Below are 114,543 nucleotides of genomic sequence, written 5' to 3'. Positions count from 1 at the left end.
GGTTCGTCGCCCGCGAGGTCTACCGGCATCTACCCCACCCTCACATCACCGCTGACCAGTTCAAGCAAGCCGCTTGACGATCTATAGGAGCTTCTCCCGCTCAGTCAATAGGAACGGTCTCCCTGCGCGGGGAAACGGAGTGCGGTGGCGTCGGCCGTCCACTCGACGCCGCCGCGCTCCGGACGGAGGAAGGCCACCCGGTGGGCGGTCACCTGGTGGTCGAAGAGCAATTCGTCGGCGGCATGCACCGCCTGCACCACGCCTGTCCGGCCGCTGGCCGGGTCGTACGCCATCTGTCCGGTGACGGGACGTCGGATGCTGTTCATGCGGGTCGCTCTCCGTAGTTATCGGGGTTCCTGGGGATGTGGACGGTGTGGGCGGGGTGGCGGCGACGCAGCACCTCGTAGTCGGTGGCCCTGCTGTAATCCCCGGCCTGTTCGGCCTCTTCGCGCAGCGCCTCGTAGTGGCGGCACCGGGGGCAGGCACTGGATTCGTTTATGCGTTCGGGGGGAAACACCATGGGGGGTTCTTCCTGACCTGGATGTCTCTTGCGGGTTTTAATCACCCTGTGTACTCCCAGCGTTGCCCTGCGGGGCCATGCGCAACAGAGATCGGGGCACACCAGGAGGCTTGGGGTGAGGGGAGATCCACCGGTGAGCGAGTCGACGGAAGAACGGGAACCGGAGAGCGGCGCGGCGTTTTTCGGCGCCGAGGTACGGGTCTGGCGGTTGCATGCGGGGCTCAGTCAGCGGGAGTTGGGCTTGAAGGCCAACTACGGGCAGCAATATGTGGCCAAGGTGGAGGCGGGTGAGCGGCTGGCCAGCCCGGAGTTCGCCGACGCGTGTGACCGGATCTTCGGCACGCCGGGTACGTTCGCGCGGCTACGGAAGCGGGCGAGCCAGCACGGCTATCCGGACTGGTTCATCCCGTACTTGCAGTCGGAGCGCCAGGCGACGGGCATCTCGGACTACTCGTGCTTGCTCATCATGGGCATGCTCCAGACGCCCGAGTACGCCCGGGCGGTCTTCCGGGCCGTCCATCCTCGGGCGAGCGCGAACGAGATCGATGCGAAGGTCGAGCGACGGCTGCGGAGGCGGGAGGTGATGGGGAAGGACGCGCCTCCCCTGCTCTGGTGCATCCTCAACGAGGCTTGCCTGCGCACTGTGGTGGGCGGCCCCGAGGTCATGGCCGCACAGCTCGCCCATCTCCTGAAGGTGGCGGAGTCTCCGCACATCACCCTTCAGGTACTACCGTTCGCGGTGGGGGTGCCCCCGGCGGCAGAGAGCTTCACCCTTCTGACGTTCGACGAAGGGCCGAACGTCGCTTACGCGGACACGGTGATGGCAGGCCACCTCATCGACTCGACGGAAGCGGTGGCGAACGCGACTGCCACCTATGACCGGCTGCGGGCCGCCGCTCTGTCTCCCGGTCAGTCGTTGTCCATGATTCGTAGCGTGATGGAGGAATACACCCGATGAAGACCGCCCTCGACCTGTCGTGTGCTGAATGGGTCAAGTCCAGCTACAGCAACGGCAATGAAGGTCAGTGCGTGGAATTCGCGCCCGGCATAGCCGCCACCGCCGGTGCCGTCCCGGTCCGGGACAGCAAGCGCCCGGCGGGTCCCGCCCTGGTGTTCACCATCGGCGCGTGGGGCTCGTTCACGGACGCCCTGCGGAGCGGAGAGTTCCCCACCGCCTGAGGCACAGCGCCGCAGCGGTCCCGCCGCCCTCTCGCCACGGGAGAACGACGGGGCCGCGTCAGGCCCTGGTCACGCGGACGCCGGGCCCGCAGAGCATCACAAGGGCCTGCGGACCAGTGTCCCGCTCACACGGCGTCTGCCGCGTCCACCGTGTCCGCTCGCAGGAGCGCTCGCTTCGCGTCGACCGCGACGCGATCGACCGGCCCATGCTCGGCTTCAGCCTTCTCGAACAACTCACGCAGCCGGTCCCGCTCCAGTTGGTCGCACTTGCCGCTGCGCTCGTTGTGTGCTGCGATCGTGCCCTCTTGGAGGGAAGCAGACTCCGGCCTGGCGGGGCCTTCGCCGGAGGCGGGGGAGCGACCATGGGTCCCATCCTGACAAGTCACCGCTTGAAGTCAACCTGTGAATTTCATTTCCCGGTCGGGTCCGGTTCTTTAGGCCTTCCCCGGGAAGCCGTGAGAAAATAGATCCACCACACGGGGTTGATGAAGTTGAGCCAGTTTCTCCTGCTCTTCAGGTGCTTCTCCCAGAAGGCGTCTTGTTGTTCGGCTGAACCAGTGAGCTCGGCGGGGCAGTAGCCGAAAGTCGGGACGAGGTCTCGTACTGTGGGTGGTCGCCACAGATGAAGAACGTAGACCATCCAAGCGCCATGCGATGCCGAAAGGCCGGAAGGTCTCACATCGATTCGTGCACCATGGCAGCAGACTTGCACCCCTTTTGATGCGAGGCCGGGTCGCATGGAGCGCAACGCCTCGAACATGTTGTCGCCCACGGCTGTGGCTTCAATGCCGTGGGGCGATTCCAGGCGCAGGTGCCATGGGCCTTCTCCCTCGACTGTCATCTTCCACTGCAACTCCTGCCCGTCACGTTGTACGTAGAGAGGGAATTCTTCATCCATGCCTGAATCCTGGGTTTTCAATGATCTCTCTTGTGGGCATGCCGTAGCGCCACCGCTCTGCGCGGGCAATATTGCTGGGGTTGATGCTCCTGAAAATCACTTCTCGTTCGGAGGGGAACCCCGTTCCCCGGATGAATGAGCGAATCGCCCCGCCCAACGCTCGATTCACGTCCACACCGTACCCGTTGCCACGGACCTCGTACACCCAGGTGCCGCGTCCCCCGGCCGATTGTGGAAAGTTGCCGGCCTGGCTCGCACTCTTGCTTGTTCCGACCCAGTTGGATGGGGTGTCGTGGAGCGCGTACTGGCCTATATCTTCGTTGGTTCCTTTCGGTGAGAAGCCGTTTTTAAATATGTCGTCGGGGTGTCGTACGTCCCCCCGGTAAACCTGTCGTGGCTTGACCACGGCCCTTCGTCTGACATGGAAATCGTCTGCGACCGCTTGACGGCATGGTCCAAGTCCATCAGGGTCGGCCCAAGTATGGGGGTTATGGACGTAGGTGGCTGGATTGGGGGCTGGAGTGAGGCCCAGGGGGTCGGGGGTGAGGTAGCGGGCGGTTTCGGGGTCGTAGTGGCGGTGGAGGTTGTAGTGGTGGCCCGTTTCCAGGTCGTGGTACTGGCCGGGAAAGCGGAGGGGGATGTACGCGGTGGCGTCGGCGTTCCAGGTGGTGAGGCCCCAGAGGGCGGTGCGGGACTGCCACGCGGTGTGGCCGGTGTCGTCGACGAGGTGGGTGGGGGTGCCGATCAGGTCGGTGATGATCGCGTAGAAGCGGGTGTCGACTTCCTCTTGGGGCGCGTCGGCGGACGGGGCGTAGCGAGTGGTCTGGGCGAGAGGAATCAGGCCGGTCTCGTCGTGGTCCCAGGTGAGGTTCTGCCGGCCGGTCCAGTCCGCTGAGGTCGTGGTCTGTTCGATGAGGATGGCGTCGTGCCAGGTGAAGCGGGTTTCCTCGGCGACCGTGCCATCGGGGGCCAGCCGTTGTTTGGCCGTGCGCCGGCCGAGCGGGTCGTAGCGGTAGCACCAGGTGGTGCCGTCGGGTGTGACCACCTGGGTGAGGCGGTCTTCGGCGTCCCAGGTGTAGCGCCACGTGTCGGGCTTCCTCGACAGGCGGGTCTTCTGGCGCAGTGTGGTGCGGCCCGCGGTGTCGTAGGCGTAGCGGGTGGTGCCCGCGGTCCGTATTCGGGTGCCGGTGTAGGCGCGTTCGCCCGTCGCGTCCGCGCCGGGGTGCTGCTGCGGCCAGGTGGCGTGGATCTGGTTGCCCGCCGGGTCGTAGGCGTAGGACTCCTGCCAGGTGGCGGCCTGTACCTGGGTGACGCGGCCGGCCGGGTCCAGGGTGTAGCGGCTGGGCCCGGCCGTGGTGTCCTCGATACCGGTGAGGTAGCCGTCGTGGCGCCAGGTGTAGGTGCGTCGCAGCAGGCTGCGCGGGCCTGCGGTGCAGGACTGGCCGATGAGGCGGTCTGCCGGGTCCCACGCCTGGGTCAGAGACAGCCCACCGGCCCAGCTCCGCTGGGTTTCGCGGCCTGACGCGTCATGGGTGACGGTCAGCTCCCTGCCGCCGGTGGTCAGCGTGGTGCGGTTGCCTGCCGTGTCGTACGCGTAGGTGGTTTCCGCCCCTGCCGGGGTACGTCGGCAGGCAAGCTGCCCAGCCGTGTCGTAGGCCAGGTGCAGGGTGCGGCCGTCCACCGTCTCGGACAGCAGGCGGCCGACGGGGTCGTACGTCCGGGTCAGCTCGCCGTCCGGGCCTGCGGCCTCGAGTAATTCTCCGGCCGGGCCCCAGCGGAAGGTCGAGACCTGCCCGGCGGCATCCTGGACCGTCACGCGGCCCAACGTGTCGTAGGTGTAGCTGGTCGCCCGGCCCAGCGGGTCGGTGCGCGAGACGAGTTGGCCCGCCGCGTCGTGCTCGTAGGCCACCTTCCGGCCGTCGAAGTCCTTCTCCGCTATGAGGTGGTCTGCCGCGTCGTAGGTGTAATTCCAGGTCAGGCCCTCGGGGTTGGTGACCTCGGTCAGCCGTGTCGCCGCGTCATAGGTGAAGGTACAGCGGGCGCCGTCCGGGCCGGTGCGGGCGGCCAGCAGGTCGAAGTGGGTGTATTCGAAGGCCGAGGTGCCGCCGACGGCGTCGGTGTGGGAGAGACAGTTGCCCTCGCCGTCGTACGTCCAGGACTCCGCCGATCCGTCCGGGTCGGTGCGCCGCAGGAGTCTGCCCTCCGGGCTCCATGCGTAGCCGGTCACCGCGCCCAACGGGTCGGTCTCGGCCACGACGCGGCCGAACGCGTCCCGCTGGTAGCGGGTGGTGGCTCCCAGCGGGTCGGTAGTCTCGACCGGGAGCCCGGCCCCGTCGCAGCGCACGCGGGTCGTCGCGCCCAGCGGATCGGTGACGGCGAGCAGGCCCCCGCGTGCGTCGTAGAGGTAGCGGGTGGTGGCGCCGAGCGGGTCGGTGAGTGAGGTGCGGTTGCCCGCCGCGTCGAAGGTCTGCCGCCACACCGCGCCGCCCGGGTCCGTGAGGCACACCGGGTTGCCCTGTGCGTCGAGCACCGCGCCGATCTCACTGCCGTCCGGCCGGATCACGGCCGCCAGGTGCCCGTGCTCGTCGTAGCGCAAGCCGGTTGTGCGGCCCAGCGGGTCGGTCTCGGCGACCGTACGTCCGGCCTCGTCGTACGCGGTGCGGCTGACCGCGCCGCCCGCGTCGATCTCCCCGGTGACCTGGTGCGCCTCGTCGATCAGATAGCGGGTGACCGCACCGTCCGGCGAGGTCACGGTGGTGACCTTCAGGCCGGGAAAGTCCGAGTCCGTTCCGTCGTAGTCGATGCGGAAGGTGAAGTGGCCGCCTTCGCCGCGCTCGGCGGTGACCCGGTCGCGCTCGTCGTAGGCGTAGGCGTACCAGCGGTCGTTGGTGTCGGTCCAGGACGTGATCCGCCCGGCCCGGTCGTAGACGAAACGCAGCGGCAGCCCCGAGGAGCCCGTCGTCTCGGTGAGGTGGCCGCTGGTGTAGCCGTAGCCCATCACCCGCACGTCCCCCACGTACAGGCCGGTGATCCGCCCGTTCTCCGACGTCAGCCGCAGTCGGTAACCACCGCTGTGGACGATCTCGGCCGGCGCGCCGGAAGCGTCGTCGTAGGCGAAGGTGATGCGGTTCCCGTTGCGGTCGGTGATCTCCCGCAGGAGCGCCGACGCCTCGTCGTGGTACGGGGTGAAGGTGCGTACGAGTCCGGTCTCCGGGTCGGTGACGGTGTACGTACCGCCTTCCGCCGTCCGTGCCAGTGGCCACCGCGGGCCCTCCGTGGGCAGGACCGCCGTGCCGCCCGGCACCGGGTGCGGATAGGCCAGCAGCAGACCGTCCTCGGTGAAGAACACCACGCCCTGCTCGTCGAACTCCAGCCGCTGGTCGGCCGTCGAGGCCCAGGCCGGGCCGAACCACCGCCCGGCGCGGTATCCGGAATCCACCCGGCGGGAGAACACCAGCGGCAGCACCCCTGCCAGCTCCACATCCGTCTGGGGCAGGAACATCCGCCCGGTCGCCAGGTCCACCGGATCCGTACGGCCATGCCGGATCCGGTTCCACGTACGGGAGAACGCGCCCCGGCCACCGCCCCGGAGCGCGCCGCGCGCCCACTGCGTCGCCTCACGCGCCGCCAGCCTGGCCCCGACGCGGGAGGCGATCGGGGCCAGGACGCGCGGGGCAAGGCCCATCAGCAGGGTCTCCGCCAGACCGCCGCCCATGGCGAGTTCGAGCGGCAGCGCGTACGGCATGGCGAACATGGCCAGGGTGAGGAGAAGAGGAAGACCGACCTCGAGGAGCTTCGACAGGAGAAAACCGTCGGTGCCGAGGATGCGGTACCCCGCCAGTGGAGCCTCGCCGTCGGCGATCGCCGACCAGCGGGACAGCAGCAGGACGCCGACGGTGAGGGTGCCCGCGCAGACGGCGATGCGGAACTGGACAAGGGCGAGCGTCTCGCCCAGGGGAGACGCGCTCGCGGCCCGGTAGCCGCGTACGGTCAAGATCAGCCGCCACGCCGTCAGGGCCAGTCCAGCCAGGCCGACGCCGATCAGGATGCGCAGCCCGGTGCCCTCGGCGAAGTACTCCTGCAGCCACTTTGCGGACGGGAAGGAGCCCACCGCCAGGTACAAAAGGGAGGGGACGGCCAGCAGCAGGCCGAGCACCAGGAGGACCTTCTCGTGCCCCGGCAGGCGGGGGCGCTGCGTCCGGGCCCGACGCCACAGCTGCCGTAAGGTCACGCCACGCCATGCCTCCTGGCTGTGGGTCGCGTCCATCTGGCGGGTCTGCCGGACGACCGACTCGCGCAGCGGCTCCAGCTTCTCCGCGTGGGTACGGGGGTGCGCTGCGGCATACAGCAGGGCTCTGCGCTGCCGGGCATAGCCCAGGGCGATGATCCAGGTGGCGGGGAGGTGCAGCAGGGCGTACCCGAAGAGGGCTCCGGGGGCGGTCCGGCCCTGGCTTTCGGCGGCCCGCACCACATCCGGCTCACGCCGCCGCCCCAGGCGGGACCGGTGCAGATCCCAGATCCACGCGGTGGCAAGGCACCCCAGGATGATCCACAGACCCCAGTCCGCGGTCAATCTCTCCCGCCACTCCGTCGCGGTGCGGTTGCCCGGGAAGGCCACGGCGTAATTGGTCACCCAGTGGATCGCCACGGCCCCGGCCATCGGCACCAGTGCCGCGGCCCGGGTCAGTGCGCGGGCACCGCACCACAGCAGGCCCACCGCCAGTCCGCCGAGCGCGCTGGCGAAGATATGTACGTCGTAGGGGAGTACCGGTCCACCGAATTCGACGGTGCCGGTCGGTGAGGGAAACCAGGTGCCGAGGATCTGCCCGGGGCCGGCAACGTACGGGGGGGCGATCAGTCCCTTCGCGATCACCCAGCCTCCCCCATCCGAGGGAACGGCCTTGCCCGCCGACTCGGCGTACATCAGAAGGTTTTCCAGCAGGCTGAAACCTGCCCCGGCGGCGCCGCCCAGCACCACGAAGTCCGCCATACCCCACTGCATCCGCCCGCGCAGCGCCCACCCCGCCACCAGAAGCGGTGCGACCTTGATCAGCTCCTCCACCACCGGAGCCGTCGTCCACGACGCCCCATCCATGACGGCCGCCAGCGACTGCTCTCTCGCGGTCGCCAACTGACGGGCTACCACGAGCTCCAGCAGCATCGAGAACATACCGCAGCCGTACGCACCCACCCCGAAGGCGAGCAGCACAGTCGGCCACCGCACTGTCCGAACGGGCCAGGACAGCAATAACAGCTGCAGCACAGCCCACACCGACGCAGCAGCCATCCAGAACCCCACGCCCCGTGCCCCCTCCGACGCTGCTACTGAGCCGTCACGCTAAGCCGAACGCGTGTCAGGTACAAGGCACCGCAGTGCCGGGCTCCGCAGGCGCAGGTGGGCGCGGGGCGGCCGCTCCTCACCACGCGGATCTGGGGCGAGGATCGGTGAGCCCGGAACGGGGAAGCCCGCGCCGGTAGGCTGACCCTGGTGTCACCAGCCCCGTCGCACAGGTTCAGGGAGGTGAGTCATGACCGCCGAGATGGTCGCTCCCGCGTGGATGCACGAGCAGATCACGGCCGAGCAGTACGACTCCTGGTCCGAGGAGCAGTGCGCGGGCGTGGAGATCGTGGACGGCATGGTCGTCGCGAGCCCCAGCGCGTCCAAGCGGCACAACCGCTTGGCCCGGATCCTCGCGAACGCCCTGGAGGCCGCGGCGGTGCCCGACTGGAACGCCGATACGGACTTCGATGTCCGGTTGCAGGACGTTCCGTTGACCAACCGCCGTCCCGACGTGGTCGTGTACCGCGCGGAGACGATCGACATCACGCCCACACGGCCCGAGCATGTGCTGCTGGTCGCCGAGGTCGTGTCGCCGGGCTCGGAGACCACCGACCGGATCGTGAAGGTCGATCAGTACGCCAAGGTCGGGATCGCCTTCTACTGGCGGATCGAGCAGGCCGCCACCGGCGTACCGCTGGTGTATACCTACGTCCTCGACCCCGCGAGCAGGGCCTACCGGGAGGGAGACGTGTTCACCGGTGTGGTGAAGGTCGCGGCTCCGTTCCCGGTGGAAGTCGACCTCGGCCAGGTCTGAGCCCGCGCGCCGCCGCACTTGGGGTGACACCCGGCCGGTCAGTCCGGCCCGGCAGGTGCTCCTGTCGACGGGCACGCTCGTGAGGCCGACCCTGGGGCGGGAGACGCCGCTGCCGAGCAGCCCGGAGGGGTGGGAGCTGCTGGCGCGTCAGATGCATCTGCGGCTGAGCGAGGACCGTGCAGGGCATGGGGCCGGTCCTCTTCGGTGCCGTGGCCGAGAGCGCCACCGCAGCCGTGGCCATAGCCCTCGCGGGGGGGGCGTCCTGCTCTGCGTGGCCGTCTTCGTACGTCACCGGGTCGGGCCCGGCGCCCTCAGCACTCGATGACGTTGACCGCGAGCCCGCCGCGCGCCGTCTCCTTGTACTTGACCTTCATATCGGCGCCGGTGTCCTTCATGGTCTTGATGACCTTGTCGAGGGAGACATGGTGGCGGCCGTCGCCGCGCAGGGCCATCCGCGCGGCGGTGACGGCCTTGACCGCCGCCATGCCGTTGCGCTCGATGCAGGGGATCTGGACGAGCCCGCCGATGGGGTCGCAGGTCAGCCCGAGGTTGTGTTCCATGCCGATCTCGGCGGCGTTCTCGACCTGCTCCGGGCTGCCGCCCAGGACCTCGGCGAGGCCGCCGGCGGCCATGGAACAGGCGGAGCCGACCTCGCCCTGGCAGCCGACCTCGGCGCCGGAGATGGAGGCGTTCTCCTTGAAGAGCATGCCGATGGCGCCCGCGGCGAGGAGGAAGCGGATGATGCCTTCCTCGTCGGCGCCCGGCACGAAGCGGGTGTAGTAGTGCAGGACGGCCGGGATGATCCCGGCGGCGCCGTTCGTCGGGGCGGTGACGACCCGGCCGCCGGCCGCGTTCTCCTCGTTGACCGCCATCGCGTACAGGGTGGTCCACTCCATCGCGCGGGCGGGCGCGTCGCCCTCGGAGCGCAGGGCGCGGGCGGCGTTGGCGGCGCGGCGGCGGACCTTGAGGCCGCCGGGCAGGATGCCCTCCTGGGTGAGGCCGCGGGAGACGCACGCCTCCATGACGTGCCAGATCTCCAGCAGGCCCGCGCGGATCTCCTCCTCGGTGCGCCAGGCCTTCTCGTTCTCCAGCATCAGGGCGGAGATGGACAGGCCCGTCTCGCGGGAGAGGCGCAGGAGTTCGTCGCCCGTACGGAAGGAATGCTTCAGGACGGTGTCGTCGAGCTTGATGCGGTCCTCGCCGACCGCGTCCTCGTCCACCACGAAGCCGCCGCCGACGGAGTAGTAGGTCTTCTCCAGCAGCGGATGGCCGGTGTCGTCGTAGGCGAAGAGCGTCATGCCGTTGGCGTGGTACGGCAGGGAGCGGCGGCGGTGCAGTATCAGCTCTTCGGACTCGTCGAAGTCGATCTCGTGGCCGCCGTCGATCTCGGCGGCGAGCAGCCGCAGCCGCTTGGTGGTGCGGATGCGCTCCACCTCGCCGTCGGCGGACTCGACGTCGACGTCGCGCGGGGAGCGGCCCTCCAGGCCGAGCAGGACGGCCTTGGGGGTGCCGTGGCCGTGGCCGGTGGCGCCGAGGGAGCCGAAGAGTTCGGCGCGTACGGAGGCGGTGTGGGCCAGCGCCCCTTCGTTCTTCAGTCGGCGGACGAACATCCGTGCCGCCCGCATGGGGCCGACGGTGTGCGAGCTGGACGGGCCGATGCCGATCGAGAAGAGATCGAATACGGAGATGGCCACCGGAGACTCCTTCGTCTGCACGTGGGGCGCGTGCGGGTGGTGCGGTGCGGGGGGCGCGCCGGTGGGCGCGCCCCCCGGGGTCCGGGCCCAGGAGGCCGGGACCCGGGTTACTTCGACAGGTGCGGGTACAGCGGGTGCTTGTCGGCGAGGGCGGTGACGCGGGCCTTCAGCGCCTCGGCGTCGTACGAGGGCTTGAGCGCCTCGGCGATGATGTCCGAGACCTCACGGAAGTCCTCGGCAGTGAAGCCGCGGGTGGCCAGCGCCGGGGTGCCGATCCGCAGACCCGAGGTGACCATCGGGGGCCGCGGGTCGTTCGGGATGGCGTTGCGGTTGACCGTGATGCCGACCTCGTGGAGGCGGTCCTCGGCCTGCTTGCCGTCCAGCTCGGAGTTGCGCAGGTCGACCAGGACGAGGTGCACGTCGGTGCCGCCGGAGAGGACGGAGACGCCCACCTCGGTGACGTCGGCCTGGGTGAGCCGCTCGGCGAGGATCTTGGCGCCCTCGACCGTGCGCTCCTGGCGCTCCTTGAAGGCGGAACCGGCCGCGACCTTGAAGGACACCGCCTTGGCCGCGATGACGTGCTCCAGCGGGCCGCCCTGCTGGCCGGGGAAGACCGCGGAGTTGATCTTCTTGGCGAGGTCGGCGGTGGAGAGGATGACGCCGCCGCGCGGACCGCCGAGGGTCTTGTGGGTGGTGGTGGTCACGACATGGGCGTGCGGTACGGGGGAGGGGTGGAGCCCGGCGGCGACCAGGCCCGCGAAGTGGGCCATGTCGACCATCAGGTACGCGCCGACCTCGTCCGCGATCCGGCGGAAGGCGGCGAAGTCCAGCTGGCGCGGGTACGCCGACCAGCCCGCGATGACCAGCTTGGGGCGGTGCTCCTTGGCCAGGCGCTCGACCTCGTCCATGTCGACGAGACCGGTCTCGGCGTCCACGTGGTAGGGCACCACGTTGTAGAGCTTGCCGGAGAAGTTGATCTTCATGCCGTGGGTGAGGTGCCCACCGTGCGCCAGGTTCAGCCCCAGGATGGTGTCGCCGGGCTGGAGCAGCGCGAACATCGCGGCGGCGTTCGCCTGGGCGCCGGAGTGCGGCTGGACGTTGGCGGCCTCGGCGCCGAAGAGCTCCTTGACGCGGTCGATGGCGATCTGCTCGACCACGTCGACGTGCTCACAGCCGCCGTAGTAGCGGCGGCCGGGGTAGCCCTCGGCGTACTTGTTGGTCAGGACCGAGCCCTGGGCCTCCATGACCGCGGCCGGGGCGAAGTTCTCCGAGGCGATCATTTCGAGGGTGGACTGCTGGCGGTGGAGTTCGGCGTCGACAGCAGCGGCGACGTCAGGGTCGAGCTCGTGAAGGGAGCTGTTGAGAAGCGACATCAGGGTCCCGATCGAAATAGGAGGGTCAGTTGCCGGAGAAGGAGGCGTATTCCTCGGCGGAGAGCAGGTCGCCCGGCTCGTCCGTCACCTTCACCTTGAACAGCCAGCCGCCCTCGAAGGGGGCGGAATTCACCAGCGCCGGGTCGTTCACCACGTCCTCGTTGATTTCGGTGACCTCGCCGGAGACCGGCGCGTACAGGTCGCTGACCGACTTCGTGGACTCCAGCTCACCGCAGGTTTCACCAGCGGCGACGGTGGAGCCGACATCCGGGAGCTGGACGTACACGACGTCGCCGAGCGAGTTGGCCGCGAATTCGGTGATACCGATCGTCGACACGCCGTCCTGGTCGGCGGCCGACAGCCACTCGTGCTCCTTGCTGTAGCGCAGCTGCTGGGGGTTGCTCATGGTCCGATTCTCCTGGATAGAGGGGAGTGCTTGGGAAACGGGTCTTCACTGGTGAGACGGAAGTGACGAGAAAGACGGGGCGCGGGAGGTTTCAGCGCTCGCGGCGGTAGAAGGGGAGCGCGACGACCTCGTACGGCTCCCGGGTACCGCGGATGTCCACCGACACTCCGGGGCTGCCGGGCGCGGCGTGCTCCGCGTCGACGTACGCCATCGCGATCGGCTTCCCCAGCGTCGGGGACGGGGCGCCAGAGGTGACCCGGCCGATCTCCGAGCCGTCCGGGCCGACCACGGCGTATCCGGCGCGCGGCACCCGGCGGCCCTCGGCGACCAGACCGGTCAGCGTGCGCGGCGGCCGGGCCTCGGCCTCGCGCGCCGCGGCCTCCAGCGCCTGGCGGCCGACGAAGTCGCCGGGCTTGGCGAACTTCACCACCCGGCCGAGCCCCGCGTCGAACGGGGTCGTGTCGGTGCTCAGCTCGTTTCCGTACAGCGGCATTCCCGCCTCCAGGCGCAGCGTGTCCCGGCAGGACAGCCCGCACGGCACCAGGCCCACCGGGGTGCCCGCCTCGGTCAGTGCCTGCCAGACCCGCTCGGCGTCGTCCGGCGCGACGAACAGCTCGAAGCCGTCCTCGCCGGTGTAGCCGGTGCGGGCGATCAGGGCGGACACGCCCGCGACGGTGCCCGGCAACCCCGCGTAGTACTTCAGCCCGTCCAGATCGGCGTCGGTCAGGCCCTTCAGGATCCCGGCGGACCGCGGCCCCTGGACGGCGATCAGCGCGTACGCGTCGCGGTCGTCCCGTACGGCGGCGTCGAAGCCGGTGGCGCGCTCGGTCAGCGCGTCCAGCACCACCTGGGCGTTCGAGGCGTTGGCCACGACCAGGAACTCCTGCTCGGCGAGCCGGTAGACGATCAGGTCGTCGAGGATGCCGCCCTCGCTGTCGCAGATCATGGTGTAGCGTGCGCGGCCCACGGCGAGTGCCGAGAGGTGGCCGACCAGGGCGTGATCGAGGGCCTCCCCGGCCTGCGGCCCGGTGAGAACGATCTCACCCATGTGGGAGAGGTCGAAGAGCCCCGCGCGGGTGCGCACCGCAGTGTGCTCGTCGCGCTCGCTGCCGTAGCGCAGCGGCATGTCCCAGCCGGCGAAGTCGGTCATGGTGGCGCCGAGCGCACGGTGGACCGCGTCCAGCGCGGTATGGCGGGGCGTGGGCGGGGCGTCGGTCATGGTTCAGCTCCCAAGGTCATGATCACGGCGATGACGGGACGGGTGTGCCGGATGGGACGACAAGGACGGCACAGCGTCCTCCCCATCTGTCATCGGAACCTGAGAGGTTCGCCGTGACCAATCCCGCTGGACGGGGCTGGTCGGCTTGCACCTTGGGTGGAGCCACGGAGTGGCCCGCTTTTCAGATCTGCCTCATCCGTGCGGTATCGGGGCCTGAGAGATTCAAGGGAGGACTTGCTCCTTCGGCGCCTCGGAATCCCGGCGACTGCCGGTGACCGAGGACTCTCCCGCGCGGATTCAAGCGGCCGGTATGCAGTTGGCGCGGACATCATCGCACGTCCGCTCCTGAAGGGAACCCCTGATCTTGCGCTGTATCTGTGAGCGGGGTCGCGCCCGGGCCGCCTTGATGGACATTACCTTTTCTTGACACTCTCGGGGTACGGAGCCGCTTGACCGACCTTGGAGGACGATCACGGTGCACGGGCAGGGAACATACGCGACAACCCGAGGAACCCTGCCCGCGCGGCAGGAGCGGACGCCATCGCCGCGACCGGACGGCACGGTCAGACCGGATCGCGACGCCGCCGTGCACGACCTGCGCGGCGGGGTGGGGGCGGAGCTGCGCTACCCGGCGCGGGACCTGATCATCGCCTCGGGGCTACCCGGCAGCGGCAAGTCGACCCTGATCAACCGGGTGGTCCCCGGCACCGACCCGAGCGGCGCGGCCGTGGTGCGGGTGGATTCGCAGCACACCCGGGACGCCTGGGAGAGACGCATGCCGCGCTGGCTGCCGTACGGGGTCTACCGGCCGCTGGTCCGCTGCGCCCACTACGTGGGGCTGCGCCGGGCGGTCACCTCCGGCGCGAGCGTCGTCGTCCACGACTGCGGCTCGCAGCCCTGGGTGCGCCGCTGGCTGGCCCGGGACGCCCGGCGCACCGGCCGCCGGCTGCATCTGGTGCTGCTCGACGTGGACCCGGCGGTCGCCCTGGAGGGCCAGGCCGCCCGCGGCCGGGGGGTCACCGGCTTCGCCTTCGGGCGGCACCGGCGGGCGATGGGCCGGCTGGTGGCGCGGGTGGAGGGCGGGCGTCCGCCCGAGGGCTGCGCGTCCGCCGTTCTGCTCGACCGGGCAACCGCGAGCGTGCTGCGGGGCATCTCCTTCGAGTGACATACCAAGGGCACCGTGGTGAGGAAGTGCTGTGGAGATGCCCGGGCGGCCCCTGGTCTTCCGGCGTGCAGCCGTTAAGGTGCTGGTGCAGGTCGGACGAGATGGCGGTTGGACGAAGATGAGTATCCCGGAGCACCAGGGCATAACCCCCGCTCACGGAGGGTTTCCCGACGGGCCTTATCCCGCCGCGTTTCCCGGCAACGAGCTGGAAGAGGTGCTCGCCGCCTCGATCGGGGTTCCGGGTGCCGGAGCGCGGATCGTCGAGACGCTCGCCCGCAGTTATGTCTGGATCCCGCTGCCGAACGGCGGAGGCCCCGACAGCCGCAGCCTCGACCTGCCCACCCTGGAGATCGAGGGCCAGGCGTACGTGCCCGTCTTCAGCTCCGAGCAGCAGTTCCTCCAGATCGTCGGCGGCCACATGTCGTTCACCATCGCCCCGGCCGTCGAGTTCGCCCGCGGGCTGCCGCCGCAGCTCGGCATCGCGGTGAACCCGGACGGGCCGGTCGGTGTCCCGCTGCCGCCGGCCGCGGTCGAGGAGCTGTGCAAGGCCGGGCGCAGCGAGCTGGACGGCCCCGCGCGAGGGGGCCGGGTGCGGCTGTTCGAGCCCGACTGGCAGGAGGAGCCGGTCGACTTCCTGGCCGCCGCCGGGATCGAGTTCTCGAACGAGCCAGGGGTACGCACCGCGCGGCGCGCGCTGGCCAGCGTCGAGGGTGATCGGCCTGCGCTCTTCATCGGCGTCCAGCTGGACGCGCCGGGCCCGGACGGGCAGGCCCTCGCGGTGGAGGCGCTGGGCCGGGCGCTGGGAACGGTGCCGGTCCCGTGGACCGTTCAGCTCGTCGCGCTGGACGTCGCGCAGGGGGATCCGGTGGCCACGTGGATGCTGGAGCGCGTACGGCCGTTCTACGACCGTGACCTGTGACGCACTCCGGGGACGGCCACGGGGGCCCGTAAGCTGGTTGGATGACCAGACGGGGCGGCGCGCGTCCCGGTGAGGTGCGGGCAAGGCCGAGAGAGGGGCGGACCCAGGTGAGCGCGGGCGCGGATTGGGGGGCGGCTGCCGGTCAGGTCGAGCGGATGCTGCAGCAGGTCGCTCCCGGCCGGTACGACGCGTACGAGGCGCTGCTGCACGCCCTCGCCCAGGGCCAGGTCTGGATGCTGCTGTGGCACGGCGCGCCCGGCGACCCCGACGCCCAGTACGGGAACATGGACGTAAACGGCCACGGTTACGCCCCGTGCGTGACCTCCGCCCAGGAACTCGCCGCCAGCGGCTGGAACCGCGCGCACGAGGTGGTGGAAGCGCGCCGGATCGCCGACTCCCTCTACCGCGACCACTACGGTCTGTGGCTCAACCCGCACGCCCGCGGCGGCGGGGTCGGCATCCCCTGGCTCGACCTGCGGCGGATCGCGGGCGGGCTGGACCGACTGCCCGCCGGTCCGCTGCGGGTGACCGAACCGGCCATCGAAATCCCGCAGTTCTATGCCCTGTTGGGGCAGAACGCGCACCGCACCGCCGCGGTGCGCTCGCTGCGCCGGGCCTGGGTGCAGCCCGCGCTGGGCGCGCCGTATCTGGCCATCGGGCTCGATCTGTACGACAACAGCCAGCACGCCGTGGAGTCGGTGCGGCTGATGATGCAGCAGTCGGTCGGCGTGGTGCCGGAGGGGCTGCCGGTCTCGACGGTCGAGCTGTCGGACGAGCACGACCCGGTGGCGATGTGGATGCGGGCCAACGCCCGGCCGTTCTTCGACCGGGACGCCCACAACGCCGCGCCCCCGCCGCCGCCCCCGTCGTACGGGTACGGCTATCCGCCGTCCCGCCACGCGTACTGAGCCGCGTTCCTGAACCGCCCCACCGTGAAAGCCCGCGGTGGGGCGGTTGTTACTGATGCGTTCACCGGTCACAACTGTGCGTATACCGGAACCGCTTACTGCACATCACGGTTAGGCATCCATTGCCCGTGGGTACTGGCGGGTGATCACAAACGCGATGAAGACTCCCGCTCCAAGGGGCGTGGTTCCTGCATTCCCGGATAACGACCCCTTTCGTTCATCTTGTGAACTTAAGCCGCCACAGCGGCGAGTCGTGGGCCGGTCACCGCCGGTCGAGAGGGGTCCCCACCACGATGACGGCACCATTGCACGGCACGAGCGCCGACGCAGAGCCGGTCGCGACTGCCGATGTAGCGGCGGATGTGGTCAAGGCGTCGGTCGAGGGAAGATCGCTGCGACAGATCGCCTGGAGACGCCTCAAACGCGACAAGTTGGCGCTTGCGGGCGGGGGTGTGGTCGTCTTTCTCGTCCTGGTGGCGATCTTCGCGCCGCTGATCGTGAGTCTGCTGGGCCACCCGCCCAACGAGTTCCACCAGGAGGAGATCGACCCGCTCTTCGGCACCCCCAAGGGTGGCATGGGCGGCATCAGTTCGGACTTCCTCTTCGGTGTCGAACCCTCCAACGGCCGCGATGTGTTCAGCCGCGTCGTCTACGGCGCCCGCATCTCGCTGCTGGTGGCCTTCCTCGCGGCCCTGGTCGCCGTCGTCCTCGGCACCGTTTTCGGCATCATCGCCGGATATTTCGGAGGCTGGGTGGACTCGGTGATCAGCCGGGTGATGGACATGCTGCTGGCCTTCCCGCAGCTGCTGTTCATCATCTCCCTGGTCTCGGTGCTCCCGAACGACCTGCTGGGCCTGACCGGAAGCGGGGTGCGCATCGCGGTCCTGGTCTCCGTCATCGGCTTCTTCGGCTGGCCGTACGTCGGCCGCATCGTGCGCGGCCAGACGCTGTCGCTGCGCGAGAAGGAGTACGTGGAGGCCGCGCGCAGCCTCGGCGCCGGCCGCCGCTACATCCTCTTCCGGGAGCTGCTGCCCAACCTGGTGGCGCCGATCACCGTCTACGCGACGCTGATGATCCCCACCAACATCCTCACCGAGGCGGCGCTCAGCTTCCTGGGGGCGGGCGTGAAGCCGCCGACCGCGTCCTGGGGCCAGATGCTCTCCAAGGCGGTGGGCACCTACGAGGACGACCCCATGTTCATGATCATCCCGGGTGCGGCGATCTTCGTGACCGTGCTGGCCTTCAACCTGTTCGGCGACGGCGTTCGCGACGCCCTCGACCCCAAGGGCACCCGATGAGGCGCCCCGGCCGCGGCTGTCCGGCGGCTCCCCGAAGCTTTCCCCGCGCCATGCCACGTACCGCTATCCCGGAGGTTGCAGGAACCATGAAACACCTACGTTCGTCGAGAAGCAGGCGGATCGTCGGCGCGACGGCTGTCGTCTGCGCCCTGCTGGCCACCGCGGCGTGCGGCGGCGGCAGCGACGACAAATCCTCCGGTGCCGGATTCAACGCGGGGGCGAAGGGCGTCGCCAACAAGTCCACCAAGAAGGGCGGCACGCTCAAGTTCATCAACAAGCAGAACTTCGACTCGCTCGACCCGCAGCGCCAGTACTACGGCTTCGCCTGGGACTTCGCCCGTTTCTACTCGCGTCAACTCATCACCTACTCGCCGAAGCCGGGCGAGGCATCCAACGAGCTGGTTCCCGACCTGGCCACCTCCACCGGCAAGATCACCGACGGTGGCAAGACGTACACCTACACCCTGCGCGACGGGATCACCTGGGAGGACGGCTCGCCGATCACCTCCAAGGACGTCAAGTACGGCATCGAGCGCATCTGGGCCAAGGACGTGATCTCCGGCGGCCCCGACTATCTGCGCCAGGCCCTCGACCCCAAGGGCGAGTACCCGGGCCCGTACAAGGACAAGTCCAAGGACAAGCTCGGGCTGAAGGCGATCGAGACGCCGGACGACAAGACCATCAGCTTCCATCTCGACCAGCCCAACGGTGACTTCGAGCAGATGCTCGCCATGCCGACCGGCTCTCCGGTGAAGCGCGAGAAGGACACCGGCGCCCAGTACACCAACCGGCCGTTCTCCTCCGGGCCGTACAAGCTCACGTCGTACACCCCGGGCAAGAGCCTGGCTCTGGTGCGCAACGACAAGTGGAAGAAGTCGTCCGACCCGATCCGCGCCGCCCTGCCGGACCAGGTCACGGTCACCTTCAACTCCAACCTCGAAGCCATCGACAAGCTGCTGGTCAAGGGAGACTACGACGTCTTCCTCAGCGCCACCGGCATGGGCCAGTCCGGCCGGGCCGCCGCGCTCAAGGAGCACAGGGGCAACGTCGACAACATGGTGACGAACTTCGTCCGGTACGTCGACCTCGTCACCAAGGTGAAGCCGTTCGACAACATCCACTGCCGCAAGGCGGTCTTCTACGCGACCGACTACACCCAGCTCCAGACCACCCGCGGCGGCCCGCAGGCCGGTGGTGACATCGCCCCCAACATGCTCCCCAAGAGCGTCAAGGGCTCGGACGACTACGACCCGTACGGCGTCATGAAGCGCAAGGGCAAGCCGGACACGGCCAAGGCCAAGGACGAGCTGAAGCAGTGCGGCAAGCCGAACGGCTTCTCCGCCAAGATCGTCTCCCGTAACGACCAGCCGAACGAGACGGCGGCCGCCGAGGCGCTCCAGGAGTCGCTGGGCAAGGTCGGCATCAAGCTCGACATCAACGAGATCGAGGGCGGCTCGTCCGCGAGCATCACCGGCTCCCCGTCCGTGATGCACAAGCGCGGCTACGGGATGAGCATGACCGGCTGGGGCCCCGACTTCCCGACCGGCCAGGGCTTCTCCCGCCCGCTGTACGACGGCCGCTTCATCCAGCAGACCGGTAACTACAACGTCACCGAGATCAACGATAAGGCGATCAACAAGGACTTCGACGACGCGCTCAAGGAGACCGACCCCGCCAAGGCCGGCCAGATCTACGCGGACATGAACCACAAGGTCGCCGACCTGGCCGTGTCGATGCCGTTCCTGTACGAGAAGAACATCACCTGGCGCAGCTCGCGGCTGACCAACGCCTACTCGTCCTCGGCCTACAACGGCCGGTACGACTACGCGTCCCTCGGGGTCAAGTGACGGCCGGCCACCAGCCACCCCACCCCCACCGTCGCTTCATCCGATAGGCCCGAAGGGCAGGTGATGGCCACGCGTGGCGGTGCCGGAACCCCGCATCCCGGGGTTCCGGCACCGCCACCGGGCCGCGCACAGTGCTTGCTTACGTCATCCGGCGCTTGTTCGCCGTCGTCATGATGCTGCTGGTCGTCACCCTGACGACCTTCGCCATCTTCTTCGTGATCCCGAAGTGGGCCGGTTCCGACCCGGCGCTGCTCTTCGTCGGCAAACAGGCCGACCCCGCGGCCATCGAGGGCATCAGGACGAAGCTGGGGCTCAGCGATCCACTCCTGGTGCAGTTCTGGCACTTCGTCGAGGGCCTGTTCGCCGGCCGCGACTACGCCAACGGCTCCGATGTGACCCACTGCGCGAGGCCCTGCTTCGGCTACTCCTTCCGCACCGAGCAGGCGGTGTGGCCGCAGCTGACCGACGCCATGCCGGTCACCCTGTCGCTCGCCGCGGGCGCGTGCGTGCTGTGGCTGGTCGGCGGCATCGTCACCGGCGTCGTCTCCGCGCTGCGCCGGGGCACCCTGTGGGACCGCACGGCGATGACCGCCGCGCTCGCCGGTGTCTCGCTGCCGATCTACTTCACCGGTCTGCTCTCGCTGGCGATCTTCAGTTACCAGCTGAAGTGGGTCGACGTGGACTACAAGGGGCTCGGCGACGACCCCGCCAAGTGGTTCGAGAGCCTGATCCTGCCGTGGATCACCCTCGCCTTCCTCTACGCCGCCATGTACGCCCGGCTCACCCGCGCCACCATGCTGGAGATCATGGGCGAGGACTACATCCGCACCGCCCGCGCCAAGGGGCTGCGGGAGCGGGTGGTCATCGGGCGGCACGCGATGCGCTCCACCTGGACCCCGATCCTCACCCTCCTCGGTCTGGACCTGGGCGCGCTGCTCGGCGGCGCGGTGCTCACCGAGAGCACCTACAACCTGCCAGGGCTCGGCCGGCTCGCGGTGAACGCGATCGCCGACAAGGACCTGCCGCTCATCCTGGGCGTCACCCTGATCGCCGCGTTGTGCATCGTGGTCGCCAACCTCGTCGTGGACCTCCTGTACGCCGTCATCGACCCACGAGTGAGGCTCGGATGACCGACCTGAACAAGCCCGTCACCACGGCCGTGGGGGAGGTGGCCGCGGCCGGTTCGCCCGCCCCGACGGCCTTCCTCGAAGTGCGCGACCTGCGGGTCCACTTCCCGACCGACGACGGCCTGGTGAAGTCCGTGGACGGGCTCAGCTTCCGGCTGGAGAAGGGCAAGACGCTCGGCATCGTCGGCGAGTCCGGCTCCGGCAAGTCCGTGACCTCGCTCGGCATCATGGGGCTGCACACCGCAGGGCAGTACGGCCGCCGCAAGGCCCGGCTCTCCGGGGAGATCTGGCTGAACGGGCAGGAACTGCTGGGCGCCGACCCCGACGAGGTGCGCAAGCTGCGCGGCCGCGAGATGTCGATGATCTTCCAGGACCCGCTGTCGGCGCTGCATCCGTACTACACGATCGGCCGCCAGATCACCGAGGCGTACCAGGTTCACCACGACGTCGCCAAGGAGGTCGCCCGCAAGCGCGCGGTCGAGATGCTCGACCGGGTGGGCATCCCGCAGCCGGACAAGCGGGCGGACAGCTATCCGCACGAGTTCTCCGGCGGGATGCGCCAGCGCGCGATGATCGCGATGGCGCTGGTCAACAACCCCGAGCTGCTGATCGCCGACGAGCCGACGACCGCCCTCGACGTCACCGTCCAGGCGCAGATCCTCGACCTCATCCGGGATCTCCAGAAGGAGTTCGGCTCTGCGGTCATCGTCATCACCCACGACCTGGGTGTGGTCGCCGAACTCGCCGACGACCTGCTGGTGATGTACGCGGGCCGCTGCGTCGAGCGGGGACCCGCCGAGAAGGTCTTCTACGAGCCCCAGCACCCGTACACCTGGGGGCTGCTCGGCTCGATGCCCCGCATCGACCGCGACCAGACCGACCGGCTGATCCCGGTCAAGGGCTCCCCGCCCAGCCTGATCAACGTGCCGTCCGGCTGTGCCTTCCACCCGCGCTGCCCGTACGCCGAGATCCCCGAGGGCGGCATCACCCGCACCGAGCGGCCGGAGCTGCGCGTGGTGCCGGGCGCGGACGGGCACTTCTCCGCCTGCCACATGGCGCAGGAGGACCGTACGCGGATCTGGACCGAAGAGATTGCGCCGAAGCTGTGACGGACTCCCAGGACATGACGGACACGAAGGATCCGAAGATGACGGTCCCGGAGCAGGCGACCACCACCCCCGAGCCCCTGCTCACGGTGTCCGGCCTGGTCAAGCACTTCCCCATCAAGAAGGGGCTGCTGCAGCGGCAGTCCGGCGCGGTGCAGGCGGTCGACGGCCTCGACTTCGACGTACGCCAGGGGGAGACCCTGGGCGTGGTCGGCGAGTCGGGCTGCGGCAAGTCCACCATGGGACGGCTGATCACCCGGCTGCTCGAACCCACCTCCGGGAAGATCGAGTTCGAGGGCAAGGACATCACGCACCTGGGCACCGCCGCGATGCGGCCGATGCGCCGCGACGTGCAGATGATCTTCCAGGATCCGTACTCCTCGCTGAACCCCCGGCACACGGTCGGCGCCATCGTCGGCGCCCCCTTCCGGCTCCAGGGCGTGACCCCGGAGGGCGGCATCAAGGCAGAGGTGCAGCGGCTGCTGGCGCTGGTCGGCCTCAATCCCGAGCACTACAACCGCTATCCGCACGAGTTCTCCGGCGGCCAGCGGCAGCGCATCGGCATCGCCCGCGCGCTCGCCCTCAAGCCCAAGCTGGTCGTCGCCGACGAGCCGGTCTCCGCGCTGGACGTCTCCATCCAGGCCCAGGTGGTCAACCTGCTGGACGACCTCCAGGACGAGCTGGGGCTGACGTACGTGATCATCGCGCACGACCTGTCCGTCATCCGGCACGTCTCGGACCGGATCGCGGTGATGTACCTCGGGAAGATCGTCGAGCTGGCCGACCGCAAGGCCCTGTACGAGACCCCCATGCACCCGTACACCACGGCGCTGCTCTCCGCCGTGCCGGTGCCCGACCCCCGGCGGCGCGCCCGGCGCGAGCGGATCCTGCTCAAGGGCGATGTGCCCTCGCCGATCTCGCCGCCGTCCGGCTGCCGCTTCCACACCCGGTGCTGGAAGGCGACCGAGGTGTGCAAGCGGGAGGAACCGCCGCTGGTGGCGCTCGCCACCGGCCACCAGGTGGCCTGCCACCACCCCGAGAACGCTCCGGGCCAGGCCCCCGGTCAGGTCGCCGGACCGGTGCGGAGCGCGACGAAGAAGACCGAGAGCTGAGACGGGGCGGACGACGGGGCGGGCGCGGCGGCACCGGCGGTTAACAATGTCGGGTGTTCATCGAACTGGTCACTCCGTCCGTCCAGCACGCGTTCGAAATCGTCGGGATCTTCGTCTTCGCGATATCCGGCGCACTGCTCGCGGTGCGCAAGAACTTCGACGTCTTCGGCATGGCGGTGCTCGCCGAGGCCACCGCGCTGGGCGGCGGGGTCTTCCGGGACCTGGTGATCGGCGCGGTGCCGCCCGCCGCCTTCGTCGACCTCGGCTACTTCTTCACCCCGCTCGTCGCCACCGTCCTCGTCTTCTTCCTGCATCCGCAGGTCGAGCGGATCACGCGGGCGGTGGGCGTCTTCGACGCGGCCGGGCTCGGGCTGTTCTGCGTCGAGGGCACCGTGAAGGCGCATCAGCACGGCCTCGGCCTCACCTCGTCCGTCACCCTCGGCATGGCGACCGCGGTCGGCGGCGGCGTGCTGCGCGACGTCCTCGCCCATGAGGTGCCCTCGCTGCTGCGCTGGGACCGGGACCTGTACGCCGTACCGGCCATCGTGGGCGGGTCCATAGCGGCGCTGCTCATCCACTTCGACGCGCTGACCGGCGCCACCAGCGCCCTCGCGGCCGTGGTGGCGTTCGTCACCCGGCTGCTGGCGATGCGGTACGGATGGCGGGCGCCGCGCGCGTGGAACCGCCGCAGCACGGCGACCGAGGAGATCTGACCTCTACATTCCCTTGCGGCTATATACCCTGCAAGCTATATTCACGCTCATGCCCATACCGTTCGACGTGCTCGCGGAGCCGAGCCGACGGCAGATCCTGGACCTCCTCCTGGAGCGCCCCCGCCTGGTCGGTGAGCTGACCGACCGGCTCGGGCTGACCCAGCCCGGCACCTCCAAGCACCTGCGCGTGCTGCGCGAGGCCGGGCTGGTGCGGGTCCGCCGGGACGCCCAGCGGCGGTGGTACGAGCTGTGCCCCGAGCCGCTGGCCGAGATCGACGCCTGGCTCGCCCCGTACCGGCGGCTGTGGACGGACCGCCTGAACGCACTGGAACGCCACCTCGACACGATGCCCGAAGTCCCTGACGGAGAAGAGCCATGAAGGACACCCTCAGCCAGACCGGCGGCGGACGCTCCGCCCTGCGCCTGGAGCGGCGGATCGCCCATTCCCCGGAGAAGGTCTGGCAGGCCCTGACCGACCCGGCCGAGCTGGCCCACTGGTTCCCCTCCGAGGTCCGGGTGGACCTCAAGGTCGGGGGCCGGATGGGCTTCGTCTTCCCCGGCCGGGAGGCCCCCGACATGGAGGGCGAGGTCACCGAGCTGGACCCGCCCCATGTCTTCGCCTTCACCTGGGGCGACGACCAGCTCCGCTGGGAGCTGCGCCCCGACGGGAAGGGCTGTCTGCTGACCCTCACCCACACCTTCGGCGACCGCTTCGGCGCCGCGAGCTTCGCCTCCGGCTGGCACGCCTGCATCACCGCCCTCGCCGCGCTGCTCGACGGCGCGAAGCCCGCCCCGGGCGACATGGCCGAGCTGCACGAGTCGTACGTCGAGGCGTTCGGCCTGGCCGAGGGCGCCGTGGAGACCACCGAGGACGGCGGCTGGCGGCTGCGCTTCGAGCGCCAGCTGGTCCGCCCCGCCGAGACGGTGTGGCAGGCCCTGGCCGGACAGACCGGCGAGGCGGGCCTCACGGTCGGCGGCTCCGTCCCCTTCGGATTCCGCACGGAGGGCGTCCCGGCGGGCCCGATCACCGAGGCCGAGGCGCCCCGGACGCTGTCCTACGACTGGGAGCGCGCCGGGCGCCCCGCAGGCCAGGTCCGCTGGGAGCTGGCCCAGGGCACCGGCCACGGCGCCCGTCTGATCCTCACCCAGACGGGCCCGCCGAACACGGAGGAGGCCCGAACCCAATCCCTCACCGCCTGGCGCCGCCACATCGCCCTACTGGCAGCCAAGCTCTTGCGGATGCGCGGCTGATCTCGCGGCGCCGTTCGGCCCTTGGGGGCCAGGATTTGGGGCTGGAGCCCGCCTGCCACCGCAACGTAGCCCTGCGGGTCGCCAAGCCCATCCGCCTGCACGGCCGGCAACGCGGCGCCCCGCGACGCGAGCGTCCGGCGTCCGCGCGGGCGAAATCCAGCCCGCCCGCGCGCGGCCGCACGCGTCGACTGGCGGCAGCGATAATCCAGCCCGTCCGGCGCTTGAGGACCGGGGCCCGGGGGCGCAGCCCCTGGCCGGGCCCGGGGTGCGGAGCCCCGGCGCGGGTCCAGGCGGGGTCCAGGGGCGGAGCCCCGGCGGGGGTGCGGGGGCAGAGCCCCCGACGTGGGGGGTCTGGGGCGGAGCCCCAGCGGGGGCCGGGGCGGGGCCCCCACGCGGCGGAGCCGCACATCGGATGCTGCGGGAAGGGGCGGGGTGGGGAATCGGCCCGCCGCAGGCGCAACGCACCCGCACCCTCACCCCTCGGCGAGGAACCCCGCCACCGCAGCCATCAGCTCCGCAGGAGCATCCTCCTGCACCAAATGCCCGGCGCCACCGATCAACCGCAACCGCGCCCCCGGAATCCGCGCGGCCAGCTCATGCCCATGAGCAACAGAGATCCACGCATCATCGACCCCCCAACACACCAGCACCGGAGGCTCAACCTCCCCATACCGCCCCGAGATCTCATCGATGAACCGCTGATCGTTCTGCGCGATCTGCCGATAGAAGGCGGGCTGCCCCACCTCCCCGCACCACGGCTCGACAAGCCGCTCCCACACCGCCGGGTGAAGCCCCGGCCCGCTCGCCGACCCGACATACTCCCGCACCAGCGCCCGATGCAGCGCCGCCGGCAGCCGCTCGAAGACCTCGGCGTTCCCGCCGAACAGCTGATAGGCGGCGGACCCGAAGGGCGGAAGGGCAACGGGATCGACCAGGGCCAGCCGCCGATAGCGCGCCCCATGCAGCAGATGCGCCCGCAGCGCGACACACCCGCCGAAGTCATGAGCGACAACGGTCGGTTCGGCCAGCCCCCAGTGGTCGAGCAGCTCGCGGAAGACCCGCCCCTGCGCAGCCAGCGAGACGTCCTGACCAGCCCGCTTCTCGGACGCCCCGTACCCCGGCATGTCCCAGACGAACACCCGCCACCGCTCGGCGAGCGCACGCGCGAAGGCCCGCCAGACGTACGAGGAGAACGGCGTGCCGTGCAAGAGCACCACCGGCGGCGCATCCGCCGCCCCCAGAACGGCCCAGCGAACCTCACCGGAGGCGCTGCGATACGTACGGTCCAGTTTCCAGTCGAGTGCCCAGTCAGCAGCTGTCATGAGTAAAACTCTAGACACTCCTTACCGAAGAAAAAAGCCCCCGCGCGCACCTCCGCGCCCCACACCCGGTACGGCCCGGCCCCACGGCTCGTAGAATCGAGCCCACCATGGTTTATCTCGACCACGCCGCCACCACCCCGATGCTTCCGGAGGCGGTGCAGGCGATGACCGCCCAGCTCGCCGCCACCGGCAACGCCTCCTCCCTGCATGCCGCCGGCCGGCGGGCCCGCCGTACCGTCGAGGAGTCCCGCGAATCCCTCGCCGACTCCCTCGGCGCGCGCCCCAGTGAGGTCGTCTTCACCTCGGGCGGGACGGAGGCCGACAACCTCGCCGTCAAGGGGCTCTACTGGTCCCGCCGCGACGCCGACCCGAACCGCACCCGGGTGCTCGCCAGCCCCGTCGAGCACCACGCCGTGCTCGACGCGGTCGACTGGCTCGCCGAGCACGAGGGCGCGCGGGTCGAATGGCTGCCGGTCGACGCGTACGGGCGCGTCCACCCCGACGCGCTGCGCGAGGCGATCGCCCGCGACCCCGCGGACGTCGCCCTCGCGACCGTCATGTGGGCCAACAACGAGATCGGCACCATCCAGCCGGTCCGGGAACTCGCCGACGTGGCAGCGGAGTTCGACGTTCCGCTGCATGCCGACGCGGTGCAGGCGTTCGGCCAGCTCGACGTCGGCTTCGCCGCCTCGGGCCTGTCCGCCATGACCGTCAGCGCCCACAAGATAGGCGGTCCGTACGGCATCGGCGCGCTGCTGCTGGGCCGCGAATACGCGCCCGTACCCGTCCTGCACGGCGGTGGCCAGGAGCGCCAGGTGCGCTCCGGCACCCTCGACGTCCCCGCCGTCGCCTCCTTCGCCGTGGCCGGTGCGCACGCCGCCGCACACCGCGAGGAGTTCGCGCGCGAGATCGGCGCCCTGCGCGACACGCTCATCACCGCCGTCCGCACCGCCGTCCCCGACGCCGTGCTCGGCGGCGACCCCGATCCGGCCGGCCGCCTCCCGGCCAACGCCCACTTCTCCTTCCCCGGCTGCGAGGGCGACTCGCTGCTCCTGCTGCTGGACGCGCGGGGTATCGAGTGCTCGACGGGCTCGGCCTGCACCGCCGGGGTCGCCCAGCCCAGCCATGTGGTGCTGGCCACCGGCACCGACGCGGACCTGGCGCGCGGCACCCTGCGCTTCTCGCTCGGCCATACGTCGACCAAGGCCGATATCGAGGCGGTGGCGGACGCGATCGGCCCGGCCGTGGAACGGGCACGCAGTGCGGGACTCAGCTGAGCCCCGCGGCTCGGCCAACCGAATAGTAACCGAAGAATTCCCGCTGTTCTCCCGAACATTTCAAATAATCCACGGAACATCAAGCTCCGCTTGAAAAGACAAAGATCCGTCGGCAAGGATCTACCCCGACAACGGGCCCGGCATGCACGGAAAGTGCGCGGGCTCCTTAAACGGGGAAAACGGGAGAATTGATGGTGCGGCGTTCGAGCCGAGTGGCCATAGCGGCCCTTGTGGTGGGCGGTTCGGTGTTCCTTTCCGCATGCGGGGGCAGTGAGGACGGGGGGAAGGACGGCGATTCGTCCTCACAGGGGGCCCAGGCCAAGACTCTCGGCAAGGTCAGCATGCCGAAAGTCACCAAGGACACCAATGTCATGGGTATGTGGGTGACCAACAAGAATTTCGTGAAGGGCGATATCGACAAGATCGTCGGATATTCCCCGGACGGCGCCAAGGTCCAGTGGACGGTAAAACTCGACGGGGAAATCTGCTGGGCGTCACCGCACACCACCGAGGACGGCCGCACCGCGGTGCTGTTCAAGGACGGTAAGGGCAGCGACGCGGAATGCACCCAGGTCGGCCTGGTCGATCTGAACAAGGGAAAACTGCTCTGGCAGAAGGAGGGGACGGACATCGAGGGCAACGACGGCGTCGACTTCGACGAGGTCACGATCAGCGGCAACACCGTGGCCGCCGGGGGCACCGGCGGCGGTGGTGCCTGGTCGCTCGACGGCAAGCCGCTGTGGAAGCCGGAGTACGTCGCGGACTGCGACGACGACGGCTACGCGGGCGGCGACGGCAAGCTGATCGCGCTGCGCGTCTGCAGCAGCGTGGAGTCCGGCACCGACAAGCTGGACATCCAGACCGTGGATCCCACCACGCGGAAGGTGCTGTCGTCCTACACGCTCGACGGCGAGTTCGAGCGCGCCCACGTCCTGTCCACCGCGCCCCTCGTCGTGGCCGCCGACACCGGCGACTCCGACGGCGGCTCGGGGGTCACCGACATTCTGACCATCGACGACAGCGCCAGGCAGGGCAAGCTGGTCAACTCGATCGACGTCCTGGCCAAGGGCTTCCAGCCGGACTGCCCCTCGGTCAACGTGGAGGGCTGCAAGGACCTGGCCCTCGACGAGAAGAGCAGCACCGTCTACCTCTCCTCCGAGGTGGACGTGGACGACGGCGGCCCCGGCGAGAAGATCACCGGCGTGAACTTCAAGACCGGCAAGGAGACCGGCAAGACGAAGATGGCGGAGAGCAGGTCGCTGACGCCCCTCAGCACCGAGAAGGACGGCTCGCTGCTCGCCTACCAGGGCAGCATGTACAGCGAGGCCGGCGGGGTCGTGCGCATCGACCCCAAGTCCTTCGCGATCAAGCCGATCCAGCAGAACCCGGCCTCCATGAAGAAGGTGGAGTCGGACCTGGAAATCTACGGCGACGCCAGGATGCTCTTCACCGACAAGAAGCTCTACATGGGGAGCGACACGGCGAGCAGGCCCTCCAGCGACAGCAAGGGCCGCCCGCTCGCCGTCGTCTTCGGCACCGCCTGAGCGACGTAGCCCCCGCGCTCACTTCGCGATCCGCACCGCCCGCACCAGCTCCAGATAGCGGTCCCAGTCCCAGTGGCGGCCGGGGTCGGTGTGGTCGGTGCCCGGCACCTCCGAGTGGGCCACGATGTGCTCGCGGTCCCTCCCCATTCCGTAGCGCTCGCAGATCGCCGCAGTCAGCCGGGCCGAGGACCGGTACATGGCGTCCGTGAAGTCCTGGGGCCGGGTCACGAACCCCTCGTGCTCGATGCCGACGCTGCGCTCGTTGTACGAGCGGTTGCCCGCGTGGAACGCCACGTCCAGCTCGCGGACCGTCTGCGCTATATGCCCGTCGCGGCGCACCACATAGTGCGCCGCGGCGCGGTGCCCGGGGTCCCGGAAGACCTTGAGCGCGTCGTCGTACGAGCCCTGCACGACATGGATCACCACCCGGTCCACCGCGTAGTCGTACGGCCGGTCGGCGCGCCGGTAGTTGGCCCCGGAGGCCGCCACCCAGTCCGCGCCCGGGTGGTCGACCGCGCCCTCCACGCGCGGCTGGTCCACCCCGGGCACGCGCCACCACAGCCGCTTCAGGTCGTCCCGCACCGCATATCCGCCGAGTCCGGCCGCGCCAAGACCGGCCGCCGTACCGCCCAGCAGCAGGGTGCGCCGGCTCACATGGCGGCGCACGCCGCCGTCGGTTTCGCTCACGCAGGCTCAACGCGCGGGCCCACGTGCACGGTTCCGCCGCCGCGGATGAAGCCGCGATCAGGCTGCCGATCATGGCGCGAACCGTATCCCGACGGGTAGCTGAATATTGAACCAACGGCGAGGATTCACCGGCACCGCGAGGTTCACGCACACCACGAGGAGCCGCCGTATGCGCATCGGGTTCACCCTTCCCCAATTCGGTGAGCTGGCCCACCACCCGCAGCACGCCGCACGGTTCGCCCGGCAGGCCGAAGCGCTCGGCGCGGACAGCCTGTGGGTCGGCGACCGGCTGCTCGCTCCGGTCGACCCGAAGGTCGGTTACGCCGGTACGGATGTGATCCCACCGGAATTCCGGGCCGTCCTGGACCCGTTCGCCCTGCTGGCCACCGCCGCCGCGGCCACCGAACGCGTCCAGCTCGGCACCAACGTCATCAACGCGCCCTGGTACGCGCCCGCGCTGCTCGCCCGCTCCTTCACCAGCATCGATCTGCTGAGCGCGGGGCGGCTGCTGGTCGGCCTCGGCACCGGCTGGTCGCCCGAGGAGTACGAGACGACGGGCATCCCCATGGACGAGCGCGGCCGCCGCCTCGACGAATGCCTGGACGTCCTCACCGCCTGGTGGACACAGAACCCGGTCGAGCACCGCGGCGAACACTGGACCGTGCCCGCCAGCCACATCGACCTCAAGCCCGCCGCCCGCCCCCGCCCACCGGTCTACCTGGGCGCCTTCGCCCCCGCCGCCCTCACCCGGGCCGCCCGGCGCGCCGACGGCTGGCTGCCGATCGCGCCCGTCGGCCGGAAGTACGCCGGGACCGACTCCATCGCCGCCCTCGCCCAGAATCTGGCCGGACTGCGGGAGACGGTCGAGCGGGAGGGGCGGGATCCGGCCCGCTTCGACGCGATCCTCCGGGTCAACCCCGATGACGATGCCTCGGTCGAGGACATCGCGACCACGATCACGCGGGCGGAGGGGGAGGCGGGCGTCGAGCACTGCTTCGTCGAGCTGTCCTATCTCGCCAAGGAGGCCGATCAGGCCCTTGACCTGGCACAACGAGTCCTGGAGCGGGCGCGCGCGAGCTGACCGATACCCACTTAGCCGCTTCGATCGAGGCGACTAAACTAGGGACGTTATGACTGACTTCCCCGGTGCGCCCATAGGTCCCCGCGACGGCCGTCGCCTGCGCGTCCTCGCCGCCATGTCCGGCGGCGTGGACTCGGCGGTCGCCGCCGCGCGGGCGGCCGAGGCGGGCCACGATGTGACCGGCGTCCACCTCGCCCTCTCCGCCAACCCGCAGTCCTTCCGCACCGGCGCCCGCGGCTGCTGCACGATCGAGGACTCGCGCGACGCGCGCCGGGCCGCCGACGTGATCGGCATCCCGTTCTACGTGTGGGATCTGGCCGAGCGGTTCCGCGAGGACGTGGTCGAGGACTTCATCGCCGAGTACGAGGCGGGCCGCACCCCCAACCCCTGCCTGCGCTGCAACGAGAAGATCAAGTTCGCCGCGCTGCTGGACAAGGCCCTGGCGCTCGGCTTCGACGCCGTGTGCACCGGTCACTACGCCACGGTCGTCCGGGGCGACGACGGCGTTCTGGAGCTGCACCGCGCCAGCGACATGGCCAAGGACCAGTCGTACGTCCTCGGCGTGCTGGACGAGCGGCAGCTCGCCCATGCCATGTTCCCGCTCGGCGACACCCTCACCACCAAGGACGAGATCCGCGCCGAGGCCGAGCGGCGCGGCCTGGCCGTCGCCAAGAAGCCCGACAGCCATGACATCTGCTTCATCGCGGACGGCGACACCCAGGGCTTCCTGGCCCGCCACCTCGGCACCGCAGAGGGCGACATCGTGGACGAGGGCGGCCACAAGCTCGGCACCCACGAGGGCGCGTACGGCTACACCATCGGCCAGCGCAAGGGGCTGCGCATCGGTCACCCGGCGGCCGACGGCAAGCCGCGGTACGTGCTCGACATCTCCCCGGTGAACAACACGGTCACCGTCGGTCCCGTCGAGGCCCTGGACGTCTCGGCGCTCACCGCCATCAAGCCCCGCTGGTGCGGCGCCGCCCCCACCGGCCCCGGCACCTACACCGCCCAGCTCCGCGCCCACGGCGGCGAGACCGAGGTGACGGCCGATCCGGTGGACGGCGAGCTGCGGGTGACCTTCGCCGAGCCGGTCCGCGGGGTGGCCCCTGGCCAGGCGATCGTGCTCTACGACGGCACCCGCGTCGTGGGCTCGGCGACCATCGCGGCGACGGAGCGGTCCCGTCCGGCCGCGCATCAGCTTTAACGCGAGTGAAACACCAGAAACTGGCATAAACGGTGTATTGCCGGATGGGTCGGTCTGTGCTACCTGGTATTTACATACAATTGGCCTCGTGGGTGGCATAGATCACGAGACTTCGGGGAGGCGCACATCTGGACACGGGTGTCGTCGTCCACTGTCTCAGCACCGGAGGTTTCGTTATTTCTGCGCGATCTGTCCAGAAATTCGGAGACAATCCATTCGAGGTCAGGGACACCGATCACTACACCGAGGAGTACGTACCAAGTTTCGTTGAAAAATGGGACTCGCTCATCGACTGGGAAAAGCGATCGGAAAGTGAGGGCACGTTCTTCATCGACCTCCTGCGGGAGCGTGGCGTAAAAACGGTCCTGGATGTCGCCACAGGGACCGGTTTTCATTCGGTGCGGCTTCTTGAAGCCGGATTCGAGACCGCGAGCGTCGACGGAAGCGCCGAAATGCTCGCCCAGGCGTTCGACAATGGGCTCAAGCACGGCGAGCACATCCTCCGCGTCGTCCAGGCCGACTGGCGCTGGCTCAACCGCGATGTGCAGGGTCAGTACGACGCGATCGTCTGCCTCGGCAATTCCTTCACGCACCTCTTCTCGGAGCGTGACCGGCGCAAGGCGCTCGCCGAGTTCTACGCGATGCTCAAGCACGACGGCATTCTCATCCTCGATCACCGCAACTACGACGCGATGCTCGATGAGGGCTACACCAGCAAGCACGTGTACTACTACTGCGGCGAGGACGTCGCCGTCGAGCCGGAGCACGTCGACAAGGGGCTGTGCCGCATGCGCTACAGCTTCCCCGACGAATCCGTCTACCACCTCAACATGTTTCCGCTGCGCAAGGACTACACGCGCCGACTCATGCAGGAGGTCGGCTTCCAGCGGATCGAGACGTACGGCGACTTCCAGCACACCTACCGGGAGGAGCAGCCCGACTTCTTCATTCACGTCGCGGAGAAGGAGTACATCGCGACGGACGACACGGTCGAGGAATACTCCTCGACCGTCGGCACCGCCCGCGACTACTACAACTCCTCCGACGCCGATGAGTTCTACTGGCGCGTCTGGGGCGGCGAGGACATCCACATCGGCCTGTACGACGGGCCCGACGAGCCGATCGCCGAGGCCAGCAGGCGCACCGTCGCACGCATGGCGGGCCGCCTCGACCTCACGCCGGACTCCCGCGTCCTCGACCTCGGAGCCGGCTTCGGCGGCTCGGCGCGCTATCTCGCCGAGACCTACGGCTGCCGTGTCACCGCCCTCAACCTCAGCGAGGTGGAGAACGAGCGGCACCGCGCGATCAACGCCGAGCGCGGGCTCACCGAGGTCATCGAGGTGATGGACGGCTCCTTCGAGTCCATCCCGCTGCCGGACAACAGCGTCGACGTCGTCTGGTCCCAGGACGCGTTCCTGCACAGTGGCAACCGCCGCCGCCCCCTGGAGGAGGCCGCCCGCGTCCTGCGCCCCGGCGGTCACATCATCTTCACCGACCCCATGGCGGCGGACGGCTGCCCGACGGAAACCCTGCGTCCCATCCTGGACCGCATCCACCTGGACACCATGGGCTCCCCGGACTTCTACCGCCACGAACTGGCCCGCCTCGGCTTCACCGAGGTAGGCGGCGGCTTCGAGGAGCACCGCAACCACCTCATCACGCACTACAGCCGGGTCCTGGAGGAGACCCGCCGCCAGGAAGATGAAGGCTTGGCGGAACACGTCAGCGCCGACTACCTCGCCCACATGAAGAAAGGTCTCACCAACTGGGTAGAGGGCGGTAAGAACAACCACGTGACGTGGGGCATCTTCCACTTCACCCGGTAACCCGGTTCATCCGGTACCCGGTACGGCCGGTGGCGGGCCCCAGCCCTGCCACCGGCCGCCTGTGGTTGCTCAGTACGTGTAGAGGGTCTTGGTGTCGAGCGTCATGTCGATCGGCTCACCGATCGGCACCGGCTCACCGAAGTCGGTCTCCAGCGATGCGCGGTAGTGATCCCCGTTGGGCAGCGAGTAGAGCAGGCACTTACCCACGATGGGGTTGACGATCAGGTAGTACGGGATCCCGGCGAGGGCGTACTTCTTCACCTTCTTCTCGGTGTCGTTCTCGGGATTGGACTCCGAGACGACCTCGACGACGAGGATGATCTCGTCGGCCGGGAACTGCTTCAGCCGCGTACCCCGGTAGGAGGGGTGGGCGACGGAGATGTCCGGGCGGAGGAGCGTCTTGCCGTGCCAGCCGTCGTAGACGGTGTCGACCTCGCTCATGACGAACCACTGGGACACGAGCTGGGAGGCGATGGTGAGGACCATGTTCCCGTGTGGGCTGCTGACCACGGTGCTGACGTAGACCTCTCCATCGATCATCTCGGCGTGGTAGTCCGGGAATGCCGCGTCGAATTCCTCGAAGCGCCGCATCTCTTCGGTCTGCACTGGGCTCTCCATCTGCGCTGTCATGGTGTGCCCGCCCCTCGTGATCCTGGCCTCTGCCAGGGTAGCTGTGCGTAGGCATCCCCGGACACAGTCGGAGCATCGTCACGTGCAGGTGTCATGCGGTCGTACCTCTTTCAGGCTGAAGCGTCGGTTCTCGTGGTCATGCGGCAAGTGGCGAGGGCTTGGCCGCCGCTTCGCGGCAATCGCGGCAGCGGCCCGGGCGGGGCGCGCGGAAGGGGCGGTCGCAGCCGTCACAGTCCTGGAAGGGGGCCGGGCGGGGCGGCGCCGGGTCGGCGGCAGGCGACGGCGGCCGCAGCGCGGCCAGGCGGTAGGCGAGCAGCCGGGCCGGACGGCGGTCGATGCGGTCGGGGAGCCCCGAGGTCAGCGCCTCAGCGATCTCGTACGGCCCGACCCCACGGTCCAGCCACTCCGCGACGGCGGGCGCCAGCGCGGCGGTCTCCCGCTCCGACAGGACGAGGCGTCGGTCCCGGTGACGCAGGGACCCGAGGACGGCGGCGGCGCGGGGATCGGGCGCCGTGGGCGCGCTGCCCGGTTTCGGATCCGGTTTCGGCTGCGGCCCCGGCTCCGGCCCCGGTTCCGGCTCCGCGACGGGCGGCGGCGCGTCGCTCTCCGTACGGCCCGGACGGCCCGGCGCGTCGTACACGAACGTCCGCGTCACGATCCGCCCACCCGGCCCCCGCTCGACCCTCCGCTCCAGCCAGCCTTCCGCCTCCAGCTCGTTGAGCGCGGCGGAAATCCGGGCCCGGCCCTCCCTGAAGTGGGCGCAGAGCGCGTCGATGCGGATGGATGCGCCGTCGGGCAGCGACAGGATGTACGCGGCCACCCCGACCGTCACCGCACTGCCCGCCCGCTGGGCGAGCCTGTTCGAGAGCACGGTGAAGTTGGCGGTGTGCCGGGTGCGAATGTGGGTGACGCCGGACGCGTGAGCGTCGGCGCGAGCGCGCAGGGGCGCACTAGACTGCGTATCAGCCATCGGGAAGGTTTGCGCTTCCTAGTTTGGTCAGGCCCTCGTCTCGGGATGGCAGTCCCGGCGGGGGCCGACGTCTGTGTGAGGTTGTTGCCGCGAGACTAACCCGACCCTTGGCATATTCGCGCCCAAGTCACCCGATGGGGTGATGAGTTGGGCGGGTGGGTGGGTGGGGAGTTCTCTGCCAGGGTTCTTTGGTAGGTCCCCGCGCCACCGGATGCCGGTTGCCCGACACCTGGCTCCACCCCACCGGATGTCTGCCACCCGGCGTCCGGCGCGGCCGGTCGTGGGTAGTGCCCGGCTCGGGCAAACCATCGAGGTGGCGCCGTTCCACTCGTTGCTGTCGTCGCCTCTCGTTGCGCTGCCCTACCGAGGCTGAGTATTGTCCCGGCCCTCACAGGAGGCCCCTATGACCACGCAACCGATAGATTCCGCAGGGCCCCTCGTGCCGATGCCCGCGATGACGCGGGAGGCTCTGCGGGAGGCTGTGCGTCACATAAGGCCACTCAATCTCGCGCAATTTGATCGTGAGCTGGGAGAAGCGTTCGATCAATCGGTGCAGACCGGTTCAATTGGGTGGATGAGGGGCTTTCTCGTTAAATGGGCGACCTTCGTCGCCATCGAGCGCTGGCCCTCTCGTGCTGCTGCCCTTCGGGAGGCCGAGGGCGTCGTCGACGATCCTTCGGCGGATGAGGGCGTGGTCCGGCAGGCACAGCGGGAGATCGCCCGGATTCTCGGCGAAGCCCAACGCGAGGCCGGCCTGTGACAGGTGGCTCCGATGGGCAGGACTCCTGGTCTGCGGAATATGCGACAGACGAGGAATATGAGACAAGAGGGCTTCCGCCGGAGGCTCGGGCGGAAATCGATGCGGTTGTCCGGGGGCGGAAGATTCCGCACTCATCCCGCTCACTCCTTGGACCGCACCCCGGTTCCGGCTTGTTGACCGGTGGATCACGACGCCGCCTGCCTGGAGTCCACTGTCCTCGTCCGGGCAGGAGCCGAGCATGGCCGAGCCCGGCACCACACGGAAGGCGGACGGCGAAGTCCGTCGGCATCGACACCGCACTTCCGGCCGCCGTGCGGGCCCACTACCACCGGGCCATCGAGGACGGCCACGGCACCGACAGCTGGACCCGCATCATCGACGGCATCCGCGCCCCGCGCGCGCACGCCTGAGCGGCGGCCGGGTCAGAGCAGTCGGCGGATGTCGCCGCGGACGCGGTAGAAGCCGCCGCTCGCCGCGTGCAGGGTTTCCACGACATAGCGCGCCCCGGGCTCCCGTATCGCGCGCGGGAACTGGACGTTCCAGGACGGGTCGTAGCCCTCGGACACCACGTGCACCCGGACGCGGCCACCGTCCTGGACGCACTCCACGACGATCGACCCGGCCGGGGCCTGGGCGACACTGGCCACCGCGTCCACGGCCGTCGCCGGTGCGTAGGTCGGCAGGGCGGCGGCGAGCTTGACGTCGCGCACCGCCGGGACCGTGCCTTGGTGCGCCGCCGAGATCGCCGCCTCGCTGGCGTCCACGCACACCAGCGAGCCGTCCGTGGTCACCAGGTACAGCCGGTTCTCGTGGTACTGCATCGACAGCGCCGAGCCGCCGCCCGTGCCGAGCTTCCACAGGCGCGTGCCGTCCTGGTCGAAGCAGTAGACGGACGACGCCGAGTCACCGGCGAAGACGAACCGCCCACTGGGCGAGGTGGCGCACGAGTACACCGCGCCATCGCAGGCATAGGTGGCCTCGACCGCGCCGGTCGCCTTCGACAGCCGCTGGACCACGTGGCGCCCGGTCCCCGCGTACACGCTGTCGGCCTCCTGCCAGCCGAACAGGACGCTGCCGGTGGTGGGCGTGTGCCACAGCTCGCGGCCGCCGTCGGGTGCGTAGGCGGTGACGCCCTTGCTGTGGCCGTGGTAGACGGCCCGGTCATCGGCACGGACCATCCAGGCGCTGCTGCCCTGGCTGCGGCGGGCCCATTGGTGCTCGTCCTCGTGGTCGATGACGGTGAGCCGGCCATCCTGGTCCGAGACGTTCAGGACGCCCTCATGGATGTCCAGCCAGAAGATGTCGATGTCGGCCGCGATGTCGTACGCCGCGAACGGCAGCTTCGAGGACAAGTCGTAGACCTTGCCGTCGTCACAGCCCGCGTAGATCCAGAAATCGTCGGCGACCAGGCACTTCACCCCGTCCGGCAGGTTGTAGCGAGCGAGGACGTCACCGGTGTGGTCCAGGGTGAAGACGTCCCCCGCCTGGTTGCCGACCCAGCACCGCTCGTCGTCCACATGGATGCCGAACGCGGACGAGCCGGTGCGGAACCGCCACAGCACGGGCGCGACGGCGCGGGCGGTGGAGGGGGCGGAGGTGACCTGGCGCCGGGTCACCGCGCGCGGGGCCCGCTGCCCCTGAACGGCCGGGGCGTACCCCTTGCGGGCCTTCTCCCCGACCTTCTTCGCGGCGGCGGCCTGCGCCTTCGCCGCCGTCGCGAACGTCGTCGTCTGCGTCTGCCCGGCGGCGCCGATCCGCCCGTACCGCACCGTCACCACCAGGCCGTCGACGGTGACCTCGTAGAACTTGTGCGCGCCTTCGCCTTCCTGCGACAGCTCCAGATACGTCGTCGACACGGCAGACCCCTCCCCAGGACGGACCCGCCGCCTTGTCGGCGGGTTCCACTGCCTCAGACCGTAGGAGGGGCCACTGACACTCAGCGGGCGGCGGCGAAGGCGACGAAGGCCGCCCAGGCGGGTGCGGGGACGGTGAGGGCCGGTATCGCGGTGTCCTTGGAGTCGCGGATGTGCACGGCGTCGGGGCACGCGGCCACCTCGACGCAGGCTTCGCCTTCACCGCCGCTGTAGCTCGACTTGCGCCACTCGACGGCGACTTCGACGCATGCTTCGCCTTCGGCGCCGCTGTAGCTGCTCTTGAACCAGACCAGTTCGGAGTTCACTTGTCTCCTGCCAACAATCGCTGGATGAAGGCCACCGATGCTTCGGGGTCCAGGGCTTGCGACTGGATCGTGCCATAGCGATGGCTGAGCACGCTCACGTCTTCGGCGTCCGGTAGGAAGTAACTACCCTGTTGGCCTTCGACGTAGCCGATGGTCTGGTGCACCGGCGTTTCCAGCAGGACAAAGGGCCCTGCGACACCGGCGTTGGTCTCCCGGGAGTTCGGCATGACCTGTAGCTGAAGGTTGTGGAGGTCGGCGCACTTCAGCAGGTGGCGCAGTTGCTCCTTCCATACCTCCGCGCCGCCGATCACCTTCCGCAGCACTGCCTCCTCCAGTACGAAGGCCAACCTGGGGGCGGGCTTGCGGTGCAAAAGCTGCTGCGTCGCCAAGCGCGTCTGGACGGCGGCCTCGATCTCCTCCTCGTCCAGGCTGGGGCGCAGGGAACGCAATACTGCCCGCGCGTAATCATCGGTCTGGAGCAATCCGTGCAGGATGTGGGTGCAGTACACGTAGAGCGACAGCGCCTGGGCCTGCAACTCGCGGTACTCCTGCGTCCATTCCGGCGGGCCGTCCTGCCAGAGCAGCTTCGCTGCCTCCATCAGCAGCCCCTGCGCGGCCAGTGCCTCGTCCACCGCCACCACATACGGCGGCTTCGGCACCCGCTCGCCGCGCTCCACCTTGGCGATCATCGACTCCGTATAGGGAATTCGCTTCTCCAGGTCCTTCATGGTCCATCCGAGCCGTTCCCGCATCATGCGGGACTGCGCTCCGAAGACCTTCGCGGCAAGTGACGGCTTCTTCTTCGGCCGGGTCATCGCTTCCCCTCCCCATCGCACAGATCGGACAGTCGTGGAGCGGTGACGCACCGTTACGACCATTCCCGCGACCAGGCTAGACGCGACCTGTGAAAGTAGGCACATGTCACACGAAGTCACCTCCCCAACGGGTCTCCGCTTGCTACCCTGGTCGACCCCTGACGGCCGCCCCTGCTATCTCTCCACGGACGGGAACGGCCCCGTATCCGCCCTCGCCGACGAGGTCGAGGCCATGCAGCTCTCCACCGGCGACGAACTGCTGACGCACGCTCGCGCGATGCTCGCCGACCCGAAGGTCCCGCTCGGCGAGTTCCGCTTTCTCTCCGCCCGGCTCGCCGAGGCCCTGCGCGACGCGCTCCGTGTGGCGCGGAGCCGTGAGACCGTGCGGCCCGGCTCGTAGGGTGACGGGCATGAATATCTGCGTCTTCTGCTCCGCCGCCGACCTCGACGACCGCTACACCGCCCCGGCGCGGGAGTTCGCCGAGCTGATCGGCAAGGGTGGGCACACGCTCGTGTGGGGCGGGTCGGACGTCGGGCTGATGAAGGTCATGGCCGACGGGGTGCAGGAGCACGGCGGGCGGCTGGTCGGGATCTCCGTGGAGTTCCTTTCGGCAAAGGCCCGGGAGGGCGCCGACGAGATGGTGGTCACCAAGGACCTCGCCGAGCGCAAGGCGCAGCTGCTCGCCCGGGCCGACGCGGTCGTGATCATGGTGGGCGGGACCGGGACGCTGGACGAGGCGACGGAGATCCTGGAGCTGAAGAAGCACGGCCTGCACATCAAGCCGGTCGTGCTGCTGAACGCGGCGGGGTTCTACGACGGTCTCAAGCTGCAGTTCCAGCGGATGGAGGAAGAGGGCTTCCTGCCGGTCCCGCTGAGCGACCTGGTGCACTTCGCGGAGAACGGCGCGGAGGCCATGACGTACCTCGAATCGGTCTGATCAGGCGCGGGCTTCGGCGGCGGCTTTCAGGTCGCGCAGCCACTGTTCGAGGCCGGCGCCGAGAGCTTCCGTCGCGGTGGGGACGTCGGCTTCGACCTGGGCACCGGTCCAGGTCTCCTCGGTGTGGACGCGCACGCCTCCCTTGACCTTGGTGAACGTCCACAGATGGACACCCTCGTCGATGCGCAGCCCCTCACCGATCGCAGGTCCCTTCCACAGGATGCAGGAGCCGCGCTGGAGTTGGCGGACGGTGGAGGTGATGTTCAGGGTGGTCCCGGGCGTCGTGGGGGTGGCGGGCGCCGGGGTGGTCCACCGGAAGCGCGAACCCTTCCGCAGGGGGCCCGGGTCGAGGCGCTTCATGGTGAGGACGGGGGGCTGCCAGGCGGGCCAGCGCTCCACGTCGGTCTGCAGCTTCCAGACGGTGCTCAGGGGCGCCTTGATCACGGTGTCGGTTCGGTGGCGGATGAGCGCGGCGGGGTCGACGCCTTCTCCACGGCAGGTGGATGAGGTGCCGGGGTGCGCGGTCTGCGCGTGAGTGGGGGCTGCGACCCCGAGGACGCAGGCGACGGCGAGCGGGATCACGGCGGATAACGGGCGAATGCGCGGCATGGGTCCTCCGAACCGGTGAGGCATTCTTGCGTATGTGAGAAGTTCTAACGCAGGGTCGGTCGGAGTGTCAATGGATTTCGTAAGAGCCTCAAACCAAAGGGTGAAGATCTAGCTCTGGGGAAGGTGCGGCAAGCTGGGGGCATGGGAACGCATCTGATCACTGGGGCAGGTTCGGGCATCGGCGCGGCGGTCGCCGAGCGGCTGACCGAGCGGGGCGACGAGCTGTGGCTGCTGGCGCGGGACGCCGGGCGGGCGAAGGAGCTGGCCGGGCAGTTCCCGGGGGCGCGTACGGTCGTCGGCGACCTGGCGGACCCGGAGAAGTTGTCGTGGGCGCTGAGCCACCAGACCCTGCCCGACCGGCTCGACTCGCTCCAGCACATCGCGGGTGTGGTCGACCTCGGCGAGATCGGTGAGCTGACCCCCAAGGCGTGGAACCGGCAGCTCGCTGCCAACCTCGTCGCGCCCGCCGAGCTGACCCGGCTGCTCCTGCCGCAGCTCCGGCTGGCGCAGGGGCATGTCATCTTCGTCAACTCCGGCGCGGGGCTGCGCGCCAACGCCCAGTGGGGGGCGTACGCGGCCAGCAAGCACGGGCTCAAGGCCCTCGCGGACGCGCTGCGCTGGGAGGAGAGCGGCAACGGGGTGCGGGTGACGACCGTCTACCCGGGGCGCACGGCGACGCCGATGCAGGTGAAGGTGCATCAGCAGGAGGGCAAGGAGTACGACGCGGAGCGCTGGATCGCCCCCGAGACCGTCGCCACGACCGTCCTCACCGCCCTCGACCTGCCGCACGACGCGGAGATCACCGACCTCCAGGTCCGCCCGCGCGGTTGAAGCGGGACCACCCCATAGGCTTTTGGGGTGAGCGAGACGAAGAAGCACAGCTGGGGCGCGGGAGCCGCGACCGGCATCGGGTCGATGCCGGGCGAGGACGCGCGGGAGGCCGCGAAGACCGTCACCGGGTCGCTGGAGGCCCTGCCGTATCTGCCGGAACTGCCCGCGCGGGGGCCCGGCGCGGACATGATCGGGCGGACCGCCGGGATGCTCGTCGAGGTGTACGCCCATGTGGAGCCGAGCGGCTGGCGGATCAGCGACCGGCCGGGGCGGGACACCCGGCGGGCGCGGTCCTGGCTGGGGGAGGACCTGGACGCGCTGGAGGAGTTCACTCAAGGGCACCGCGGGGCGCTCAAGGTGTCGGCCGTCGGGCCGTGGACGCTGGCCGGGAGCCTGGAGCTGCGGAACGGGGAGGTTGCGCTGAGCGACCCGGGGGCCTGCCGGGATCTGACGGCCTCGCTGGCCGAGGGGGTGCGCGCGCACCTCGCGGAGGTGCGCCGCAGGGTGCCCGGCGCCGAGGTGGTGCTGCAGCTGGACGAGCCGTCGCTGACGGCGGTGCTGACCGGAACCGTCCGTACCGCCAGCGGCTACCGCACCCACGCCGCGGTGGACCGGGGCGTGGTGGAGGGCGCGCTGCGGGATCTGGTGGCGGCGGCGGAGGCGCCGGTGGTGGTGCACTCGTGCGCGCCGGGGGTGCCGTTCGCGCTGCTGCGGCGCGCGGGGGTGAGCGGGGTCTCGTTCGACTTCTCGCTGCTCACGGAGCGTGAGGAGGAGACGATCGGCGAGGCTGTGGAGGGAGGAACGGCGCTGTTCATCGGCGTCGTCCCCGGCATCGACACCGCGTTGTCGGACCCTGCCGGTAGCGTCGGGGGTGTCAGGACGCTGTGGCACAGGCTGGGGCTGTCGCCGGGGACTCTCGCGGAGTCCGTGGTGATCACGCCGTCGTGCGGACTCGCGGGCGCTTCGCCCGCGTACGCGCGCGCCGCGCTGGCCCACTGTGTCCGGGCGGCGAGATCGCTCGCGGACAACCCTGAGTGACTGGGAGGACGACACGGTGGCCGGCGAACAGCAGTCGAAGGTGCCCACGGAGGCACGGGATGAGCACGCCAAGATCGCGGAGCAGGTCGAGGAGCACCGCTTCCGGTACTACGTGAAGGACGCCCCGATCGTCAGCGACGCGGAGTTCGACAGGCTCCTGCGCAGACTGGAGGCGCTGGAGGAGGAGCATCCCGAGCTGCGGACCCCCGATTCGCCGACCCAGAAGGTCGCGGGGGCGTACGAGACGGAGTTCACCGAGGTCGCGCACCGCGAGCGGATGCTCAGCCTGGACAACGCGTTCGACGACGACGAGCTGGGGACCTGGGCGGACCGTATCGCCAAGGAGCTGGGCAGCGGCGCGTACCACTTCCTGTGCGAGCTGAAGGTGGACGGCCTCGCGGTCAACCTCACCTATGAGCACGGGCGGCTGACCCGCGCGGCGACCCGTGGCGACGGGCGCACCGGCGAGGACATCACCCCCAACGTGCGGACCATCGCCAAGATCCCCAACCGGCTGACGGGCGACCGCGTTCCGGCGCTGGTGGAGGTGCGCGGCGAGGTCTTCCTGCCCCGCAAGGCGTTCGACGAGCTGAACGCGCGGCTGGTGGAGGCGGGCAAGCCGCCGTTCGCCAACCCGAGGAACGCGGCGGCGGGTTCGCTGCGCCAGAAGGACCCGAAGATCACCGCCAGCCGGCCGCTGGACATGGTGGTCCACGGGATCGGCGCGCGCGAGGGCTTCGCCATCGACCGGCTGTCGCAGGCGTACGAGCTGCTGCACGAATGGGGGCTGCCGACCGCGGCCCACGGCAAGGTCGTGGACTCGATCGAGGACGTGCGCGCATACATCGCGTACTACGCGGACAGCGGGCACCGACACTCGGTCGAGCACGAGATCGACGGCGCGGTCATCAAGCTGGACGAGATCCCGTTGCAGGGGCGCCTCGGCTCCACCTCGCGGGCGCCGCGCTGGGCGATCGCGTGGAAGTTCCCGCCCGAGGAGGTCAACACCAAGCTGGTCGACATCCGGGTGGGTGTGGGGCGCACGGGGCGGGTGACGCCTTATGCGGTGGTTGAGCCGATCACAGTCGCGGGCTCGGAGGTCGAATTCGCGACACTGCACAACCAGGACGTAGTCAAGGCCAAAGGTGTGCTGATCGGTGACACCGTGGTGCTGCGTAAAGCGGGCGATGTCATTCCGGAGATCCTGGGTCCGGTCGTCGATCTGCGGGACGGCAGTGAGCGCGAATTCGTGATGCCGGTCAAGTGCCCGGAGTGCGATGAGCCTCTCCAGCCGGCCAAGGAGGGGGATGTCGATCTGCGGTGTCCCAACAGCCGGTCGTGCCCGGCGCAGCTGCGCGAGCGGATTTTCTATCTCGCGGGGCGGAAATCCCTGGACATCGAGAACCTCGGTTATGTCGCCGCGGCCGCCCTCACCCAGCCGCTGGAGCCCGCCGAGCCGCCGCTGACGGACGAGGGCGATCTGTTCGATCTGAAGATCGAACAATTGTTGCCCATCCGGTCGTATGTGATGGACCCGGACAGCGGGCTGCCCAAGCGCGATCCGGAGACGGGGGAGGAGAAGGTCGTCACCTTCTTCGCCACCCAGAAGGGTGAGGCGAAGAAGAACGCCCTGGCGATGCTGGCCAATATCGAGGCCGCCAAGCAGCGACCGCTGGCCCGGATCATCACCGGCCTTTCGATCCGTCATGTCGGCCCGGTCGCGGCCACCGCGCTGGCCCGCGAATTCCGCTCCCTGGACCGGATCGCCGAGGCCAGTGAGGAGGAGCTGGCGGCCACCGAGGGCGTCGGCGGAATCATCGCCACCTCGGTGAAGGACTGGTTCGCCGTGGACTGGCACCGCGAGATCGTGGAGAAGTGGCGGCGCGCCGGGGTGCGCCTGGAGGAGGAGGCGGGCGAGGACACGGGCCCGCTGCCGCTCAAGGGGCTGACCGTGGTGGTCACGGGCACGCTGGAATCGCACACCCGGGACGGTGCCAAGGAGGCGCTACAGAACCGTGGTGCGAAAGTCACCGGCTCTGTTTCGAAAAAGACCGATTTTGTGGTCGTCGGCGACAATCCCGGATCGAAGTACGACAAGGCCATGCAGCTGAAGGTCCCCGTGCTCGATGACGACGGATTCGGCGTCCTCCTCGAACAGGGCCCCGACGCCGCACGCGAGGTCGCCGTAACGCCTCCGGAGGAGTCCGAGGGAGAGGCCGACACGAAGGCCGCGAAGAAGTCCGAGGGGTAGTCAACTCGGTGACGAGGAGTAGTCCCACCACCCGTCCGGCGCAGTAGTCCGGCCATCTTGGACGCCACAGCAGTCAAAACCTGGCCGGAATACGACTGGGAGCACTTCCCGGGCACAGCCAGCGGGCATCACCCTTACAGCGCATACCAGAAGGTTATGGATCGTCGGGCGGCATTCGGGCAACCGCTGCTGATCGCCGCCCGCCATCCCCTTCTGCCGCCTACTGTTGAGGTGTGCGCCTGCCGTGGCGCTGGCACCGCCGGCTGTGAGAGGGACGGGTATGAAACCGACCGAAAGCGCCGCACCGGCGTCGCGGCTGCGCCGGGTTCTGCTGCCCGCGTTGCCCGCCGCCGCGGTCGCCATGGCCGCTTTCGCACTCGGCATCGGAGTATTCCGAGTGCTCGACGCGGGCCATGCGCTCTTTCCCGGCGGCACCGTGGGCTGGTCGCTCGCGGTCCTCACCGGAATCATCGTCGGCCATCTGGTCGCCCTCGGCCGGGACCGCTGGTGGGGCGGCACCGGCTCGGGCGCCGCGTTAACCCTGGCCGCGCTGCTGCTCTACGGCTGGATGCCCGCCATGCTCGTCAGCCTCGCCGTGGTGGTCCTGGTCGGCGCCGCCCGCCGGCACCGCTGGCGGCAGGCGGCCCTGCACGGCGCGGTCGACATCCTCGGCGTCGGCGCCGCCGCCCTCACCCTCGCCGCGTTCGGCACCACCCCCTCCGTCGAAGAGCCCTGGCACACCGACACCTGGCACGCCTCCGCCATCCCCCAGACGGTCCTGGCAGCCTTCGTCTACCTCACGGTGACCCGCGCCTTGCTGTGGTACTCCCTCGCACCGCCCGGTGCCGGGCTGCCCACCGTCGCCCGCACCGCCCTCTTCCGGCAGGCCCTCGTCGGCATCGCGCTGCTCGGCATCGCCCCGCTCATCGTCGTCGTCGCCGGGGACACCCCACTGCTGCTCCCGCTGTTCGCGGTGCCGCTGGTCGCCCTCGACTCCACGCTGTGGATCGCCCGGGTGCGGGCCGAGGAGCAGCTGCGCGACCCGCTCACCGGGCTGCCCAACCGCCAGTGGCTGCTGGAGCGCACCTGGACCGCGCTGGACGAGGCCGAGCGCGCCGGGGCCCGCACCGCGCTCGTCCTGCTGGACCTCGACCGCTTCCGCTCGGTCAACGACACCCTCGGCCACCTCGCGGGCGACCGGCTGCTGCTCCAGATCGCCGAGCGGCTGCGGCTGGCGCTGCCCCGCGGCGCCGAGGTGGCGCGGCTCGGCGGCGACGAGTTCGCCGTCCTGCTGCCCACCACCGACTCGCTCACCAGCGCCCAGCGCAGCGCCCGCGTCCTCGTCGGCGACCTCGGCTCCCCGCTCGACCTGGACGGGCTGACCCTGGTGCTGGAGGCCAGCGCCGGGGTCGCCGTCTACCCCGACCATGCCCTCGACGCCGAGGGGCTGCTGCGCCGCGCGGACGTCGCCATGTACCAGGCGAAGCGGGACCGCAGCGGCGTCGAGCTGTACGAGGCGCGCCGCGACGGCAACACCCCCGACCGGCTCGGCCTGCTGGGCGATCTGCGGCGCGCCCTGGACGCGGGCGACGTCGAGCTGCACTACCAGCCCAAGGTCGGCTTCGACGGCCATGTCGCCGGGCTGGAGGCGCTGGTCCGCTGGATGCACCCGGAGCGGGGGAAGGTGCCGCCGGACGAGTTCATCGCCATGGCCGAGAGCTCCGGGCTGATGCCCCGGCTCACCGAGTACGTCCTGGAGACCGCGCTCGGCCAGGTCGCGCGCTGGCGCGCCGACGGTCTTGAGGTGCCGGTCGCCGTCAACGTCTCGCCGCGCGACGTCCACACCCCCGGCTTCGCCGGCGCGGTCGCCGGCCGGCTCGCCCGGCACGGGGTCCCGGCCGGGGCACTCCAGCTGGAGATAACGGAACACGTGCTGCTGGAGGACCCGCAGCGGGCCGCCGACACCCTCGCCGGGCTCACCGGGCACGGGGTGAAGATGTCCCTGGACGACTTCGGCACCGGGTATTCGTCGCTGGTCCATCTGCGGCGGCTGCCGGTGAGCGAGCTGAAGATCGACCGCTCGTTCGTGGCCCGGCTCGCCGTGGACAACGAGGACGCGGAGATCGTGCGCTGCACGGTCGATCTCGCGCATTCGCTGGGGCTGCTCGTCGTGGCGGAGGGCGTCGAGGACGACGAGACCTGGGAGCGGCTGCGGGACCTGGGCTGTGACGCGGTGCAGGGCTGGCTGGTGGCCGCGGCGATGCCGCCGGACGAGACGACGGCGTGGCTGCGGGCGCGGGGGGAGAGCGGGTGGCACCGAGAGGAGCAGGCTGCTGCCCCTGCGGAGGAGGACGCGGTGACGTAGGGCGCGTGCGCCTTGCGGTTTCGTCGCCGGGTGCGGGCCGGTGGGTGGGGTGTGCCCACCCGTTCCGCCCCGCGGAACGCCTGCCCACACCAGGGGAGTGCCAAAGCGTTTCGCGCGGGGTGTGGGGGGCGCCATAGGATTGGGCGCGCAAACACTTCACACTCACCCTGAGGATCGCTGCATGCCTGGCATCACGCGCGAGGAGGTTGCCCACCTCGCACGGCTGGCGCGTCTGGAGCTGAAGGCCGAAGAGCTGGATCACTTCGCCGGACAGCTGGACGACATCATCGGCGCGGTGGCCCGCGTCTCCGAGGTCGCCGACCAAGACGTACCGCCGACCTCCCACCCGCTGCCCCTGACCAACGTCATGCGGCCGGACGAGGTCCGCCCGTCGCTGACCCCGCAGGAGGCGCTCTCCGGCGCCCCGGCCCAGGAGCAGCAGCGTTTCAAGGTGCCGCAGATCCTGGGGGAGGACTGACCCGCATGACCGATCTGATCAGGCTCACCGCCGCGGAGATCGCCGCCAAGGTCGCTTCCGGCGAGCTGACCGCCGTCGAGGTCACCGAAGCCCATCTGGCCCGTATCGAGGCCGTCGACGAGAAGGTGCACGCCTTCCTGCACGTGGACCGCGAGGGCGCCCTCGCGCAGGCCCGCGCCGTCGACGAGAAGCGGGCGCGGGGAGAGGAGCTGGGCCCGCTGGCCGGGGTTCCGCTCGCGCTCAAGGACATCTTCACCACCAAGGGGATCCCGACCACCGTCGGCTCCAAGATCCTCGAAGGGTGGATCCCGCCGTACGACGCGACGCTGACCCAGCGGCTCAAGGCCGCCGACGTCATCGTCCTCGGCAAGACCAACATGGACGAGTTCGCCATGGGGTCCTCGACCGAGAACAGCGCGTACGGGCCCACCGGCAATCCGTGGGACCTCACCCGCATCCCCGGCGGCTCCGGAGGCGGTTCCGCCGCCTCCCTCGCGTCGTTCCAGGCCCCGCTGGCCATCGGTACCGACACCGGCGGCTCCATCCGCCAGCCGGCCGCCGTCACCGGCACGGTCGGGGTCAAGCCGACGTACGGGGCGGTCTCCCGGTACGGCATGGTCGCCTTCTCGTCCTCGCTGGACCAGGGCGGCCCCTGCGCCCGTACCGTGCTGGACGCGGCCCTGCTGCACGAGGTGATCGCCGGGCACGACCCGCTCGACTCGACCTCCATCGACGCCCCGGTTCCGGCGGTCGCCGAGGCCGCCCGTAACGGCAGCGTGCGCGGCATGCGCGTCGGCGTGGTCAAGGAGTTCGCGGGCGAGGGCTACCAGGCCGGCGTCATGCAGCGCTTCGAGGAGTCGGTCGAGCTGCTGCGCGAGCTGGGCGCCGAGATCGTGGAGATCTCCTGCCCGTCCTTCGACAAGGCGCTGGCCGCGTACTACCTGATCGCGCCGTCGGAGTGCTCGTCCAACCTGGCCCGCTTCGACGCCATGCGCTACGGCCTGCGCGCGGGCGACGACGGCACCAAGTCCGCCGAGGAGGTCACCGCGCTCACCCGCGCGGAGGGCTTCGGAGCGGAGGTCAAGCGCCGGATCATGCTCGGTACGTACGCGCTCAGCTCCGGTTACTACGACGCGTACTACGGCTCGGCGCAGAAGGTCCGCACCCTCATCACCCGGGACTTCGAGAAGGCGTTCGAGCAGGTCGACGTGCTGGTCTCGCCGACCACCCCGACCACCGCCTTCCCGATCGGCGAGCGCGCCGACGACCCGATGGCGATGTATCTCGCCGACCTGTGCACGATTCCCGCGAACCTGGCGGGGAACGCGGCCATGTCACTGCCCTGCGGTCTGGCGCCGGAGGACGGTCTGCCGGTCGGACTGCAGATCATCGCTCCCGCCATGGCCGATGACCGGCTCTACCGGGTCGGTGCCGCGGTCGAGGCCGCGCTCACCGAACGCTGGGGCCACCCGCTGCTTGAGGAGGCACCGTCGCTATGAGCGCTTTTCAGAAGGCCAAGGGCTTCAAGAAGTCCAAGCCCGGCACGTACCTGTCCATCGCGACCTCGCTGTTCGGTGCGGTCAGCGTGATCAAGCAGGCCAAGAAGGCCCGCCTCGAGAACGACAAGCTGCAGCTGGCCGACGCGGTGGTCTCCGCCGCCGCGATCGCCACCGGCGTCGCCCTGCTCGTCCGCGAGCTGAAGCGCCTGGGCGACGACGACGTCCTCGCGGGTTGAGAGGTTAGTTTTCCGTGACCGTCACTGAACTGGTGTCGTACGAGGACGCCCTGGCCGCCTACGAGCCCGTGATGGGGCTCGAGGTCCATGTCGAGCTCGGCACCAAGACCAAGATGTTCTGCGGGTGTTCGACGTCCCTGGGCGCCGATGCCAACTCGCAGACCTGCCCCACCTGCCTCGGCCTGCCCGGCTCGCTGCCCGTCGTCAACGCGACCGGCGTCGAGTCCGCCATCAAGATCGGTCTCGCGCTGAACTGCGAGATCGCCGAGTGGTGCCGCTTCGCCCGGAAGAACTACTTCTATCCGGACATGCCGAAGAACTTCCAGACCTCGCAGTACGACGAGCCGATCGCCTTCAACGGCTATCTGGACGTCGAGGTCGACGGCGAGATCTTCCGCGTGGAGATCGAGCGCGCCCACATGGAGGAGGACACCGGCAAGTCCACCCACGTGGGCGGCGCGACGGGCCGTATCCACGGCGCCTCGCACTCCCTGCTGGACTACAACCGGGCCGGGATCCCGCTCATCGAGATCGTCACCAAGCCGATCGTGGGGGCCGGGGAGAAGGCCCCCGAGGTCGCCCGGGCGTACGTCGCCGAGCTGCGCGAGCTGATCAAGGCGCTCGGGGTGTCCGACGCGCGCATGGAGATGGGCCAGATGCGGTGCGACGTGAACCTGTCGCTGCGGCCGCACGGCGCCGACAAGTTCGGCACCCGCTCCGAGACGAAGAACGTCAACTCGCTGCGGTCCGTCGAGCGCGCCGCCCGCTTCGAGATCCAGCGCCATGCGGCTGTGCTGGGCGACGGCGGGACGATCATCCAGGAGACCCGTCACTTCCACGAGGAGGACGGCTCCACGACGTCCGGCCGGGTCAAGGAAGAGGCCGAGGACTACCGGTACTTCCCCGAGCCGGACCTGGTGCCGGTCGCGCCTTCGCGCGAGTGGGTCGAGGAGCTGCGGGGCACGCTGCCGGAGCTGCCGCGAGTGCGGCGCACCCGGCTGCGGGAGGAGTGGGGCATCTCGCACCACGAGATGCAGTCCGTTCTCAACGCGGGCGCGATTGATCTGATCACGGCGACGATCGACGCGGGTGCGGATGCCGCGTCTGCGCGCAAGTGGTGGATGGGTGAGCTGGCGCGCCGCGCCAACGAGGAGGGCGTCGAGCTTGCCGCCCTCCCGATCACCCCGGTCCAGGTCGCCCGGGTCTGCGCCCTGGTCGAGGAGGGCTCCCTCAACGACAAGCTGGCCCGCCAGACGATCGAGGGCGTGCTGGCCGGTGAGGGCTCCCCGGACGAGGTCGTGGCCGCCCGCGGCCTGAAGGTCGTCTCCGACGAGGGCGCGCTGGGTACGGCCGTGGATGAGGCGATCGCGGCCAATGCGGGTATTGCGGACAAGATCCGTGGGGGGAAGGTCGCGGCGGCCGGTGCCCTTGTGGGTGCCGTCATGAAGGCCACGCGTGGCCAGGCGGATGCGGCGCGCGTGCGCGAGCTGATCCTGGAGAAGCTGGGCGTCGAGGGCTGACGCTCGCCCACACGGCGGCGGGGTACGTAGTTTTGCGCCCCGCCGCCGTGGCGTGTCCGGGCTGCGCCGCGGGCCCGGGTGCGGCCCGGTGGGTGTGTGCGGGCTGCGCGGTGGTACCGCGGGTTTCGTTCCCGGGTGCGGCCCGGTGGCCGGGTTGTGGCCACCCGTTCCTCCCCCAGCTACCGCTGGGAGGTGCCCCCTCCGCGGAACGATTGCCCACAACCGGCCGGATCCAGCCCCTCCGGGCAGTACCACCCAGCCCCTCCGGCGTTTGAGGAGCGGGGGTTTGGGGGCGGAGCCCCCAACCGGGGGCCGGGGGCTTGCCCCCGGTTCGGGAAGGGGCGGGGTGGGGAACAGCCCCCTACAGCAGCACCGGGGTCAGGTCCGGTTCGGGCATGGGGTCGTCGAAGGGGTACAGCGGGCGCACCACCCGGCGGTGGCCCAGCCGCAAGAGGTCCTGGTCGACGCCACCCGGCGTGAGGGCCAGGCGCCAGTCGGCCGCCATCTCGTACAGGTCCGGCTCCAGGTAGCCGATCTTCACCACGACCAGGTCGTACGTCCGCGGATCCAGCCCCCCGAAGTCGGCCAGCCGATGGAACGGCTTGCGACGGCTGGTCAGGATCACGGTCACCCCACCGCACCGCACCGCCGCGAGGTCGCCGCCCACCTCGTCGTCCCGGTGCACGGCGACCACCTCGCCGGTCAGGTCGTACGAGCCGCCGTGCGCCTCGGCCCCGCTGAAGTGCCCACCGACCGAAACCGTCACCGTCGCGCCGCGCCCAGCGGCAACGCACCGGGCGACCGCCGCCGGGTCGGTGATGCCGGGGTGGAGGGCGGTGGCGCGGCCGGTGGCCAGGTCGTCGTGGGCGAGCAGGCGGCGCAGCATGTACGCGAGGTCACCGGCCCCGCCCGCCGTCGGGTTGTCGCCGGAGTCACTGATGAGGAAGGGACGGTCGGGGGAGGCGAGGGCGGCGGCGATGGATTCGTCGGCGGTGCCGGTGGGACCGACGAAGGAGAAGTCGCGCCGCACTTCCCAGTACTCGCGGGCCAGCGACCGCGCCTGGTCGACGACGAGCGCGGGATCGTCACCGGTGACGACGACGGTGGCCCGGCAGCGCGGTTCGTCGGCCCAGGCGTAACCGACCCAGATCGCCGCGTCCACGACCCCGTCCAGCGCCTCGACGGCGGCCAGCCGTCCGTAGAGCGAGGTGGCGGGCTCCAGGCGGGTGCTGGTCTTCTCGCCGGGCAGCAGCACCGGGATCTGGACCCAGGCGACGTGCGGGCGGCCCTTGCCGGAGGCGAGGCGTTCGACGAGTTTGCGGGCGGCGCGCTCGCGCGTTTCCCAGGCGTCCTCGTGCGGGGCGAGCCGGTGCGCGGTGAGCAGGTCGAGGCGGTCGGCGAAGCGGCGGGAGACGTTGCCGTGGAGATCCATGGCGGCGGAGATCAGCGCCTCGGGCCCGATGGCGTCCCGTACCGCGTCGGTGAGATCGCCCTCGGCGTCCTCCATGCCGACGACGCTCATCGCGCCGTGGATGTCGTACACAAGCCCGTCGAGGGGGCCGGCCGCCCGGATCCGGTCGGTGAGTTCGGCCTTGAGCCGGGTGTAGACGGCGGGCTCGACGGGCCCGCCGGGGAGCGCGACGGCGTGCACCAGGGGCACCCATTCGACGCGCCCGGCCAGGTCGCCGTCCGGCCGGGTCCAGTCGTAGCGGTCCAGCAGGTCGCCGCCGCGGGTGACGCGGAAGTCGTCGTAGCCGGCGCGGTGCGGGCTGAAGGTGCTGGACTCGATGTGCATACCGCCGATGCCGATCCGCAGGCGACGGCCTGGGGAGGTGGTGGGTGCCATGCTGCCTCGCTTCCGGGTCGGTCCGCGCTCACCCTATGCGTTGGCCGAATGAAGACGATGTCACAACGGGTCTTCCGGGCGAGCTGGTGCGGACCTGTCCGCACCAGCTCAGTGGCGGTATGCGGCAGCGGGTCGCCCCCGCCATGGCGCTGATCTGCGAACCCGCGCTGCTGATCGCCGACGAGCCGACGACGGCGGTGGACGTCACCACGCAGGAGCTGCGGGCGCGGCTGGGCATGGCGATGATCCTGGTGACCCACGACTTCGGGGTGATCGCCCGGCGGGTGGACCGGGTGGCGGTGATGTACGCGGGCAGGACGGTGGAACGGGCCGGTGTCCGCGACCTGGCGGCAGCCGCCGATCCGGGGTCAAGGGCTTCGGCCGCGCCGCTCGGCGGGGAGACGCCGTCGGCCGCCGATCCGCCCTCCGGCTGCCGGTTCCGCACCCGCTGCCCGCAGGCCCGGGACGTCTGCGCGCGCGAGGAGCCGGTGCCCGCCGAACCGGCCACCCCGGGGCACCAGGTGGCCTGCCACTTTCCCCTGATCCAGGCCGCCATGCCGTAACGCCGCGGATGTTCACCGGCCATCTGGTCGCACTAGCGTCGTGCGGAGGCTCACGGACAGGGGAGGCACAGGTGGCATCGGACATCGCACGCCGGAGGCTGGTCGCGTTTGGTGCCGGGGCGACGGGGGCGGTCGCGGCGGGTTCGTTGCTGCCGCCGTCGCTCCAGGCCGCCCTCGCCGCGCAGCCGACCCCGCCGCCCGGCGGTCTCGACGCCATCGAGCACGTGGTCCTGCTGATGCAGGAGAACCGTTCCTTCGATCACTACTTCGGCACGCTCAGGGGCGTCCGCGGCTATGCCGACCCCAATGCCGTCACGCTGCCCGGCGGGGAGAGCGTCTTCGCGCAGCCGAAGCCGGGCGGCGGCCACGTCCTGCCGTTCGGGGCGCGTGAGGCGGCCGAGGCGCAGCGCGAGGACCTGCGGTTCGTGGGCCAGCTCGACCACTCCTGGGACGGCGGCGCGAAGGCCTGGCACGGCGGCTGGATGGACAACTGGATCGCCGCCAAGTCCCCGGCCACCATGGTCCACTTCGACCGTGCGGACATCCCGTTCCACTACGAGCTGGCGGACACGTTCACCATCTGCGACGCGTATCACTCCGCCATCCACTCCTCCACCAGCCCCAACCGCAACTACTGGGTCAGCGGCACCACCGGCCATGAGCCGGACGGGCGGCGCGCGGTCGGCAACGACGCGTACGAGGAGGACAGCCACCCCGGCTACGACTGGACCACCACCCCCGAGGTGCTGGAGCGGGCCGGGGTGAGCTGGAAGGTCTACCAGGAGTGGGACAACTTCCAGGACAACAACATCGAGTTCTACCGGCCGTTCAAGGACGTGGCCCGCAAGGCGCTGGACGGGCTGGGCTTCACCAGCACGAACGCGTTCTACACCAAGGTGCTGGAGGCGTCCGGCGCCGAGCGGCGGCGGCTTCTGGACGGGCTGGAAGCGGGTCTGGCCACGCTGACGGACGACGAACGGCAGTTGTTCGAGCGGGGCTTGCGGCGGGCCCCGGAGGGCGGCTTCGAGGAGGCGTTCCGCGCGGACGTGGCGGCCGGGCGGCTGCCCGCGGTGTCGTACCTGGTGCCGTCCCCGCTGGACTCCGAGCACCCCGACGTCTCCACCCCCGCGCACAGCGCCACCGTGACGTACGCGGTCCTGGACGCGCTCGCCGCCCACCCCGAGGTGTGGCGCAAGACCGCGGTCTTCCTCACCTACGACGAGAACGACGGCTTCTTCGACCATGTGGTGCCGCCCAACCCGCCCGCCGACGTGGCCGAGGAGTGGTGGCAGGGGCGGCCGCTGGGCCTGGGGATGCGGGTGCCGATGCTGGTGATCTCGCCGTGGACGGTCGGCGGCTACGTGTGCTCCGAGCTGTTCGACCACACCTCCGCCACCCGCTTCCTGGAGAAGTGGCTGGGCATCGAGGTGCCGAACGTCTCCGCCTGGCGTCGGACCGTGTGCGGCGATCTGACCAACGCCTTCGCCTTCGGCAGCGCCGCCGCCCCGCAGCCGCTGCGCCACCCGGGGCCGCCCCCGGCGGAGCGCGAGCACTGGACGCCGCGGCCGCCCGCCGACCAGCGGATGCCGCGGCAGGAGGAGGGCACGCGACCGGCCCGCCCGCTGCCGTACCAGCCGGAGGTGTGCGGCGTGTTCGAGCCGGGGGCGGGGGTGATGCGGCTGGCGCTGGCCAACACCGGCGTACGCAGCGCGCACACCATCCTCTTCCCGTACGCGGGCGAGTACGAGGCGCCCCAGCACCGCGACGTGGCGCCCGGGACGCTGTCCACCTGGGACGTTCCGGTGCGGGACGGTGGTTACGACTTCGTCGTCACCGGGGCGAACGGCTTCCGCCGCGAGTTCCGGGGCACGGCCGACGGCGCCGCCGCCGGGCTGCGGGTGCGCGGCGGCATCGACGGCCGCCGTCGGCAGCTCACGCTCACCATCACCAACAAGGGGGAGCGCGCGATCGAGGTCACCGTGCGCCCGCGCGCCTATGTGGCCGATGCGGACGCGCGGCAGCGGACGGTGAGTGTGCGCGCGGGCTCGACGAAGGCCGTGGAGTTCTCGGCGAAGGAGGGCCACGGCTGGTACGACCTGGAGCTGACGGCCGAGGGCGACTCCTCCTTCCACCGCCGCCTCACCGGGCACATCGAGAACGGACGCCCTTCGGTCAGCGGCTGATCCGACAGCTGACGGAATCAGTGACTCCGGATGTGGTGAAGCCCACAAAGGGGACAAAGGATCTTTTCCGGCTGACACAGTGCTTTGGTCACAAGCACATCACGACGCACTCGGTGCACAGACCGGAAAGCAGCCATGGCCGCACTCGCACGATGGTGTATCAGACGCGGCGCCGTCGTGATCGTGATCTGGCTGGCCACCTTCGCCGGGGTCGCCGCCGCGGCGGCCGTGACCGGCTCCGCGTACTCGAACAACTACGACATCCCGGGCACCGACTCCTCCACGGCATCGCGCCTGCTGGAGCAGCGGTTCCCGGACCGGGCGGGCGACACCGACACCCTCGTCTGGCATACCGCGGACCGCCACACCGCAGGCCGCGCCGAAACCGTGCGCTCCGCGGACGTCGAGCGGCGGATGACGGCGGCGCTGCGGCGCGTCGCCGAGTTGCCCGGCGTCGTCACCGTCACCGGCCCGTACGGCACCGACGACACCAGCCGCATCAGCGCCGACCAGCGCACCGCCTATGCCACCGTCGTCTTCCGCGAACCCGCCGCAGGGCTGGGCAAGGGCGAGGTGCGCCGGGTCCTGGACACCGCGCGCTCGGCCGCCGTCCCGGGGCTGGAGATCGAGATGGGCGGCGCGGGCGCCGGGCTCACCGAGACGGCCGGGCCCGCCCATCTCAGTGAGGTCATCGGCGTCGCCGTGGCCGCCGTCGTCCTCTTCCTCGCCTTCGGCTCGCTCGCGGCGACCCTGCTGCCGATCGCCACCGCGCTCATCGGCGTCGGCACCGCGTACGCGGCGATCGGGCTGCTCGGCCACGCCATGACCGTCGCCGATTTCGCGCCCATGCTCGGCATGCTGATCGGGCTCGGCGTCGGCATCGACTACGCGCTGTTCATCGTCACCCGGCACCGCCGCGGCCTGCGGCAGGGGCTGCCGGTCGCCGAGGCCGCGCAGCGCGCGGTGGCCACCTCGGGCCGTGCGGTGATCTTCGCGGGCGCGACCGTGTGCCTGGCCCTGCTCGGCATGCTGGTGCTGCGGCTGAGCTTCCTGAACGGCGTCGCGGTCGCCGCCGCGCTGACGGTCGCGCTCACCGTCGCCGCCTCCATCACCCTGCTGCCCGCGCTGCTCGGGCTGATGGGCACGAGGGCCCTCAGCCGCCGCGAACGCCGGCGGCTGGCCGAGCACGGGCCACAGCCCAGGATCGTGCCCGGCCTCGCCACCCGCTGGGCGTCCTTCGTGGAACGCCACCCCAAGGTGCTGGGGGCGGTCGCCCTCGCCGTCATGGTGGCCCTCGCCCTGCCCACCCTCTCGCTCCGGCTCGGCACCTCCGACCAGGGCAACAACCCCGAGACCTCGACCACCCGGCAGGCGTACGACCTGCTCGCCAAAGGGTTCGGGCCCGGCTTCAACGGACCGCTGACGCTCATCGGCAGCATCGACGGCGCCGAGGACCGGATGGCCTTCACCGGGCTGACCACCACCCTGCGCACCGCCGAGGGCGTCGCCTCGGTGAGCGCCGCGGACCTCGGCGGCGGAGGGGACACCGGTGTGATCACGGTCGTGCCCACCACCGCCCCGCAGTCGTCCGACACCTCGCGGCTCGTCGAGCGCCTGCGCGCCGAGGTCCTGCCGAAGGCCGAGGAGGGCACCTCGCTGCGGGTGTACGTCGGCGGGCTGACCGCGGGCTACGACGACTTCGCCGCGGTGATCGTCTCCAAGCTGCCGCTGTTCGTGGGGGTGGTGGTGGCGCTCGGCTGTGTGCTGCTGCTGCTCGCGTTCCGCAGCATCGGCATCCCGGTCAAGGCGGCGGTCATGAATGTGGCCGCCGTCGCGTCGTCCTTCGGCGTCGTCGTCGCGGTGTTCCAGTGGGGCTGGGGGAGCGAGCCGCTGGGGCTCGGCAGGGCGGGCCCGATCGAGCCCTTTCTGCCGGTGATCATGGTGTCGGTACTCTTCGGGCTCTCCATGGACTATCAGGTGTTCCTGGTCAGCCGGATGTACGAGGAGTGGCAGCACACCCGCGACAACCGGCTCGCGGTCCGGGTGGGCCTCGCCGAGACCAGTCGGGTCATCAACTCCGCGGCCGTCATCATGATCGCCGTCTTCTCGGCATTCGTGCTCAGCGGCGATCGGATCATCGCCATGTTCGGCATCGGGCTGGCGGCCGCGGTCGCCCTGGACGCCTTCGTCCTCCGCACGCTCCTGGTGCCCGCCCTGATGCATCTGCTCGGCGGCGCCAACTGGTGGCTGCCGGGCTGGCTGGAGCGAACGCTGCCGCGCATCAGCATCGAGCCGCCCGATCCGGACCCGGATCAGCGGCCGCTGCCCGTGCCCAGACCGCGCGCGCCCGAGGATGACGCGGCGCGCACGTCCGTGCCGTAGAACCCCGAGGCGTCAGCCCTCGCGGGGGCGGATCACCACCTGGCCGGAGTCGAGGTCTATCGGCCCCTTCCCCGGGTCGCTGTCGCCGATGTCCTCCAGCGTGAACTCCAGCCGGTTGCGCTCCTCTTCGGTGTGTTTGCGACCGGGCGCGAACAACTCCTCGATGAGGTTGAACATGGCGACCCCCGTAGGTGTGGGAATGCGGCCAGTGTAAGCAGACCGCCCGAAAAGGGGCCGGACCCGCTCACGGTCAGCTGATGTCCAACCGCAGGATCCGGTCATCCTGCTTGCCCGGGTCGCCCCGCCCGTCCGTATTGCTCGTGGTCACCCACAGCCCACCGTCGTCCGTGGCGACCACACTGCGCAGCCGCCCGTACTTCTTGGTGAGGAACGCCTGTGGCTCGGCCACCGGCTTGGTCCCCTTCAGCGGGATCCGCCACAGCCGCTCACCGCGCAGCCCCGCCATCCAGATGGAGCCCTTGGCGAACGCGATGCCGCTCGGCGACGCGTCCTCGGGCTTCCACTGCTCGACCGGATCGACGAACCCCTTCTTCCCGGCCTTGCCCTCCGCCTCCGGCCAGCCGTAGTTCTTGCCCGGCCGGATCAGATTCAGCTCGTCCCAGGTGTCCTGGCCGAATTCCGATGCCCACAGCCGCTTCCCGGAGTCCCAGGCCAGCCCCTGCACATTGCGGTGACCGTAGGAGTAGACAACCGAATCGGCCGACGGATTGCCGTGCACCGGCTCGCCGTCCGGGGTCATCCGCAGGATCTTGCCGCCGAACGAGTCCATGTCCTGGGCGAGCCCGCGCTCGCCGCTCTCGCCCGTGCCCGCGTACAGCATCTTGTCCGGGCCGAAGGCGATCCGGCCGCCGTTGTGGATCGCGCCCTTCGGGATGCCCTTGAAGATCGTGTCCGGGGCGCCCAACTGATCGCCCGAGGGGCGCTTGTCGTCGTACACCATCCGGACGATCCGGTTGTCCGAGTCGGTGGTGAAATACGCGTACACCATGTGGTCCGAGCCGAAGTCGGAGGAGACCGCGAGACCCAGCAGACCGCCCTCGCCTGTGGGGGACACCCCGGGCACGGACCCCAGCTCGGTCTGCTTGCCCGAGTCCGCCGAGATCTTGAAGATCTTCCCGGTGTCCCGGGAGGACACCAGCAGGTCCCCGCCCGGCAGCGGAGCCAGCCCCCAGGGCGACTTCAGCTTGGTGGTGAGCATGCTCACCACCTTCGCCGAACCCTTCTTCGGCGCCGCCGACTCACGGGCCGAGGGCGCCGCCGACGACGGGGAGCCGCCCTTGGATCCCTCCTTCCCGGGCGCGGACGAATCCGACCGCTCGAAGGGGGACTTCCCGTCGCCCGTCGAGCAGCCGGTGATCAGCAGCAGGGCGGCCGTGGCGGCGAGGGCGGGAGCGGCGAGGGCGGTGGTGATGCGAGGACGTCGCACGGTGGGATTCCTCTCGGTGGGGCGCGTGTGCCGCGGCACGGCACTGATTCTTATACACCGCAGCTCCGCGCCGGGTTCCCTTCCCCGAACCGGACCCCACCCGCCCCGGCAGAGACCTTTGGCCTCTCTAGGGGGTGGCTTGCCGATCAGGCCGGATCAGCGAGCGGCGTCAGGGGGCACCTCCCAGCGGTAGCTGGGGGAGGCGCGAGGGGGCACCGCCCAGCGGTAGCTGGGGGAGCGACGAGCGCGGGGCCGCGAGGTGCCGCCCGCCGCGGCAGCGGCTGATGTCACAGCGGCGTCGGGAGCCCGGCATGATCGGCAAGCCACCCCCTAGTCCCACGAGCCCCGGGCGGGCGGCAGCGTCGCGATCTCGGCGAGGTCCTCGGCCGTCAGCATCACGTCCACCGCCGCGGCGTTCTCCGCCGCCCAGCGCTCCTGCTTGGTTCCCGGCACCGGCACCACGTGCGGCCCCTGGGCCAGCAGCCACGCCAGCGCCACCTGAGCCGCCGTCACCGACTCCCCGTGCCGTCGCGCGACCCGCCGCAGCCCGGCCACGATGGGCTGGTTCGCCGCCATCATCTCCGCCGTGAAGCGCGGGTGCCGGGCGCGCATGTCCTCCGGCTCGAACCCCTGCCCCGGCGTCAACGTCCCGCTCAGGAAGCCGTTGCCCAGCGGCATCGCCGCCAGGAAGCCCACCCCGCGCGAGGCGCACCACGGCACCAGGGCCTCCAGCGCCTCGGGCGACCACACCGACAGCTCCGCCTCCACACAGCTCACCGGGAAGACCTGCTGCACCCGCTCCAGCTGCCGCACCGTCGCGTCGTGCATCCGGGCACCGGCCCGCCGCGTCGCCCGCGCGCCCACCGCGCACAGCCCCAGCGCCCGCACCTTTCCCGCCGCGACCAGCTCCGCCATCGCGCCCCAGGTCTCCTCTATCGGCACCTCGGGGTCGGCCCGGTGCAGCTGGTAGAGATCGATCACATCGGTCTGCAGCCGCCGCAGCGAGGCGTCGCACGCCCGCTTCACATAGCCGGGCCGCCCGTTGGCCACGATGTGCTGCTCACCGACCAGCAGCCCGCACTTGGTGGACACGAAGGCGTCCGCGCGCCGCTCCTTGAGCGCCCGGCCCACCAGCAGTTCATTGGTGAAGGGTCCGTACATGTCGGCGGTGTCGAGCAGGCTCGCGCCCGCGTCGAGCGCGGTGTGCACGGCGCGCAGCGAGTGCTCGCCGTTGCGCTGCGACGCGGTGTACGCCCAGCTCATGGGCATGCACCCAAGGCCGATCGCACCCACTTCGAGCGCCGCCGCTCCGATTGTCCTGCGCTCCACCTGGCCTGACCCCTCCCGTTTCTCGCACCAAACTAACCTCTGCGGAGAGCCTCACTTCGCATAGCCTCCTGGCATGAGTGCAGATGACAGCGATACGTTCCGGCACCACGATTCGTCTCATGCCGCGCCCGGCGACCCGGCCCGCCCCCTCGTCTGGCTGCCCATCGCGCCGGACGAGATCGAGCGGCTGCCCGAGAACCTGGAGTACGCCCACTGGGACGGCGGCCCCGATTTCCCCACCGACCCCGCCCGCGTCGCCTTCTACTGCGCGCCGTACATGAAGAGCCCCGAGGTGCTGGCCCGCCCGCTGGAGGCCATGACGGGCCTGCGGGTGATCCAGACCCTCACCGCCGGCATAGACAGCCTGCTGCCCGCCATGTCACGCGTCGTCCCCGGCGTACAGCTGTGCAACGCCCGGGGGCTGCACGACGCGAGCACCGCCGAGCTGGCCCTGACCCTGATCCTCGCCTCGCTCCGCGGCATTCCCGATTTCGTCCGCGCCCAGGACGCCGGGGAATGGAAGTCCGGCTTCCGCCCGGCGCTCGCCGACAAGTCGGTTCTGATCGTCGGGTACGGCTCGATCGGCAGTGCCATCGAGGACCGGCTCGAACCCTTCGAGTGCGAGCGGGTGGCGCGCGTCGCGCGCTCCCCGCGTACGACCGAGCGCGGCCCGGTGCACCCGATCGACGCCCTGCCTCAACTGCTTCCGGAGGCCGACGTCGTTGTCCTGGTGACCCCGCTGACCGACCGGACCCGGGGGCTGGCCGGAGCGGACTTCCTGGCGAAGATGAAGGACGGAGCGCTGTTGGTGAACGTCGCACGGGGCGGGGTGGTGGACACCAAGGCGCTCCTCGCCGAGGCGGAGAGCGGCCGGCTGCGGGCCGCGCTGGATGTGACCGACCCCGAACCACTGCCCGCCGGGCATCCGCTGTGGCACGCTCCAGGAGTGCTCATCACCCCGCACGTGGGCGGCCCCTCGTCGGCCTTCCTGCCCCGCGCCAAGCGGCTGTTGCGCGGCCAGCTGCACCGGTTCGCCGCGGGCGAGCCGATGGAACATCTCATGATGACCACGGGGTAGACGAGGGGCAACATGCCCCTGGCAGTACATACAGACATCGCTTGACTGCACTCCGTATATACATCGCGGTAGTCAGTTACGGTGCGTAGATGACCTATGTCCCTGAGTGACCACTCTGGTGTATCGTCCCGAGCGGGGGCTGCGCCAATGACCTGACGGCGTCAGCGATGGACCGGAACTCGAGGGGGGCGACGGGCGATGTATGGCCAATGGACCAACGACCCGACGCAGCTCAGGCGTCGACCGCGACTTTTCCGCGCAGCCGCGCGGCTCTCGATGGCGAAGCTCACGGGGATACGGCTCGCCGGGCCGCGCCCCTTCGCACGACGGGCGGCAGCGCGGTGAGCGCCACCGGAGCGGTGCTCGCCCGGCCGGCGGTCGCCGGCGGCGCCCGGCTGCTGCCGCAGGTCGTCCTCGCCCTGGTCTGCGGAGGGTACGCGGTGGGTGCGGTGCTCGGCTGGGGCTCGTCCGAACTGGCCGTCTTCATGGGCGACTTCGGCCTGGCCGCCGCCGCCCTCGCCGCCGCCTTCTCCTGCCTGTGGCACGGGCGCCGGAACTCGGGGCGGACGCGCCCGGCGTGGCTGCTTTTCGCGGCCTCGTCCGCCATGGCCGCGCTGGGCAACGCCACGTGGGGCTGGTACGAGGTGGTGCTGGGCCGTCCCGTGCCCACTCCCTCGTTCGCCGATGCCTGCTTCCTGCTCTTCGCGCCGCCCGCGATCGTGGGCATGCTGGTGCTCGCCAAGCGCCCGCAGAGCCGGGCCAGGTGGATCTGCCTGGGCCTGGACGCCTGGCTGATCGCCGGATCCCTGATGACCCTGTCGTGGAGCCTCGCGCTCGCCCACACCGGGGAGTTCGGCGAGGACGCCGGGAGCGTGGCTCGCAGGGCCTTCTCGCTCGCCTATCCGCTGCTGGACATCGTGCTGGTCAGCATGGTGATCGTGCTGCACTTCCGGCGCCCGGCGTCGGCCAATCGGTCGGCGGTCAACACCGCGATCGCCGCGTTCGCCCTGACCGTGCTGTGCGACGCGCTGTTCACCTCGCCGCTGCTGCACGAGCACTACCGCTCCGGCCAGATCCTGGACGCCGGCTGGTTCGCCGGATCGATGCTGCTCGCGTACGCGCCCTGGGTGGCCCGGCGGGACGCCGCCGACACCCCGCCGCCCGCGGTGCGCCGGGCCGACCGGCCGAGCCGTCCCACGGCGGGCGCGTTCGCCGCCCTGGCGCCGTATCTCGCCGCCGCCGTCTGCACGCTGGGCATCCTGTTCAACGTGATGGACGGCCGACCGGTCGACGGGGTGGTGCTCTTCACCGCCTGCGCGGTCGTGCTCGCCCTCCTCGTTCGGCAGGCGATCATGCTGATGGACAACATCGCGCTCACCCAGGAGCTGGCGCACAAGGAGAACCACTTCCGGTCCCTGGTGCAGAGTTCCAGCGATGTGATCATGATCGCCGCGCCCACCGGCATCCTGCGGTACGTCAGCCCCGCCGCCTCCGGCGTCTACGGGCGGGACGCGGACGAGCTGGAGGGGTCCGAGCTGGCCTCGCTCATCCACCCCGAGGACCTGGGCCCGGTGGTCCACGAGGTCCGCCGGTTCCTGGCCGCCTCGCCCGGCGAGGAGCCCACCACCCGCATCGAGTGCCGCTTCCGCTCCGGCTCCGGCGACTGGCTCAACGTGGAGTCGACGATCAACCGCCACCACGGCGGCCTGATCTTCAACAGCCGCGATGTCACCGAGCGGGTCCGGCTCCAGGCTCAGCTCCAGCACAGCGCCGAGCACGACCCGCTCACCGACCTGCCCAACCGCGCCCTGTTCACCAAGCGGGTCCGGCACGCCGTCGGCGGACGCCGCCGCACCGACGCGGGCACCGCGGTGCTCTTCATCGACCTCGACGGCTTCAAGGCCGTCAACGACACCGTCGGCCACCAGGCGGGCGACGAGCTGCTGGTCCAGGCCGCCCGCCGGCTCCAGGAGTCCGTGCGGTCCGGCTCCGGCGACTGCGCCGCCCGGCTCGGGGGCGACGAGTTCGCCGCCCTCATCGTGGGCGACGGCGACGGGGACACCAGCACCCGCGAATGCCGCATCCTGGAGATCGCCGACCGGCTGCGCGCCCGGCTCTCCCAGCCCTACCGGGTGGAGGGCGGCACCGAGGTGCGGGTCGCCGCCAGCATCGGCGTCGCCTTCGCCGAGTCCGGCACCAGCCCCGGCGCCCTGATGCGCAACGCCGACCTGGCCATGTACCGGGCCAAGGCCGCCGGAAAGAACCGCGTCGAGCTGTACGCACCGCAGATGCAGGCCGAGGTGGCGCGCCGCGCCGAGGTCGCGACGAGGCTGCGCGCCGCCCTGCACGACGGTGAGTTCGTGCTGCTGCACCAGCCCGTCGTGGAGCTGGCCACCGGTCGGGTCACCGCCGTCGCGGCACAGCCCCGCTGGCGCTCGGCCCAGGGCATCCTGTTCACCCCGGCCGAGTTCCTGCGGGTCGCCGACAACGGGCGCGGAGGCGACCGCGGCCGCGTCGGCGAGGAAGGCGCCCGCACCGCCGAGCTGACCCGCTGGACGCTGGAGGCCGCCGTCGAACAGGCCGCCCAGCGCCGCCGCGACGGCCACATGGTCCCCGTCTGCGTCACGCTGCCGGCGGGTCGCCTGGTCGACAAGTCGCTGCCGCCCAAGGCCGTCGAGACCCTTCTCGCCCGGCACGGCCTGCCGTCCGGCGCGCTGATCCTGGAGCTGACCGACAGCGACCCACGGGTGCCGCTGGACGAGCTGGAGCACCGCCTCGGCGCGCTGCGCAGGCTGGGGGTGCGGATCGCCCTCGACGCGTTCGGCAGCGGCTATGCCGCGATCAGGGCACTGCGCAGGCTCCCCATCGACGTGCTCAAGCTGGACCCGGGGCTGGTCGAGGGGGTGGTGGAGTCCTCCCGGCTCCACAAGATCACCTCCGGGCTGCTGCGGATCGGCGGCGACCTCGGGATGCAGTCCATCGCGGAGGGCGTGGACATGCCCGAACAGCTCGTGACCCTGCGCGGCATGGGGTGCACCCATGCCCAGGGCATGGCCTTCAGCGGGCCGCTGGACGAGCACCGGCTGCGCCGGGCGCTGACCCGCGGCAGCTATCCGGTGCCGCGCTCGGACGCCCCGGTGCTGGTCGGCGGCGGGCTGCCGATGCGGCACGGCGGATACGGCGGGCATGGGCCCCGGCGCCCGGAGGCGCACACCCACCCGCCGACCCGCTCAAATACTGAGACTCCTGTCCCACCCACTTGACACCTGATACGCGCGGGGGGGAAGGTCGGGACCATGCGCACCCGAATTCTCGTACTTGGACAGCGCGTCGGCTGAGCAGGGTCATGTTGACACCCTGCGGACCCTCACCGGCGCGCTCCCCTCGCTTGCCTCACGGCACGAGGGGTTTTTTGTTGCACTGACGCCTGTGCACCGCCTTCCTCCCCGCATCACACCCTCATTCGAGAAGAGAATGCCGATGACCGAGCAGGCCTCCGGGGCCCATCATCCCCAGCCGCGGGCCCGTAACGGCGGACCGCAGTCCGCGACCGTCGAGCACGTCACGGGTGCGCAGTCCCTCATCCGTTCGCTCGAGGAGGTGGGCGCCGACACCGTCTTCGGGATCCCCGGCGGTGCGATCCTCCCCGCGTACGACCCGATGATGGACTCCGCGAAGGTCAGGCACGTACTCGTCCGCCATGAGCAGGGTGCGGGCCACGCCGCCACCGGCTACGCCCAGGCCACCGGCAAGGTCGGCGTCTGCATGGCGACCTCGGGCCCCGGCGCCACCAACCTGGTCACCCCGATCGCCGACGCCCACATGGACTCGGTCCCGATCGTCGCGATCACCGGCCAGGTGGCCTCCAAGGCCATCGGGACGGACGCCTTCCAGGAGGCGGACATCTGCGGCATCACGATGCCGATCACCAAGCACAACTTCCTGGTCACCAAGGCCGAGGACATCCCGCGCACGATCGCCGAGGCGTTCCACATCGCCGCCACAGGCCGCCCAGGCCCGGTCCTGGTCGACATCGCCAAGGACGCGCTCCAGGCCAAGACCACCTTCTCCTGGCCGCCCCAGACCGACCTGCCCGGCTACCGCCCGGTGACCAAGCCGCACGCCAAGCAGATCCGCGAGGCCGCCCGGCTGATCAGCCAGGCCGAGCGCCCGGTGCTGTACGTGGGCGGCGGCGTCCTCAAGGCGCACGCCACCGCCGAGCTGAGGGTGCTGGCCGAGCTGACCGGGGCGCCGGTCACCACCACCCTGATGGGGCTCGGTGCCTTCCCCGACAGCCACCAGCTGCACCTCGGCATGCCGGGCATGCACGGCACCGTCGCCGCCGTCACGTCCCTGCAGAAGGCGGACCTGATCGTGGCGCTCGGCGCGCGCTTCGACGACCGGGTCACCGGCAAGCTCGACTCGTTCGCCCCGTACGCCAAGATCGTGCACGCGGACATCGACCCGGCGGAGATCGGCAAGAACCGCGCCGCCGACGTGCCGATCGTCGGTGACGCCCGCGAGGTCATCGCGGATCTGGTCGTCGCGGTCCAGGCCGAGCACGACGCGGGCCACACCGGCGACTACAGCGGCTGGTGGGAGGACCTGAACCGCTGGCGCGAGACCTATCCGCTCGGCTATGACCTGCCCGAGGACGGCAGCCTGTCGCCGCAGCAGGTCATCCAGCGGATCGGCGAGCTGGCCCCGGAGGGCACGATCTTCGCCGCGGGCGTCGGGCAGCACCAGATGTGGTCCGCCCACTTCATCCAGTACGAGAAGCCCGCGACCTGGCTGAACTCGGGCGGCGCCGGGACCATGGGCTACGCCGTCCCGGCCGCCATGGGCGCCAAGGCCGGCGCGGAGGACCGTACCGTCTGGGCGATCGACGGTGACGGCTGCTTCCAGATGACCAACCAGGAGCTGGTCACCTGCGCGCTGAACAACATCCCGATCAAGGTCGCGATCATCAACAACGGCGCGCTGGGGATGGTCCGCCAGTGGCAGACCCTGTTCTACAACCAGCGCTACTCCAACACCGTGCTGCACTCCGGCCCGGGCGCTGACTCCGCCCAGCCGAGCGCGGGCACCCGGGTCCCGGACTTCGTGAAGCTCGCCGAGGCCATGGGCTGCATCGGCATCCGCTGCGAGGACCCGGCCGACCTCGACGCCGTGATCGAGAAGGCCAACGCGATCAACGACCGGCCGGTGGTCGTGGACTTCATCGTCCACGAGGACGCCATGGTCTGGCCGATGGTCGCGGCCGGCACCTCCAACGACGAGATCCTGGCGGCGCGCGACACCCGTCCGGACTTCGGCGACAGCGAAGACGACTGAGGCCCGGGACCGAGAGAAGAAGAAGAGAGACGCAACGCATGTCCAAGCACACGCTCTCCGTCCTGGTGGAGAACACCCCCGGCATCCTCGCCCGGATCGCCGCCCTGTTCTCCCGCCGCGGCTTCAACATCGACTCGCTCGCCGTGGGCGTCACCGAGCACCCCGACATCTCCCGCATCACCATCGTGGTGAATGTCGAGGAGCTGCCGCTGGAGCAGGTCACCAAGCAGCTCAACAAGCTCGTCAACGTGCTGAAGATCGTCGAGCTGGAGGACGGCTCCGCCATTCAGCGGGAACTCGTTCTCGTGAAGGTCCGGGCCGACAACGAGACCCGCTCCCAGATCGTCGAGATCGTCCAGCTGTTCCGCGCCAAGACCGTGGACGTCTCCCCGGAGGCCGTGACCATCGAGGCAACCGGCAGCAGCGACAAGCTCGAGGCCATGCTCAAGATGCTGGAACCGTACGGCATCAAGGAGCTGGTCCAGTCCGGCACGATCGCCATAGGGCGCGGCGCCCGCTCCATCACCGACCGGAGCCTGCGCGCGCTCGACCGGTCCGCCTGACGAGACCCCCGAACCTTCACCCGCCCGCCCGTCATACGGTGGGAAGCACAACCCAGACGCTAGGAGAATCCCGAAGTGGCCGAGCTGTTCTACGACGACGACGCCGACCTGTCCATCATCCAGGGCCGCAAGGTCGCGATCCTTGGCTACGGCAGCCAGGGCCACGCCCACGCGCTGTCGCTGCGCGACTCGGGCGTCGACGTCCGCGTCGGCCTGCACGAGGGCTCCAAGTCCAAGGCCAAGGCCGAGGAGCAGGGCCTGCGCGTGGTGAGCCCCGCCGAGGCGTCCGCCGAGGCCGATGTGATCATGATCCTGGTCCCGGACCCGATCCAGGCCAAGGTCTACGAGGAGTCCGTGAAGGACAACCTGAAGGACGGCGACGCGCTGTTCTTCGGCCACGGCCTCAACATCCGGTACGAGTTCATCAAGCCGTCGGCCAACGTCGACGTCTGCATGGTCGCCCCCAAGGGCCCGGGCCACCTGGTCCGCCGCCAGTACGAGGAGGGCCGCGGCGTGCCGTGCATCGCGGCCGTCGAGCAGGACGCCACGGGCAACGCCTTCCCGCTCGCCCTCTCGTACGCCAAGGGCATCGGCGGCACCCGCGCCGGTGTCATCAAGACCACCTTCACCGAGGAGACCGAGACCGACCTCTTCGGTGAGCAGGCGGTGCTGTGCGGTGGCACCGCGGCGCTGGTCAAGGCCGGGTTCGAGACCCTGACCGAGGCCGGCTACCAGCCGGAGATCGCGTACTTCGAGTGCCTCCACGAGCTGAAGCTGATCGTGGACCTCATGTACGAGGGCGGCCTGGAGAAGATGCGCTGGTCGATCTCCGAGACCGCCGAGTGGGGCGACTACGTCTCCGGCCCGCGGATCATCAACGATTCCACCAAGGCCGAGATGAAGAAGATCCTCGGCGAGATCCAGGACGGCACCTTCGCCAAGAACTGGATGGCGGAGTACAACGCCGGTCTGCCGAAGTACAACGAGCTGAAGAAGGCCGACCAGGACCACCTCCTGGAGACCACCGGCAAGGAGCTGCGCAAGCTCATGAGCTGGGTCGACGACGAGGCGTAAGCGCCCGAACGGCACGGCGGGCCGTGCCCCGGGTGTGGCGGGGGTTCCGTGGAACCCCCGCCACACCCGGTTCGCCTTTGTCCGTCGCGCACCACCACGTGCGGGTGATCCTGCCGCATCGGCGCATTACACAGGCCCGAGCGCTACTACACTTTCCTGCAATACGCGTCAGGCTCACAGTGTCGTGCGTCTTCCACGCGGCTGGAACCCTTCACCGCCTGCGGCCGTCGGGACGGCCGTCCGCTGAGGACTAGTGAGGACTGAAGACCACGTGAGCACTGCTTCCCCCGGTAAACCTGTCGTACTCATCGCCGAAGAGCTGTCGCCCGCCACGGTCGACGCCCTGGGCCCGGACTTCGAGATCCGGAGCTGCAACGGCGCGGACCGAGACGAACTGCTTCCCGCCCTTGTCGACGTGGACGCGATCCTCGTCCGCAGCGCGACCAAGGTCGACGCGGAAGCCATCGCCGCGGCGAAGAAGCTGAAGGTGGTCGCCCGCGCGGGCGTCGGCCTGGACAATGTGGATGTTTCGGCCGCCACCAAGGCGGGCGTCATGGTCGTCAACGCCCCGACGTCCAACATCGTCACCGCCGCCGAGCTGGCCTGCGGTCTGCTGGTCTCCACCGCCCGCAACATCCCGCAGGCGAACGCCGCGCTGAAGAACGGCGAGTGGAAGCGCAGCAAGTACACCGGTGTGGAGCTGAGCGAGAAGACCCTCGGCGTCGTCGGCCTCGGCCGCATCGGCGTCCTGGTGGCCCAGCGCATGTCCGCCTTCGGGATGAAGGTCGTCGCGTACGACCCGTACGTGCAGCCCGCGCGCGCCGCGCAGATGGGTGTGAAGCTGCTCACCCTCGACGAGCTGCTCGAGGTCGCGGACTTCATCACCGTCCACCTGCCCAAGACCCCCGAGACGGTCGGCCTCATCGGCGACGAGGCGCTGCGCAAGGTCAAGCCCGAGGTGCGCATCGTCAACGCCGCCCGCGGCGGGATCGTCGACGAGGTGGCGCTGGCCGCGGCCCTCAAGGAGGGCCGGGTCGCCGGCGCCGGTCTGGACGTGTTCTCCAAGGAGCCGTGCACCGACTCCCCGCTGTTCGAGTTCGACAACGTGGTCGCCACCCCGCACCTGGGCGCCTCCACCGGCGAGGCCCAGGAGAAGGCGGGCATCGCGGTCGCGCGCTCCGTGCGGCTGGCCCTCGCGGGCGAGCTGGTCCCGGACGCGGTCAACGTGCAGGGCGGTGTGATCGCCGAGGACGTGCGCCCCGGGCTGCCGCTGGCCGAGAAGCTCGGGCGGATCTTCACCGCGCTCGCGGGCGAGGTCGCCGTCCGGCTCGACGTGGAGGTGTACGGCGAGATCACCCAGCACGACGTCAAGGTGCTGGAGCTGTCCGCGCTCAAGGGCGTCTTCGAGGACATCGTCGACGAGACCGTGAGTTACGTGAACGCCCCGCTGTTCGCGCAGGAGCGCGGCGTCGAGGTGCGACTGACCACCAGCTCGGAGTCCTCGGAGCACCGCAATGTGGTGACCGTGCGCGGCACCCTGTCCGACGGCACCGAGGTCTCGATCTCCGGCACGCTGGCCGGCCCGAAGAATCTCCAGAAGATCGTCGCGGTCGGGGAGTACGACGTCGATCTGGCGCTCGCCGACCACATGGCCTTCCTCCGCTACACGGACCGTCCCGGCATCGTCGGCACGCTCGGCCGCATCCTCGGCGAGGCGGGCATCAACATCGCGGGCATGCAGGTCTCGCGTGCCGCGGTGGGCGGTGACGCGCTGGTCGCGCTGACCGTGGACGACACGATTCCGCAGTCCGTGCTCACCGAGATCGCCGAGGAGATCGGCGCCACGTCCGCCCGTTCGGTCAACCTGGCCTGATCTGCCGCGCAGCACCCACGCGCAAGGGCCCGGCCCCCGCTCACCGAGCGGGGGCCGGGCCCTTTTCGGTGCCCGCGCGGTGCTTTTTCATCGAGTGTTGAATAAGCTGGCGGGGAGCGTTACGCTCTGAGTTATGTGGAGAAAAAGTCTCCACATGGCCCTCTGTGTGCCCCTACGTGTGCCCTCCGCAGGAGACCCGTCGTGTCCGATGACACTCCCCGCATGCGCGCCGACGCGCGCCGCAACCGCGAGCAGATCCTGCGCGCGGCCCGTGAGGTCTTCGCCGATCAGGGGCCGGACGCCCCGCTGGACGAGATCGCCCGGCGCGCGGGCGTCGGCATCGCCACCCTCTACCGGCGGTTTCCCACCCGCCCCGACCTCTTCCGCGGCGTGGCCGCCGAGGTGTTCGGCGCGGTGGACGAGGCCGCGCGGCACGCCGCCGGCGCGGAGGGCGATCCGGCCGACGCCCTGCGGCGCTTCATGCACGCCGCCCTCGATCTCAAGATCGGCTCGGTGGTGCCCGCGCTGCTGGGCCACTTCACCGCCGACGAACTCTTCGGCCGGGAGCGCGCCGACCCCGCCGACCCCGCCGACCCCGTCGAGACCGTCGACCACCTCCTCGCCCGTGGCCGCGCGACCGGTGCGATCCGTCCCGATGTCGTCTTCGGCGACATCGTCCTGATGATCATCCGGCTGTCGCGGCCGCTGCCCGGCGGGGGCCGCATCCCGGACGACGACGCCCTCGCCCATCGCCAGCTCGACCTGTACGTGGACGGGCTGCGCCCCACCGGCTCCCCGGGGCCCACCACCGCCCTCGGCGGCCCGGCCGTGGACGCCGCCGCCTTCCTCCGCATCCGGGAGCGAGTGATCGACGACGCCCGTGCCGACGTCGACTGATCACCGCCTGCCGTCCGTACGCACAACCAGAAAGACACCCTCATGTCCGAGCCGTCAGCCATACCCGGGGCCACATCGTCCGAGCCCAACCCCCGGCGCTGGTTCGCCCTGCTCTTCATCGGCCTCGCCCAACTGATGATCGTTCTCGACATCACCATCGTGAACATCGCCCTGCCCTCCGCGCAGCGCGACCTGGGCATCTCCGCCGGTGACCGGCAGTGGGTCATCACCGCGTACACCCTGGCCTTCGGCAGCCTGCTGCTGTTCGGCGGCCGGATCGCCGACTACACCGGCCGCAAGCGCGCCTTCCTGATCGGTCTGATCGGCTTCGCCGGGGCCTCCGCGCTCGGCGGCGCCGCCCAGGGGCTCGGGATGCTGCTCGGGGCCCGAGCGCTCCAGGGCGCCTTCGCCGCGCTGCTCGCGCCCTCGGCGCTGTCGCTGCTGGCCGTGAACTTCACCGAGGCGCGCGAGCGCGCCAAGGCGTTCGGCATCTTCGGCGCGATCGCGGCGGGCGGCGGCGCCATCGGGCTGGTTGTCGGCGGGCTGCTGACCGAGTACCTGGACTGGCGCTGGTGCCTCTACGTCAACGTGCCGATCGCCGTCGTCGCGGCGTTCAGCTGGTCCGTCCTGCCCGCCGACCGGCGCGCCGAGGAGCGGGCGCGCTTCGACATCCCCGGAGTGCTGCTGGCCGTCGCCGGTCTGGTGTCGCTGGTCTACGGATGCAGCGAGGCCGAGTCCGAGGGCTGGGACTCCCGGCTGGTGACCGGGCTGCTCATCCTGGGCGCGGTGCTGCTCACCGCCTTCGCCCTGGTGGAGCGGCGCTCCGCCCGGCCGCTGCTGCCGATCCGGGCGGTCGCGGACCGTACCCGGGGCAGCGCCTATCTGGCGGTCGGCATGTCGGTGGTCGGCATGTTCGCGATGTTCCTCTTCCTCACCTACTACATGCAGATCGTCAAGGGGTTCTCGGCGCTGGTCACCGGCGTGGCCTTCCTGCCGATGACCGCGGCCGTGCTGGCCGGGGCGGGCGGCGTGGCCGCGCGCCTCATCCCCAAGGTGCCGCCGCGGGCGCTGGTGGTGCCCGGTCTGCTGATCGCGGCCACCGGGGTGGCGCTGCTGGTCCCGCTGGAGGCCGGAAGCTCGTACGCGGCGGGCGTGCTGCCCTCCGAACTCCTCGTCGGCTTCGGCATGGGCCTGGTGATGGCCCCCTCGATGAACTACGCGACCCACGGCGTGCGGCCGCAGGACGCGGGCATCGCCTCCGCCACGGTGAACACCGCCCAGCAGATCGGCGGTTCGATCGGCACGGCGATGCTCAACACCATCGCCACCAGCGCGACCTCCGACTACCTGCGCGACCACGCCCGCCGCATGACGCCGGACACCCTCAAGGACGGGCTGGTCGAGGGCTTCTCGCACGCGTTCGTCTGGTCGTCGGTGATCCTCACGGCGGCGGCGGTGGTGGTGGGCGTGCTGATGAACACCCCCCGCCCGCCCCGCGACAAGGCGGCCCAGGGGGCCCCGTCGGCTGCCGTGCACCTGGGCTGACGCGGATCGTCAACGCCGGGGTCGCCCGTCACTCGTGTGAGGGGTGGCTTCGGCGTTCTGGCCCGCTAGGCTGACCGTGCGGCCAAGAATCTCTTCCATGGGAGTAACCATGACTGCTGAACCGCTTCCGGCCTGGGTGTTTCCGCCCCCGGGCGGCTTCACCGCAGACGACCTTGACCGCATTCCGGATCTCCCGCCGCACACTGAGCTGATCGACGGGAGCCTTGTTTTCGTGAGCCCGCAGAGGAGTTTCCACACGCTGGTCATGGACCTGCTGGCACCTGCTCTCCGATCCTTGGCGCCAGATTCGCTGAGGGTGCGCCGCGAGATGACCATCACCATCAACAAGGGCAACCGTCCCGAGCCCGATATCTCAGTGCTGCGTGCGGAGGCTGTCTCCGCAGATGCGGACGAGACGGGCTACGGCGCCGCCGATGTCGTTCTCGCGGTGGAGGTGGTGTCACCCGAGTCGGAAGGCCGCGACCGTGAGCGAAAGCCGCAGCTCTATGCCGAGGCGGGGATCCCGCACTTCTGGCTGGTCGAGAAGGGCACGGGCCGCCGCCCGGTGGTCCACGTCTACGAACTGGACAAGGTGACCGATTCTTACGTCCCCACCGGTATCCACCACGACCGGCTGAAGCTCACGGTCCCGTTCGACATCGACATCGATCTCACCGAGATCGACCGGATGTGACGGTCGGGCCCGCCTCGCGCAGCACCGTCCGTATGACCGCCCGCGCGGGCGAGCGAGGCATAGCGGCCGCTCAGCTCGGCGGGCGACAGACAGCTGATGAGCGCGATCGAGTCCGGTTCGAGGATGACGACCGCCGGCCCGCTGCCCAGCCCGGCGGCGAGCACCCAGGCGTCGTAGCTCGCCAGATCGGGTGCCCCGCCGGTGGAGGCGCCGCCGCAGTCGCGGTTGGGGAGCTGGTACGCGACGAGCACCGGCACCTGGCCCTTGGCGGAGGCGGCCGAGGTGACCTTGCGGACGTCCTCGGTGACGGTGCCCGGGGTGTACCGCGAGAACCAGACGCCCTGGGGCTGGGACGCGATCCGGGAGGCGATACGGGCCCGGCGGGAGTCGTTCGAGTTGGCGGCGACCCACTTGTTGACGAGCGAGTCGGGGTGGTTGAAGAAGGCGGTGGCGGAGGGCAGTTCGCCCGCGGCGGCGCGGGGTGCGTGGCCCGCGCCGACCAGGAAGGTGGTGGCGAGCGCGGCCGCCGCCAACGCTCTGACGATGCGCATGGTGCATCAGTCCTCTCGCGGACCGGGGGACGGGGGGGGCGTGACTGCTTCCTGGTTGCCGCCGCGCGGGGGAAGTTGCCGTGCTCGCCGTTCCGGCATACGGGCGTCTTAGACGCTCGTATGGACCGGGATAGGCTGACGCCATGGGACATCGAGAGGACCTGCTGGCCGGGGCGAAGCGCTGCCTGCTGGAGAAGGGCTGGTCACGCACGACCGCGCGGGACATCGTGGCCGCCTCCGGGGCCAACCTGGCCTCCATCGGCTACCACTACGGCTCCAAGGACGCCCTCATGCGGGAGGCGCTGTTCGCGGCCATGAGTGACTGGGCCGACGAGGTCCAGGCGTCCCTCACGAACGACACGACGGCCGGAGCCACGCTGGCGGAGCGCTTCGAGTCGGGCTGGTCCCGGGCCGTCGAACTGTTCGGCAAGCACCAGGCGATGTGGCGGGCCCAGCTGGAGGCCGTCATGCAGGCCGAGCACGACCCGGCGCTGCGGGAGGCCTTCGACCGGGCCCAGCCGGAGGCGCGCCAGGGGCTGGTGGGGCTCTTCCACGGCATCGACGAGCGCGAGGTCGACGAGGAGACCTCCCGGGTGCTGGGATCGTTCTACATGACCCTGGTGAGCGGGATGGTCCTGCAGCAGGCCATCAACCCCGGCGGCACGCCCGACGCCCAGGACCTCATCGAGGCGATGCGCCGCGTCCTCGGCGGCCCTACCGCAGCCGGGCGGCCTTGAGGGCCATGTGGAGGAGCAGCCGGTCGTCGCCCGCGTCGAGGTCCAGGCCGGTGAGCTGGCGCACCCGGGAGAGGCGGTAGTAGAGCGTCTGCCGGTGGATTCCGAGGAGCTGGGCGGTACGGCTCGCCTGGCCCGCGCAGTCCAGGAACGTCTCGGCGGTGCGGGCCAGTTCCGCGTGGGTGCGCTCCAGGAGGGGGCGTACGGAGGCGTCGGGGGCGGCCTGGGGGAGCGTGGCCAGCAGCCGGTACGGGCCGATGGCCGTCCACTCGGCGATCGGATCGAGCCGGGCGTCCGCCCGCGCGGCCCGGGCGGCGGCCAGCGCCTCGCGCCAGGCGGCGGGCAGCTCCTCCAGCCCGCGCCGCGCCTCGCTGACCCCGGCGCCGCTCTCCCGCCCGCCGCCGCACGGGAGGTCGGCGCCGTGCGGACCGGCGGCCCTGGCCGTCCCCGCGGCGCCGGACGCGTGGAGGGGGTGGGCGGGCGGCGCGCTGTCGGAGGCCGCGGCGCGGGGGGAGCGGAGGAGCTGTTCGGCGGTGGCCCGGGCGGGGCCCAGGGAGGTGGGGGCGCGCAGCCGGACGAGCGCGGCCAGCGCCGTCTCGTCGGGGATCACACAGGCCGCGGCGATGCCCGGCAGATGGGGGAGGCCCGGGTGGTCCTCGTCCTCGCCCGAGTCCGGAACCCACGGCAGGACCGCCACCAGCGTCAGCGGCCCGTCGGCCGTGCCGCGCAGCGCGGTGTGCAGGCCCGAGCAGGCCGCGTCGCGGGTGGCCGGCGGCCCGGTGAGCAGTTCGCGCAGCAGCTCGCCCAGTTCCTCGCCGGCCCTCGCCTCGGCCGCCAGCAGGGCGCCGATCCGGGCCGTGGTCTCCATTGCCCGGACCAGCCGCGGATCGGGGGGCGGCCCGGCGGGGCCGCCCAGCTCCAGGTCGGAGAGGTGGCCGTCGTCCAGCAGCCAGACATAGCCGTGGACGACGCCGCGGTGCCGCACCGGCAGGCAGATGCGGCCCATGAAGACCCCGGCCCCCGGGTCCGGCGGGATCCGCAGCGGGGCCTGCGCCCGGGCGATCCCGAACGCCTCGAACCAGGCCCGCACCGCCGCCGTCGAGCGGCGCTGCAGAATGGAACGGGTACGGACCGGGTCCAGCGCCGGTTCCTCGGCGTCGTCGCGGTCCTGCGCCCCGAAGGCGATCAGCGCGAAGTCGCGGTTCTCCAGGGTCGCGGGCGCGCCGAGCGTCGCGGTGATCTCGTCCACCAGCTGCTGATAGTCCTCGCGCATGGGGCTCAGGCCTTTCTTCCCCGCCGTACGGCCTCAGCCTCTCATACAGGTGTCTGAGATCCCGGACACGGATGCGTGACAGCTGTCGATGGTCCCGGTTCCGCGCGATCCTTAAATTTCACGGTGAGTTGTTGGAGCCGTAATACCGGCCGTCATCGTGGAGGTGCCCTGTGCTGGGACCCGTGCTGCTCGCCGCTTCGCGCAGTGCCGCCATCCGTCGGATCGTCTCCGGCGCGCCGATCACGCGCCCCATGGTGGATCGCTTCGTCGCCGGTGAGCGGCTGGCCGAATCCATGGCGGCGGTGCGTGGTCTCACCTCGCGCGGCCTGGAGGTCACCCTCGACCACCTGGGCGAGGACGTTACCGACCGGTCCGAGGCGCTGCGCAGCCGGGACGCCTATCTGGCGCTGGCCGCGGCGCTCGACAGGGAGGGGCTCGGGGCCCGCGCGGAGATGTCCGTGAAGCTCTCCGCCTTCGGGCAGGCGCTGCCCGGCGGCCACGACCTCGCGCTCGCCAATGTGACCCCGGTCGTCGAGGCCGCCGCCGAGGCCGGGACGACGGTCACCCTCGACATGGAGGACCACACCACCGTGGACTCCACCCTCGCGATCCTCCACGAGCTGCGCACCCGGTTCCCGCAGACCGGCGCGGTCGTCCAGTCGTACCTCTTCCGGACCGAGGACGACTGCCGCGCGCTCGCCGGGGAAGGCTCGCGGGTGCGGCTGGTGAAGGGCGCGTACAACGAGCCCGCGTCGGTCGCGTACCAGGACAAGCGTGAGGTGGACCGGGCCTTCGTGCGCTGTTTGAAGATCCTCATGTCCGGCGACGGCTACCCCATGATCGGCTCGCACGATCCGCGCATGGTCGCCATAGCGCAGGACGTCGCGCACCGCCTGGGCCGGAAATTGGACGAGTACGAGTTCCAGATGCTGTACGGGATCCGTCCGGCCGAGCAGGAGCGGCTGGTAGCGGAAGGTCACCGTATGCGGGTTTACGTCCCGTATGGGACAGACTGGTATGGGTACTTCATGCGGCGGCTCGCCGAGCGCCCCGCGAACCTCGCGTTCTTCCTGCGCTCGCTCGTCGGCCGCGGCTGACAGCCCTCGGCTCACGACCACCACGACGACCCCACGAAAAAGGAGACAACGGCCACCATGGACGCTGTGACCCAGGTCCCCGTGCCGGTGAACGAGCCGGTGCACACCTACGCCCCCGGCAGCGCCGAGCGCACCCGCCTCGAGGCCAAGCTCAAGGAGCTGGCCGACAACCCGATCGACCTGCCCATGACCATCGGCGGCGAGAAGCGGCTGGGCCGCGGGGAGCGCTTCGACGTCGTACAGCCGCACAACCACGCGGCCCGCCTCGGCACCTACGGGAATGCCACCAAGGAAGACGCCCAGGACGCGATCGACGCGGCGCTGGCCGCCGCCCCGGCGTGGCGCGCGCTCAGCTTCGACGACCGCGCCGCGATCATCCTCAAGGCCGCCGACCTGCTGTCCGGCCCGTGGCGCGAGACCATGGCCGCGTCCACCATGCTGGGCCAGTCGAAGACCGCGCAGCAGGCCGAGATCGACACGCCCTGCGAGCTGATCGACTTCTGGCGCTTCAACGTCCACTTCGCCCGCCAGATCCTGGCCGAGCAGCCCCCCGCCAACTCCCCGGGCGTCTGGAACCGCAGCGACCACCGGCCGCTGGAGGGCTTCGTCTACGCGATCACGCCCTTCAACTTCACGGCCATCGCGGGCAACCTCCCCACCGCCCCCGCCCTCATGGGCAACGTCGTGATCTGGAAGCCCTCCCCGACCCAGACCCACGCCGCCGTGCTGCTGATGCAGCTGCTGGAGGAGGCCGGGCTGCCCAAGGGCGTGATCAACCTGGTCACGGGCGACGGCAAGGACGTCTCCGAGGTGGCGCTGGCCCACCCGGACCTCGCGGGCATCCACTTCACCGGCTCCACCCCCACCTTCCAGTACCTGTGGAAGACGGTCGGCAACAACATCGAGAACTACAAGACCTACCCGCGGCTGGTCGGCGAGACCGGCGGCAAGGACTTCATCGTCGCCCACCCCTCCGCCGACCCGGCGGTGCTGAAGACGGCGGTGACCCGCGGCGCCTTCGAGTTCCAGGGGCAGAAGTGTTCCGCCGCCTCGCGCGCCTACATCCCGCGGTCCTTGTGGGAGAACGGCTTCAAGGAGGAGCTGGCCACCGAGGTCAACGGCCTGGCCATGGGGCCCGTCACCGACCTCGGCAACTTCATGGGCGCCGTCATCGACGAGCGCTCGTTCGCCAAGAACAAGGCGGCGATCGACCGGGCGAAGTCCGACCCGACGATCGAGGTCGTCGCGGGCGGCACGTACGACGACAGCGAGGGCTGGTTCGTCCGCCCGACCGTCCTCGTCTCCACCGACCCGGAGAACGAGATCTTCAAGACCGAGTACTTCGGCCCGATCATCGGTGTGTTCGTGTACGAGGACGCCGAGTACGACGCGATGCTGGAGCAGATGGAGTCGGCGGCGGCGTACGGCCTGACCGGCTGCGTCATCGCCCAGGACCGCGCCGCGGCCGCCGCCACCTGCGAGGCGCTGCGCTTCGCGGCCGGCAACTTCTACATCAACGACAAGCCCACCGGTGCTGTGGTCGGCCAGCAGCCCTTCGGCGGCGGCCGCGCGTCCGGCACCAACGACAAGGCGGGCGCGAAGCAGAACCTGATGCGCTGGACCTCCACCCGCTCCATCAAGGAGACGATGGTCCCGCCGACGGACTACCGCTACCCGCACATGGGCTGACCCGCCCGGCGCACCCGCGCCCCCTGGGCCCCGCCCCCGACCCGGCTGTGAGCCGGTCGGGGGCGGCGTGTGTCGAGAGGGGGTGAAACGGCATAAACCTGTGGACGCCCGAGGGGCGCGAATGCTAGCGTCATGCATTCAAGTCAGCGCTATTTACTGCTGTTTACGTCGATAACCAGCCATGGTCGAGGTCGGACGGGGGTCGGCCTCGGCCATGTCTCGTCTCAGATAGTAGGACGTCCGACTAATTGTGCAGACACTGACGCTCCTCTCCCTTATTTTTGTGGAAGCCGAACGTCCCGCTCCATCGAGCGACGGCGGACGCGGCCCGGTGCAACCGCGCAGGTGACCCCTGCCGCACCCCGGCCCCCGCCCCTTTACGGCTGCCACCTTCTCGGGGATTCCACCCGGCCGCGCGCCGGGGTTCAGCAGAGGAGACGTGAACCATGGCCGAGCAGACCATCCGCAGGGTTCGCCGCAAGAACGACGACACCGACCGGAGGAACGCCGCCGCCGCGCTCCAGCGCGCGCTCGACCGCCGCGACAACGGCGGCTCCACCGGTCACTGAGACGTCGTACGGCCTCGAAGAGAGCCGCCCTACTTGTGGCGGGGGCGGGTGACCTCGAAGTGGTCCACCCGTTCGCCGGACTCCGCGAGCGCCGTGACCTTCAGCCGCGGGTCCGTGCCCGGCTCCACCTCCACCGCGAGGAACGAGAAGCCGGTGTAGCGGACCCGTGACCACTCCACGGTGTCCTTGTTCTTCTCCCCGTCCTTCGTCCAGTGGTAGCTCTTCACCTCGTCGAGGTCCTTGACGTGCCCCTCGTAGCTGTCGGGCACCGGGAACTCGTACAGGTCCGCCCCGGCGCCGCCCGCCGTGACGTACACGATCCCGTCGCGCACGGCGTCCGCGCTCCCGCCGACCGGCACCTTCCGGGCCACCTTGCCGCCGCGGATGGCGTCGGTGCGCTCGTAGACGTGGTTGTGGCCGTTGATGACCAGGTCCACCTGGTGCTTCTCGAAGAGCGGCACCCACTCGTCGCGCACCCCGCCGTCCGAGGCGTGCGAGCTGGTCGTGGAGTAGGCGCAGTGGTGGAAGAAGACCACCAGGAAGTCGATGTCGTCCCGCTTGCGCAGCTCTTCCAGCCGCCGGTCCAGCCAGCGGGTCTGCTCGCCGCCCGTGTAGCCCTTGTTGGCGGGTATCTCGTGACTGACGTCATTGGCGTCCAGCGCGACGACGCCCACGCCCGCGTAGACGAAGGAGTAGACGCCGGGCGCCTTGCGGGGGTCGGGCCCGTTGCCGGGGAGCGACCAGCGGGCCAGCTGGCCGCCGTAGCCGTCGGGGGAGTACCACGCCTCCATGTCGTGGTTCCCGGTCGTCACCATCCACGGCACGCTCGCCGCGACCGAGTCGGTCTGGGCGAGGAAGGTGTCCCAGACCCGGGCGTCGTACAGGTCGGACTTCTTGCCGTGGCCGGTGTCGTCCGCGTAGCAGATGTCCCCGGCGTGCAGATGGAACGACGGATTCTGGCCCAGGATCAACTGGTCGTTGGCGAGCGCGTCATAGCTCACGCCCTGGTCGCCGAAGGCGGTGAAGACGAACTTCTCCCGCCGCTCGGGGGCGGTGCGGAAGGTGCCCAGCGAGGAGAAGTGGCGCGGGTCGGCGGGGTCGTAGCCCTCGTGGCCGACGCCGTAGTAGTAGGTGACGTCGGGGCTCAGCCCGTCCACCGCGGCGTGCAGGTAGTACTGGTCGACCGCGGGCAGCTTGTCGCCGAGCGACGGGGTGTGCAGATGGCGGACCTCGGCCTCGACCTTCCGGGTCAACTCCGTCGGCCGGGGCCCGATCCGCAGATACGGGCGCTTCACCGCGAACGGCACCTGCCAGGAGACCCGCATCTGCGTCGTCGGGTCGGAGCCGAGGGCCAGATGACGGCCGAAGGGGGCCACCAGCGCGCCGTCCACCTTCGGCGTCGCGGGACGGGCGTCCGCCGCGGGCGACGGCTTGGACCCGGCGGCGGGGGCGCAGCCGGCGCCGCCCAGCGCCACCGCGGCCGCCCCGGCCGTCGCGGCGCCCCCGCGCAGCACCCGTCGGCGGGGGAAGGCGTCGCGCAGGTACTCATGCTGCTCCGCCATGGTCATCCGGCTCGCTAGCGGCTCCGGAATGCCGAACCGTGGTGTATGCATGATCCGGAATCTCCCCCGGGCGGGCGACATCACGCCGTACTGCGGGTGAACGCGGCCTGTCCGGTGGGAGATCTGTCCGTATGGCGGACTGACGATGTCATGAGATGGGACGAGGAGTAGGGTCCGGGTATGTCTCGCAGCATTCGCCTCGCAGTGATCCCCGGTGACGGAATCGGCCAGGAAGTCGTGGCCCAGGGCCTCAAGGTCCTGAGGACCGCCCTTCCGCAGGACGTGAAGCTGGAGACCAAGAGTTACGACCTCGGCGCCAAGCGCTGGCACGCCACCGGCGAGACGCTGACGGATGCCGAGCTGGAGTCGCTGAAGGACCACGACGCGATCCTGCTCGGCGCGATCGGCGACCCGTCGGTCCCGTCCGGGGTGCTGGAGCGCGGGCTGCTGCTGAAGCTGCGCTTCGCCTTCGACCACTACGTCAACCTGCGTCCGTCGAAGCTCTTCCCGAACACCACGACCCCGCTGGCCGGTCGCCCCGACATCGACTTCGTCGTCGTCCGCGAGGGCACCGAGGGCCCGTACGTCGGCAACGGCGGCTCGCTGCGCACCGGCACCCCGGCCGAGGTCGCCACCGAGGTCAGCCTGAACACCGCGTACGGCGTCGAGCGCGTCGTCCGGGACGCGTACGAGCGCGCCAACAGCCGCCCGCGCAAGAAGCTGACCCTCGTGCACAAGAACAACGTGCTGGTGCACGCCGGTCACCTGTGGAAGAACATCTTCGACAAGGTCGGTGCCGAGTACCCCGACGTCACCACCGACTACCTGCACGTCGACGCCGCGACGATCTTCTTCGTCACCCAGCCCGAGCGGTTCGACGTGATCGTGACCGACAACCTCTTCGGTGACATCCTCACCGACCTCGCCGCCGCCGTCACCGGCGGCATCGGGCTCGCCGCGAGTGGCAACATCAACCCCTCCGGCGCCTTCCCGTCGATGTTCGAGCCGGTCCACGGCTCCGCGCCGGACATCGCGGGCACCGGCAAGGCCGACCCGACCGCGACCATCCTGTCGGTGGCCCTGCTCCTCCAGCACCTCGGCTACGCGGACGAGGCCGCCCGTATCGAGGCCGCCGTCGCCGACGACCTCGCCGAGCGGGACGCGGCGCGCACCACCGACGAGATCGGCGACGCGCTCGCCGCCCGAGTATCCGGCTGACCCCAGCCTGTGCCGGTGCGCGGCTGGGTGCGACCATCGACCTCGGGCCGCGCACTTCGCACGCATCCTTAAGCTCCGGCCCCACGTCAGCGATAATCGCTCGTGGGGCCGCCGTGTGCAGCGGGAAGCTCGGACGTCCTAGTACCGATCACGGACAAGGATGGTGCGAGCGCGGTCCGCCACAACGGAAGTGAAGGACTACCACTCATGACGACGCCCTCGATCGAGCTCAAGCCCTCCGCGCACCCGCTCTCCGATGCGGAGCGGGAGGAGATCCTGGCCAACCCGGGATTCGGCCGCCACTTCACCGACCACATGGTGACGATCAAGTGGACGGAGGGCCGCGGCTGGCACGAGGCCCAGCTCGTGCCCTATGCCCCGCTTTCGCTCGACCCGGCGAACATGACGCTGCACTACGCGCAGACGATCTTCGAGGGGCTCAAGGCGTACCGCCAGCCCGACGGGACCGTGGCCACCTTCCGCCCCGAGCAGAACGCCGAGCGCTTCCGGGCCTCCGCCCGCCGCATGGCGATGCCCGAGCTGCCGGTCGACCTGTTCCTCGCCGCCTGCGACGCCCTGGTCACCCAGGACCGGGCGTGGGTGCCGGGCAGCGGTGAGTCGTCCCTGTACCTGCGGCCGTTCATGATCGCGACCGAGGTGGGTCTGGGCGTCCGGCCCGCTAACGAGTACCTGTTCGTCGTGATCGCCTCCCCGGCCGGCGCCTACTTCCCCCGTGGCGTCCAGCCGGTCTCCGTCTGGCTCTCCGAGGAGTACGTCCGGGCGGCCCCCGGCGGCACCGGCACCGCCAAGGCGGGCGGCAACTACGCCGCCTCGCTGGTGGCCCAGGCGCAGGCCGCCGAGCAGGGCTGCGACCAGGTGGTCTGGCTGGACGCCATCGAGCGCCGCTGGATCGAGGAAATGGGCGGCATGAACCTGTACTTCGTGTACGGGAACCGCATCGTCACCCCCGAGCTGTCCGGTTCACTGCTGCCCGGCATCACCCGCGCCTCGCTGCTGCGGATCGCCGCCGACCTCGGCTACGAGGTCGCCGAGGGCCGGATCTCGGTCGACGACTGGCGCGAGGGGAACGCGGACGGCAGCCTGACCGAGGTCTTCGCCTGCGGCACCGCGGCCGTGATCACCCCGGTCGGCTCGGTCAAGTCCGCCCGCGCGAGCTGGACGGTGGGCGACGGGCAGCCCGGTGAGGTCACGGTGAAGCTGCGCAAGGCGCTGCTGGACATCCAGACCGGCGCCGCCCCGGACCCGCACGGCTGGCTGCACCGCCTGGGCTGAGCCCCGGGGGTATGGCCCGCATCTTGAGACGGATGGGAGCGCGGGGGCGGAATGTGCTTGACTGCCTCCGTGCTCTCGTTCGCCATGATTATTGGCAGCAGGCGCGCCGGTCCGCAGTGATCGCCCCGTACGACCCGGTACGACGCGACCACCGTGCCCCAGACCCGCGCGCAGACCTCTCGCACCCGCGAGGGGTCTTTTCGTTTTCCGGACCATCCCACCGGATGCGGAGCGTGCGGGACCATGGGAGGCGCGGAACCGGTCATTCCGGTAGCCCGAGATCCATCCGACAGGAGCCCCACCACCATGAAGCATTGGCCCGACGACAGCTTCCACGTCTTCGACACCACGCTGCGCGACGGCGCGCAGCGCGAGGGCATCAACCTGACGGTCGCGGACAAGCTCACCATCGCCCGTCACCTGGACGACTTCGGCGTGGGCTTCATCGAGGGCGGCTGGCCCGGCGCGAACCCGCGGGACACGGAGTTCTTCGCCCGCGCCCAGGCGGAGATCGACTTCAAGCACGCCCAACTCGTCGCGTTCGGCGCCACCCGCAAGGCGGGCGTCAGCGCCGCGGACGACCCGCAGGTCAAGGCGCTGCTGGACTCGGGTGCCCCGGTGATCACCCTGGTGGCCAAGTCCCACGACCGCCATGTGGAGCTGGCCCTGCGCACCACGCTGGAGGAGAACCTGGCGATGGTCCGCGACACCGTCGCCTACCTGCGGTCCCAGGGCCGCCGGGTGTTCCTCGACTGCGAGCACTTCTTCGACGGCTACCGCGCCAACGCCGACTACGCCAAGCGGGTCGTCTCCGCGGCCCACGAGGCGGGCGCCGACGTGGTCATCCTCTGCGACACCAACGGGGGCATGCTCCCCGGCCAGATCGACGCCGTGGTCCGCACCGTCCTCGCCGACACCGGCGCGCGCCTGGGCATCCACGCCCAGGACGACACCGGCTGCGCCGTCGCCAACTCCCTGGCCGCCGTCGACGCGGGCGCCACCCATGTGCAGTGCACCGCCAACGGCTACGGCGAGCGGGTCGGCAACGCCAACCTGTTCCCGGTCGTCGCCGCCCTGGAGCTGAAGTACGGCCGCCGGGTGCTGCCGCCCGGCGCGATGGAGGAGATGACCCGGATCTCCCACGCGATCGCCGAGGTCGTCAACCTGACGCCGTCGACCCACCAGCCCTATGTGGGTGTCTCCGCGTTCGCCCACAAGGCCGGGCTGCACGCCTCCGCGATCAAGGTCGACCCGGATCTGTACCAGCACATCGACCCCGAGCGGGTCGGCAACACGATGCGCATGCTGGTCTCCGACATGGCGGGCCGCGCCTCGATCGAGCTGAAGGGCAAGGAGCTGGGCATCGACCTCGGCGGAGACCGGGCGCTGGTGGGCCGGGTGGTCGATCGGGTCAAGGAGCGCGAGCTGGCGGGCTACACGTACGAGGCCGCCGACGCCTCGTTCGAGCTGCTGCTGCGCGCCGAGGCCGAGGGCCGGACCCGCCGCTACTTCCGGGTCGAGTCCTGGCGCGCGATCGTCGAGACCCGCCCGGACGGCACCCACGCCAACGAGGCGACGGTGAAGCTGTGGGCCAAGGGCGAGCGCATCGTCGCCACGGCGGAGGGCAACGGCCCGGTCAATGCGCTGGACAAGGCGCTGCGCGTGGGCCTGGAGCGGATCTACCCGCAGCTCGCCACGATGCAGCTGGTCGACTACAAGGTCCGCATCCTGGAGGGCAAGCACGGCACGGAGTCCACGACCCGGGTGCTCGTCTCGACCGCGGACGGCCAGGGGGAGTGGTCCACGGTCGGCGTCGCGGAGAACGTCATCGACGCCTCGTGGCAGGCGCTGGACGACGCGTACGCCTACGGGCTGCTGCGGGCCGGAGTGGAGCCGCAGGAGTAGGAGCGGCCGCGCGCCGCGCGAGGACCGCGGCCCCGGCGAGAGCCTTTGGGGGTGTAGCCCCGCCGGGGCCGCGGTGCAGGTGGGACCGGGATCAGTCCTTGTTCTTGACCGCGGAGATGTCGAACGTCAGCTTGACCTTGTCGCTGACCATCACCCCACCGGTCTCCAGGGCGGCGTTCCAGGTCAGGCCCCAGTCGGAGCGCAGCAGCTCGGCGCGGCCCTCGAAGCCCACGCGCTCGCTGCCGTACACGTCGGTGGCCGACCCGCCCAGTTCCAGGTCGATGGTGATCGGGCGGGTGACGTCCTTGATGGTCAGGTCGCCGGTTATGCGGTAGTTGTCGTCGTCGATCCGTTCCGCGGAGGTGCTGCGGAAGGCCATCGTCGGGTAGGTCTCGGCGTCGAAGAAGTCGGCGCTGCGCAGATGGGCGTCACGGTCCGGCTTGCCGGTGTCGATACTGGCGATCGTGACGTCGATCGAGGCGGTGGAGCGGGACGGGTCGGCGCCGTCCAGGTGCAGGGTCCCCTCGTGTTCGGGGAAGGACCCGCGGACATTGGTGACCATGGCGTGCCGCACCGTGAAGCCGATGCTGCTGTGTGCGGGGTCGATGGTGTAGTCCCCGGTCAGTGCGGTGAGATCTCCCATGGCTCCTCCTCGGTGATGACTTCTCGATCTCGTTCAATATTGTTCAACGTTGAACGAGACCGAGCGTAGGCCCCTTCGGTTCAAACCTCAACATCCCAGGCGTATGAAAAGCGAAAAGCCCGGGCATCATCGACCGCAGGAGGTGTCCATGCCACCGCGCCCGAACGGACCCTGGTCCCGGCGGGGCTTCCTCGCCGCGGCCGCCGGGGCGTTACCCCCGGTCCTCGCCCTGCCCGCCCACGCCGCCGGGCCGGACTTCGCCGCCCTGCGCCGCCGCTGGACCGACCTCACGCTCGGCACCGGCTACGACCCCGCCACCGAGCCGTACGCGGGCCGCCTGGCCGAGACCGGCCGCCTGGCCGCCCGGTTCCGGGCGAGCATGGCGCCCGCCGCCGCCTCGCTCTGGCCCGACCAGCCCTTCGACCCGCCCGCGGGCATCACCCAGAGCTACGCCCGGCTGAACACCATGGCCCAGGCGTACGCCCAGCCCCGCACCGGCCTCACCGGCGACCCCGGTCTCGCCGACGACGTCGCGCGCGGCATCGACCACCTCGACGCCACCGTCTACCACCCCGCCACCACCCGCTACGGCAACTGGTGGGAGTGGCAGATCGGCAGCCCCCGGCTGCTCCTGGACACCCTCGCGATCCTGTACGACCGGCTCGGCTACGAGCGGCGGGAACGCTGTCTGGCCGCCGTCGACCACTTCGTGCCCGACACCATGCTCGGCGACTACACCGGCACCAGCACCGGCGCCAACCGCGTCGACCTGTGCCGCGTCGTGGCCCTGCGCGGCATCCTCGGAGCGGCGCCGGCCAAGGTCGCGCTCGCCCGGGACGCGCTCTCGCCCGTCTTCCCGTACGTGACGAAGGGCGACGGGCTCTACGCCGACGGCTCGTTCATCCAGCACACCTGGGTCGCCTACTCCGGCACCTACGGCTACGTCCTGCTCGACGGCCTCGGCCGGCTCTTCGCCCTGCTGGCCGGGTCGGAGTGGGAGGTCACCGACCCGAACCGGCAGATCATCCTGGACAGCGTGGAGCACGCGTACGCCCCGCTGCTGCACGACGGGCTGATGATGGACAGCGTCTCCGGCCGGGCCGTCAGCCGTGGCGTCCAGAGAGACGATCCGCGCGAGATCACGCAGAGCGACCATCAGCGCGGCCATCTGCTCCTCGCCGCCATCGCCCTGCTCGGCGCGGGTGCGGACGACGCCGCGCGGGAGCGCTGGAACGGCATGGTCAGGGGCTGGATCGCGCGCGACACCGGCCACCCCGTGCTGACCGACCCGCAGTTCGGCGTCGCGGACCTGGCGCGGCTGGCGGCCGTGGCGAAGGGGCCGGGCCCGGCGCTGCCCGAGCCGGTGGGCCACCGGCTGTTCCCGGCCATGGACCGGGCCGTGCACCGGCGTCCCGGCTGGACCGCCGCCCTGGCCATGACCTCGGACCGGATCGCGTACTACGAGAACGGCAACGGCGAGCACCCGCGCGGCTGGCACACCGGCGCCGGAATGCTCTCCTGGTGGGCCGGGGGCGAGACCGCGAGCCAGTACACGGACGGCTTCTGGCCCACCGTCGACCCCTACCGGTTGCCCGGAACCACCGCCTCCGCCCGGCCGCTCGCCGACAACGAGGGCGGCGGCTGGGGCGAACCCAAACCCGATGTCCGCTGGGTCGGCGGCACCACCGACGGCGAGTTCGCCGCCATCGGCCAGGACCTGCGCGGACTCGGCTCCACCCTGCGCGCCAAGAAGTCCTGGTTCTGCGTGGCCGACGCGGTCGTCTGCCTCGGCGCGGACATCACCGCCCGCGACGGCGTCCCCGTCGTCACCGTCGTCGACAACCGCAACCTCGGCGCCGACGGCACCCCCGCGCTCACCGTCGACGGCGTGCCCCAGCCGGCCGCACCCGACCGGACCCGCATCTTCCACCGGGCGCGCTGGGCCCATCTCGCCGGGCACGGCGGCTATGTCTTCCCCGGCGGCGCGGCGCTGCGCACCCGGCGGGAGGCCCGCACCGGCTCCTGGCGGGACATCAACACCGGCGGTTCGCCCGACCCCCTCACTCGCCGCTACCTCACCCTCTGGCACGACCACGGCACCGACCCCGACGGCGCGCGTTACGCCTACCTCCTGATGCCGGGCGCGGGCCCGGCCGCGGTCGCCGCCCGCGCCGCCGACCGCCGTTGGCTGACCGTGCTCGCCAACTCCCGAGCCCGGCAGGCCATCGCCATCCCGTCGCTCGGCGTCACGGCGGCGAACTTCTGGGTCCCCGGCACGGCCGGTCCGCTCACCGTGGGCGCCCCGGCGAGCATGCTGCTGCGCCGTACCGGGCGGCACACCGCGCACCTCGCGATCGCCGAGCCGCCCCGGACCGGGGAGCCGTTCGACGTCCTCTGGGCGCATCCGGTGCGCGCCGTGACCGCCCACGACGCCACGGTCGAGGTGCTGGCCACCGGCGGGGCGCTGCGGCTGCGCATCACCCCCGGCACGGCCTGCGCCACCCACCGCTGCGAGATCACACTCTGAGACGTGGCCCCGGCGGCTGCGGTCCATCCGGGTGGTCACACCCCGCCGGTTACCGTGTGTCGTCCGCAAGATTGTCGGGTGCCGACAGCGCTCCCCACCCTTGGGGGTTCCGGCCAAGGGGAAATCCGCTGTCCAGTTCTGTTCCGCCTGCCCACGAAAACGGGCCCGACGTTGTATGGAATTGACATGCGTTTCCGGGGGTCGGGGAACGTACCGTCGTTCCATGACCAATCTCGAAGGTGCGCCCGAAGCGGCGAGTGACGTTCGCGGGCGCGTCGCCGAGCTGCACGCGATCCGCGAGCAGGCTCGGCGCGGCCCGAGCGAGCGGGCGACCGAGGCCCAGAAGGCCAAGGGCAAGCTGACGGCTCGCGAGCGGATCGATCTCCTGCTGGACGAGGGGTCCTTCAACGAGGTGGAGCCGCTGCGGCGGCACCGCGCGACCGGATTCGGGCTCGAGGCGAAGAAGCCCTACACCGACGGGGTCGTCACCGGCTGGGGGACCGTCCACGGGCGGACGGTGTTCGTTTACGCACACGACTTCCGGATCTTCGGCGGGGCGCTGGGCGAGGCCCATGCCACCAAGATCCACAAAATCATGGACATGGCCATCTCGGCCGGGGCGCCGCTGGTGTCCCTCAACGACGGCGCCGGGGCCCGCATCCAGGAGGGCGTCTCGGCGCTCGCGGGCTACGGCGGCATCTTCCAGCGCAACACCAAGGCGTCCGGCGTCATCCCGCAGATCAGCGTGATGCTCGGCCCGTGCGCCGGTGGCGCCGCCTACTCCCCGGCGCTCACGGACTTCGTGTTCATGGTCCGTGAGACGTCCCAGATGTTCATCACCGGACCCGACGTGGTCCAGGCGGTGACGGGGGAGAAGGTCACCCAGGACGGCCTGGGCGGCGCGGACGTACACGCCGAGACCTCGGGCGTGTGCCACTTCGCGTACGACGACGAGGAGACCTGCCTGGAGGAGGTGCGCTTCCTCCTCTCCCTGCTGCCGCAGAACAACCGGGAGAACCCGCCGGCCACCGAGGCCGACGACCCGGCCGACCGGCGCGGCGAGTCCCTGCTCGACCTCGTCCCGGCCGACGGCAACCGCCCGTACGACATGCGCAAGGTCATCGAGGAGATCGTCGACGACGGCGAGTACCTGGAGGTCCACGAGCGCTGGGCGACCAACATCATCTGTGCCCTGACCCGGCTCGACGGCCAGGTGGTGGGCATCATCGCCAACCAGCCGCAGTCGCTGGCCGGGGTGCTGGACATCGAAGCGTCGGAGAAGTCCGCGCGCTTCATCCAGATGTGCGACGCGTTCAACATCCCGCTGATCACCTTCCTGGACGTGCCCGGCTTCCTGCCCGGCGTCGACCAGGAGCACGGCGGGATCATCCGGCACGGCGCCAAGATGCTGTACGCGTACTGCAACGCGACCGTGCCACGCATCTCGGTCATCCTGCGCAAGGCGTACGGCGGCGCGTACATCGTCATGGACTCCCAGTCCATCGGCGCCGACCTGACCTACGCCTGGCCGACCAACGAGATCGCGGTGATGGGCGCCGAGGGCGCCGCCAACGTGATCTTCCGCCGTCAGATCGCCGACGCCGACGACCCGGAGGCCATGCGCGCGCGCATGGTCAAGGAGTACAAGTCCGAGCTGATGCACCCCTACTACGCGGCCGAGCGGGGCCTGGTGGACGACGTCATCGACCCGTCCGAAACCCGCGAGGTCCTGATCCGGTCCCTGGCGATGCTGCGCGACAAGCACGCCGACCTGCCGTCCCGCAAGCACGGCAACCCGCCGCAGTAACGCCCACGAGGGAGACGAAGACACCGTGAGCACGCCCACCGACATCGCCGACACCGCCGCCGCGGCGGCCACCCTGGTCCGGGTCGAGAAGGGCCACGCCGACGCCGAGGAGCTGGCCGCCGTCACCGCCGTGCTGCTCGCCCGCGCGGCCGCCACCGCCGGCCACTCCCGCGACGGCGCCGCGGACCGCCCGCGCCGCAGCGCCGCCCGCTGGCGCCGGCTGGAGCGCCGCCCGGCGTTCAACGCCCCGCACAGCTGGCAGGGCTGACGCCCCGGAGCGTCCGACGCGCACCACGCGAAATCCCCCGTCCTCCATCGGAGGGCGGGGGATTTTCGGTGTCCGGTGCCGACGCGTCCCGGTCGGTTCCGGCGGTTTGGGGCCCGCCGGAACCGGAAGCGGCTAACGCAGCCGGGCCATCAGCGCGTGCTCGACCAGCGTGATCAGCGCGCTCTTGGCCTCGCTGCGGTGGCGCGCGTCCGTGATGATGATCGGCGCGTCGGGGCCGATCTGCAGGGCCTCACGGACCTCCTCGGGACTGTACGGCTGGTGTCCGTCGAAGCCGTTGAGGGCGATGACGAAGGGCAGGCCGGAGTTCTCGAAGTAGTCGACTGCGGGGAAGCAGTCGGCGAGGCGCCGGGTGTCGACGAGGACGACGGCGCCGATGGCGCCGCGGACCAGGTCGTCCCACATGAACCAGAACCGGTCCTGGCCGGGGGTACCGAACAGGTACAGGATCAGGTCCTGGTCGAGCGTGATGCGGCCGAAGTCCATGGCCACCGTGGTGGTGGTCTTGTCCGGCGCGTGGGTGAGATCGTCGATGCCCGCCGAGGCGGAGGTCATCACGGCTTCGGTACGCAGCGGGTTGATCTCCGAGACCGCGCCGACGAACGTGGTCTTGCCCACGCCGAAGCCGCCCGCCACCACGATCTTCGCGGAGGTGGTGGAGCGGGCTGCACCGCTAGAGCTTGCGAAGTCCACTGAGCACCCTTTCGAGCAGTGTCACGTCAGGCTGGCCGCCGGCGGACTCGTCGCCGCCGGGCTGGTGAATGGCGACGAGCCCGGCCTCGGCCAGGTCGGCTACGAGGATCCGGGCGACGCCGAGGGGGATGGTGAGCAGTGCGGAGATCTCGGCGACCGACTTGATCTCGCGGCACAGGTGGCAGATCCGCTGATGCTCGGGCAGCTGGCCCTGGAGCTGGGTGGGATCGGCCGTGGTGTGTACCAGTGCCTCGATGGCGAGCTGGTACCGGGGCCGGGTCCGGCCCCCGGTCATGGCGTACGGGCGCACCAGGGGGTTATGCGCGCCGCCCGTGGGGGAAGGTTCCGGAGCGAGGCGCTGAGGCGGCTGTACGGGCTGGATGCGGGGTGGCTGCGGTGGTTCGTACATCGGACTCTCGGGAGGCGCGTAGGAGGGCGCGTAGAGGTCCTGCTGGCCCTGTGGAGTCCAGGGCTGCGGGGGCATGGGCTCCTGCGGCTGCTCGCCGGAGTAATCCCGGGACGGTTCGCCCGGGTACGGGGAGCGGGCCTGGCGGCTGGGCGCGGAGGGGAAGTTGAAGCGCTTCATCGGGGCTTCTCCGCGCGGTTCGGACGGCTGCCCATGGCCGTACGGATATCCGCTAGGGGGCGTTGCCACGTTTCCTCCTCCAACTCCAACGTGCCTGTCGGCCGGTCGCGCCACCGCACCCTATGGCGCGGTGGCGCGAAACGCACTCCATGTTTGCTAGTTGAGAAGACTGCCTTGCAATTCGGCGCGCAGGTCGGGGGTGAGGACGTTGCCCGCGCGATCGACGAGCAGGGCCATCTCGTAGCCGACGAGACCGATGTCGCACTCCGGGTGGGCGAGTACGGCGAGGGAGGAGCCGTCGGAGATGGACATGATGAAGAGGAAGCCTCGTTCCATTTCGACGACGGTCTGGTTGACCGCGCCGCCTTCGAAGATGCGGGAGGCTCCGGCGGTGAGCGAGGTCAGGCCGGAGGCGACCGCCGCCAGTTGATCGGCTCGGTCACGGGGGAAGCCTTCGGACATCGCCAGAAGGAGTCCGTCGGCGGAGACCACCACGGTGTGGGACACCCCGGGGGTGTTGTCCACGAAGTTGGTGATCAACCAGTTCAGGTTCTGCGCCGCCTGGCTCATCGGGCTCACACTAACGCTCCTGATCGTAGGTGCTGCCGGGGCCGAAGCCCTGTTGGTCATGCTGGTCACGCGGGGTGATCCCGGATCCCGCGTCGCGTCCCCGCTGGATTCCGCTGCGCAGGTTGCTGAGCCTGCCGCGGATGTCCTCCGGGGCCCGGGAGACCTGGGGGCCGCCCTGTCCGGTGGGCTCCGCGGCACCCTCGACCAGGTTGGCCTTGGGCACCCTCCGGGGCAGACCGGAGGAGGTGACTCCGCCGGCCTTCGGCTCGCGGAGCTGTTCGGCGCGGTGCCAGCGCTGGTCGTTCTCCGACTGCCACCGGTTACCGTCCTCCTGCGGGGTCTGCATCGGCCGTTCCGGCGCCGCAGCCGCCGCCGGCTCCCCGACTGCCGCCTGTGCCCCTGTCTCCTCGGACGGCTGCCACTGCTTGTCGCGACGCGGTAGCCCTGCGTCGGTCATCGAGTGGACGCCACTCGGAGAGGGGCCCGGACGGTGGAACTCTACGCGGTCCTGGGAAACTTCGGGACCGCCGGGTCCCGATTCCGTTTGCGTCCCGAACTGCGACGCGAAGGGATTTTCAAAAGATCCGGAATCGCCCCACTCTCCCTGCTGGGCAGGAGAGTTATAGCCAACATACGGCTGTTGTTCCGGCTCTGTCCGGGGGCTGAAGTTCGCTTCCGGTTCAGCAAAGGCGGAATCCTGGTACCCGGGACCGGCCGGTGCCGGACCGGGCTGGGCCAGCAGATTCGGCTCGGCCGGGTCGTGCCGCGGCTCCTGCTCGTGCTGCATGGCCTGCAGCCCGCCGTACTGCCGCTGGAGCTGCTCCTGGGCGTACGAGGAGTCGTCGAAGCCCAGCTCGGCGGCCGTACGCGAGGACAGGGCGGCGTCCTCGGGGGTGTACATGGGCTGCGGCTCGGGCTCCGGCTCCGGGGCGATCCGGGAGACCGTGAAGTCGTCCTGCGGCAGCTCCTCGCCGCCACCGCCGTGGGTGATCGCCTCGGGCAGCATCACCAGCGAGGTGGTGCCCGCCTGCTCACCGGCCGGGCGCAGCTGCACCCGGATGCCGTGCCGGTCGGCGAGGCGGCCGACCACGAACAGGCCCATGCGCTGGGAGACCGCGGCGTCCACGACCGGCGGCTTGGCCAGCTTGTGGTTGATGTCGGCGAAGTCCTCGGCGGTCAGGCCGATGCCCTTGTCGTGGATCTCGACCACCACCCGGCCGTCCGGCAGCCGGGTCGCGGTGACCCGCACCTTGGTGTGCGGCGAGGAGAAGGTGGTGGCGTTCTCCAGCAGCTCGGCCAGGAGATGGACGAGGTCGGTCACGGCGGTGCCATGGATCTCGCTCTCGGAGATCCCGGCCAGCTCGATCCGCTCGTACGACTCCACCTCGGACGAGGCGGCGCGCAGCACGTCGATCAGCGGCACCGGCTGGTTCCAGCGCCGGCCCGGCTCCTCGCCCGCGAGGATCAGCAGGTTCTCGCCGTTGCGCCGCATACGGGTGGCCAGGTGGTCCAGCCGGAAGAGGTGCTCCAGCTGGTCCGGATCGGCCTCCCGGCTCTCCAGTTCGGAGATCAGGGTGAGCTGCCGCTCGATCAGGCCCTGGTTGCGACTGGAAAGGTTTGTGAAGATCGCGTTGACGTTGCCCCGCAGCATCGCCTGCTCGGCCGCGAGACGGATCGCCTCACGGTGCACCTGGTCGAAGGCGCGGGCGACCTCGCCCAGTTCGTCCCGCGTGTTGATCGGGATCGGGGTCACCCGGGTGTTCACGCGGCCCGGGTCCGTACGGGAGAGTTGGTCGACCACCATGGGCAGCCGCTGCTCGGCGACGTCGAAGGCGGCGTTGCGCAGCTGGAGCATGCTGTGGCTCATCGAGCGGGCCATCCGGCCGGCCACGAAGAACGCCACGAGCAGCGCGACGAGCACGATCGCGGCGTTCACGATCGTGTCCTGCTTTGCGTTCGCGGAGATTTGCGATGCCTCGTTCACGGCCTTGTCGACGAGGTTCTGCTCGGCGTCGCGGTAGGCGTCGAACTTGACCGTGGACGCGGCGAACCAGGTGTCCGGAGTGATGCCCCGCTCCGCCAGCTTCTCGGGTGACGAGCCACCGGCAATGGCCTGGACCATGCGGTCCATGGAGGGCGGTTCGGTGTACGTCTTCCCCGCCGCCTCCGCCTTCTGCTTGGCCGCGGCGCTCTGCGCCTGCGCCCGCTTCTTGGCCGCGGTGAGAGTGTCCTCGAGCCGGGTCACGTCCTCCGGGGTGCCGGCGGCGTTGAACTCCCCGAGGGCGATGCCCTCCAGGTAGACATAGCTGCCGAAAGCGGTCAGCTGGGTCTTGCGGTCGGCCGCCGACGGACCCGGCTTGACCAGCAGATGCGTGCCGATGGAACGCTGTAGCGACTCGGCGCCCTTGGCCAGCGAGACCGCGTAGACGGTGCGGCCGTAGGAGGTGATGTTGCCGGTGCCCAGGCCCAGTTCGTTGGCGAACTCGATCAGCCCGTGCTCGACGCCGACGTACCCCTCTTCGGTCTTCACCGCGCCCAACCGGTCGGTGTAGGCGTTCCGCCGCAGCGCCGCCAGCTGGGGTTCCGTCGACTGGAACGCCTTGAGGCGGCGCTTGAGGGTCTCCGTCTGTGGCATGTCGGCGGCCGCCTTGTCGAACTCGTTCGCCGCCGCGTCGGTCGTCGCGCGCACCTTGCGCACCACGTCCTCATTGGTGCCGGTCAGCAGCGGTCCGGCGGTGCGGTCGCGCTCGTCGACCAGGGCGTGGGCGTAGGTCTCGGCGGCCCGGACCAGCTTGGCGGTGCGCTCCGCGTCCTGCGCCTCGTTCCAGGTGGTGACCGACGCCGACACCTGGAAGCCACCGAAGACCAGGGCCACCAGCACGGGGATGAGCAAAATGGCGTACAGCCGTGTGCGCACCCCCCAGTTCCGCGGGGTGATCCGGCCACCGGTGGGGGCGGGCGGATCCGACGCATCTGCGGGCGGTGCCGCTGTGCGTGTACGCGGCGGCGGGGTGAAGTTCCCTCGCGTTTCTTGCGCAGGGTCCGGCGTGCTTCGCCTCACTCGACCAAAACCTCTCGGCGTCGGCACCGATCTCGTGCCGTTCCCAGTTGAGCCCTTACTGCCCAGTTCAACGAATTCCAGCACGGCCCGCAGGTGCTTTCCAAACACTACGCAAACCGCTCAGTCTGTTGTCTAGACCAGAGATAAAACGGGCGTTAAGGGTGAGCCATGTCAAATGCCGAATCGATTGAACGCGCAACGGAGTCGGCCGCGTGCGCTCCGTGGCGACGGGCCATGTTTTTCTCTGTCGAAACGTTATGAAGGTACGAGCGGGCCGTGTCGTTGGACACAGCCCGCTCGTACCTTTGTCGCCGGACAACCTCCGGCGATCTGCCCCTACTTGAGCCGGGCCATCAGCGCGTGCTCGACCAATGTGATAAGGGCGCTCTTGGTCTCGCTGCGGTGGCGCGCGTCCGTGGTGATGATCGGGGTGTCCGGGCCGATCTGCAGGGCCTCGCGGACCTCTTCGGGGTTGTACGGCTGGTGTCCGTCGAAGCCGTTGAGGGCGATGACGAAGGGCAGGCCGGAGTTCTCGAAGTAGTCGACTGCGGGGAAGCAGTCGGCGAGGCGCCGGGTGTCGACGAGGACGACGGCGCCGATGGCGCCGCGGACCAGGTCGTCCCACATGAACCAGAACCGGTCCTGGCCGGGCGTGCCGAACAGGTACAGGATCAGATCGTCGTCCAGCGTGATGCGGCCGAAGTCCATCGCCACGGTCGTCGTGGTCTTGTCCTGCACGTGGCTCAGGTCGTCGATGCCCGCCGAGGCGGAGGTCATCACGGCTTCGGTACGCAGCGGGTTGATCTCCGAGACCGCGCCGACGAACGTGGTCTTGCCCACGCCGAAGCCGCCCGCCACCACGATCTTCGCCGAGGTGGTCGCGCGGGCCGGCGGGGCGCCGCCGCTAGAGCTTGCGAAGTCCACTGAGCACCCTTTCGAGCAGTGTCACATCCGGCGTACCGCCCGTCTCCGAGCTGCCCCCGGGCTGGTGAATGGCCACCATGCCGGCCTCCGCCAGGTCGGCCACCAGAATCCGCGCCACCCCCAGGGGTATGTTCAGCAGCGCCGACACCTCCGCGACCGACTTGACCTCCCCGCAGAGATGACAGATGCGCTGGTGCTCGGGGAGCAGCCCCGCCAGATGCGCGGGGTCGGCCGTGGTACTGACCAGTGCCTCGATGGCGAGCTGATAGCGCGGCCGGGTCCGGCCTCCGGTCATGGCGTAGGGACGCACCAATGGCTGGTCGCCTTCACCCCCGTACGGCGTGTGGTGATGGCCGCCGTACGGGCCGGTCGAGGCAGGGGGCGGGGTCATGAGTCCTCCGGTCGGACAACAAGGTGACGACATGTGCCGTCGGTCGGTGCCGGTGGGGGGCGCCCGGCCTGACGGCCGGGCGGGCGGTCGGTGGGTCAGTTCAACAAGCTGCCTTGCAATTCGGCGCGCAGGTCGGGGGTGAGGACGTTGCCCGCGCGATCGACGAGCAGGGCCATCTCGTAGCCGACGAGACCGATGTCGCACTCCGGGTGGGCGAGTACGGCGAGGGAGGAGCCGTCGGAGATGGACATGATGAAGAGGAAGCCTCGTTCCATTTCGACGACGGTCTGGTTGACGGTGCCGCCTTCGAAGATGCGGGAGGCTCCGGTGGTGAGCGAGGTCAGGCCGGAGGCGACCGCCGCCAGTTGATCGGCTCGGTCACGGGGGAAGCCTTCGGACATCGCCAGAAGGAGTCCGTCGGCGGAGACCACCACGGTGTGGGACACCCCGGGGGTGTTGTCCACGAAGTTGGTGATCAACCAGTTCAGATTCTGCGCCGCCTGGCTCATCGGGCTCAACTAACGCTCCTGCTGGTAAGTCGGGCCTACGCCGCGATCATGATTGTCGTCGAAACCGGTACCGGCCCGACGACCCTGCTGAATCCCCCGGCGGAGGTTGGTCAGCCTCCCGCGTACATCGTCGGGAGCGCGAGACACCTGGGGCCCCACCTCCTCGGGCTGGTGCGACGGCTGTGCCGCACCCTCCACGAGATTCGCGCGGGGCACGCGCCGTGGCAAGCCGGACGCCGTGATACCGCCGGCGGCGGGCTCACGGATCTGGCCGGCGCGGCGCCAGCGTTCGTCGTTGGCCGACGACTGCCGCGTGGGTCCACCGCCCAGCCCGTGGAAATCGGCGCCGTTGGTGCCGCCGCCGCGCTGGGCTCCGAGGGTGTCGCCGCCGGTTCCGCCTGCCCCGACACCGTTGTACTCACCGGTGTTGTACTCACCGGTGTTCCAGGACGGCTGCCGCGGCTCGCGGCCCCGGGCGGGCGGAACCGCCGAGGTGGGCTGCCCGGACGCGGGCGGCTCGGGAGCCTGGGCGGGTGGGGCCTCGGGCTGGCCGTGGAGCCAGGTGGATTCGATGGTGTCGAATATCGGCGTCCGGCCGTCGCCGGGACCGGCGGGCGGCAGGGTGTCGTCCGGCCGACGGCCGCCGCGCTCGTTCCGGTCGTCCCGCACCTGCGGGAACTCGCCGGTGTCGCCGGGCCCCTGGCCCAGGTCCGGCCGGGCGAACTCGCCGGTGTCGCCGGGGCCGTAGTCGGGGCGGCTGAACTGCCCGGTGTCCCCCGGACCGCGGCCTTCCTGGCCGGGTACGGCGAACTCGCCGGTGTCGCCGGGGCCGCGGCCGAAGTCCGGGCGCTGGAACTCGGTGGTGTCGCCGGGGCCGCGGCCGAAGTCCGGGCGCTGGAACTCGGTGGTGTCGCCGGGGCCGCGGCCGAAGTCCGGACGCGGGAACTCGCCCGTGTCGCCCGGGCCGCGGCGCGGCTCGAACAGGTTGGGGCCGTCGCTCAGCTGGGGCAGCTCACCGGTGTCGCCGGGGCCGCGGTTGCCGAACGGATCGCGGCGCCCGCCCCCGGCGGGGTCGAGGTCCGGGCGGGCGAACTGGCCCGTCGTCTCGGGCTCCTCGTGGCCGCGTGGCCGGTCGCCCGCGTCCCGCGGTCCCGCCGTCCAGTCGTCCTGGGGCTGCGCACCCCAGCTGGTGCCGGGCGCCTGCGGGCCGGGAAGCTCACGTGCCGGGTCGCGCGAGGGCAGCTGCGGACGGTTGCCCTGGTCGCCGGCGTCGGCACGGCTGGGTGCGCCGGTCGGCGGGGCGACCGTCGGCCCCTGGTCGCCGCGCGTAGGCAGCGGGGGACGGCCCGAGGGGGCACCGGCACCGCTGCCGGGCCCGGCGGGGGGCTCGTTCCGTGGTGGGGCGGCCGACCGGCCGGGCGCCTCGAAGAGGTTCGGGCCGGCGGGGGCACCACCGCCGGAGGGACCCGCGCCGGCACCCGGGCCCGCACCGGCACCCGCCGGCCGGGCCGGAAGGCCACCGTCATTGCCGCCGCCGTTGCCGGGCAGCGCGGTGCGCGAACCCGCGCCGGGGACCTGCCGTCGCGAGGGCGACGAACCGAGCAGTCCCGCCGAGGCGTTGCCCTGCCCGCCGGCACCCGGACCGCCCTGGCCGCCGGGCCCGCCGGCCTTGCCGCCGGCGCCCTGCGGCGCCGGCTTGCGGCCACCCTGGGCGACGTCCACCGGCAGCATGACCAGCGCCGTCGTACCGCCCGAGTCGGACGGCCGGAGCTGGATGCGGATGCCGTGGCGCAGCGACAGCCGGCCGACCACGAACAGGCCCATGCGCCGGGACACCGACACGTCGACCGTGGGCGGCGAGGCCAGCCGCTCGTTGATCGCGGCCAGGTCCTCGGGCGAGAGCCCGATACCGGTGTCGTGGATCTCGACCAGCACCCGCCCGTCGGGCAGCGCGTGACCGGTGACCTTGACCTTGGTCTGCGGCGAGGAGAAGGAGGTGGCGTTCTCCAGCAGCTCGGCGAGCAGGTGCACGAGGTCGTTGACGACCCGGCCCGCGACCTCGGTCGCCGGGACCGAGCTGAGTTCGATGCGCTCGTACTGCTCCACCTCGGAGGCGGCCGCGCGGAGCACGTCCACCAGCGGGACCGGCCGGGTCCAGCGACGGCCGGGCTCCTCGCCCGCGAGAACCAGCAGGTTCTCACCGTTACGGCGCATGCGGGTCGCGAGGTGGTCGAGCTTGAACAGCGAGGACAACTGGTCCGGGTCGGCCTCGCGGCTCTCCAGCTCGGAGATGAGCGAGAGCTGACGCTGGATGAGGCCCTGGCTGCGGCGCGAGAGGTTGGTGAACATCGCGTTGACGTTGCCCCGCAGCAGCGCCTGTTCGGCGGCCAGCCGGACCGCCTCGCGGTGCACGTCGTCGAAGGCCGCGGCCACCTTGCCGATCTCGTCCCGGCTGTGCACACCGACGGACTCGACGGAGGTGTCCACGTCCTGCGGGTCGGACTCGGACAGCTGCTTGACCAGCTCGGGCAGCCGCTTCTCGGCGACGTCCTGCGCGGTGTCCTGGAGTCGGCGCAGCGAGCGGACCATGGAGCGGGCCACCACGAACGCGCCGATCAGCGAGACGCCGAGGACGAGCAGGATCAGCGCACCGTTGAGGACGGCGTCCTGCTGGGCGGAGTTGCGCAGCTCACGAGACTTCTGCGTCATCTCGCTGAGCAGCGTCTGCTCGATCTTGCCCATCTCGTCGATCTTGATACTGTCCTGGTCGTACCAGTCCAGATAGGTGCGCTTTTCGGCCTTGAGGCCATCGGGGTCGCGCACCGCCCGGTCGGCGTACATCGTCGCCGCCTTGATGTCCGGGCGGCTGTCCAGTGGCTCCAGCAGGTCCTCGGAGTTGCCCTGGCGGATCTGCTTGAAGCTGCCCAGTGCCTCGTTCTCCTTGTCGACCGCGGTCCTGGCGAACCGGCTGTCGTTGGCGGAGAACTCGGCGCCCTTGGGGTCGGCGAGGGCGGCGCTGATGAGCGCGCGCTGGATGGAGGCGTACTCCTTGGCGGAGGAGAAGGTGGCGAGCGCGCGGGTGTTGTTGATCATCGCGCGGTTGCTGGTCGCCTGGGCCATGTCCTGTGACAGCGACAGCAGCGAGGTGATCAGCTCGTTGTAGTCCTGGACCGTCAGCGAGTAGTACTGGTTGTTGTCATATGCCGTGTCACGGATATCGTTGATCTTGCCCAGCTGGCGGTCGATGTTGACCAGCGTGGACTGCACACCGGCCATCGACTGGTCACCGGGCTCGACGTTGTCGGTGGCCTTGCGGAAGGCCGCGATCGCGCGGTCGGTGTCCTCGCGCGTGGAGACGACGCCGTCGTCCTTCTCGTTGCCCTTGCTCGCCAGCGGCCCCGCCGACTTGTCCCGCTCCGCCTGGAGCGCGTTCGACAGCTGGGTGGCCTGCTGCGTCATCTCGGTGAGCAGCTTCATCTGGTCGAGCTGCTGAATGTTGTCCAGCGAGGTGTCGATACGCAGCGCCCCCAGTGTGGTCGCGGCGACCACCGGGAGCGCCAGCAGGGAGACCAGCCGGGTACTGATGCGCCAGTTCTTGAGGGCCATCTTGGCGCCGGGCCCGCTGGGTGCCGTCGGCGTGCCGGCCTCGGCAGTGCCGCCGCCACCGCTGGGCGCGCTGGTCTTCGTAGCGCTCTTGGAGCCGGCCTCGGGGCCCTGGTCGGCCGGGGGCCGCCCGCCGCCCTGGGCACGCTGAGGCGAGGAGCCGCGGTCGGTCCCACCGCGCGGCTCCGGGTCCGCCGAAGTTTCCCCGCGGCCCTGGCGGGCCTGGGGAGACTCCATACCATCCCTCTTGAAACGTCCCTGCACTAGCGTCGCAACCTCTGGACCAGGCGCTCCACCGGGTCAGCGGTGGAGCGGTGTCGAGTCGAGGGGACCGCGGCCCCCCATTTCGGTCGTGAGTGACCGGCGCGCTTCCTTTCGTATATCGACAAGAGGAGCCCCCGCCGCTCGGCGCCTCTGTGTCCTGCGCCCCCATGCGCGCCGGTTGATTCCCACGGCGGTCCCGGGAATTCCAGCACAGTGCCGGATGCTGCAACAAGGGCAAGCGGTAAGGCTGTGACGCGCGTGACGCTCAGTGCGGGATCTATTACCGGACGTAGAAAGTCATGTCTGCGATAACGGACTTTTGTGAACGAGTCGATCGCGGCCGCGGCGTGCCCGGCTAGCGATGATCGAGAGCGGAACGTCTGGTTCGGGGATGCAATGTCCGTTTCGAGGCGCGAAGAGCGTGTCGTTAATGCGGCATTTGCCGGATCACTCGTGAGCAAAATCACATGCTGCTCGAGACTTTTTCCGCGATTCCATGGGCAAGGCCGCACCTAGCCTGACGCTTTACACCACCAGTGCATACGACAACCACGCGAGGCGTAAACCCAGTGAAGACGACGATGATGTTCCGCACGATAGCCAACCCCCGGCGCACCACCCTGGCCCATCTCGGGGACGCCGAGGAGCTGCGGACCGAGACCGGCGCTCAGGGCGACCAGCCTGAGCACCCCGTCGAACTGCCCACCCAGACCGCCAACCCCCGGCGCACCGTGCTGACCGAGGCCCCCGGCCACTGAGCCCCTTGCTTTGGGGCTCGGTTCTCCCCCAGCTACCGCTGGGAGGTGCCCCCGGCCGGCGTCCCGTGCCGGGGACGGCCGAGCCGACCCGGCGGCGCGCGGGAGGCGGGGCGATAGCCTGGAGCGTCAGTCTCCAGCGAGTTCAGTTAAGGGGCACCAGCTTCCCGTGCGCATCGCCAGATTCTCCATCGATGGCAACGTCGCCTTCGGAGTGGTCGAAGGCGAGCCGTCCGACCAGGGCGGCCCCGTCGTCGACATCATCAAGGGACACCCCTTCGCCGAATTCGAGCGCTCGGGGCAGAAGGTCCCGCTCAGCAAGGTCCGGCTGCTGCCGCCCGTCCTGCCCAACAAGGTCGTGGGCGTGGGCCGCAACTACGCCGAGCACGCCGCCGAACTCGGCAACGAGGTCCCCGACGTTCCGGTCGTCTTCTTCAAGCCGTCCACCTCGGTGATCGGCCCCGGCGACCCGATCGCCTACCCCTCCTTCTCCTCCGAGGTGCACCACGAGGCCGAGCTGGCCGTGGTCATCGGACGGATGTGCCGCGAGGTCCCGCGCGAGCGCGTGGCCGACGTCATCCTCGGCTACACCTGCGGCAACGACATCACCGCGCGCGACGCGCAGCGGAGTGAGAAGCAGTGGGCGCGGGCGAAGGGCTTCGACGGCTCCTGCCCGCTGGGCCCCTGGGTGGAGACCGACATCGACCTGGAGCGGGCCGGCGACCTCGGGGTCATGTGCACCGTCAACGGCGAACAGCGGCAGCTGGGCCGCACCAGCGAGATGGTCCGCTCGATCGAGGACCTCATCGTGCACATCACCGAGGCGATGACGCTGCTCCCCGGCGACGTCGTGCTCACCGGTACCCCGGCGGGCGTCGGCCCGCTCACCGTCGGCGACGAGGTCGCCGTCACCATCGAAGGCATCGGCACTCTCACCAACAAGGTGATCAAGCGTGGCTAGCGCAAGCTCCCCCGCCCCCGTGCGGGTTCGTTTCTGTCCCTCGCCGACCGGCAACCCCCATGTGGGCCTGGTCCGCACCGCCCTCTTCAACTGGGCGTTCGCCCGCCACCACGGCGGCACCCTGGTCTTCCGCATCGAGGACACCGACGCGGCGCGCGACTCCGAGGAGTCGTACGCGCAGCTGCTGGACGCCATGCGCTGGCTGGGTTTCGACTGGGACGAGGGCCCCGAGATCGGCGGCCCGCACGCGCCCTACCGCCAGTCGGAGCGCATGGACCTCTACGCCGATGTCGCGGCCAAGCTGCTCGACGCCGGCCACGCCTACCGCTGCTACTGCACGGCCGAGGAGCTGGAGGAGCGCCGCGAGGCGGCCCGCAAGGCCGGCCGCCCGTCCGGCTACGACGGCACCTGCCGCACGCTGACCGCCGAGCAGATCGCGGCGCATGAGGCCGAGGGCCGCGCCTCGATCGTCCGCTTCCGGATGCCCGACGAGCCGATCACCTTCACCGACCTGGTGCGCGGCGAGCTGACCTTCACCCCGGACAACGTTCCGGACTACGGCATCGTGCGCGCCAACGGCGCCCCCCTCTACACGCTCGTCAACCCCGTCGACGACGCGCTGATGGAGATCACCCACGTGCTGCGCGGCGAGGACCTGCTGTCCTCCACCCCGCGCCAGATCGCGCTGTACCGGGCGCTCGCGGAGATCGGCGTGGGGGGCGGCCTGGTGCCCGCCTTCGGTCATCTCCCGTACGTCATGGGCGAGGGCAACAAGAAGCTGTCCAAGCGCGACCCCCAGTCGTCGCTGAACCTCTACCGGGAGCGCGGCTTCCTCCCCGAGGGGCTGCTCAACTACCTCTCCCTGCTGGGCTGGTCGCTCTCGGCCGACCGGGACGTCTTCTCCTTGGAGGAGATGGTCGCCGCGTTCGACATCTCGGGTGTCAATGCCAATCCGGCGCGCTTCGACCTCAAGAAGGCCGAGGCGATCAACGCGGACCACATCCGGCAGCTCGACGTCAAGACCTTCATCGAGGCGTGCGGTCCCTGGCTCCAGGCCCCGCACGCGCCTTGGTCCCCGGACCGCTTCGACGCGTCCGCCTTCGAGGCGCTGGCCCCGCTGGCCCAGACCCGGCTGACGGTGCTGTCCGACATCACCGCCAACGTCGACTTCCTCTTCCTGGCGGAGCCGGTGGAGGACGAGGCATCGTGGACGAAGGCCATGAAGCCCGGCGCGGACGCCCTGCTCGCGACCGCCCGCGCGAAGATCGCGGACATCTCCGGGACCGACTGGCAGGCGGAGCCCCTCAAGGAGGCCGTCCTCGCCGCCGGTGAGGAGCACGGTCTCAAGCTGGGCAAGGCGCAGGCCCCGGTCCGCGTCGCCGTCACCGGCCGCACGGTCGGCCTGCCGCTGTTCGAGTCCCTGGAGGTCCTGGGGCGCGAGCGCACACTGGCCCGCATCGACGCGGCACTGGCCAAGCTGTCCGCCTGACGCCGGGAGGTGCGCCGCGTGCCCGGTGCGCGGCGCCACCACCCCGGCAATCCGTTTTGGTGGCCCGTCCACCATCGGGTAATGTTCTTCCTGCGCCGCCCGGGCGGGCCGAAAGGCCGGACGGAGGCGTAACCCAGACAACACCCCGACAGGGGTGGCGTTTTGGTGGGGTATGGTGTAATTGGCAGCACGAGTGATTCTGGTTCACTTAGTCTAGGTTCGAGTCCTGGTACCCCAGCAAGAGATCTTCCCGATTTTGTCGAGAATCTCTTGATCAAGCAAGACCAGGCCCCCGTTGTGTAGCGGCCTAGCACGCCGCCCTCTCAAGGCGGTAGCGCCGGTTCGAATCCGGTCGGGGGTACAGATCTCCAGGTATTACGGAGATCGCTAGGGCCCCCGTTGTGTAGCGGCCTAGCACGCCGCCCTCTCAAGGCGGTAGCGCCGGTTCGAATCCGGTCGGGGGTACTGGTCTATACCATGGGCTATGGTGTAATTGGCAGCACGAGTGATTCTGGTTCATTTAGTCTAGGTTCGAGTCCTGGTAGCCCAGCGCAGTACAGGATGTGCTGATTCAGGCCCCCGTTGTGTAGCGGCCTAGCACGCCGCCCTCTCAAGGCGGTAGCGCCGGTTCGAATCCGGTCGGGGGTACGTACAGGGAAGGCCCTCCGTGGTGACACGGAGGGCCTTCCCTCGTTATGCCTCGCCGAAGCGGCGGCCGGACTCCTCGGCCTCGGCGAGCCGCCGCAGGCTCAGCAGCACCGGCTCGTACAGCACGGTCAGGGCGACGGACGCCTCGATCTGCTCGGTCGGCGTGTCGTACGTCTCCACCACATCCAGTTCGTGGACGGCCAGTTCGGAGGCCAGTCGGGCGTACGGCAGCAAGTGGTCGGTGTCGTGCGGGTATCCGAGGCGGGCCAGCGACGCGATGGCCTCCACCAGCATCCGGTAGGCGGGGGAGGGGGCCCCGGTCTCCGGGTTGCAGCCCCAGCCGATCCGCTCCAGCAGCGCGTCCGCCTGCTCCCGGGCGCGGGCCGCCTCCGGGGCGTCCGCACCGTCTTCATCGGGTTCGGAGTCGTGCGGCAGCGCCCAGATCGCGGCGCCCAGCCGCAGATGCTGGCTCAGCGACTCGTCCTCGGCGGCCTTCAGCACCTCGCGCGCGGTGGCCACCGGCATCCGGCCGACCTGGATCAGCGCCCGCACCAGCCGGAGCCTGCGCAGATGCTCCTCCCCGTACTCGGCCTTCGTGGCGGTGAGGCGTTCGCCGGGCGGCAGCAGCCCTTCGCGCAGGTAGTACTTGATCGTCGCGGTGGACACCCCGCTGCGCTCGCTCAGCTCCGCCAGTCGCATGCCGTATGCAGCCTTCCCTTGCGTCCTTCGTTGGAGAGTGCCACTATCCAAGTATTGGATAGTGGCACTACCCAATCTATCGCGACGTCGGAACGAGGGGATCGCCATGGGTGCCGATGTGATCGAAGGCCGGATGACCGCCGAGGGCGAGGGGGAGGTGACCGTTTTCCTCATCGGGATGCGCGTCAACCGCTTCCGCGCGCTGCGCAGCTGGCTGCCGGTGTTCAACGCCATGCCGCGGATGCTGCGCGAGCTGTCACGGGACAAGGAGAGCGGGCTGCTGGGCTACCAGCTGCTGGTCGGCCCGCCCCGGGTGGTGTACGTCGTCCAGTACTGGGACTCGCACGAGAAGCTCCTGGCGTACGCCTCCGCGCAGGACAAGGAGCACCGCCCGGCGTGGGCCGCGTTCAACCGGCGGGCGCGGGAGGGCCGGGGGAAGGTCGGCATCTGGCACGAGACGTACGCCGTACCGGCCGGTGCGCACGAGGCGCTCTACTACGACATGCCGGCGTTCGGGCTGGCCAAGGCCACCGGAGTCGTCCCGGTCGGCCGCCGCGGCGAGCGCGCGGCCGACCGGCTGTCGCTGAAGGACGCGTAGGGGGCGTGCCCATGGCGCTTGGGTAACCCCGTCCGGGCGGCCGGGGGCACCTCCCGGCGGGAGCTGGGGGAGAACCGGGCCCCTGAAAAAGGGGCGGGCATCAGTTCCCGCGGCGCAGGGCGTCCGAGAGGCGCGCGGCCGCGTCGATGACGGCCTGGGCGTGCATCCGGCCCGGGTGGCGGGTCAGCCGCTCGATCGGTCCGGAGACCGAGACGGCGGCGACCACGCGGTTGGACGGGCCGCGCACCGGGGCGGACACGGACGCGACGCCCGGCTCCCGCTCGCCGATCGACTGGGCCCAGCCCCGCCGCCGTACGCCGGAAAGGGCCGTCGCGGTGAAGCGGGCGCCCTGAAGGCCCCGGTGCAGCCGCTCCGGCTCCTCCCAGGCCATGAGGATCTGGGCCGCCGAGCCCGCCTTCATGGGGAGGGTGGAGCCGACCGGCACGGTGTCCCGCAATCCGGACAGCCGCTCGGCCGCCGCGACGCAGATGCGCATGTCGCCCTGGCGCCGGTAGAGCTGCGCGCTCTCCCCGGTCACGTCCCTGAGGTGGGTGAGGACCGGCCCGGCGGTGGCGAGCAGCCGGTCCTCGCCCGCCGCCGCGGCCAGCTCGGCCAGGCGAGGGCCCAGGATGAAGCGGCCTTGCATGTCACGCGCCACCATCCGGTGGTGCTCGAGTGCGACCGCGAGTCGGTGCGCCGTGGGGCGCGCGAGACCGGTGGCCCCGACCAGCCCCGCGAGGGTGGCCGGACCGGACTCCAGAGCGCTCAATACCAGAGCCGCCTTGTCGAGAACGCCGACGCCGCTAGAGTTGTCCATGAAACGATACTCGCGTCTCACAGTGTGAAACGCAAGTTCAATTTTTCGGGATACCCGCCACTCTGGAATGGCGGGCCCGCAGGCCAGGGCACGCACTCGACACGAGTTGGGCCGGCGAAGTGGCCGGTCGGAGGGAAAGCGATGGGACGGACACTCGCGGAGAAGGTCTGGGACGACCATGTCGTCCGGCACGCCGATGGCGAGCCGGACCTCCTCTTCATCGATCTGCACCTGCTGCACGAGGTGACCAGCCCGCAGGCGTTCGACGGCCTTCGCAAGGCCGGACGCCAGGTGCGCCGTACCGATCTCACCATCGCGACCGAGGATCACAACACCCCGACCCTCGACATCGACAAGCCGATCGCGGACCCCGTCTCCCGTACCCAGTTGGAGACGCTGCGCAAGAACTGCGCGGAGTTCGGAGTGCGTCTGCATCCGCTGGGCGACGTCGAGCAGGGCGTTGTCCACGTAGTGGGACCGCAGCTGGGACTGACCCAGCCCGGCACCACCGTCGTCTGCGGTGACAGCCATACCTCCACCCACGGCGCCTTCGGCGCGCTCGCGTTCGGCATCGGCACCAGCCAGGTCGAGCACGTGCTGGCCACCCAGACGCTGCCGCTCGCGCCGTTCAAGACCATGGCGGTCACCGTCGAGGGCGAGCTGCCCGAGACCGTCACCGCCAAGGACCTGATCCTGGCGATCATCGCCCGCATCGGCACCGGCGGCGGCCAGGGCTTCGTGATCGAGTACCGCGGCGAGGCCATCGAGAAGCTCTCGATGGAGGCCCGGATGACCGTGTGCAACATGTCCATCGAGGCGGGCGCCCGGGCGGGCATGATCGCCCCGGACGAGACCACCTTCGACTACCTCAAGGGCCGCCCGCACGCCCCGGAGGGCGCGGAGTGGGACGCGGCCGTCGCGTACTGGCGCACGCTGTGCAGTGACGACGACGCGGTGTTCGACCGCGAGGTCGTCATCGACGCCTCCGAGTTGGCCCCGTTCGTCACCTGGGGCACCAACCCCGGTCAGGGCGCGCCGCTGTCGGAGTCGGTGCCGGACCCGGCCACCTTCGAGGACGCCAGCGAGAAGTACGCCGCCGAGAAGGCCCTGGAGTACATGGGTCTGACGGCCGGTCAGCCGCTGCGCGAGATCAAGGTGGACACCGTCTTCGTCGGCTCCTGCACCAACGGCCGCATCGAGGACCTGCGCTCCGCCGCCTCGATCCTGTCCGGTCGTTCGGTGGCCGACGGGGTGCGGATGCTGGTGGTCCCGGGCTCGGTGCGGGTGGCGCTGCAGGCCGTGGAGGAGGGGCTGGACAAGGTGTTCACCCAGGCCGGCGCCGAGTGGCGGCACGCGGGCTGCTCGATGTGTCTGGGCATGAACCCCGACCAGCTCGCCCCCGGTGAGCGCTCGGCGTCCACCTCCAACCGCAACTTCGAGGGCAGGCAGGGCAAGGGCGGCCGTACCCACCTGGTCTCGCCGCAGGTCGCCGCCGCCACCGCGGTGCTCGGCCATCTGGCCTCGCCCGCCGACCTGTCCGACGCCGACGTCACCGTTCCCGTGGGGGTCTGAGCAGCCATGGAAGCATTCACCACGCACACCGGCCGGGCCGTTCCGCTGCGCCGCAGCAACGTCGACACGGACCAGATCATCCCGGCGCACTGGCTCAAGAAGGTCACCCGCGACGGTTTCGAGGACGGGCTGTTCGAGGCCTGGCGCAAGGACCCGGAGTTCGTGCTCAACCGGTCCGAGCACAAGGGCGGGACCGTTCTGGTGGCCGGCCCCGACTTCGGCACCGGCTCCTCGCGCGAGCACGCGGTGTGGGCGCTGCAGAACTACGGCTTCAAGGCCGTGATCTCCTCGCGCTTCGCCGACATCTTCCGCGGCAACTCGCTCAAGAACGGTCTGCTGACCGTCGTCCTGCCGCAGGAGACCGTGGACCGGCTGTGGAAGCTGGTCGAGTCGGACCCCGCCGCGGAGGTCACCGTGGACCTCGTCGACCGTCAGGTTCGAGCCGAGGGAATCTCGGCTGATTTTGAGCTTGACGAGAACGCCCGGTGGCGACTCCTGGAGGGGCTGGACGACATCAGTCTCACCCTCAGGGAGGAGGCCGACATCGTCGCGTACGAGGGTCGTCGCCCCTCCTTCAAGCCCAGCACGACGGTGCTCTGACCCCCCGGTTTCCCCTGCACAGAGCGGGTTTGGCATGATGCGCCGCCAGTCCTCGGACTGGCGGCGCATCGTCATGTTGAGGCCCCGTGAAGCGACAACTCGCCTCAGATGGCACAATCAGTGCATGGAACGCGACGGCCAACTCGAGCTCTACGGTCTTGTCGCCGCCCGGCTCAAGGAAGCGCACACAAGGGTGCGCACACTGCAAGTCCCGGAGGGCGTACGGATGGCGCTGTCCCGGAAGCTGCTGGTGATCACTGCAGCGGCGAAACACGATCTCGCAGACGCGGCACGGCGTCTGGAGCGGTTGATGAACGACCTCGACGAGGGCCGTTTCCCCGAAGATCCCGACTCCGACACAAGTCCATGACGACCGAGTGCGTTGCGGCACAAGGGTGATTAGCCCGTTTCGTGTTTGATTTGCGGTATATATCTGCCTAACGTGCGAAAAAGCTTGAACACATTCGTTCTGGCAATGTCTCCGAAGGGGAAGACGTGAACAAGGCGCAGCTCGTAGAAGCGATTGCAGACAAGGTCGGCGGCCGACAGCAGGCTGCCGACGCGGTCGACGCGGTACTGGACGCCATCGTCCGCGCGGTGGTCGGCGGGGATCGAGTTTCGGTCACCGGTTTCGGTTCGTTCGAGAAGGTGGAACGGCCTGCCAGGTACGCCCGTAACCCGCAGACCGGGGAGCGGGTCCGGGTCAAGAAGACCTCCGTGCCCCGTTTCCGCGCGGGCCAGGGCTTCAAGGACCTGGTGAGCGGCTCGAAGAAGCTGCCGCGGGGCGGCGAGGTGTCCGTGAAGAAGGCCCCCAAGGGCAGCCTCCAGGTCGCCGCGAAGAAGGCCGCGGCCAAGAAGGCCACCGCCAAGAAGGCGGCTCCGGCGAAGAAGGCCGCCGCCAAGAAGGCCCCGGCGAAGAAGGCGACCGCCAAGAAGGCGGCTCCGGCGAAGAAGGCGGCTCCGGCGAAGAAGACGACCGCCAAGAAGGCCGCGGCGAAGAAGGCCCCGGCGCGCAAGACGACCGCGCGCAAGGCCCCCGCCAAGAAGACCACCACCGCCAGGAAGCGCTAGTCGTCGCCGCACAGCGGCACCGTTCACGCGCCGGGCCGGGCTCCGAAGAGGGAGCCCGGCCCGCGGTGCGTCATGGACCCGGAACCACCGCCGGGGGCCTCAGAACGTCTGCAGGGTGATGAAGACGACGCGCCGGTCGTCCCCCTCGCCCGCCACCTCGATCCGCACCCGCTGCCCGGGCCGCAGCATCCGCAGCCCCCCGGCGTCGAAGGCCGCCGCGTCGAACGGCAGGGGCGTGCCGTCGTCGAGCAGCACACTGCCCGTACGGGCGTCGGGGTCGTAGGTGTATGCCGTTCCCTGCATACCCGTCAGCCTAGTCCGCACCACCGACGGACTCCCCGCCGGGCACCCTCCACGCCCCGGGCAGCGTGGCCCGGGGGTCGGGCGGGCGGGGCGTGCCGCACAGGCGGGCCGTGTGGGTGCCCACGCCCAGGGCCAGCGCCGCGCGCAGATCCTCGCCGGTGTCCACGTCGCGCCGCACCGACTCGACCCCGGGCAGCTCGATCTCGTACGCGCCGGACGCCCGGTGCCGGGCCCGGGAGGCGCCCCCGAAGGCGGGGGCGAGGTCGGAGCCCGGCGCCGCCGCGAGGAGTGTCGTGCCGACCCCCGCCGCGTCCGCCAGAAAGGCGCGTGGGAAGCCCGTGGCGGCTTCGAGCACCTGGTCGAGGTCGGCCGTCCGCAATGCCGGGAGATCGGCGTTCAGCGCCGCTACGGGGGCCCTGGGGCGGCCCTCCCGTACCGTCCGGGCGCCGTGCGCGAGCGCCGCGTTCAGCCCGCGCCCCGGCGTATCGGGCAGGATGCGCGCGCCGAGGGCCGCCAGCTCGCGCCCGGCGAGCGGATCGTCCGTGACCACGGTCACCCCGCCGACGCGCCGGCCGGCCAGCGCCGCGCCCACCGTGTCCTTGGCGAACGCCAGCGCGAGACCCGGCCGCAGGGCGTCCCCGGCGGCGGAGGAGAGCCTGCTCTTCGCCCGTGAGAGGGGTTTCAGCGGCACCACCAGCGTCCACACCACAGGGCTTGCGTTTCTTCCCACGGATCCCATTCTCGCCTGCTGCCCGGTTCGCCCCGGACGTCGCGGGGTTACGGTGTTCTCGACAGACCGAGTACCTGGAGCGACACTTGTGCGGCTGCCCGGACGGCAGCAAGTCAGCAGGTCAGCAGGGTCCAAGAGGAGGATGTTCCGAGTGTCCGGCCGCAGAATCGGCTTCTGGTACCGCATGGCGGCGGTCATGGTGAAACCGCCCATGGTGGTTCTGTTCAAGCGGGACTGGCACGGAATGGAGCACATTCCCGCCGACGGTGGCTTCATCACCGCGATCAACCACAACTCGTATCTCGACCCGCTCTCCTACGCGCACTTCCAGTACAACAGCGGACGCGTGCCCCGCTTCCTCGCCAAGGCCGCCCTCTTCAAGGGCGGCTTCGTCGGCACGATGCTGCGCGGCACGGGGCAGATCCCCGTCTACCGCGAGTCGACCGACGCGGCCAACGCCTTCCGGGCGGCCGTCGACGCCATCAACAAGGGCGAGTGCGTGGCCTTCTACCCCGAGGGCACCCTGACCCGCGACCCCGACCTGTGGCCGATGCGCGGCAAGACCGGCGCCGCCAGAGTCGCCCTGCTCACCAAGGCCCCCGTCATCCCGGTCGCGCAGTGGGGCGCCAACGAGGCCGTACCGCCGTACGCCAAGGAGAAGAAGGTCAGGCTGTTCCCGCGCAAGACCCTCAGGGTGCTCGCGGGCCCGCCGGTGGACCTGTCCGAGTACTACGGCCAGGAGCCGACCGCCGACGTGCTGCGGGCGGCCACCGACACCATCATGGCCGCGGTCACCGAACTCCTCGCCGAGGTCCGCGGCGAGCCGGTGCCGGCCGCCCGCGCGCACGACGTCGCCGCCGACCAGCCGCACCCCGTGGCCGAACGCCCCGTCGCCGAAGAGGAGAGCAAGTGACGCGCTGCGCCGTCTACGGCACCGGGTCCTGGGGCACCGCGTTCGCGATGGTGCTCGCCGACGCCGGCTGCGAGGTGACGCTGTGGGGCCGCAGGCCCGATGTCGTCGAGGCCATCAACACCGGCCGCACCAATCCCGACTACTTCCCCGGCATCCGCCTCCCCGGCGGGGTGCGGGCCACCACCGACCCGGCCGAGGCCGCGCGCGACGCGGAGTTCACCGTCTTCTCCGTTCCCTCCCAGACGCTGCGCGGCAACCTCGCCGCATGGGCCCCGCTGCTGCCGTCCGACACCGTGCTGGTCTCCCTGATGAAGGGCGTCGAACTCGGCACGGCCAAGCGGATGAGCGAGGTCATCGCGGAGGTCGCGGGGGCGCCCGCGGAGCGCGTCGCGGTGCTCACCGGCCCCAACCTCGCCAAGGAGATCGCCGCCCGGCAGCCCGCGGCCTCCGTGGTGGCCTGCCGGGACGAGGACGTGGCGCGCCGCCTCCAGACCGCGTGCCACACCCCCTACTTCCGCCCGTATACCAACACCGACGTCGTCGGATGCGAACTCGGCGGCGCGGTGAAGAACGTCATCGCGCTGGCCGTCGGCATCGCGGACGGCATGGGCCTCGGCGACAACGCCAAGGCGTCCCTCATCACCCGAGGGCTCGCCGAAACGACCCGTCTGGGCCTCGCGATGGGCGCAGACGCGCACACCTTCGCGGGCCTGGCGGGCATGGGCGACCTGGTCGCCACCTGCTCCTCGCCGCTGTCCCGCAACCACACCTTCGGCACCAACCTGGGCCGCGGCATGACACTGGAGGAGACGATCGCGGTCACCCGGCAGACGGCGGAGGGCGTCAAGTCGTGCGAGTCCGTGGCGGATCTCGCCCGGCGCCACGACGTCGACATGCCGATCACCGAGACCGTGGTGGGCATCGTCCACGACGGCAAACAGCCGCTCGTCGCGCTCAAAGAGCTGATGTCGCGCAGCGCGAAGGCCGAGCGGCACTGACGCCGTCCGAACCGCAAGGTAACCTCAACGCGATATGAGCAGCCAGACTCCTTCCTCAAGCCCTGTCCCGGCTTCCTCCTCCGGTGAGCCGCGCAAGCCGCGCGTCGCCGTCGTCTTCGGCGGACGCAGCTCCGAGCACGCCATTTCCGTGGTCACCGCGGGGGCCGTGCTGCGCGCCATCGACCGCGAGAAGTACGACGTGCTGCCGATCGGCATCACGGCGGACGGCCGTTGGGCGCTGACCGCCGACGAGCCCGAGCGGATGGCCATCGCGGACCGGCAGCTCCCGAGCGTCGACCGGCTCGCCGAGTCCGAGGAGGGGTCGGTCGTGCTGCCGGTCGACCCGGGCAGCCGCGAGGTCGTCTACAGCGAGCCGGGCGCGGTGCCCAAGGCGCTCGGCGACGTCGACGTCGTCTTCCCCATGCTGCACGGCCCGTACGGCGAGGACGGCACCCTCCAGGGGCTGCTGGAGCTGTCCGGGGTTCCCTATGTGGGCGCCGGGGTGCTGGCCTCCGCGGTCGGCATGGACAAGGAGTACATGAAGCGGGTGTTCGTCTCGTTCGGGCTGCCCGTCGGCCCGTACGAGGTGATCCGCCCCCGCGACTGGGAGCGGGACCCCGCCGCCGCCCGCACCAGGATCACCGACTTCGCCGCCGAGCACGGCTGGCCGCTCTTCGTGAAGCCCTCGCGGGCCGGTTCCTCCATCGGCATCACCAAGGTCGACGGCCCGGAGCAGTTGGACGAGGCGATCGAGGCGGCCCGGCAGCACGACCCCAAGGTCATCGTGGAGGCGCTGCTGCGCGGCCGCGAGATCGAGTGCGGGGTGCTGGAATTCGAGGACGGACCGCGGGCCAGCGTGCCCGCCGAGATCCCCCCGGTCTCCACCCACGACTTCTACGACTTCGAGGCCAAGTACATCGACGCGGCCCCCGGTGT

General features: G+C 70.4%; 99 protein-coding genes, 5 tRNA genes and 1 riboswitch (1 of these 105 cut by a window edge). Of the genes, 69 read left to right on the top strand and 35 right to left on the bottom strand.

The window, feature by feature from the left end; translation table 11 throughout:
• Positions 1-104: 104 nt before the first annotated feature.
• Positions 105-326 carry a hypothetical protein gene (locus ACH4SI_RS32055; RefSeq protein WP_398301874.1) on the bottom strand — a complete coding sequence of 74 codons (222 nt, stop codon included), beginning with the start codon at positions 324-326 and terminating at the stop codon, positions 105-107.
• 327 nt (positions 327-653) lie between these two features.
• On the opposite strand from ACH4SI_RS32055, the gene ACH4SI_RS32050 reads away from it, so the two are divergent.
• Together ACH4SI_RS32050 and ACH4SI_RS32045 are read left to right on the top strand one after the other, a co-directional pair.
• Complete coding sequence (locus tag ACH4SI_RS32050; RefSeq protein ID WP_398301872.1) at positions 654-1,478, top strand: Scr1 family TA system antitoxin-like transcriptional regulator; 825 nt, start codon at positions 654-656, stop codon at positions 1,476-1,478.
• Positions 1,475-1,699 (top strand): DUF397 domain-containing protein, encoded by a 225-nt coding sequence (locus ACH4SI_RS32045; protein ID WP_398301870.1) that lies wholly within the window; start codon positions 1,475-1,477, stop codon positions 1,697-1,699. The genes ACH4SI_RS32050 and ACH4SI_RS32045 overlap by 4 nt, the downstream gene beginning before the upstream one ends.
• 409 nt (positions 1,700-2,108) lie before the next feature.
• Here the strand turns inward: ACH4SI_RS32045 and ACH4SI_RS32040 are convergent, their stop codons facing one another.
• Both ACH4SI_RS32040 and ACH4SI_RS32035 read right to left on the bottom strand, forming a co-directional pair.
• On the bottom strand, positions 2,109-2,597 hold the full coding sequence (locus tag ACH4SI_RS32040) for a hypothetical protein (RefSeq protein ID WP_398301868.1): 489 nt from the start codon (positions 2,595-2,597) through the stop codon (positions 2,109-2,111).
• Positions 2,590-7,821: a DUF6531 domain-containing protein gene (locus ACH4SI_RS32035; protein ID WP_398301866.1), complete on the bottom strand. Its 5,232-nt coding sequence runs from the start codon at positions 7,819-7,821 to the stop codon at positions 2,590-2,592. Before ACH4SI_RS32035 ends, ACH4SI_RS32040 begins: the two co-directional genes overlap by 8 nt.
• 304 nt (positions 7,822-8,125) lie before the next feature.
• On the opposite strand from ACH4SI_RS32035, the gene ACH4SI_RS32030 reads away from it, so the two are divergent.
• Positions 8,126-8,692, top strand: coding sequence for a Uma2 family endonuclease (locus tag ACH4SI_RS32030; RefSeq protein ID WP_398301864.1), 567 nt, complete (start codon positions 8,126-8,128; stop codon positions 8,690-8,692).
• Between the two features lie 311 nt (positions 8,693-9,003).
• Here the strand turns inward: ACH4SI_RS32030 and ACH4SI_RS32025 are convergent, their stop codons facing one another.
• The 4 genes from ACH4SI_RS32025 to gcvT form a co-directional block, all read right to left on the bottom strand.
• The gene (locus ACH4SI_RS32025; RefSeq protein WP_398301862.1) at positions 9,004-10,386 is read right to left on the bottom strand and encodes an L-serine ammonia-lyase; all 1,383 of its coding nucleotides are present in this window, start codon (positions 10,384-10,386) and stop codon (positions 9,004-9,006) included.
• Between the two features lie 107 nt (positions 10,387-10,493).
• On the bottom strand, positions 10,494-11,759 hold the full coding sequence (gene glyA, locus ACH4SI_RS32020) for a serine hydroxymethyltransferase (protein WP_398301860.1): 1,266 nt from the start codon (positions 11,757-11,759) through the stop codon (positions 10,494-10,496).
• Positions 11,760-11,784: 25 nt separating this feature from the next.
• Entirely contained in the window at positions 11,785-12,165 is a 381-nt protein-coding gene (gene gcvH / locus ACH4SI_RS32015) for a glycine cleavage system protein GcvH (RefSeq protein ID WP_398301858.1), read from the bottom strand.
• 91 nt (positions 12,166-12,256) lie between these two features.
• Positions 12,257-13,384, bottom strand: coding sequence for a glycine cleavage system aminomethyltransferase GcvT (gene gcvT, locus ACH4SI_RS32010; protein WP_398301856.1), 1,128 nt, complete (start codon positions 13,382-13,384; stop codon positions 12,257-12,259).
• Positions 13,385-13,575: 191 nt separating this feature from the next.
• A riboswitch (glycine riboswitch) is annotated at positions 13,576-13,684 on the bottom strand.
• A 175-nt stretch (positions 13,685-13,859) separates the two neighbouring features.
• On the opposite strand from gcvT, the gene ACH4SI_RS32005 reads away from it, so the two are divergent.
• From ACH4SI_RS32005 to ACH4SI_RS31955, 11 genes are all read left to right on the top strand, one after another.
• Positions 13,860-14,549, top strand: a complete 690-nt coding sequence (locus tag ACH4SI_RS32005; RefSeq protein WP_398301855.1) for an AAA family ATPase — start codon at positions 13,860-13,862, stop codon at positions 14,547-14,549.
• Between the two features lie 118 nt (positions 14,550-14,667).
• Positions 14,668-15,468, top strand: coding sequence for an enhanced serine sensitivity protein SseB (locus ACH4SI_RS32000; RefSeq protein WP_398301853.1), 801 nt, complete (start codon positions 14,668-14,670; stop codon positions 15,466-15,468).
• 155 nt (positions 15,469-15,623) lie between these two features.
• Positions 15,624-16,376, top strand: coding sequence for an enhanced serine sensitivity protein SseB C-terminal domain-containing protein (locus ACH4SI_RS31995; RefSeq protein WP_398301888.1), 753 nt, complete (start codon positions 15,624-15,626; stop codon positions 16,374-16,376).
• Positions 16,377-16,669: 293 nt separating this feature from the next.
• A complete protein-coding gene (locus tag ACH4SI_RS31990; protein ID WP_398301851.1) occupies positions 16,670-17,674 on the top strand; it encodes an ABC transporter permease in 1,005 nt (334 codons plus the stop codon).
• Between the two features lie 86 nt (positions 17,675-17,760).
• Complete coding sequence (locus ACH4SI_RS31985; protein ID WP_398301849.1) at positions 17,761-19,521, top strand: ABC transporter substrate-binding protein; 1,761 nt, start codon at positions 17,761-17,763, stop codon at positions 19,519-19,521.
• Between the two features lie 131 nt (positions 19,522-19,652).
• Positions 19,653-20,651 carry an ABC transporter permease gene (locus ACH4SI_RS31980; RefSeq protein ID WP_398301847.1) on the top strand — a complete coding sequence of 333 codons (999 nt, stop codon included), beginning with the start codon at positions 19,653-19,655 and terminating at the stop codon, positions 20,649-20,651.
• Positions 20,648-21,757 carry an ABC transporter ATP-binding protein gene (locus tag ACH4SI_RS31975; protein WP_398301845.1) on the top strand — a complete coding sequence of 370 codons (1,110 nt, stop codon included), beginning with the start codon at positions 20,648-20,650 and terminating at the stop codon, positions 21,755-21,757. The genes ACH4SI_RS31980 and ACH4SI_RS31975 overlap by 4 nt, the downstream gene beginning before the upstream one ends.
• A 14-nt stretch (positions 21,758-21,771) precedes the next feature.
• Positions 21,772-22,866: an ABC transporter ATP-binding protein gene (locus ACH4SI_RS31970; protein WP_398301843.1), complete on the top strand. Its 1,095-nt coding sequence runs from the start codon at positions 21,772-21,774 to the stop codon at positions 22,864-22,866.
• A 53-nt stretch (positions 22,867-22,919) separates the two neighbouring features.
• Complete coding sequence (locus tag ACH4SI_RS31965; protein WP_398301841.1) at positions 22,920-23,579, top strand: trimeric intracellular cation channel family protein; 660 nt, start codon at positions 22,920-22,922, stop codon at positions 23,577-23,579.
• A gap of 49 nt (positions 23,580-23,628) precedes the next feature.
• Positions 23,629-23,958, top strand: a complete 330-nt coding sequence (locus ACH4SI_RS31960; protein WP_398301839.1) for an ArsR/SmtB family transcription factor — start codon at positions 23,629-23,631, stop codon at positions 23,956-23,958.
• Positions 23,955-24,830, top strand: coding sequence for an SRPBCC family protein (locus tag ACH4SI_RS31955; RefSeq protein ID WP_398301837.1), 876 nt, complete (start codon positions 23,955-23,957; stop codon positions 24,828-24,830). Before ACH4SI_RS31960 ends, ACH4SI_RS31955 begins: the two co-directional genes overlap by 4 nt.
• Positions 24,831-25,303: 473 nt before the next feature.
• On the opposite strand, the gene ACH4SI_RS31950 is transcribed toward ACH4SI_RS31955, so the two are convergent.
• Positions 25,304-26,152 carry an alpha/beta fold hydrolase gene (locus ACH4SI_RS31950; RefSeq protein ID WP_398301835.1) on the bottom strand — a complete coding sequence of 283 codons (849 nt, stop codon included), beginning with the start codon at positions 26,150-26,152 and terminating at the stop codon, positions 25,304-25,306.
• A gap of 107 nt (positions 26,153-26,259) precedes the next feature.
• Between ACH4SI_RS31950 and ACH4SI_RS31945 the strand changes: the two genes are divergently transcribed.
• Together ACH4SI_RS31945 and ACH4SI_RS31940 are read left to right on the top strand one after the other, a co-directional pair.
• A complete protein-coding gene (locus ACH4SI_RS31945; RefSeq protein ID WP_398301833.1) occupies positions 26,260-27,429 on the top strand; it encodes a cysteine desulfurase family protein in 1,170 nt (389 codons plus the stop codon).
• Positions 27,430-27,770: 341 nt separating this feature from the next.
• The gene (locus tag ACH4SI_RS31940) at positions 27,771-28,973 is read left to right on the top strand and encodes a PQQ-binding-like beta-propeller repeat protein (RefSeq protein ID WP_398301831.1); all 1,203 of its coding nucleotides are present in this window, start codon (positions 27,771-27,773) and stop codon (positions 28,971-28,973) included.
• 18 nt (positions 28,974-28,991) lie between these two features.
• Here ACH4SI_RS31940 and ACH4SI_RS31935 read toward each other — a convergent pair whose 3' ends face one another.
• Positions 28,992-29,660: an N-acetylmuramoyl-L-alanine amidase gene (locus ACH4SI_RS31935; protein ID WP_398301829.1), complete on the bottom strand. Its 669-nt coding sequence runs from the start codon at positions 29,658-29,660 to the stop codon at positions 28,992-28,994.
• A gap of 169 nt (positions 29,661-29,829) precedes the next feature.
• Here ACH4SI_RS31935 and ACH4SI_RS31930 point away from each other — a divergent pair, with 169 nt between their 5' ends.
• From ACH4SI_RS31930 to ACH4SI_RS31920, 3 genes are all read left to right on the top strand, one after another.
• Positions 29,830-30,741 carry a TIGR03619 family F420-dependent LLM class oxidoreductase gene (locus ACH4SI_RS31930; RefSeq protein ID WP_398301827.1) on the top strand — a complete coding sequence of 304 codons (912 nt, stop codon included), beginning with the start codon at positions 29,830-29,832 and terminating at the stop codon, positions 30,739-30,741.
• A 49-nt stretch (positions 30,742-30,790) separates the two neighbouring features.
• Positions 30,791-31,945 (top strand): tRNA 2-thiouridine(34) synthase MnmA, encoded by a 1,155-nt coding sequence (gene mnmA / locus ACH4SI_RS31925; protein ID WP_398301825.1) that lies wholly within the window; start codon positions 30,791-30,793, stop codon positions 31,943-31,945.
• A 338-nt stretch (positions 31,946-32,283) separates the two neighbouring features.
• On the top strand, positions 32,284-33,771 hold the full coding sequence (locus tag ACH4SI_RS31920; RefSeq protein WP_398301886.1) for a methyltransferase domain-containing protein: 1,488 nt from the start codon (positions 32,284-32,286) through the stop codon (positions 33,769-33,771).
• 69 nt (positions 33,772-33,840) lie between these two features.
• On the opposite strand, the gene ACH4SI_RS31915 is transcribed toward ACH4SI_RS31920, so the two are convergent.
• A complete protein-coding gene (locus tag ACH4SI_RS31915) occupies positions 33,841-34,377 on the bottom strand; it encodes a Uma2 family endonuclease (RefSeq protein ID WP_398301823.1) in 537 nt (178 codons plus the stop codon).
• A gap of 160 nt (positions 34,378-34,537) precedes the next feature.
• Positions 34,538-35,371 carry a hypothetical protein gene (locus tag ACH4SI_RS31910; protein WP_398301821.1) on the bottom strand — a complete coding sequence of 278 codons (834 nt, stop codon included), beginning with the start codon at positions 35,369-35,371 and terminating at the stop codon, positions 34,538-34,540.
• Positions 35,372-35,774: 403 nt separating this feature from the next.
• Between ACH4SI_RS31910 and ACH4SI_RS31905 the strand changes: the two genes are divergently transcribed.
• On the top strand, positions 35,775-36,131 hold the full coding sequence (locus tag ACH4SI_RS31905) for a hypothetical protein (protein ID WP_398301819.1): 357 nt from the start codon (positions 35,775-35,777) through the stop codon (positions 36,129-36,131).
• Positions 36,128-36,541 carry a hypothetical protein gene (locus ACH4SI_RS31900; RefSeq protein ID WP_398301817.1) on the top strand — a complete coding sequence of 138 codons (414 nt, stop codon included), beginning with the start codon at positions 36,128-36,130 and terminating at the stop codon, positions 36,539-36,541. Before ACH4SI_RS31905 ends, ACH4SI_RS31900 begins: the two co-directional genes overlap by 4 nt.
• A gap of 12 nt (positions 36,542-36,553) precedes the next feature.
• Here the strand turns inward: ACH4SI_RS31900 and ACH4SI_RS31895 are convergent, their stop codons facing one another.
• The 3 genes from ACH4SI_RS31895 to ACH4SI_RS31885 form a co-directional block, all read right to left on the bottom strand.
• The gene (locus ACH4SI_RS31895) at positions 36,554-37,987 is read right to left on the bottom strand and encodes a WGR domain-containing protein (RefSeq protein ID WP_398301815.1); all 1,434 of its coding nucleotides are present in this window, start codon (positions 37,985-37,987) and stop codon (positions 36,554-36,556) included.
• 80 nt (positions 37,988-38,067) lie between these two features.
• Positions 38,068-38,310 carry a DUF397 domain-containing protein gene (locus tag ACH4SI_RS31890; protein ID WP_398301813.1) on the bottom strand — a complete coding sequence of 81 codons (243 nt, stop codon included), beginning with the start codon at positions 38,308-38,310 and terminating at the stop codon, positions 38,068-38,070.
• The gene (locus tag ACH4SI_RS31885; RefSeq protein ID WP_398301811.1) at positions 38,307-39,125 is read right to left on the bottom strand and encodes a helix-turn-helix transcriptional regulator; all 819 of its coding nucleotides are present in this window, start codon (positions 39,123-39,125) and stop codon (positions 38,307-38,309) included. Before ACH4SI_RS31885 ends, ACH4SI_RS31890 begins: the two co-directional genes overlap by 4 nt.
• Before the next feature lie 139 nt (positions 39,126-39,264).
• On the opposite strand from ACH4SI_RS31885, the gene ACH4SI_RS31880 reads away from it, so the two are divergent.
• Both ACH4SI_RS31880 and ACH4SI_RS31875 read left to right on the top strand, forming a co-directional pair.
• Positions 39,265-39,525, top strand: coding sequence for a hypothetical protein (locus tag ACH4SI_RS31880; RefSeq protein ID WP_398301810.1), 261 nt, complete (start codon positions 39,265-39,267; stop codon positions 39,523-39,525).
• Between the two features lie 10 nt (positions 39,526-39,535).
• Positions 39,536-40,063 carry a TIGR00730 family Rossman fold protein gene (locus ACH4SI_RS31875; protein WP_398301808.1) on the top strand — a complete coding sequence of 176 codons (528 nt, stop codon included), beginning with the start codon at positions 39,536-39,538 and terminating at the stop codon, positions 40,061-40,063.
• Here ACH4SI_RS31875 and ACH4SI_RS31870 read toward each other — a convergent pair whose 3' ends face one another.
• A complete protein-coding gene (locus ACH4SI_RS31870) occupies positions 40,064-40,672 on the bottom strand; it encodes an SRPBCC family protein (protein ID WP_398301806.1) in 609 nt (202 codons plus the stop codon).
• A gap of 141 nt (positions 40,673-40,813) precedes the next feature.
• Here ACH4SI_RS31870 and ACH4SI_RS31865 point away from each other — a divergent pair, with 141 nt between their 5' ends.
• The 8 genes from ACH4SI_RS31865 to gatB all read left to right on the top strand — a co-directional run bounded on the left by ACH4SI_RS31865 (position 40,814) and on the right by gatB (position 50,890).
• Positions 40,814-41,503, top strand: coding sequence for an SDR family oxidoreductase (locus ACH4SI_RS31865; protein WP_398301804.1), 690 nt, complete (start codon positions 40,814-40,816; stop codon positions 41,501-41,503).
• An 84-nt stretch (positions 41,504-41,587) separates the two neighbouring features.
• Positions 41,588-42,541 carry a methionine synthase gene (locus tag ACH4SI_RS31860; RefSeq protein WP_398301884.1) on the top strand — a complete coding sequence of 318 codons (954 nt, stop codon included), beginning with the start codon at positions 41,588-41,590 and terminating at the stop codon, positions 42,539-42,541.
• 16 nt (positions 42,542-42,557) lie between these two features.
• A complete protein-coding gene (gene ligA, locus ACH4SI_RS31855) occupies positions 42,558-44,792 on the top strand; it encodes an NAD-dependent DNA ligase LigA (protein ID WP_398301803.1) in 2,235 nt (744 codons plus the stop codon).
• A 280-nt stretch (positions 44,793-45,072) separates the two neighbouring features.
• Entirely contained in the window at positions 45,073-47,157 is a 2,085-nt protein-coding gene (locus ACH4SI_RS31850) for a putative bifunctional diguanylate cyclase/phosphodiesterase (RefSeq protein WP_398301801.1), read from the top strand.
• Between the two features lie 181 nt (positions 47,158-47,338).
• Positions 47,339-47,635: an Asp-tRNA(Asn)/Glu-tRNA(Gln) amidotransferase subunit GatC gene (gatC, locus tag ACH4SI_RS31845; protein WP_358621318.1), complete on the top strand. Its 297-nt coding sequence runs from the start codon at positions 47,339-47,341 to the stop codon at positions 47,633-47,635.
• Positions 47,636-47,640: 5 nt separating this feature from the next.
• Positions 47,641-49,134: an Asp-tRNA(Asn)/Glu-tRNA(Gln) amidotransferase subunit GatA gene (gene gatA / locus ACH4SI_RS31840; RefSeq protein ID WP_398301798.1), complete on the top strand. Its 1,494-nt coding sequence runs from the start codon at positions 47,641-47,643 to the stop codon at positions 49,132-49,134.
• On the top strand, positions 49,131-49,370 hold the full coding sequence (locus tag ACH4SI_RS31835) for a hypothetical protein (protein ID WP_398301796.1): 240 nt from the start codon (positions 49,131-49,133) through the stop codon (positions 49,368-49,370). Before gatA ends, ACH4SI_RS31835 begins: the two co-directional genes overlap by 4 nt.
• 14 nt (positions 49,371-49,384) lie before the next feature.
• On the top strand, positions 49,385-50,890 hold the full coding sequence (gene gatB, locus ACH4SI_RS31830) for an Asp-tRNA(Asn)/Glu-tRNA(Gln) amidotransferase subunit GatB (RefSeq protein WP_398301794.1): 1,506 nt from the start codon (positions 49,385-49,387) through the stop codon (positions 50,888-50,890).
• Positions 50,891-51,251: 361 nt separating this feature from the next.
• On the opposite strand, the gene ACH4SI_RS31825 is transcribed toward gatB, so the two are convergent.
• On the bottom strand, positions 51,252-52,736 hold the full coding sequence (locus ACH4SI_RS31825) for a M81 family metallopeptidase (RefSeq protein ID WP_398301792.1): 1,485 nt from the start codon (positions 52,734-52,736) through the stop codon (positions 51,252-51,254).
• A 35-nt stretch (positions 52,737-52,771) separates the two neighbouring features.
• On the opposite strand from ACH4SI_RS31825, the gene ACH4SI_RS31820 reads away from it, so the two are divergent.
• The 3 genes from ACH4SI_RS31820 to ACH4SI_RS31810 all read left to right on the top strand — a co-directional run bounded on the left by ACH4SI_RS31820 (position 52,772) and on the right by ACH4SI_RS31810 (position 57,864).
• Positions 52,772-53,299 carry an oligopeptide/dipeptide ABC transporter ATP-binding protein gene (locus tag ACH4SI_RS31820; protein ID WP_398301790.1) on the top strand — a complete coding sequence of 176 codons (528 nt, stop codon included), beginning with the start codon at positions 52,772-52,774 and terminating at the stop codon, positions 53,297-53,299.
• Between the two features lie 71 nt (positions 53,300-53,370).
• Positions 53,371-55,482 carry a phosphocholine-specific phospholipase C gene (locus tag ACH4SI_RS31815; RefSeq protein ID WP_398301788.1) on the top strand — a complete coding sequence of 704 codons (2,112 nt, stop codon included), beginning with the start codon at positions 53,371-53,373 and terminating at the stop codon, positions 55,480-55,482.
• A 135-nt stretch (positions 55,483-55,617) separates the two neighbouring features.
• Positions 55,618-57,864 carry an MMPL family transporter gene (locus ACH4SI_RS31810; RefSeq protein WP_398301786.1) on the top strand — a complete coding sequence of 749 codons (2,247 nt, stop codon included), beginning with the start codon at positions 55,618-55,620 and terminating at the stop codon, positions 57,862-57,864.
• 12 nt (positions 57,865-57,876) lie between these two features.
• On the opposite strand, the gene ACH4SI_RS31805 is transcribed toward ACH4SI_RS31810, so the two are convergent.
• From ACH4SI_RS31805 to ACH4SI_RS31795, 3 genes are all read right to left on the bottom strand, one after another.
• Positions 57,877-58,041: a DUF6191 domain-containing protein gene (locus ACH4SI_RS31805; RefSeq protein WP_361478181.1), complete on the bottom strand. Its 165-nt coding sequence runs from the start codon at positions 58,039-58,041 to the stop codon at positions 57,877-57,879.
• Between the two features lie 73 nt (positions 58,042-58,114).
• Complete coding sequence (locus ACH4SI_RS31800; RefSeq protein WP_398301783.1) at positions 58,115-59,311, bottom strand: PQQ-dependent sugar dehydrogenase; 1,197 nt, start codon at positions 59,309-59,311, stop codon at positions 58,115-58,117.
• A 330-nt stretch (positions 59,312-59,641) separates the two neighbouring features.
• Positions 59,642-60,640: an aldo/keto reductase gene (locus ACH4SI_RS31795; RefSeq protein ID WP_398301781.1), complete on the bottom strand. Its 999-nt coding sequence runs from the start codon at positions 60,638-60,640 to the stop codon at positions 59,642-59,644.
• A gap of 73 nt (positions 60,641-60,713) precedes the next feature.
• Between ACH4SI_RS31795 and ACH4SI_RS31790 the strand changes: the two genes are divergently transcribed.
• The 9 genes from ACH4SI_RS31790 to ACH4SI_RS31750 all read left to right on the top strand — a co-directional run bounded on the left by ACH4SI_RS31790 (position 60,714) and on the right by ACH4SI_RS31750 (position 73,698).
• The gene (locus ACH4SI_RS31790; RefSeq protein ID WP_398301779.1) at positions 60,714-61,718 is read left to right on the top strand and encodes a 2-hydroxyacid dehydrogenase; all 1,005 of its coding nucleotides are present in this window, start codon (positions 60,714-60,716) and stop codon (positions 61,716-61,718) included.
• Positions 61,719-62,059: 341 nt separating this feature from the next.
• Positions 62,060-64,981: a putative bifunctional diguanylate cyclase/phosphodiesterase gene (locus ACH4SI_RS31785; RefSeq protein WP_398301777.1), complete on the top strand. Its 2,922-nt coding sequence runs from the start codon at positions 62,060-62,062 to the stop codon at positions 64,979-64,981.
• A gap of 211 nt (positions 64,982-65,192) precedes the next feature.
• Positions 65,193-67,052, top strand: coding sequence for an acetolactate synthase large subunit (locus ACH4SI_RS31780; RefSeq protein ID WP_398301775.1), 1,860 nt, complete (start codon positions 65,193-65,195; stop codon positions 67,050-67,052).
• Between the two features lie 38 nt (positions 67,053-67,090).
• Entirely contained in the window at positions 67,091-67,615 is a 525-nt protein-coding gene (gene ilvN / locus ACH4SI_RS31775) for an acetolactate synthase small subunit (RefSeq protein ID WP_044569623.1), read from the top strand.
• A gap of 75 nt (positions 67,616-67,690) precedes the next feature.
• A complete protein-coding gene (gene ilvC, locus ACH4SI_RS31770) occupies positions 67,691-68,689 on the top strand; it encodes a ketol-acid reductoisomerase (protein WP_398301773.1) in 999 nt (332 codons plus the stop codon).
• Positions 68,690-68,960: 271 nt separating this feature from the next.
• Positions 68,961-70,562, top strand: a complete 1,602-nt coding sequence (serA, locus tag ACH4SI_RS31765; RefSeq protein ID WP_398301771.1) for a phosphoglycerate dehydrogenase — start codon at positions 68,961-68,963, stop codon at positions 70,560-70,562.
• A gap of 201 nt (positions 70,563-70,763) precedes the next feature.
• Positions 70,764-71,459 carry a TetR/AcrR family transcriptional regulator gene (locus ACH4SI_RS31760; protein WP_398301769.1) on the top strand — a complete coding sequence of 232 codons (696 nt, stop codon included), beginning with the start codon at positions 70,764-70,766 and terminating at the stop codon, positions 71,457-71,459.
• A gap of 42 nt (positions 71,460-71,501) precedes the next feature.
• Positions 71,502-73,004, top strand: a complete 1,503-nt coding sequence (locus ACH4SI_RS31755; RefSeq protein ID WP_398301767.1) for an MFS transporter — start codon at positions 71,502-71,504, stop codon at positions 73,002-73,004.
• 109 nt (positions 73,005-73,113) lie between these two features.
• Positions 73,114-73,698, top strand: a complete 585-nt coding sequence (locus ACH4SI_RS31750; RefSeq protein WP_398301765.1) for a Uma2 family endonuclease — start codon at positions 73,114-73,116, stop codon at positions 73,696-73,698.
• Here ACH4SI_RS31750 and ACH4SI_RS31745 read toward each other — a convergent pair.
• The gene (locus ACH4SI_RS31745; RefSeq protein WP_398301763.1) at positions 73,608-74,249 is read right to left on the bottom strand and encodes a glycoside hydrolase family 6 protein; all 642 of its coding nucleotides are present in this window, start codon (positions 74,247-74,249) and stop codon (positions 73,608-73,610) included. The genes ACH4SI_RS31750 and ACH4SI_RS31745 overlap by 91 nt on opposite strands.
• 143 nt (positions 74,250-74,392) lie before the next feature.
• On the opposite strand from ACH4SI_RS31745, the gene ACH4SI_RS31740 reads away from it, so the two are divergent.
• On the top strand, positions 74,393-74,986 hold the full coding sequence (locus ACH4SI_RS31740) for a TetR/AcrR family transcriptional regulator (protein ID WP_398301761.1): 594 nt from the start codon (positions 74,393-74,395) through the stop codon (positions 74,984-74,986).
• Here ACH4SI_RS31740 and ACH4SI_RS31735 read toward each other — a convergent pair.
• On the bottom strand, positions 74,964-76,256 hold the full coding sequence (locus tag ACH4SI_RS31735) for a PucR family transcriptional regulator (protein WP_398301759.1): 1,293 nt from the start codon (positions 76,254-76,256) through the stop codon (positions 74,964-74,966). The genes ACH4SI_RS31740 and ACH4SI_RS31735 overlap by 23 nt on opposite strands.
• 170 nt (positions 76,257-76,426) lie before the next feature.
• On the opposite strand from ACH4SI_RS31735, the gene ACH4SI_RS31730 reads away from it, so the two are divergent.
• The 3 genes from ACH4SI_RS31730 (at position 76,427) to ACH4SI_RS31720 (ending at position 79,611) form a co-directional block, all read left to right on the top strand.
• Complete coding sequence (locus ACH4SI_RS31730) at positions 76,427-77,353, top strand: proline dehydrogenase family protein (protein ID WP_398301757.1); 927 nt, start codon at positions 76,427-76,429, stop codon at positions 77,351-77,353.
• Between the two features lie 57 nt (positions 77,354-77,410).
• Positions 77,411-79,042, top strand: coding sequence for an L-glutamate gamma-semialdehyde dehydrogenase (gene pruA, locus ACH4SI_RS31725; RefSeq protein ID WP_398301755.1), 1,632 nt, complete (start codon positions 77,411-77,413; stop codon positions 79,040-79,042).
• 446 nt (positions 79,043-79,488) lie between these two features.
• Positions 79,489-79,611 carry a hypothetical protein gene (locus ACH4SI_RS31720; protein WP_086015790.1) on the top strand — a complete coding sequence of 41 codons (123 nt, stop codon included), beginning with the start codon at positions 79,489-79,491 and terminating at the stop codon, positions 79,609-79,611.
• A 29-nt stretch (positions 79,612-79,640) separates the two neighbouring features.
• Here ACH4SI_RS31720 and ACH4SI_RS31715 read toward each other — a convergent pair whose 3' ends face one another.
• Positions 79,641-81,224 (bottom strand): purple acid phosphatase family protein, encoded by a 1,584-nt coding sequence (locus tag ACH4SI_RS31715; RefSeq protein WP_398301752.1) that lies wholly within the window; start codon positions 81,222-81,224, stop codon positions 79,641-79,643.
• A 129-nt stretch (positions 81,225-81,353) separates the two neighbouring features.
• Between ACH4SI_RS31715 and ACH4SI_RS31710 the strand changes: the two genes are divergently transcribed.
• The 3 genes from ACH4SI_RS31710 to cimA all read left to right on the top strand — a co-directional run bounded on the left by ACH4SI_RS31710 (position 81,354) and on the right by cimA (position 85,589).
• Positions 81,354-82,391, top strand: coding sequence for a 3-isopropylmalate dehydrogenase (locus tag ACH4SI_RS31710; RefSeq protein ID WP_398301750.1), 1,038 nt, complete (start codon positions 81,354-81,356; stop codon positions 82,389-82,391).
• Positions 82,392-82,598: 207 nt separating this feature from the next.
• Entirely contained in the window at positions 82,599-83,684 is a 1,086-nt protein-coding gene (locus tag ACH4SI_RS31705; RefSeq protein WP_398301748.1) for a branched-chain amino acid aminotransferase, read from the top strand.
• A 306-nt stretch (positions 83,685-83,990) separates the two neighbouring features.
• Positions 83,991-85,589: a citramalate synthase gene (gene cimA, locus ACH4SI_RS31700; protein ID WP_398301746.1), complete on the top strand. Its 1,599-nt coding sequence runs from the start codon at positions 83,991-83,993 to the stop codon at positions 85,587-85,589.
• A gap of 91 nt (positions 85,590-85,680) precedes the next feature.
• Here cimA and ACH4SI_RS31695 read toward each other — a convergent pair whose 3' ends face one another.
• Positions 85,681-86,232 (bottom strand): YceI family protein, encoded by a 552-nt coding sequence (locus tag ACH4SI_RS31695; protein WP_398301744.1) that lies wholly within the window; start codon positions 86,230-86,232, stop codon positions 85,681-85,683.
• A gap of 148 nt (positions 86,233-86,380) precedes the next feature.
• On the opposite strand from ACH4SI_RS31695, the gene ACH4SI_RS31690 reads away from it, so the two are divergent.
• The 3 genes from ACH4SI_RS31690 to ACH4SI_RS31680 all read left to right on the top strand — a co-directional run bounded on the left by ACH4SI_RS31690 (position 86,381) and on the right by ACH4SI_RS31680 (position 90,834).
• A complete protein-coding gene (locus ACH4SI_RS31690; RefSeq protein ID WP_398301742.1) occupies positions 86,381-88,759 on the top strand; it encodes a polysaccharide lyase 8 family protein in 2,379 nt (792 codons plus the stop codon).
• 223 nt (positions 88,760-88,982) lie between these two features.
• Positions 88,983-90,566: an acyl-CoA carboxylase subunit beta gene (locus ACH4SI_RS31685; RefSeq protein WP_398301740.1), complete on the top strand. Its 1,584-nt coding sequence runs from the start codon at positions 88,983-88,985 to the stop codon at positions 90,564-90,566.
• 25 nt (positions 90,567-90,591) lie between these two features.
• A complete protein-coding gene (locus ACH4SI_RS31680; RefSeq protein WP_398301738.1) occupies positions 90,592-90,834 on the top strand; it encodes an acyl-CoA carboxylase subunit epsilon in 243 nt (80 codons plus the stop codon).
• A 132-nt stretch (positions 90,835-90,966) separates the two neighbouring features.
• On the opposite strand, the gene ACH4SI_RS31675 is transcribed toward ACH4SI_RS31680, so the two are convergent.
• The 8 genes from ACH4SI_RS31675 to ACH4SI_RS31640 all read right to left on the bottom strand — a co-directional run bounded on the left by ACH4SI_RS31675 (position 90,967) and on the right by ACH4SI_RS31640 (position 101,426).
• On the bottom strand, positions 90,967-91,545 hold the full coding sequence (locus tag ACH4SI_RS31675; protein WP_078510301.1) for an ATP/GTP-binding protein: 579 nt from the start codon (positions 91,543-91,545) through the stop codon (positions 90,967-90,969).
• On the bottom strand, positions 91,526-92,200 hold the full coding sequence (locus ACH4SI_RS31670; protein ID WP_398301736.1) for a DUF742 domain-containing protein: 675 nt from the start codon (positions 92,198-92,200) through the stop codon (positions 91,526-91,528). Before ACH4SI_RS31670 ends, ACH4SI_RS31675 begins: the two co-directional genes overlap by 20 nt.
• 87 nt (positions 92,201-92,287) lie before the next feature.
• Positions 92,288-92,701, bottom strand: coding sequence for a roadblock/LC7 domain-containing protein (locus ACH4SI_RS31665; RefSeq protein WP_009714795.1), 414 nt, complete (start codon positions 92,699-92,701; stop codon positions 92,288-92,290).
• A 10-nt stretch (positions 92,702-92,711) separates the two neighbouring features.
• Positions 92,712-95,762, bottom strand: coding sequence for a nitrate- and nitrite sensing domain-containing protein (locus ACH4SI_RS31660; RefSeq protein WP_398301734.1), 3,051 nt, complete (start codon positions 95,760-95,762; stop codon positions 92,712-92,714).
• Between the two features lie 336 nt (positions 95,763-96,098).
• The gene (locus ACH4SI_RS31655; protein ID WP_398301732.1) at positions 96,099-96,686 is read right to left on the bottom strand and encodes a GTP-binding protein; all 588 of its coding nucleotides are present in this window, start codon (positions 96,684-96,686) and stop codon (positions 96,099-96,101) included.
• Positions 96,667-97,077, bottom strand: a complete 411-nt coding sequence (locus ACH4SI_RS31650; RefSeq protein ID WP_055547352.1) for a DUF742 domain-containing protein — start codon at positions 97,075-97,077, stop codon at positions 96,667-96,669. Before ACH4SI_RS31650 ends, ACH4SI_RS31655 begins: the two co-directional genes overlap by 20 nt.
• Positions 97,078-97,172: 95 nt before the next feature.
• Positions 97,173-97,586, bottom strand: coding sequence for a roadblock/LC7 domain-containing protein (locus tag ACH4SI_RS31645; RefSeq protein WP_009714791.1), 414 nt, complete (start codon positions 97,584-97,586; stop codon positions 97,173-97,175).
• A gap of 9 nt (positions 97,587-97,595) precedes the next feature.
• The gene (locus ACH4SI_RS31640; protein WP_398301729.1) at positions 97,596-101,426 is read right to left on the bottom strand and encodes a nitrate- and nitrite sensing domain-containing protein; all 3,831 of its coding nucleotides are present in this window, start codon (positions 101,424-101,426) and stop codon (positions 97,596-97,598) included.
• A gap of 596 nt (positions 101,427-102,022) precedes the next feature.
• Between ACH4SI_RS31640 and ACH4SI_RS31635 the strand changes: the two genes are divergently transcribed.
• The 8 genes from ACH4SI_RS31635 to ACH4SI_RS31600 all read left to right on the top strand — a co-directional run bounded on the left by ACH4SI_RS31635 (position 102,023) and on the right by ACH4SI_RS31600 (position 105,306).
• Positions 102,023-102,211, top strand: coding sequence for a hypothetical protein (locus ACH4SI_RS31635; protein WP_398301727.1), 189 nt, complete (start codon positions 102,023-102,025; stop codon positions 102,209-102,211).
• Between the two features lie 166 nt (positions 102,212-102,377).
• Positions 102,378-103,169 (top strand): fumarylacetoacetate hydrolase family protein, encoded by a 792-nt coding sequence (locus ACH4SI_RS31630; RefSeq protein ID WP_398301725.1) that lies wholly within the window; start codon positions 102,378-102,380, stop codon positions 103,167-103,169.
• Complete coding sequence (gene gltX / locus ACH4SI_RS31625; RefSeq protein ID WP_398301723.1) at positions 103,162-104,658, top strand: glutamate--tRNA ligase; 1,497 nt, start codon at positions 103,162-103,164, stop codon at positions 104,656-104,658. The genes ACH4SI_RS31630 and gltX overlap by 8 nt, the downstream gene beginning before the upstream one ends.
• Before the next feature lie 166 nt (positions 104,659-104,824).
• Positions 104,825-104,896 (top strand) — tRNA-Gln (locus ACH4SI_RS31620).
• A 50-nt stretch (positions 104,897-104,946) separates the two neighbouring features.
• A tRNA-Glu gene (locus ACH4SI_RS31615) sits at positions 104,947-105,019 on the top strand.
• A gap of 31 nt (positions 105,020-105,050) precedes the next feature.
• Positions 105,051-105,123, top strand: a tRNA-Glu gene (locus tag ACH4SI_RS31610).
• Between the two features lie 13 nt (positions 105,124-105,136).
• A tRNA-Gln gene (locus tag ACH4SI_RS31605) sits at positions 105,137-105,208 on the top strand.
• A gap of 25 nt (positions 105,209-105,233) precedes the next feature.
• A tRNA-Glu gene (locus ACH4SI_RS31600) sits at positions 105,234-105,306 on the top strand.
• A 45-nt stretch (positions 105,307-105,351) separates the two neighbouring features.
• On the opposite strand, the gene ACH4SI_RS31595 is transcribed toward ACH4SI_RS31600, so the two are convergent.
• Positions 105,352-106,005 (bottom strand): MerR family transcriptional regulator, encoded by a 654-nt coding sequence (locus ACH4SI_RS31595; protein WP_398301721.1) that lies wholly within the window; start codon positions 106,003-106,005, stop codon positions 105,352-105,354.
• Positions 106,006-106,111: 106 nt separating this feature from the next.
• On the opposite strand from ACH4SI_RS31595, the gene ACH4SI_RS31590 reads away from it, so the two are divergent.
• The gene (locus tag ACH4SI_RS31590) at positions 106,112-106,603 is read left to right on the top strand and encodes a DUF4188 domain-containing protein (protein ID WP_398301719.1); all 492 of its coding nucleotides are present in this window, start codon (positions 106,112-106,114) and stop codon (positions 106,601-106,603) included.
• Between the two features lie 100 nt (positions 106,604-106,703).
• On the opposite strand, the gene ndgR is transcribed toward ACH4SI_RS31590, so the two are convergent.
• Complete coding sequence (gene ndgR, locus ACH4SI_RS31585; RefSeq protein ID WP_055547339.1) at positions 106,704-107,420, bottom strand: IclR family transcriptional regulator NdgR; 717 nt, start codon at positions 107,418-107,420, stop codon at positions 106,704-106,706.
• 141 nt (positions 107,421-107,561) lie between these two features.
• Here ndgR and leuC point away from each other — a divergent pair, with 141 nt between their 5' ends.
• The 4 genes from leuC (at position 107,562) to ACH4SI_RS31565 (ending at position 110,663) form a co-directional block, all read left to right on the top strand.
• Positions 107,562-108,992 carry a 3-isopropylmalate dehydratase large subunit gene (gene leuC, locus ACH4SI_RS31580; protein ID WP_398301716.1) on the top strand — a complete coding sequence of 477 codons (1,431 nt, stop codon included), beginning with the start codon at positions 107,562-107,564 and terminating at the stop codon, positions 108,990-108,992.
• A gap of 6 nt (positions 108,993-108,998) precedes the next feature.
• Positions 108,999-109,592 carry a 3-isopropylmalate dehydratase small subunit gene (gene leuD / locus ACH4SI_RS31575; RefSeq protein ID WP_398301714.1) on the top strand — a complete coding sequence of 198 codons (594 nt, stop codon included), beginning with the start codon at positions 108,999-109,001 and terminating at the stop codon, positions 109,590-109,592.
• A gap of 124 nt (positions 109,593-109,716) precedes the next feature.
• Complete coding sequence (locus ACH4SI_RS31570; protein WP_398301712.1) at positions 109,717-109,962, top strand: hypothetical protein; 246 nt, start codon at positions 109,717-109,719, stop codon at positions 109,960-109,962.
• Between the two features lie 125 nt (positions 109,963-110,087).
• Complete coding sequence (locus ACH4SI_RS31565) at positions 110,088-110,663, top strand: HU family DNA-binding protein (RefSeq protein ID WP_398301710.1); 576 nt, start codon at positions 110,088-110,090, stop codon at positions 110,661-110,663.
• Positions 110,664-110,762: 99 nt separating this feature from the next.
• On the opposite strand, the gene ACH4SI_RS31560 is transcribed toward ACH4SI_RS31565, so the two are convergent.
• Both ACH4SI_RS31560 and cofC read right to left on the bottom strand, forming a co-directional pair.
• On the bottom strand, positions 110,763-110,966 hold the full coding sequence (locus ACH4SI_RS31560; RefSeq protein ID WP_179936970.1) for a hypothetical protein: 204 nt from the start codon (positions 110,964-110,966) through the stop codon (positions 110,763-110,765).
• Positions 110,967-110,976: 10 nt separating this feature from the next.
• Positions 110,977-111,705, bottom strand: coding sequence for a 2-phospho-L-lactate guanylyltransferase (gene cofC / locus ACH4SI_RS31555; protein WP_398301707.1), 729 nt, complete (start codon positions 111,703-111,705; stop codon positions 110,977-110,979).
• Positions 111,706-111,847: 142 nt separating this feature from the next.
• Between cofC and ACH4SI_RS31550 the strand changes: the two genes are divergently transcribed.
• The 3 genes in view from ACH4SI_RS31550 to ACH4SI_RS31540 are tightly spaced (at most 34 nt apart) and all read left to right on the top strand, a layout consistent with a single transcriptional unit that may run on beyond the window.
• Positions 111,848-112,609, top strand: coding sequence for a lysophospholipid acyltransferase family protein (locus ACH4SI_RS31550; RefSeq protein WP_398301705.1), 762 nt, complete (start codon positions 111,848-111,850; stop codon positions 112,607-112,609).
• Positions 112,606-113,607: an NAD(P)H-dependent glycerol-3-phosphate dehydrogenase gene (locus ACH4SI_RS31545; RefSeq protein ID WP_398301703.1), complete on the top strand. Its 1,002-nt coding sequence runs from the start codon at positions 112,606-112,608 to the stop codon at positions 113,605-113,607. The genes ACH4SI_RS31550 and ACH4SI_RS31545 overlap by 4 nt, the downstream gene beginning before the upstream one ends.
• A 34-nt stretch (positions 113,608-113,641) precedes the next feature.
• Positions 113,642-114,543, top strand: partial view of a D-alanine--D-alanine ligase family protein gene (locus ACH4SI_RS31540; RefSeq protein ID WP_398301701.1) — the 5' portion only. 271 nt of this gene lie beyond the right edge of the window; the window shows 902 of its 1,173 coding nt (coding positions 1-902); the start codon lies at positions 113,642-113,644; its stop codon lies off the right edge, out of view.

It is taken from the genome of Streptomyces sp. NPDC021212 (assembly GCF_044332925.1).
In the GTDB taxonomy this organism is placed as follows: Bacteria; Actinomycetota; Actinomycetes; order Streptomycetales; family Streptomycetaceae; genus Streptomyces.
Note: the sequence above shows the minus strand (reverse complement) of the source record. Positions and strands in the feature narration are given on the sequence as shown.

Bases quoted from the DNA above. Each gene is read 5' to 3' on its own strand.
- ACH4SI_RS32055 (WP_398301874.1), bottom strand. From the start codon at position 326: ATGAACAGCATCCGACGTCCCGTCACCGGACAGATGGCGTACGACCCG.
- ACH4SI_RS32045 (WP_398301870.1), top strand. From the start codon at position 1,475: ATGAAGACCGCCCTCGACCTGTCGTGTGCTGAATGGGTCAAGTCCAGC.
- ACH4SI_RS32040 (WP_398301868.1), bottom strand. From the start codon at position 2,597: ATGGATGAAGAATTCCCTCTCTACGTACAACGTGACGGGCAGGAGTTG.
- ACH4SI_RS32030 (WP_398301864.1), top strand. From the start codon at position 8,126: ATGACCGCCGAGATGGTCGCTCCCGCGTGGATGCACGAGCAGATCACG.
- glyA (WP_398301860.1), bottom strand. From the start codon at position 11,759: ATGTCGCTTCTCAACAGCTCCCTTCACGAGCTCGACCCTGACGTCGCC.
- gcvH (WP_398301858.1), bottom strand. From the start codon at position 12,165: ATGAGCAACCCCCAGCAGCTGCGCTACAGCAAGGAGCACGAGTGGCTG.
- gcvT (WP_398301856.1), bottom strand. From the start codon at position 13,384: ATGACCGACGCCCCGCCCACGCCCCGCCATACCGCGCTGGACGCGGTC.
- ACH4SI_RS32000 (WP_398301853.1), top strand. From the start codon at position 14,668: ATGAGTATCCCGGAGCACCAGGGCATAACCCCCGCTCACGGAGGGTTT.
- ACH4SI_RS31995 (WP_398301888.1), top strand. From the start codon at position 15,624: ATGCTGCAGCAGGTCGCTCCCGGCCGGTACGACGCGTACGAGGCGCTG.
- ACH4SI_RS31990 (WP_398301851.1), top strand. From the start codon at position 16,670: ATGACGGCACCATTGCACGGCACGAGCGCCGACGCAGAGCCGGTCGCG.
- ACH4SI_RS31985 (WP_398301849.1), top strand. From the start codon at position 17,761: ATGAAACACCTACGTTCGTCGAGAAGCAGGCGGATCGTCGGCGCGACG.
- ACH4SI_RS31975 (WP_398301845.1), top strand. From the start codon at position 20,648: ATGACCGACCTGAACAAGCCCGTCACCACGGCCGTGGGGGAGGTGGCC.
- ACH4SI_RS31970 (WP_398301843.1), top strand. From the start codon at position 21,772: ATGACGGACACGAAGGATCCGAAGATGACGGTCCCGGAGCAGGCGACC.
- ACH4SI_RS31960 (WP_398301839.1), top strand. From the start codon at position 23,629: ATGCCCATACCGTTCGACGTGCTCGCGGAGCCGAGCCGACGGCAGATC.
- ACH4SI_RS31955 (WP_398301837.1), top strand. From the start codon at position 23,955: ATGAAGGACACCCTCAGCCAGACCGGCGGCGGACGCTCCGCCCTGCGC.
- ACH4SI_RS31950 (WP_398301835.1), bottom strand. From the start codon at position 26,152: ATGACAGCTGCTGACTGGGCACTCGACTGGAAACTGGACCGTACGTAT.
- ACH4SI_RS31945 (WP_398301833.1), top strand. From the start codon at position 26,260: ATGGTTTATCTCGACCACGCCGCCACCACCCCGATGCTTCCGGAGGCG.
- ACH4SI_RS31940 (WP_398301831.1), top strand. From the start codon at position 27,771: ATGCCGAAAGTCACCAAGGACACCAATGTCATGGGTATGTGGGTGACC.
- ACH4SI_RS31930 (WP_398301827.1), top strand. From the start codon at position 29,830: ATGCGCATCGGGTTCACCCTTCCCCAATTCGGTGAGCTGGCCCACCAC.
- mnmA (WP_398301825.1), top strand. From the start codon at position 30,791: ATGACTGACTTCCCCGGTGCGCCCATAGGTCCCCGCGACGGCCGTCGC.
- ACH4SI_RS31910 (WP_398301821.1), bottom strand. From the start codon at position 35,371: ATGGCTGATACGCAGTCTAGTGCGCCCCTGCGCGCTCGCGCCGACGCT.
- ACH4SI_RS31905 (WP_398301819.1), top strand. From the start codon at position 35,775: ATGACCACGCAACCGATAGATTCCGCAGGGCCCCTCGTGCCGATGCCC.
- ACH4SI_RS31885 (WP_398301811.1), bottom strand. From the start codon at position 39,125: ATGACCCGGCCGAAGAAGAAGCCGTCACTTGCCGCGAAGGTCTTCGGA.
- ACH4SI_RS31875 (WP_398301808.1), top strand. From the start codon at position 39,536: ATGAATATCTGCGTCTTCTGCTCCGCCGCCGACCTCGACGACCGCTAC.
- ACH4SI_RS31870 (WP_398301806.1), bottom strand. From the start codon at position 40,672: ATGCCGCGCATTCGCCCGTTATCCGCCGTGATCCCGCTCGCCGTCGCC.
- ACH4SI_RS31865 (WP_398301804.1), top strand. From the start codon at position 40,814: ATGGGAACGCATCTGATCACTGGGGCAGGTTCGGGCATCGGCGCGGCG.
- ACH4SI_RS31860 (WP_398301884.1), top strand. From the start codon at position 41,588: ATGCCGGGCGAGGACGCGCGGGAGGCCGCGAAGACCGTCACCGGGTCG.
- ACH4SI_RS31850 (WP_398301801.1), top strand. From the start codon at position 45,073: ATGAAACCGACCGAAAGCGCCGCACCGGCGTCGCGGCTGCGCCGGGTT.
- gatC (WP_358621318.1), top strand. From the start codon at position 47,339: ATGCCTGGCATCACGCGCGAGGAGGTTGCCCACCTCGCACGGCTGGCG.
- gatA (WP_398301798.1), top strand. From the start codon at position 47,641: ATGACCGATCTGATCAGGCTCACCGCCGCGGAGATCGCCGCCAAGGTC.
- ACH4SI_RS31835 (WP_398301796.1), top strand. From the start codon at position 49,131: ATGAGCGCTTTTCAGAAGGCCAAGGGCTTCAAGAAGTCCAAGCCCGGC.
- ACH4SI_RS31825 (WP_398301792.1), bottom strand. From the start codon at position 52,736: ATGGCACCCACCACCTCCCCAGGCCGTCGCCTGCGGATCGGCATCGGC.
- ACH4SI_RS31820 (WP_398301790.1), top strand. From the start codon at position 52,772: ATGCGTTGGCCGAATGAAGACGATGTCACAACGGGTCTTCCGGGCGAG.
- ACH4SI_RS31810 (WP_398301786.1), top strand. From the start codon at position 55,618: ATGGCCGCACTCGCACGATGGTGTATCAGACGCGGCGCCGTCGTGATC.
- ACH4SI_RS31805 (WP_361478181.1), bottom strand. From the start codon at position 58,041: ATGTTCAACCTCATCGAGGAGTTGTTCGCGCCCGGTCGCAAACACACC.
- ACH4SI_RS31790 (WP_398301779.1), top strand. From the start codon at position 60,714: ATGAGTGCAGATGACAGCGATACGTTCCGGCACCACGATTCGTCTCAT.
- ACH4SI_RS31780 (WP_398301775.1), top strand. From the start codon at position 65,193: ATGCCGATGACCGAGCAGGCCTCCGGGGCCCATCATCCCCAGCCGCGG.
- ilvN (WP_044569623.1), top strand. From the start codon at position 67,091: ATGTCCAAGCACACGCTCTCCGTCCTGGTGGAGAACACCCCCGGCATC.
- ACH4SI_RS31755 (WP_398301767.1), top strand. From the start codon at position 71,502: ATGTCCGAGCCGTCAGCCATACCCGGGGCCACATCGTCCGAGCCCAAC.
- ACH4SI_RS31750 (WP_398301765.1), top strand. From the start codon at position 73,114: ATGACTGCTGAACCGCTTCCGGCCTGGGTGTTTCCGCCCCCGGGCGGC.
- ACH4SI_RS31745 (WP_398301763.1), bottom strand. From the start codon at position 74,249: ATGCGCATCGTCAGAGCGTTGGCGGCGGCCGCGCTCGCCACCACCTTC.
- ACH4SI_RS31740 (WP_398301761.1), top strand. From the start codon at position 74,393: ATGGGACATCGAGAGGACCTGCTGGCCGGGGCGAAGCGCTGCCTGCTG.
- ACH4SI_RS31735 (WP_398301759.1), bottom strand. From the start codon at position 76,256: ATGCGCGAGGACTATCAGCAGCTGGTGGACGAGATCACCGCGACGCTC.
- pruA (WP_398301755.1), top strand. From the start codon at position 77,411: ATGGACGCTGTGACCCAGGTCCCCGTGCCGGTGAACGAGCCGGTGCAC.
- ACH4SI_RS31720 (WP_086015790.1), top strand. From the start codon at position 79,489: ATGGCCGAGCAGACCATCCGCAGGGTTCGCCGCAAGAACGACGACACC.
- ACH4SI_RS31715 (WP_398301752.1), bottom strand. From the start codon at position 81,224: ATGCATACACCACGGTTCGGCATTCCGGAGCCGCTAGCGAGCCGGATG.
- ACH4SI_RS31710 (WP_398301750.1), top strand. From the start codon at position 81,354: ATGTCTCGCAGCATTCGCCTCGCAGTGATCCCCGGTGACGGAATCGGC.
- ACH4SI_RS31705 (WP_398301748.1), top strand. From the start codon at position 82,599: ATGACGACGCCCTCGATCGAGCTCAAGCCCTCCGCGCACCCGCTCTCC.
- cimA (WP_398301746.1), top strand. From the start codon at position 83,991: ATGAAGCATTGGCCCGACGACAGCTTCCACGTCTTCGACACCACGCTG.
- ACH4SI_RS31695 (WP_398301744.1), bottom strand. From the start codon at position 86,232: ATGGGAGATCTCACCGCACTGACCGGGGACTACACCATCGACCCCGCA.
- ACH4SI_RS31690 (WP_398301742.1), top strand. From the start codon at position 86,381: ATGCCACCGCGCCCGAACGGACCCTGGTCCCGGCGGGGCTTCCTCGCC.
- ACH4SI_RS31685 (WP_398301740.1), top strand. From the start codon at position 88,983: ATGACCAATCTCGAAGGTGCGCCCGAAGCGGCGAGTGACGTTCGCGGG.
- ACH4SI_RS31665 (WP_009714795.1), bottom strand. From the start codon at position 92,701: ATGAGCCAGGCGGCGCAGAACCTGAACTGGTTGATCACCAACTTCGTG.
- ACH4SI_RS31650 (WP_055547352.1), bottom strand. From the start codon at position 97,077: ATGACCCCGCCCCCTGCCTCGACCGGCCCGTACGGCGGCCATCACCAC.
- ACH4SI_RS31645 (WP_009714791.1), bottom strand. From the start codon at position 97,586: ATGAGCCAGGCGGCGCAGAATCTGAACTGGTTGATCACCAACTTCGTG.
- ACH4SI_RS31640 (WP_398301729.1), bottom strand. From the start codon at position 101,426: ATGGAGTCTCCCCAGGCCCGCCAGGGCCGCGGGGAAACTTCGGCGGAC.
- ACH4SI_RS31595 (WP_398301721.1), bottom strand. From the start codon at position 106,005: ATGCGACTGGCGGAGCTGAGCGAGCGCAGCGGGGTGTCCACCGCGACG.
- ACH4SI_RS31590 (WP_398301719.1), top strand. From the start codon at position 106,112: ATGGGTGCCGATGTGATCGAAGGCCGGATGACCGCCGAGGGCGAGGGG.
- ndgR (WP_055547339.1), bottom strand. From the start codon at position 107,420: ATGGACAACTCTAGCGGCGTCGGCGTTCTCGACAAGGCGGCTCTGGTA.
- leuC (WP_398301716.1), top strand. From the start codon at position 107,562: ATGGGACGGACACTCGCGGAGAAGGTCTGGGACGACCATGTCGTCCGG.
- leuD (WP_398301714.1), top strand. From the start codon at position 108,999: ATGGAAGCATTCACCACGCACACCGGCCGGGCCGTTCCGCTGCGCCGC.
- ACH4SI_RS31570 (WP_398301712.1), top strand. From the start codon at position 109,717: ATGGAACGCGACGGCCAACTCGAGCTCTACGGTCTTGTCGCCGCCCGG.
- ACH4SI_RS31560 (WP_179936970.1), bottom strand. From the start codon at position 110,966: ATGCAGGGAACGGCATACACCTACGACCCCGACGCCCGTACGGGCAGT.
- cofC (WP_398301707.1), bottom strand. From the start codon at position 111,705: ATGGGATCCGTGGGAAGAAACGCAAGCCCTGTGGTGTGGACGCTGGTG.